The 113,035-nt window shown below is 71.3% G+C and carries 105 protein-coding genes and 1 pseudogene (1 of these 106 cut by a window edge); 56 read left to right on the top strand and 50 right to left on the bottom strand.

The genetic code is table 11. The annotated features are described in order from the left end of the window. Positions 1-308: the 3' end of a hypothetical protein gene (locus ACZ6TB_RS43990; protein ID WP_465566275.1), read on the top strand. 361 nt of this gene lie to the left of the window's left edge; only the last 308 of its 669 coding nucleotides appear in the window; the start codon falls outside the window, past its left edge; the stop codon is at positions 306-308. On the opposite strand, the gene ACZ6TB_RS43985 is transcribed toward ACZ6TB_RS43990, so the two are convergent. The 3 genes from ACZ6TB_RS43985 to ACZ6TB_RS43975 are packed head-to-tail and all read right to left on the bottom strand — an operon-like array spanning position 309 to position 2,949. After that, positions 309-812, bottom strand: a complete 504-nt coding sequence (locus ACZ6TB_RS43985; RefSeq protein ID WP_465566272.1) for a mycothiol transferase — start codon at positions 810-812, stop codon at positions 309-311. A 5-nt stretch (positions 813-817) separates the two neighbouring features. Next, positions 818-1,585 carry a hypothetical protein gene (locus tag ACZ6TB_RS43980; RefSeq protein ID WP_465566270.1) on the bottom strand — a complete coding sequence of 256 codons (768 nt, stop codon included), beginning with the start codon at positions 1,583-1,585 and terminating at the stop codon, positions 818-820. A 14-nt stretch (positions 1,586-1,599) separates the two neighbouring features. After that, positions 1,600-2,949 (bottom strand): MFS transporter, encoded by a 1,350-nt coding sequence (locus tag ACZ6TB_RS43975; protein WP_465566267.1) that lies wholly within the window; start codon positions 2,947-2,949, stop codon positions 1,600-1,602. A gap of 166 nt (positions 2,950-3,115) precedes the next feature. Between ACZ6TB_RS43975 and ACZ6TB_RS43970 the strand changes: the two genes are divergently transcribed. Then, on the top strand, positions 3,116-3,979 hold the full coding sequence (locus ACZ6TB_RS43970) for an RNA polymerase subunit sigma-70 (RefSeq protein WP_465566264.1): 864 nt from the start codon (positions 3,116-3,118) through the stop codon (positions 3,977-3,979). A gap of 9 nt (positions 3,980-3,988) precedes the next feature. Here ACZ6TB_RS43970 and ACZ6TB_RS43965 read toward each other — a convergent pair whose 3' ends face one another. Then, positions 3,989-4,708 carry an SDR family oxidoreductase gene (locus ACZ6TB_RS43965; RefSeq protein WP_465566262.1) on the bottom strand — a complete coding sequence of 240 codons (720 nt, stop codon included), beginning with the start codon at positions 4,706-4,708 and terminating at the stop codon, positions 3,989-3,991. A gap of 60 nt (positions 4,709-4,768) precedes the next feature. On the opposite strand from ACZ6TB_RS43965, the gene ACZ6TB_RS43960 reads away from it, so the two are divergent. Continuing rightward, a complete protein-coding gene (locus tag ACZ6TB_RS43960; RefSeq protein ID WP_465566259.1) occupies positions 4,769-5,338 on the top strand; it encodes a TetR/AcrR family transcriptional regulator in 570 nt (189 codons plus the stop codon). A 160-nt stretch (positions 5,339-5,498) separates the two neighbouring features. Here the strand turns inward: ACZ6TB_RS43960 and ACZ6TB_RS43955 are convergent, their stop codons facing one another. Continuing rightward, positions 5,499-6,416, bottom strand: a complete 918-nt coding sequence (locus ACZ6TB_RS43955; RefSeq protein ID WP_465566256.1) for an LLM class flavin-dependent oxidoreductase — start codon at positions 6,414-6,416, stop codon at positions 5,499-5,501. Positions 6,417-6,878: 462 nt separating this feature from the next. Between ACZ6TB_RS43955 and ACZ6TB_RS43950 the strand changes: the two genes are divergently transcribed. Next, positions 6,879-7,439 (top strand): TetR/AcrR family transcriptional regulator, encoded by a 561-nt coding sequence (locus ACZ6TB_RS43950; protein WP_465566253.1) that lies wholly within the window; start codon positions 6,879-6,881, stop codon positions 7,437-7,439. Here the strand turns inward: ACZ6TB_RS43950 and ACZ6TB_RS43945 are convergent. From ACZ6TB_RS43945 to ACZ6TB_RS43930, 4 genes are read right to left on the bottom strand one after another with little or no spacing between them, the layout of a single operon-like run. Next, complete coding sequence (locus ACZ6TB_RS43945) at positions 7,425-8,762, bottom strand: winged helix DNA-binding domain-containing protein (RefSeq protein ID WP_465566250.1); 1,338 nt, start codon at positions 8,760-8,762, stop codon at positions 7,425-7,427. The two genes, ACZ6TB_RS43950 and ACZ6TB_RS43945, sit on opposite strands and share 15 nt — an antisense overlap. 9 nt (positions 8,763-8,771) lie before the next feature. Then, complete coding sequence (locus ACZ6TB_RS43940) at positions 8,772-10,553, bottom strand: S9 family peptidase (RefSeq protein ID WP_465566248.1); 1,782 nt, start codon at positions 10,551-10,553, stop codon at positions 8,772-8,774. Positions 10,554-10,564: 11 nt separating this feature from the next. Continuing rightward, positions 10,565-12,331: an N-acetylglutaminylglutamine amidotransferase gene (locus ACZ6TB_RS43935; RefSeq protein WP_465566245.1), complete on the bottom strand. Its 1,767-nt coding sequence runs from the start codon at positions 12,329-12,331 to the stop codon at positions 10,565-10,567. Positions 12,332-12,350: 19 nt separating this feature from the next. Further along, positions 12,351-14,930 carry a glutamate--cysteine ligase gene (locus ACZ6TB_RS43930; RefSeq protein WP_465566243.1) on the bottom strand — a complete coding sequence of 860 codons (2,580 nt, stop codon included), beginning with the start codon at positions 14,928-14,930 and terminating at the stop codon, positions 12,351-12,353. 204 nt (positions 14,931-15,134) lie between these two features. Here ACZ6TB_RS43930 and ACZ6TB_RS43925 point away from each other — a divergent pair, with 204 nt between their 5' ends. Then, positions 15,135-16,211 (top strand): NAD-dependent epimerase/dehydratase family protein, encoded by a 1,077-nt coding sequence (locus ACZ6TB_RS43925; protein WP_465566240.1) that lies wholly within the window; start codon positions 15,135-15,137, stop codon positions 16,209-16,211. A 1,320-nt stretch (positions 16,212-17,531) separates the two neighbouring features. On the opposite strand, the gene ACZ6TB_RS43920 is transcribed toward ACZ6TB_RS43925, so the two are convergent. Beyond that, complete coding sequence (locus ACZ6TB_RS43920; protein ID WP_465566237.1) at positions 17,532-18,371, bottom strand: SDR family oxidoreductase; 840 nt, start codon at positions 18,369-18,371, stop codon at positions 17,532-17,534. A 126-nt stretch (positions 18,372-18,497) separates the two neighbouring features. Here ACZ6TB_RS43920 and ACZ6TB_RS43915 point away from each other — a divergent pair, with 126 nt between their 5' ends. Both ACZ6TB_RS43915 and ACZ6TB_RS43910 read left to right on the top strand, forming a co-directional pair. After that, positions 18,498-19,067 carry a DUF4352 domain-containing protein gene (locus ACZ6TB_RS43915; RefSeq protein ID WP_465566234.1) on the top strand — a complete coding sequence of 190 codons (570 nt, stop codon included), beginning with the start codon at positions 18,498-18,500 and terminating at the stop codon, positions 19,065-19,067. A gap of 90 nt (positions 19,068-19,157) precedes the next feature. Then, complete coding sequence (locus tag ACZ6TB_RS43910) at positions 19,158-19,517, top strand: STAS domain-containing protein (protein ID WP_465566231.1); 360 nt, start codon at positions 19,158-19,160, stop codon at positions 19,515-19,517. 1 nt (position 19,518) lies between these two features. On the opposite strand, the gene ACZ6TB_RS43905 is transcribed toward ACZ6TB_RS43910, so the two are convergent. From ACZ6TB_RS43905 to ACZ6TB_RS43880, 6 genes are all read right to left on the bottom strand, one after another. Further along, positions 19,519-21,843, bottom strand: coding sequence for an ATP-binding protein (locus ACZ6TB_RS43905; protein WP_465566228.1), 2,325 nt, complete (start codon positions 21,841-21,843; stop codon positions 19,519-19,521). 101 nt (positions 21,844-21,944) lie between these two features. Continuing rightward, complete coding sequence (locus ACZ6TB_RS43900) at positions 21,945-23,090, bottom strand: amidohydrolase family protein (RefSeq protein WP_465566226.1); 1,146 nt, start codon at positions 23,088-23,090, stop codon at positions 21,945-21,947. Further along, positions 23,087-24,298 carry a kynureninase gene (gene kynU / locus ACZ6TB_RS43895; protein ID WP_465566224.1) on the bottom strand — a complete coding sequence of 404 codons (1,212 nt, stop codon included), beginning with the start codon at positions 24,296-24,298 and terminating at the stop codon, positions 23,087-23,089. Before kynU ends, ACZ6TB_RS43900 begins: the two co-directional genes overlap by 4 nt. Continuing rightward, positions 24,288-25,148 (bottom strand): tryptophan 2,3-dioxygenase, encoded by an 861-nt coding sequence (locus ACZ6TB_RS43890; protein ID WP_465566222.1) that lies wholly within the window; start codon positions 25,146-25,148, stop codon positions 24,288-24,290. Before ACZ6TB_RS43890 ends, kynU begins: the two co-directional genes overlap by 11 nt. A gap of 22 nt (positions 25,149-25,170) precedes the next feature. After that, positions 25,171-25,587 (bottom strand): YchJ family protein, encoded by a 417-nt coding sequence (locus tag ACZ6TB_RS43885; RefSeq protein WP_465566220.1) that lies wholly within the window; start codon positions 25,585-25,587, stop codon positions 25,171-25,173. Between the two features lie 13 nt (positions 25,588-25,600). Further along, positions 25,601-26,050, bottom strand: a complete 450-nt coding sequence (locus tag ACZ6TB_RS43880; protein ID WP_465566218.1) for a methyl-accepting chemotaxis protein — start codon at positions 26,048-26,050, stop codon at positions 25,601-25,603. Between the two features lie 288 nt (positions 26,051-26,338). On the opposite strand from ACZ6TB_RS43880, the gene ACZ6TB_RS43875 reads away from it, so the two are divergent. From ACZ6TB_RS43875 to ACZ6TB_RS43850, 6 genes are all read left to right on the top strand, one after another. Continuing rightward, a complete protein-coding gene (locus tag ACZ6TB_RS43875) occupies positions 26,339-27,364 on the top strand; it encodes a LacI family DNA-binding transcriptional regulator (RefSeq protein WP_465566215.1) in 1,026 nt (341 codons plus the stop codon). A 256-nt stretch (positions 27,365-27,620) separates the two neighbouring features. After that, the gene (locus ACZ6TB_RS43870; protein WP_465566212.1) at positions 27,621-29,000 is read left to right on the top strand and encodes an ABC transporter substrate-binding protein; all 1,380 of its coding nucleotides are present in this window, start codon (positions 27,621-27,623) and stop codon (positions 28,998-29,000) included. Between the two features lie 79 nt (positions 29,001-29,079). After that, positions 29,080-30,033 (top strand): carbohydrate ABC transporter permease, encoded by a 954-nt coding sequence (locus ACZ6TB_RS43865; RefSeq protein ID WP_465566209.1) that lies wholly within the window; start codon positions 29,080-29,082, stop codon positions 30,031-30,033. Between the two features lie 12 nt (positions 30,034-30,045). Further along, positions 30,046-30,933, top strand: coding sequence for a carbohydrate ABC transporter permease (locus tag ACZ6TB_RS43860; RefSeq protein WP_465566206.1), 888 nt, complete (start codon positions 30,046-30,048; stop codon positions 30,931-30,933). Positions 30,934-31,013: 80 nt separating this feature from the next. Next, complete coding sequence (locus tag ACZ6TB_RS43855; protein WP_465566203.1) at positions 31,014-32,600, top strand: glycoside hydrolase family 13 protein; 1,587 nt, start codon at positions 31,014-31,016, stop codon at positions 32,598-32,600. 97 nt (positions 32,601-32,697) lie between these two features. Then, a complete protein-coding gene (locus ACZ6TB_RS43850) occupies positions 32,698-36,252 on the top strand; it encodes a CARDB domain-containing protein (protein WP_465566200.1) in 3,555 nt (1,184 codons plus the stop codon). 51 nt (positions 36,253-36,303) lie between these two features. On the opposite strand, the gene ACZ6TB_RS43845 is transcribed toward ACZ6TB_RS43850, so the two are convergent. Then, complete coding sequence (locus tag ACZ6TB_RS43845) at positions 36,304-37,125, bottom strand: methyltransferase domain-containing protein (protein ID WP_465566197.1); 822 nt, start codon at positions 37,123-37,125, stop codon at positions 36,304-36,306. Between the two features lie 97 nt (positions 37,126-37,222). On the opposite strand from ACZ6TB_RS43845, the gene ACZ6TB_RS43840 reads away from it, so the two are divergent. Together ACZ6TB_RS43840 and ACZ6TB_RS43835 are read left to right on the top strand one after the other, a co-directional pair. Then, positions 37,223-38,704: a diguanylate cyclase domain-containing protein gene (locus tag ACZ6TB_RS43840; protein WP_465566195.1), complete on the top strand. Its 1,482-nt coding sequence runs from the start codon at positions 37,223-37,225 to the stop codon at positions 38,702-38,704. A 93-nt stretch (positions 38,705-38,797) separates the two neighbouring features. Beyond that, complete coding sequence (locus ACZ6TB_RS43835; protein ID WP_465566192.1) at positions 38,798-39,688, top strand: alpha/beta fold hydrolase; 891 nt, start codon at positions 38,798-38,800, stop codon at positions 39,686-39,688. Positions 39,689-39,723: 35 nt separating this feature from the next. On the opposite strand, the gene ACZ6TB_RS43830 is transcribed toward ACZ6TB_RS43835, so the two are convergent. Then, positions 39,724-41,202: an MFS transporter gene (locus ACZ6TB_RS43830; RefSeq protein WP_465566189.1), complete on the bottom strand. Its 1,479-nt coding sequence runs from the start codon at positions 41,200-41,202 to the stop codon at positions 39,724-39,726. Between the two features lie 74 nt (positions 41,203-41,276). Here ACZ6TB_RS43830 and ACZ6TB_RS43825 point away from each other — a divergent pair, with 74 nt between their 5' ends. Then, a complete protein-coding gene (locus ACZ6TB_RS43825) occupies positions 41,277-41,822 on the top strand; it encodes a TetR/AcrR family transcriptional regulator (RefSeq protein ID WP_465566186.1) in 546 nt (181 codons plus the stop codon). Here the strand turns inward: ACZ6TB_RS43825 and ACZ6TB_RS43820 are convergent. Together ACZ6TB_RS43820 and ACZ6TB_RS43815 are read right to left on the bottom strand one after the other, a co-directional pair. Continuing rightward, complete coding sequence (locus tag ACZ6TB_RS43820) at positions 41,819-42,850, bottom strand: Gfo/Idh/MocA family protein (RefSeq protein WP_465566183.1); 1,032 nt, start codon at positions 42,848-42,850, stop codon at positions 41,819-41,821. The two genes, ACZ6TB_RS43825 and ACZ6TB_RS43820, sit on opposite strands and share 4 nt — an antisense overlap. A gap of 575 nt (positions 42,851-43,425) precedes the next feature. Continuing rightward, positions 43,426-44,088 (bottom strand): YqeB family protein, encoded by a 663-nt coding sequence (locus tag ACZ6TB_RS43815; protein WP_465566180.1) that lies wholly within the window; start codon positions 44,086-44,088, stop codon positions 43,426-43,428. Between the two features lie 107 nt (positions 44,089-44,195). Between ACZ6TB_RS43815 and ACZ6TB_RS43810 the strand changes: the two genes are divergently transcribed. Beyond that, a complete protein-coding gene (locus ACZ6TB_RS43810) occupies positions 44,196-45,638 on the top strand; it encodes a sensor histidine kinase (RefSeq protein WP_465566177.1) in 1,443 nt (480 codons plus the stop codon). Further along, complete coding sequence (locus ACZ6TB_RS43805; RefSeq protein ID WP_465566174.1) at positions 45,617-46,333, top strand: response regulator transcription factor; 717 nt, start codon at positions 45,617-45,619, stop codon at positions 46,331-46,333. Before ACZ6TB_RS43810 ends, ACZ6TB_RS43805 begins: the two co-directional genes overlap by 22 nt. 269 nt (positions 46,334-46,602) lie before the next feature. Here ACZ6TB_RS43805 and ACZ6TB_RS43800 read toward each other — a convergent pair whose 3' ends face one another. The 4 genes from ACZ6TB_RS43800 to ACZ6TB_RS43785 all read right to left on the bottom strand — a co-directional run bounded on the left by ACZ6TB_RS43800 (position 46,603) and on the right by ACZ6TB_RS43785 (position 51,804). Further along, the gene (locus ACZ6TB_RS43800) at positions 46,603-48,081 is read right to left on the bottom strand and encodes a glycoside hydrolase family 130 protein (RefSeq protein WP_465566171.1); all 1,479 of its coding nucleotides are present in this window, start codon (positions 48,079-48,081) and stop codon (positions 46,603-46,605) included. Between the two features lie 8 nt (positions 48,082-48,089). Continuing rightward, positions 48,090-49,406, bottom strand: a complete 1,317-nt coding sequence (locus ACZ6TB_RS43795) for a glycosyltransferase (protein ID WP_465566168.1) — start codon at positions 49,404-49,406, stop codon at positions 48,090-48,092. Further along, the gene (locus tag ACZ6TB_RS43790; RefSeq protein ID WP_465566165.1) at positions 49,403-50,560 is read right to left on the bottom strand and encodes a glycosyltransferase; all 1,158 of its coding nucleotides are present in this window, start codon (positions 50,558-50,560) and stop codon (positions 49,403-49,405) included. The genes ACZ6TB_RS43795 and ACZ6TB_RS43790 overlap by 4 nt, the downstream gene beginning before the upstream one ends. A gap of 140 nt (positions 50,561-50,700) precedes the next feature. Then, positions 50,701-51,804, bottom strand: coding sequence for a glycosyltransferase family 4 protein (locus ACZ6TB_RS43785; RefSeq protein WP_465566162.1), 1,104 nt, complete (start codon positions 51,802-51,804; stop codon positions 50,701-50,703). Between the two features lie 82 nt (positions 51,805-51,886). Between ACZ6TB_RS43785 and ACZ6TB_RS43780 the strand changes: the two genes are divergently transcribed. After that, the gene (locus ACZ6TB_RS43780; RefSeq protein ID WP_465566159.1) at positions 51,887-53,581 is read left to right on the top strand and encodes a glycoside hydrolase family 13 protein; all 1,695 of its coding nucleotides are present in this window, start codon (positions 51,887-51,889) and stop codon (positions 53,579-53,581) included. Here ACZ6TB_RS43780 and ACZ6TB_RS43775 read toward each other — a convergent pair. Then, positions 53,563-54,444, bottom strand: coding sequence for a TetR/AcrR family transcriptional regulator C-terminal domain-containing protein (locus tag ACZ6TB_RS43775; RefSeq protein ID WP_465566157.1), 882 nt, complete (start codon positions 54,442-54,444; stop codon positions 53,563-53,565). The two genes, ACZ6TB_RS43780 and ACZ6TB_RS43775, sit on opposite strands and share 19 nt — an antisense overlap. A gap of 129 nt (positions 54,445-54,573) precedes the next feature. Here ACZ6TB_RS43775 and ACZ6TB_RS43770 point away from each other — a divergent pair, with 129 nt between their 5' ends. Beyond that, positions 54,574-55,758: an FAD-dependent monooxygenase gene (locus tag ACZ6TB_RS43770; RefSeq protein WP_465566154.1), complete on the top strand. Its 1,185-nt coding sequence runs from the start codon at positions 54,574-54,576 to the stop codon at positions 55,756-55,758. On the opposite strand, the gene ACZ6TB_RS43765 is transcribed toward ACZ6TB_RS43770, so the two are convergent. After that, a complete protein-coding gene (locus tag ACZ6TB_RS43765; protein WP_465566151.1) occupies positions 55,755-56,117 on the bottom strand; it encodes a VOC family protein in 363 nt (120 codons plus the stop codon). The genes ACZ6TB_RS43770 and ACZ6TB_RS43765 overlap by 4 nt on opposite strands. A gap of 40 nt (positions 56,118-56,157) precedes the next feature. Next, on the bottom strand, positions 56,158-57,999 hold the full coding sequence (locus tag ACZ6TB_RS43760) for an N-acetylmuramoyl-L-alanine amidase (protein ID WP_465566148.1): 1,842 nt from the start codon (positions 57,997-57,999) through the stop codon (positions 56,158-56,160). 295 nt (positions 58,000-58,294) lie between these two features. On the opposite strand from ACZ6TB_RS43760, the gene ACZ6TB_RS43755 reads away from it, so the two are divergent. After that, a complete protein-coding gene (locus tag ACZ6TB_RS43755) occupies positions 58,295-60,586 on the top strand; it encodes a putative bifunctional diguanylate cyclase/phosphodiesterase (protein ID WP_465566145.1) in 2,292 nt (763 codons plus the stop codon). 47 nt (positions 60,587-60,633) lie between these two features. On the opposite strand, the gene ACZ6TB_RS43750 is transcribed toward ACZ6TB_RS43755, so the two are convergent. After that, positions 60,634-61,281, bottom strand: coding sequence for a TetR/AcrR family transcriptional regulator (locus tag ACZ6TB_RS43750; protein WP_465566142.1), 648 nt, complete (start codon positions 61,279-61,281; stop codon positions 60,634-60,636). Positions 61,282-61,332: 51 nt separating this feature from the next. Here ACZ6TB_RS43750 and ACZ6TB_RS43745 point away from each other — a divergent pair, with 51 nt between their 5' ends. Together ACZ6TB_RS43745 and ACZ6TB_RS43740 are read left to right on the top strand one after the other, a co-directional pair. Next, a complete protein-coding gene (locus tag ACZ6TB_RS43745; protein WP_465566139.1) occupies positions 61,333-62,880 on the top strand; it encodes a CocE/NonD family hydrolase in 1,548 nt (515 codons plus the stop codon). Between the two features lie 57 nt (positions 62,881-62,937). Next, positions 62,938-63,084, top strand: a complete 147-nt coding sequence (locus ACZ6TB_RS43740; RefSeq protein ID WP_465566137.1) for a hypothetical protein — start codon at positions 62,938-62,940, stop codon at positions 63,082-63,084. Here ACZ6TB_RS43740 and ACZ6TB_RS43735 read toward each other — a convergent pair. The 3 genes from ACZ6TB_RS43735 to ACZ6TB_RS43725 form a co-directional block, all read right to left on the bottom strand. After that, positions 63,074-63,979 carry an NADP-dependent oxidoreductase gene (locus ACZ6TB_RS43735; protein ID WP_465566134.1) on the bottom strand — a complete coding sequence of 302 codons (906 nt, stop codon included), beginning with the start codon at positions 63,977-63,979 and terminating at the stop codon, positions 63,074-63,076. The genes ACZ6TB_RS43740 and ACZ6TB_RS43735 overlap by 11 nt on opposite strands. Before the next feature lie 47 nt (positions 63,980-64,026). Continuing rightward, entirely contained in the window at positions 64,027-65,394 is a 1,368-nt protein-coding gene (locus tag ACZ6TB_RS43730) for a serine hydrolase domain-containing protein (RefSeq protein WP_465566132.1), read from the bottom strand. Between the two features lie 70 nt (positions 65,395-65,464). Then, positions 65,465-66,094, bottom strand: a complete 630-nt coding sequence (locus ACZ6TB_RS43725) for a hypothetical protein (RefSeq protein ID WP_465566129.1) — start codon at positions 66,092-66,094, stop codon at positions 65,465-65,467. Between the two features lie 141 nt (positions 66,095-66,235). Here ACZ6TB_RS43725 and ACZ6TB_RS43720 point away from each other — a divergent pair, with 141 nt between their 5' ends. The 6 genes from ACZ6TB_RS43720 (at position 66,236) to ACZ6TB_RS43695 (ending at position 70,934) form a co-directional block, all read left to right on the top strand. After that, a complete protein-coding gene (locus tag ACZ6TB_RS43720; protein WP_465566127.1) occupies positions 66,236-66,892 on the top strand; it encodes a GNAT family N-acetyltransferase in 657 nt (218 codons plus the stop codon). A gap of 65 nt (positions 66,893-66,957) precedes the next feature. Then, the gene (locus ACZ6TB_RS43715) at positions 66,958-67,446 is read left to right on the top strand and encodes a hypothetical protein (RefSeq protein WP_465566125.1); all 489 of its coding nucleotides are present in this window, start codon (positions 66,958-66,960) and stop codon (positions 67,444-67,446) included. Positions 67,447-68,111: 665 nt separating this feature from the next. Beyond that, positions 68,112-68,750 (top strand): transcriptional repressor LexA, encoded by a 639-nt coding sequence (lexA, locus tag ACZ6TB_RS43710; RefSeq protein WP_465566122.1) that lies wholly within the window; start codon positions 68,112-68,114, stop codon positions 68,748-68,750. A gap of 31 nt (positions 68,751-68,781) precedes the next feature. Next, positions 68,782-69,369, top strand: a complete 588-nt coding sequence (locus tag ACZ6TB_RS43705) for a hypothetical protein (protein ID WP_465566120.1) — start codon at positions 68,782-68,784, stop codon at positions 69,367-69,369. Continuing rightward, positions 69,359-69,991 carry a bifunctional 4-hydroxy-2-oxoglutarate aldolase/2-dehydro-3-deoxy-phosphogluconate aldolase gene (locus tag ACZ6TB_RS43700; protein ID WP_465566117.1) on the top strand — a complete coding sequence of 211 codons (633 nt, stop codon included), beginning with the start codon at positions 69,359-69,361 and terminating at the stop codon, positions 69,989-69,991. The genes ACZ6TB_RS43705 and ACZ6TB_RS43700 overlap by 11 nt, the downstream gene beginning before the upstream one ends. Before the next feature lie 13 nt (positions 69,992-70,004). Then, complete coding sequence (locus ACZ6TB_RS43695) at positions 70,005-70,934, top strand: sugar kinase (protein ID WP_465566115.1); 930 nt, start codon at positions 70,005-70,007, stop codon at positions 70,932-70,934. Here ACZ6TB_RS43695 and ACZ6TB_RS43690 read toward each other — a convergent pair. Then, positions 70,924-72,267, bottom strand: a complete 1,344-nt coding sequence (locus ACZ6TB_RS43690; RefSeq protein ID WP_465566112.1) for an alpha/beta hydrolase — start codon at positions 72,265-72,267, stop codon at positions 70,924-70,926. The genes ACZ6TB_RS43695 and ACZ6TB_RS43690 overlap by 11 nt on opposite strands. Before the next feature lie 139 nt (positions 72,268-72,406). Here ACZ6TB_RS43690 and ACZ6TB_RS43685 point away from each other — a divergent pair, with 139 nt between their 5' ends. Then, the gene (locus tag ACZ6TB_RS43685) at positions 72,407-72,991 is read left to right on the top strand and encodes an isochorismatase family protein (protein WP_465566109.1); all 585 of its coding nucleotides are present in this window, start codon (positions 72,407-72,409) and stop codon (positions 72,989-72,991) included. 7 nt (positions 72,992-72,998) lie between these two features. Continuing rightward, positions 72,999-73,919, top strand: coding sequence for a GlxA family transcriptional regulator (locus tag ACZ6TB_RS43680; protein ID WP_465566106.1), 921 nt, complete (start codon positions 72,999-73,001; stop codon positions 73,917-73,919). A gap of 63 nt (positions 73,920-73,982) precedes the next feature. Here the strand turns inward: ACZ6TB_RS43680 and ACZ6TB_RS43675 are convergent. Further along, positions 73,983-74,686: pseudogene (locus tag ACZ6TB_RS43675) on the bottom strand (IS30 family transposase); the annotation flags it as partial. An 895-nt stretch (positions 74,687-75,581) separates the two neighbouring features. On the opposite strand from ACZ6TB_RS43675, the gene ACZ6TB_RS43670 reads away from it, so the two are divergent. Beyond that, entirely contained in the window at positions 75,582-75,929 is a 348-nt protein-coding gene (locus tag ACZ6TB_RS43670) for a VOC family protein (protein WP_465566103.1), read from the top strand. Here ACZ6TB_RS43670 and ACZ6TB_RS43665 read toward each other — a convergent pair. Together ACZ6TB_RS43665 and ACZ6TB_RS43660 are read right to left on the bottom strand one after the other, a co-directional pair. Beyond that, positions 75,926-76,504, bottom strand: a complete 579-nt coding sequence (locus tag ACZ6TB_RS43665; protein ID WP_465566101.1) for an O-methyltransferase — start codon at positions 76,502-76,504, stop codon at positions 75,926-75,928. The two genes, ACZ6TB_RS43670 and ACZ6TB_RS43665, sit on opposite strands and share 4 nt — an antisense overlap. A gap of 4 nt (positions 76,505-76,508) precedes the next feature. Next, positions 76,509-77,072, bottom strand: coding sequence for a nucleotidyltransferase family protein (locus ACZ6TB_RS43660; RefSeq protein ID WP_465566099.1), 564 nt, complete (start codon positions 77,070-77,072; stop codon positions 76,509-76,511). A 127-nt stretch (positions 77,073-77,199) separates the two neighbouring features. Here ACZ6TB_RS43660 and ACZ6TB_RS43655 point away from each other — a divergent pair, with 127 nt between their 5' ends. Genes ACZ6TB_RS43655 through ACZ6TB_RS43640 form a run of 4 tightly spaced genes read left to right on the top strand, consistent with a single transcriptional unit; the run spans position 77,200 to position 80,279 of the window. Next, positions 77,200-78,093, top strand: coding sequence for a hypothetical protein (locus ACZ6TB_RS43655; protein ID WP_465566096.1), 894 nt, complete (start codon positions 77,200-77,202; stop codon positions 78,091-78,093). After that, positions 78,090-78,497, top strand: coding sequence for an ABA4-like family protein (locus ACZ6TB_RS43650; protein ID WP_465566093.1), 408 nt, complete (start codon positions 78,090-78,092; stop codon positions 78,495-78,497). The genes ACZ6TB_RS43655 and ACZ6TB_RS43650 overlap by 4 nt, the downstream gene beginning before the upstream one ends. Positions 78,498-78,507: 10 nt before the next feature. Then, positions 78,508-79,653 (top strand): sensor histidine kinase, encoded by a 1,146-nt coding sequence (locus ACZ6TB_RS43645; protein ID WP_465566090.1) that lies wholly within the window; start codon positions 78,508-78,510, stop codon positions 79,651-79,653. After that, entirely contained in the window at positions 79,650-80,279 is a 630-nt protein-coding gene (locus tag ACZ6TB_RS43640) for a response regulator transcription factor (RefSeq protein WP_465566087.1), read from the top strand. Before ACZ6TB_RS43645 ends, ACZ6TB_RS43640 begins: the two co-directional genes overlap by 4 nt. A gap of 104 nt (positions 80,280-80,383) precedes the next feature. On the opposite strand, the gene ACZ6TB_RS43635 is transcribed toward ACZ6TB_RS43640, so the two are convergent. Further along, positions 80,384-80,506 carry a ribosomal protein bL36 gene (locus ACZ6TB_RS43635; RefSeq protein ID WP_203382437.1) on the bottom strand — a complete coding sequence of 41 codons (123 nt, stop codon included), beginning with the start codon at positions 80,504-80,506 and terminating at the stop codon, positions 80,384-80,386. A gap of 86 nt (positions 80,507-80,592) precedes the next feature. On the opposite strand from ACZ6TB_RS43635, the gene ACZ6TB_RS43630 reads away from it, so the two are divergent. Together ACZ6TB_RS43630 and ACZ6TB_RS43625 are read left to right on the top strand one after the other, a co-directional pair. Then, positions 80,593-81,657 (top strand): epoxide hydrolase family protein, encoded by a 1,065-nt coding sequence (locus ACZ6TB_RS43630; protein ID WP_465566083.1) that lies wholly within the window; start codon positions 80,593-80,595, stop codon positions 81,655-81,657. A gap of 27 nt (positions 81,658-81,684) precedes the next feature. Then, positions 81,685-83,319: a S8 family serine peptidase gene (locus ACZ6TB_RS43625; RefSeq protein ID WP_465566081.1), complete on the top strand. Its 1,635-nt coding sequence runs from the start codon at positions 81,685-81,687 to the stop codon at positions 83,317-83,319. A gap of 99 nt (positions 83,320-83,418) precedes the next feature. Here ACZ6TB_RS43625 and ACZ6TB_RS43620 read toward each other — a convergent pair whose 3' ends face one another. From ACZ6TB_RS43620 to ACZ6TB_RS43605, 4 genes are read right to left on the bottom strand one after another with little or no spacing between them, the layout of a single operon-like run. After that, positions 83,419-83,913 (bottom strand): NADPH-dependent FMN reductase, encoded by a 495-nt coding sequence (locus ACZ6TB_RS43620; protein ID WP_465566078.1) that lies wholly within the window; start codon positions 83,911-83,913, stop codon positions 83,419-83,421. Next, on the bottom strand, positions 83,910-84,977 hold the full coding sequence (locus tag ACZ6TB_RS43615) for an LLM class flavin-dependent oxidoreductase (protein WP_465566075.1): 1,068 nt from the start codon (positions 84,975-84,977) through the stop codon (positions 83,910-83,912). Before ACZ6TB_RS43615 ends, ACZ6TB_RS43620 begins: the two co-directional genes overlap by 4 nt. After that, positions 84,978-85,478 carry a flavin reductase family protein gene (locus tag ACZ6TB_RS43610; RefSeq protein WP_465566073.1) on the bottom strand — a complete coding sequence of 167 codons (501 nt, stop codon included), beginning with the start codon at positions 85,476-85,478 and terminating at the stop codon, positions 84,978-84,980. Positions 85,479-85,493: 15 nt separating this feature from the next. After that, positions 85,494-86,576: an LLM class flavin-dependent oxidoreductase gene (locus ACZ6TB_RS43605; RefSeq protein WP_465566071.1), complete on the bottom strand. Its 1,083-nt coding sequence runs from the start codon at positions 86,574-86,576 to the stop codon at positions 85,494-85,496. A 156-nt stretch (positions 86,577-86,732) separates the two neighbouring features. Here ACZ6TB_RS43605 and ACZ6TB_RS43600 point away from each other — a divergent pair, with 156 nt between their 5' ends. The 8 genes from ACZ6TB_RS43600 to ACZ6TB_RS43565 all read left to right on the top strand — a co-directional run bounded on the left by ACZ6TB_RS43600 (position 86,733) and on the right by ACZ6TB_RS43565 (position 93,378). Continuing rightward, entirely contained in the window at positions 86,733-87,569 is an 837-nt protein-coding gene (locus ACZ6TB_RS43600) for an ABC transporter permease subunit (protein WP_465566069.1), read from the top strand. Next, positions 87,566-88,528, top strand: coding sequence for an ABC transporter substrate-binding protein (locus ACZ6TB_RS43595; protein ID WP_465566066.1), 963 nt, complete (start codon positions 87,566-87,568; stop codon positions 88,526-88,528). Before ACZ6TB_RS43600 ends, ACZ6TB_RS43595 begins: the two co-directional genes overlap by 4 nt. Next, positions 88,525-89,214: an ABC transporter ATP-binding protein gene (locus ACZ6TB_RS43590; protein WP_465566063.1), complete on the top strand. Its 690-nt coding sequence runs from the start codon at positions 88,525-88,527 to the stop codon at positions 89,212-89,214. Before ACZ6TB_RS43595 ends, ACZ6TB_RS43590 begins: the two co-directional genes overlap by 4 nt. After that, the gene (locus ACZ6TB_RS43585; RefSeq protein ID WP_465566060.1) at positions 89,211-89,633 is read left to right on the top strand and encodes a cupin domain-containing protein; all 423 of its coding nucleotides are present in this window, start codon (positions 89,211-89,213) and stop codon (positions 89,631-89,633) included. The genes ACZ6TB_RS43590 and ACZ6TB_RS43585 overlap by 4 nt, the downstream gene beginning before the upstream one ends. Positions 89,634-89,677: 44 nt before the next feature. Next, complete coding sequence (locus ACZ6TB_RS43580; protein WP_465566057.1) at positions 89,678-90,172, top strand: winged helix-turn-helix domain-containing protein; 495 nt, start codon at positions 89,678-89,680, stop codon at positions 90,170-90,172. Next, on the top strand, positions 90,173-91,528 hold the full coding sequence (locus ACZ6TB_RS43575; RefSeq protein WP_465566055.1) for an FAD/NAD(P)-binding protein: 1,356 nt from the start codon (positions 90,173-90,175) through the stop codon (positions 91,526-91,528). A gap of 177 nt (positions 91,529-91,705) precedes the next feature. Further along, a complete protein-coding gene (locus ACZ6TB_RS43570; protein WP_465566052.1) occupies positions 91,706-92,737 on the top strand; it encodes a S1 family peptidase in 1,032 nt (343 codons plus the stop codon). 152 nt (positions 92,738-92,889) lie between these two features. Beyond that, complete coding sequence (locus tag ACZ6TB_RS43565; protein ID WP_465566049.1) at positions 92,890-93,378, top strand: DinB family protein; 489 nt, start codon at positions 92,890-92,892, stop codon at positions 93,376-93,378. Here ACZ6TB_RS43565 and ACZ6TB_RS43560 read toward each other — a convergent pair. Next, positions 93,375-94,205: a hypothetical protein gene (locus tag ACZ6TB_RS43560; protein ID WP_465566046.1), complete on the bottom strand. Its 831-nt coding sequence runs from the start codon at positions 94,203-94,205 to the stop codon at positions 93,375-93,377. The genes ACZ6TB_RS43565 and ACZ6TB_RS43560 overlap by 4 nt on opposite strands. 173 nt (positions 94,206-94,378) lie before the next feature. On the opposite strand from ACZ6TB_RS43560, the gene ACZ6TB_RS43555 reads away from it, so the two are divergent. Next, positions 94,379-95,260 carry a serine hydrolase gene (locus tag ACZ6TB_RS43555; RefSeq protein WP_465566044.1) on the top strand — a complete coding sequence of 294 codons (882 nt, stop codon included), beginning with the start codon at positions 94,379-94,381 and terminating at the stop codon, positions 95,258-95,260. A gap of 7 nt (positions 95,261-95,267) precedes the next feature. Here the strand turns inward: ACZ6TB_RS43555 and ACZ6TB_RS43550 are convergent, their stop codons facing one another. After that, positions 95,268-96,215, bottom strand: a complete 948-nt coding sequence (locus ACZ6TB_RS43550) for a helix-turn-helix transcriptional regulator (RefSeq protein ID WP_465566041.1) — start codon at positions 96,213-96,215, stop codon at positions 95,268-95,270. Positions 96,216-96,277: 62 nt separating this feature from the next. Here ACZ6TB_RS43550 and ACZ6TB_RS43545 point away from each other — a divergent pair, with 62 nt between their 5' ends. Both ACZ6TB_RS43545 and ACZ6TB_RS43540 read left to right on the top strand, forming a co-directional pair. Then, positions 96,278-96,739, top strand: a complete 462-nt coding sequence (locus ACZ6TB_RS43545; protein ID WP_465566038.1) for a DinB family protein — start codon at positions 96,278-96,280, stop codon at positions 96,737-96,739. A 63-nt stretch (positions 96,740-96,802) separates the two neighbouring features. Further along, entirely contained in the window at positions 96,803-97,264 is a 462-nt protein-coding gene (locus ACZ6TB_RS43540) for a VOC family protein (protein WP_465566035.1), read from the top strand. Here the strand turns inward: ACZ6TB_RS43540 and ACZ6TB_RS43535 are convergent. From ACZ6TB_RS43535 to ACZ6TB_RS43505, 7 genes are all read right to left on the bottom strand, one after another. Next, positions 97,261-97,758, bottom strand: coding sequence for a GNAT family N-acetyltransferase (locus ACZ6TB_RS43535; protein WP_465566032.1), 498 nt, complete (start codon positions 97,756-97,758; stop codon positions 97,261-97,263). The two genes, ACZ6TB_RS43540 and ACZ6TB_RS43535, sit on opposite strands and share 4 nt — an antisense overlap. A 43-nt stretch (positions 97,759-97,801) precedes the next feature. After that, a complete protein-coding gene (locus ACZ6TB_RS43530) occupies positions 97,802-98,680 on the bottom strand; it encodes a pyridoxal-phosphate dependent enzyme (RefSeq protein ID WP_465566029.1) in 879 nt (292 codons plus the stop codon). A gap of 22 nt (positions 98,681-98,702) precedes the next feature. Beyond that, positions 98,703-99,803, bottom strand: a complete 1,101-nt coding sequence (locus tag ACZ6TB_RS43525) for an aldo/keto reductase (protein ID WP_465566026.1) — start codon at positions 99,801-99,803, stop codon at positions 98,703-98,705. Between the two features lie 95 nt (positions 99,804-99,898). Continuing rightward, positions 99,899-100,858: a glycoside hydrolase family 6 protein gene (locus ACZ6TB_RS43520; RefSeq protein ID WP_465566024.1), complete on the bottom strand. Its 960-nt coding sequence runs from the start codon at positions 100,856-100,858 to the stop codon at positions 99,899-99,901. A gap of 65 nt (positions 100,859-100,923) precedes the next feature. Further along, positions 100,924-101,514 carry a DedA family protein gene (locus tag ACZ6TB_RS43515; RefSeq protein ID WP_465566369.1) on the bottom strand — a complete coding sequence of 197 codons (591 nt, stop codon included), beginning with the start codon at positions 101,512-101,514 and terminating at the stop codon, positions 100,924-100,926. Beyond that, positions 101,514-102,290 (bottom strand): MBL fold metallo-hydrolase, encoded by a 777-nt coding sequence (locus ACZ6TB_RS43510; RefSeq protein ID WP_465566021.1) that lies wholly within the window; start codon positions 102,288-102,290, stop codon positions 101,514-101,516. Before ACZ6TB_RS43510 ends, ACZ6TB_RS43515 begins: the two co-directional genes overlap by 1 nt. Next, complete coding sequence (locus tag ACZ6TB_RS43505; RefSeq protein ID WP_465566019.1) at positions 102,287-102,787, bottom strand: DUF1990 family protein; 501 nt, start codon at positions 102,785-102,787, stop codon at positions 102,287-102,289. The genes ACZ6TB_RS43510 and ACZ6TB_RS43505 overlap by 4 nt, the downstream gene beginning before the upstream one ends. Before the next feature lie 53 nt (positions 102,788-102,840). On the opposite strand from ACZ6TB_RS43505, the gene ACZ6TB_RS43500 reads away from it, so the two are divergent. Genes ACZ6TB_RS43500 through ACZ6TB_RS43480 form a run of 5 tightly spaced genes read left to right on the top strand, consistent with a single transcriptional unit; the run spans position 102,841 to position 107,844 of the window. Further along, positions 102,841-103,779, top strand: a complete 939-nt coding sequence (locus ACZ6TB_RS43500; RefSeq protein ID WP_465566016.1) for a diacylglycerol/lipid kinase family protein — start codon at positions 102,841-102,843, stop codon at positions 103,777-103,779. A gap of 32 nt (positions 103,780-103,811) precedes the next feature. Continuing rightward, complete coding sequence (locus ACZ6TB_RS43495) at positions 103,812-104,786, top strand: YihY/virulence factor BrkB family protein (RefSeq protein ID WP_465566013.1); 975 nt, start codon at positions 103,812-103,814, stop codon at positions 104,784-104,786. Positions 104,787-104,795: 9 nt separating this feature from the next. Then, positions 104,796-106,358: a phosphatase PAP2 family protein gene (locus ACZ6TB_RS43490; RefSeq protein WP_465566010.1), complete on the top strand. Its 1,563-nt coding sequence runs from the start codon at positions 104,796-104,798 to the stop codon at positions 106,356-106,358. Further along, positions 106,267-106,935, top strand: a complete 669-nt coding sequence (locus ACZ6TB_RS43485) for an endonuclease/exonuclease/phosphatase family protein (RefSeq protein WP_465566007.1) — start codon at positions 106,267-106,269, stop codon at positions 106,933-106,935. Before ACZ6TB_RS43490 ends, ACZ6TB_RS43485 begins: the two co-directional genes overlap by 92 nt. Before the next feature lie 9 nt (positions 106,936-106,944). Next, positions 106,945-107,844, top strand: a complete 900-nt coding sequence (locus ACZ6TB_RS43480) for an aminotransferase class IV (protein ID WP_465566004.1) — start codon at positions 106,945-106,947, stop codon at positions 107,842-107,844. Here ACZ6TB_RS43480 and ACZ6TB_RS43475 read toward each other — a convergent pair. After that, the gene (locus ACZ6TB_RS43475; RefSeq protein ID WP_465566001.1) at positions 107,841-110,897 is read right to left on the bottom strand and encodes an NACHT domain-containing protein; all 3,057 of its coding nucleotides are present in this window, start codon (positions 110,895-110,897) and stop codon (positions 107,841-107,843) included. The genes ACZ6TB_RS43480 and ACZ6TB_RS43475 overlap by 4 nt on opposite strands. A gap of 129 nt (positions 110,898-111,026) precedes the next feature. Between ACZ6TB_RS43475 and ACZ6TB_RS43470 the strand changes: the two genes are divergently transcribed. Beyond that, positions 111,027-112,337 carry a hypothetical protein gene (locus ACZ6TB_RS43470; RefSeq protein WP_465565998.1) on the top strand — a complete coding sequence of 437 codons (1,311 nt, stop codon included), beginning with the start codon at positions 111,027-111,029 and terminating at the stop codon, positions 112,335-112,337. Positions 112,338-112,463: 126 nt separating this feature from the next. Further along, positions 112,464-112,886, top strand: coding sequence for a DUF805 domain-containing protein (locus tag ACZ6TB_RS43465; RefSeq protein ID WP_465565995.1), 423 nt, complete (start codon positions 112,464-112,466; stop codon positions 112,884-112,886). Positions 112,887-113,035 lie beyond the last annotated feature (149 nt).

Below are 113,035 nucleotides of genomic sequence, written 5' to 3'. Positions count from 1 at the left end.
GCAGCTGCGAGGCCCGGACCTCGTACTGGCCGTCGACCGTGGAGATCTTCGACGGCGTCTCCGACGCGAACGCCCCGACCCGGCTCGGCACGCTGCTCACCGACGTCGGCCCGGACGACCAGCCATGGGTGGTCGGGCTGCGGGTCGACGGCGGCGCGGTGGTGATCAAGGCCTACGGGGTCGACGCGCACAGCGACAACGCCTGCCCCGACCTGACGTTCACCTACCGCTACCGCCTGGACGGCAAGGCCGCCCACCGCGACCAGCGTCAGGTCGCGAACGCCGGCAAGTGCCTGCCCGTGGGCTGACTACTCGAGCAGCCCGCGGACGTACGCCGCCTGGCCCGCGTGCTGCGCATCGTCGTCGATGACGCTGACCAGCCGCACGCCGAGCGTGACCGGCGGGTCCCAGGCGGTGTCCACCACCCGGTCGAGGTCCGCCTCGGTCAGCCCGGCGATGACCTCGAGCGTGCGGTCGTGGACCGCCCGGTAGTAGTCCACGAGCGCCTGGGCGCTCTCCGGGACGACCCGGGTGACCTGCGTGGACGAATGGCCGTACCCGGTGTCCGACGGGTCGGCCTTGAGCCCGAAGCGGGGCGCCCAGTCCCCGGTGACGTAGATCTGCTCCCCGTCGATCAGGTCGGCCACGTGGTCGTCCTGCACCCGGGTGAGATGCCAGACCAGCCAGCCGATCGAGTTCGCCCCCGGCGCCGGCGACCAGCGCAACTGCTCGGGGGTGAGGTCGTGCACGGCGGTGTGCACGAGGTCGGGAATGCGCCCGAGTCCTTCGGTCAGGATGTCCTTGGCGTCCATGCTGCTTACTCCGTCCCGTCGTCCGGGTTCTGAGTATCCGCGCCCTTCTGCGGCTGAGCGCCGGAACCATCGCCGCTGCCGGCGCCGCCGCCGGTGTTGGCGGCCGGGTCCTGGGTGGGCGCGTCCGTCGTCGGCGCGTCCGTGGCCGGGGCCTCGGTCGTCGCGCCGTCGCTCGGCGCCGGCGCCTCGGTGGTGGACTGCTGCGTCGGCTGGTCGGTGGGTTGGTCGGTCGGCTGGTCGGTCGGCGTCGCGCTGGAGGACGGCGCCGGGGTCGACTTGTCTGACTTGTCAGACTTTCCGCTGCTGTCGCCGAAGATGCTGGAGACCGTCGAGCGATCGCCCTGCCCGCCCCGGGTGGCGTCCGCGATCGACCGGCCCGAGACCAGCTCGGCGGCCGTGAGCGTGCCCATGGCCAGCACGAACAGCGCGCCGGCGACGAGGGCCACCCGCTTCCAGCGGACCTTCTTGGGCGACGCGTCCATGGCCGGCAACGGCATCGTGGCGTCGGCGGCGGCCGCGACCGGCGGGGTGCCCACCGCGGCCGGAGCCGCCGTGAACGTGCCGACCAGCTTCTGGTGGCCGCGCCGGAGCGAGCGCTGGTAGATCTCGGTGCCGACGGAGCCGATCACACTGGCCACGGCGGCGCCGGCGAGCGTTCCCGCGACGCCCATGTACGAGCCGATCACTGCCGCCGAAAGCGCGGCCAGCACACCAGCGATGGTCTTGGGAATGTCGATGCCGGACCAGATCCGGTCCGGTGCGTGCTCAGTCATGTCCTCCTCTGCCCTTACTCCTGTGGCCGTGAGCTATTCGCCTTTACCGCACGGCCGATCGCTAAACCCCGTCGCTCGGCCAGCACCTCGCGCAGCGGGCGCACCACGATGCCCTCGGCCGCCAGGTGCCGCCGGGCCAGCCTGCGGTTACGCAGGATCGCGACGAGCCCGATCGCGAAGATGAGATATTGCACGCTCATCGCGACCTTGAAATCGCCGATGTCGTAGTCGGCGCGGCCGCCGGTGCGGGCGTCCAGGATCAGCCCGATCAGCTCGATGGTCACCAGCGACGCCACGAACCCGCCGACGTTCACCACCCCGGTCGCCGTCCCGAGGCGGCTCGGCGGGTTGAACGTACGCGCATAGTCGAAGCCGATCATCGAGCCCGGACCGCCGAGGCCCAGCGCGACCACGAGCATCACCAGCAGCGGCAGCGGCGCGTGCCCCGGCCAGGCCAGCACCACCGTCCAGGCCGACGCGTTCGCCGCCACGATGCCGAGGACCAGCCACGAGCGGCGCAGCGGGTGCCGCTGCACCAGCACCCCGATCAGCGGGCCGGCCGCCATGCCGACCAGCACGAACAGGGTGAGCAGCGTGCTCGCCGTCTCGCGGTCGAGGCCCTCGCCGGCGATGAGGAACGGGAAGCCCCACATCAGCGCGAAGACCGTGCCGGTGAACTGGGTGGTGAAGTGCGACCACAGCCCGAGCCGGGTGCCCGGGTGCCGCCACGCGCCGGCCAGGTCGGCGCCGAGCCGCCGCACGGTGATCGGCGCGCCGGTGCTGACCTTCCGCTCCGGGGTGTCCCGCAGGGCGGCGGCCGCGGCCAGCACCACGAAGACGCCGGTGCCCGCGGCGCCGAGGAACGCGGTGGTCCAGCCGGGACCGGCGAGCAGGGCGGCCAGCGGTACGGCCGAGAGCACCTGCCCGGCCTGACCGACCAGTCCCGTGAGCTGGGTGACCACCGGGACGCGCCGGGCCGGGAACCACTGCGGCACCAGGCGCAGCACGCTGATGAACGTCATCGCGTCGCCCGCGCCGACCAGGATGCGGGCGAGCACCGCGCCCTCGACGCCGTGCGCCGTGGCCATCAGGCCCTGCCCCGCCGCCATGATCAGGCCACCGGTCACCACCAGGCGCAGCGAGCCGAACCGGTCGAGCAGCAGCCCGACCGGCACCTGGAGGCCGGCGTAGACGAGAAGCTGGAGCACCGCGAACGAGGCCAGCGCGCCCGCGCCGACGTGGAACCGCTCCTGCGCGTCCAGTCCCGCGACCCCGAGCGAGGTGCGATGAAGGACGGCCATGATGTACGCGGCGAGCCCGGCGGCCCATACCGCCCAGGCCCGTCGGCCGGGTCGCAGGGGCATGGCTCGCCTTCCGTTTTGCTTACTTACGCGTGCGGAAGTAAGCCTTCTCCTCGGGCCGTCCCGGGGCAACGAATCGCGTCCCAGACCACACGTGCGCCTGCTCACTAACGCCGGGACCAGCGCGGTAACGTGCGACCGATTCCTTTTCCTCTCCCGGCGGGTCTGCATGACCATGGATGGCACTCTCACCACCGACACCCTGACCGCCGAGTTCGCCCGGGAACGCCGCGGGCTGGTGGCGCACGCCTACCGGATGCTCGGCGCGCGCGACGACGCCGAGGACGTGGTGCAGGAGACCTATCTGCGGGCGCTGCGCGGGTGGTCCGGCTTCGACGGCCGCGCGTCGGTGCGCACCTGGCTCTACCGGATCGCCACCAACGCCTGCCTCACCGCCCTCGACGGCCGCAAGCGCCGGGCGCTGCCCTCGGACGCGGACGGTGACGAGGTCGACTGGATCGGCCCGTTCCCCGCCGACCCGGCCGACTCGGTCACCGCCCGCGAGGGCGTCCGGCTGGCCTTCATCGCCGGCATCCAGCACCTGCCACCCCGCCAGCGCGCCGTCCTGCTGCTGCGCGACGTGCTGGCCTTCTCGGCCGCCGAGACCGGCGAGATCCTGGACCTGTCGGTGCCGGCCGTGAAGAGCGCGCTGCAGCGGGCCCGGGCCCGGATGGACGCGGTGGCCCCGACCCGCGACGACGTGCTCGAGCCGGACGACCCGCGCTCGCGCGACCTGCTCGACCGCTACATGGCCGCCTGGGAGGCGGCCGACCCGGTCGCGTTCCGCGAGATCCTGCGGGCCGACGCCCTGATCGAGCAGGCCGGCTCGCCCGACGTGGCCCGTGGCCGCGACACGTGCCTGGCCTTCGCCGGCCCGTTCATGGGCGCGCCCGGCGATTGGCGGATGACCCCCACGGTCGTCAACGCGCAGCCGGCCGTGCTCGCCACGTGGCACGGGTCGCCGTACGGGCTGGCGGTTTTGACCACCACGCCGAGCGGAATCCTCGCGGTGACCTTGTTTCCCGCTGCTTGACGCGGGCTTTTAACGCAGGGCCGCGACCAGCGCGCCGCCGTCGGCCTCGACCACCGTGCCGGTGAGGTTGGGGTTGGTGGCGGCCAGCGCGACCACCTCGGCCACGTCCTCGGGCGCGGCGATGCGCCTGGTCGGCAGCAGCTCGGCCATCTGCGCGAAGTAGGCCCGGCGATCCTCCTCGGGCAGGCCGTCCCACCAGGGCGTGTCGACCAGGCCGGGGGAGACCCCGTTGACCCGGATCGGCGCGAGCTCGGCCGCCAGTGGCCGGACCATCGCCTCGATCGCGCCGTTGATCGCGGCCAGCCCCGCCGTGCCCGGCATCGCGGCCCGCGCCGAGATCGCCCCGATCAGCGTGATCGAGCCGGTCGGCGCCAGGTGCGGCAGCGCGGCCCGCACGGTGGTCAGATGGGCCCAGAACTTCGCGTCGAACGCCCCGCGCAGCGTCCCCAGGTCGAGCTCGGCCAGCGGTCCCGCGCCCTGGGCGCCGCTGAGCGCGACCACCAGCCAGTCGATCCGCCCGACCTTCTCGACGACGGCGCCGATCTGCTCCGGGTCGCCGCCGTCCGCCCGGTGGGCGATCAGCCCCGCATCGACGGCGCGCTCGCGGCGGCCGACGACGTGGACCGTTGCCCCGCGCTCCCGCAGCAGACGGGCCGTGGCCAGGCGATGCCCGACGTGCCGCCGACCACGAGAGCCGTTGTGTCGCTCATGTCGCTCCTCATTTCTCATTCCTCATTCTTCATTTCGAACCGGACCGTCTCGTTTTGTTTTTACGCTAGCATCGTTCCCGTGACGCAACAACGGGCCGGACGCAAACGCAGCGAGGAGAGCCGGCAGGCGATCCTGACGGCGGCTCTTGAGCTGGTCGGCGAGGTCGGCTACGCGGGCCTCTCGATCGAGGGCATCGCCGCCCGCTCCGGCACCGGCAAGCAGACGATCTACCGCTGGTGGCCGTCGAAGGCCGACGTGCTGCTCGATGCCCTGGCCGTCACGGCCGACCTGCACATCCCGATCCCCGACGAGGGGAGCTACCCGGCCGACCTGCGCGCGTTCCTGACGGCGACGTTCGCGCTGGGCCGCCAGGGCCAGGTCATCGAGGTGCTGCGGGCGCTGATGGCCGAGGCCCAGATCAACCCGGCGTTCGGCGAGCGCTTCCGCGAGGGTTTCCTGCGGCGCCGCCGCGACGCGCTCGCCGTGCTGGTCGAACGGGCCGCGGCCCGCGGTGACCTCCCCGCGACGATCCGGCCGTCGACCGTGGCCGACATCCTGTTCGGCGTGCTGTGGTACCGGATGCTGGCGACCGTCGACCCGGTCGACGAGACGCTGATCGACGAGCTGGTCGGGGTTCTGGGGCGATAGTCGCTCCCGCCGCGGCATCGTGCCGGCGGCGGCATCGTGCCGGCGGCGGCGGCATCGTGCCGGCGGCGGCGGGCGTGCCGGCGGCGGCGGGCGTGCCGGCGGCGTGCCAGCAGCGGCGTGCCGGCGGCGGACCTAGGTGCGGATCGTGCCGGCGGCGGACCTAGGTGTGGATCGTGCCGGCTCGGGTCGAGTTGCGGGATCGTGCCGGCGTCGCCTCCGCCCCGGCCACCGGCCGAATCAGCTCATCCGCCACCCAGCGGGCCGCGCCGGCCGGATAGGGCGGGTTGAGCCCGAGCACGATATGTCCGAAGCCGGCTTCGAGGGCCCGGCTCATCGCCTCGCGGGTGACCGCCGGTTCGTCGTAGGAGACCGGCAGGAACATCGAGCGGGTGATCGCGCCCGGGTCACGCCCGATCTCGGCGCAGTACCGGTCGAGCAGCGCGCTGCGCTCGATGCAGTCGTCGAGGTCGCCGCCCGGAATGTTCCACAGGTCGGCGTGCTCGGCCACCACCCGCAGCAGCTTGGCCGACCGCCCGCCGATCATGACGGGCGGGTGTGGCCGCTGCACCGGCTTGGGGTTCCCGAAGGCGCCCTCCACCTGCACGAACTCCCCGTCGAAGTCGAACGGCTCGTCCGCGGTCCACAGCCTCCGGATGACGGTCAGCCCCTCCGCGAGCGCCGACACCGAATGCCCGAAGTCGTGGTACGGCAGCCCGTGCCCCGCATACTCGCGCCGGGCCAGCGGATGGCTCGGCCGCGACCCCGCCCCGATGCCGAAGTCGAGCCGCCCACTCGAGACGATGTCGACGGTCGTCGCGATCTTGGCAAGCATCGCCGGCGGCCGGAAGCGGTTGCTCGTCACGAGCAGTCCCAGCCGCAGCCGCTCGGTCCGCGCCGCGAGCGCCGACAGCAGCGTCCAGCCCTCCATGATCGGCCCGTCCGGATCCCCGCCGATCGCCATCAGATGGTCGAAGAGCCAGGCGTGCCCGATCTCCGGAACCCCGTCGGCCTCCTCCCAGACCCGCAGAATGTCCCGGTAGCCAACCTGCATGGGCGCCGTCATGATCCCGACCTGCATGAGTGGTCCTCCCGCGTCTAGCATGGCTCGCAAACGGAACCCGGTTCCGCTACCGCAGTAAACGGAACCCGGTTCCGTTTAGACGATACGGAACCCGGTTCCGTTTTGCCAAGCGCCGCCGAACAACGACCGGCCCTCGCGTGGGCAGGGGCCAGACGAACGCAGGTCGGACACGGCCAGGGAGGCCAAGCGGGCAGGCCCGACGCGCCCGCCGAACGACACCGGCCCGGCACCGACGCAGGCGCCGGGCGGCACAGGCCGGCGCCGATGCAGGCGCCGCGAAAGGCAGTCCGGCGCCGACGCGGGTGTCGCGCAAGGCAGTCCGGCGCCGATGCGGGTGCCGGGGGAGGCAGTCCGGCGCCGATGCGGGTGCCGGGAAACGCAGGCCGGCGCCGACGCAGGCGCCGGGCGACATGCAGGCCGGCTCCGACGTGGACGCCGGGGGAACACAAGAGGAGCGGTGTGAACGAGGGGTCGAAGCGGGCCGACGCGCGCCGCAACAAACAGTCACTGCTCGATGCGGCGGCGGCCGAGTTCGTAGCGCATGGCGTGGACGCGCCGGTGCGGGACATCGCAGCGAGGGCCGGCGTCGGAGTCGGCACGATATATCGGCATTTTCCCAACCGCGCCGACCTGATCGTCGCCGTCTACCGGCATCAGGTCGAGTCGACCGCCGAGGCCGGCCCGGCCCTGCTCGCCAAGGGCCCCACACCCCACATCGCGCTGGCCAAGTGGGTTGACCTGTTCGTCGACTTCCTGATCACCAAGCACGGCCTGGCCGAGGCGCTGCAATCCGATGACGCGTCCTTCCAGAGCCTGCACGCCTACTTCCTCGACCGGTTGGTCCCGGTATGCGGCGAACTCCTGGCCGCCGCCGTCGAGGCCCGCGAGATCCGGCCCGGCACGGAGCCCTTCGAGCTGATGTACGCGATCGGCAACCTCTGCATCGGCGCCGACAAGGACCCCCGCTACGACGCGCGCCGCATGGTCGGCCTGCTGGTCGACGGCCTACTCCTGCGCTAGCCGAACCTCGGCGCCGGGCGCGAGAAAGTCGCGCAAGCGGGCGGCTTCCGCCAGGAGCGGATCAAATTCACCGCGCCCGTACGGCATGAGCTCCAACACCCGGCCCGGCTGGGAACCGGCCCCGGTGTTGCGGACCTGCCACGTCCCCCGCCATTCGCCGTCGAGCAGGAACGTTCCAGTCGTGGCGCCCGGGCCCGGGGGCAGTGGGACTCGCCGGCCGGCCGGGTTGAAGCGCGTCCGATCGGCGTGGGCGAGCAGCAGATTGTCGTATTCGGGCAGGAACCGGGGCGGCGCCGGCACGTCCTCGCCCGGGCGCGGCGCATCGGGCAGGTCGTAGACGGTCTGATCGCTCTCGGTCGTGAACGCCATCAGCGGCAGCCGCGCCACCACCTCGGCGAGCCGGGTCAGGCCCGACCACATCTGCAGGTCGGCGACGCTGGCCGGCCCGAACGCCGCCAACCCGCGCAGCACCAGGTCGTCCACGGGCGTCACCCGCAGCGGCTCGCCCAGCCACGTCTCCACCGGCGTCCACGCGGCCGGCCCGGTGCGCCCCCAGACCCCGCGCGGCGGCACCTGGCAGATCGGAACTTCCCGGGCCGCCGCGAACGCCAGCTCGCCGGCGTCGGCCTCGGGCCACCGCGAACGAAGCAGCCGGCCGAGCTCCACGCGGGTGCTCGGCCGCTCGGTCAGCAGCCGCCTCGCCTCCGCGCGCAGCTCGCCGAGATCGACGCCCACGGTCGGTGGATCGGTCCGCGGCCGGGCGCCCTCCGCGGACGACGTCCCCTCCGCACGGGCGGCGCCGGCCTCGGTCCGAGGGTGGGCGCGCTCCGGGAGTGGCGGCCGATCCGCACGGGCGTCGCCGGCCCCGGTCCGCGGCCGGGCGCCCTCCGCGGACGACGTCCCCTCCGCGCGGGCGGCGCCGGCCTCGGTCCGCGGTCGGGCGCTCTCCGCGAGCGGCCGCCCATCCGCACGGCCGGCGCCCGCGTCGACGGCGAGGCCTCGGACGAGCGGGGCGATCGCGGCGGCGTGGCGGGCGCGGAAGTGAGCCTGCCAGTCGAGGCAGTCGCGGGCGCTGACCAGATGGACCGTGGCTCGCATCATGTGGGTGCGGACCACGCGGCGGTCCTCGGTCAGCTTGGACAGCTCCTCCGGGTCGAAGCCGTCGAGGCGGGTCCACAGGCCGACGTAGGGGGCCAGCGGCGCCTGGGACTGCATGCCGCCCAGGCGCTCGATGGCGTCCAGCGCCGGGAGGGCGTGCCGGTCCAGGAGGAGCTGCCGGGCCAGGGTGGCGCGGCCCAAGGCCCTGCGGCTGAGCGTCGTCATGCGGTCAGGCTATGACCCCATGCGGTCAGTTTCCGGCCGCAAATGGGCGGTCAGCCAATCCAGGGTCTCGCGCAGGTACTCGGCCCGCGAGGTGCTGTGCAGCAGCTCGTGACCCTCGTCCGGGAAGAGCAGGTAGCGGTGCGGCACGCCGCGCTCGGCGAGGGCGGCGGCCACCTGGTCGGCCTCGATCACGGGGACGTTCGAGTCGTTCTCGCCGTGGACGATCATCAGGGGCGTTCGGAGCTGGTCGATGTGGGTCAGCGGGGAGAGGTCGCGCAGCAGGTCGGCGTCGGCGACGGGGTCGCCGTACTTCGACACCGCGGCGGCCGCGATCCAGGGCTCTGTGTGTTGATAAAAGGTGAAAAAGTTGGACATGCCGCAGACGTCGACACCGACCGCGAAGAGCGAGGGAAACGACGTCAGCGCGGCCAGCGTCAGATACCCCCCATACGACCGCCCCATACACCCAATAAGCGATTTGTCCGAAATGTGTGAGCCGACCAGATACTCAACGCACGACCGGACGTCCCGAACAGCGGCATACCTCAACGCTCCATTGTCCGCGTTCACGAAGCTCTTCCCGAACCCCGAAGACCCCCGGACATTGGCCGCGAACACCGCGATCCCCAACCGCACGAGCGCCTGAAACAATGGCCCGTGCCCCGGCCGCTCCTGCGCCTCGGGCCCCCCGTGCAGCCAGATCACCGTCGGGTGCGGCCCTTCGCCGGAGGGCCGGAACAACCACCCGCTCAGCTCCAGCCCGTCATCCCCCGGGAACGTCTCCAGCGTCGGCCGCACCGACCCGGCCGCGGCCGGCGCCGCCGACACCGCCCGCAGCTCTTCCCCGGAGTGCACCCACACCCCGTACGGCTGCCCCGGCCCCTCGGCCGCAAAGGCCAGCCCCGACCCGTCGAAGCTCCACCCGAGACCCGACACCACCGTCCCCGGCAGGGGCGAGACCCGCCGCCGAGCGCCCTCCGGCAGATCGACGAGCTCGACCTCGCTCTCGCCCCCGCGCACGTTCCACAGCACCGCCACCGCCGAGCCGTCCGGCACCAGCGCGAACCCCTCGACCTCGGCCCGCGCCGCGGCCGCCACCACCTGCACGCTTCCGTCGGCCGCGACCCGGATCAGGGCCGGGAACTCGCCGGCCTCCGACCGCGCGTAGACCGAGCCGTCCGGCGCGAGGACCGCCTGCTCGCCCAGCGCCACCGGGGTGTCCTCGCCCGACCGCAGGTCGCGCAGCACGATCCGCCGGTCGCCGCGCGGGCCGATCCGCAGCAGCGCGCGATCGCCCGCCACGTCCAGCAGCGAGATCAGCGTGCCCTTCGCCACCACCGAACGCGAGCCGGCCACCGGGTCGATCAGCAGCGCCGTGGTCAGGTTCTCGGTCACCGCCAGCAGCGAGCGGCCCGGCAGCCAGCGCATGTTCTCCGCCGTGTCGGTGCCGAACCCGGCCACGTGGTGCAGCTCGGACCCGTCCGGCCGCACCAGCCAGATCTCGTGCCGGGGCGCGCCGCCCGGCGACAGCTCGCACGCCAGCCAGCCGCCGCCACTGGACCACTGCACCGCCACGACCGGCGCGAGCCCGGTGTCGACCAGGAACGCGAGATCGCTGCCGACCGGCTGCACCCACACCTGCGGGCGCCCGCCACGGTCCGACACGTACGCGCAATGCTTGCCGTCCGGGGAAAGAGCCGGCGACCAGCTGCCACCGGCCTCGGGAGGTAGGGACCTCGTCCAGCTCGCCGGCAATACCGTGACGTCCATCCGGTTGAGCTGACCGGTCATGTGGTCCCCCTTCAGATCCCCTTGTCCTGCAACCACATCTCCAGCAGGGCGAGCTGCCACAGCTGGTTGGCGCCGAGCGTCGTGCGCGGCGTGTTCGGGTCGGCCAGCAGCCGATCGACGTACTCCGGCCGGAACAGGCCGCGGGAAACAGCGGCCGGCGCGTGCAGCGCGTCGCGCACCTTCTCCAGCATCGGTCCCGCCAGGTGCCGGATGCCGGGCACCGGGAAGTAGCCCTTGGTCCGGTCGATCACCTCGTCGGGCACCACCCCGCGGGCGGCGTCCTTGAGCACCCCCTTGCCGCCGTGCGCCAGCTTGAGCCCGGGCGGGCAGGCCGCGGCCAGCTCGACCAGCTCGTGGTCGAGAAACGGTACGCGCGCCTCGAGCCCCCACGCCATCGTCATGTTGTCGACCCGCTTGACCGGATCGTCGACGAGCATCACCTGGGAGTCCAGCCGCAACGCCGCGTCGACGGCGGTCTCGGCGCCGGGCCGTCCGAAGCTCGCGGCCACGAACTCCCGGCTGACGTCGTCGTCGAGCAGCCACTCGGGATTGAGCTGAGCGGCCAGGTCGGCGTGCGGACGATCGAAGAACTCCTGGGCGTACGCGTCGACGGCCGCACCGCGCGGAACGTGGGCGAGCGGCGGATACCAGCTGTACCCGGCCAGGATCTCGTCCGCTCCCTGACCCGATTGTACGACCTTGACCTGCTTCGACACGTCCTCGCTGAGCAGGTTGAACGCGATGCAGTCGTGGCTGACCATCGGCTCGCTCATGGCCGCGACCGTGCGGTCGACGGCGGGCAGGAACCGGTCGCGCCCGATCCGGATCTGGTGGTGCACGGTGTCGAACTGCTTGGCCACCAGGTCGGAGTAGGCGAACTCGTCGCCGCTCTCCCCGCCGGCCGCCTCGAACCCGATGCTGAACGTGGTGAGGCCGCGCTGCCCCTGCTCGGCCAGCAGCGCCACGATGTAGCTGGAGTCGATGCCGCCCGAGAGCAGCACCCCGACCGGCACGTCGGCCACCATCCGGCGCTTGACGGCTTCCGCGAGCTTCTCGTGGATGAGAGCGGGCCAGTCGTCCGCGGCCACGGAACGTGTGAACGAGGCTTCCCAGTAGACCTCATCGGAGAAGGTCCCGTCGGGGCGAATTGTCCGGATCGTGGCGGGCGGGAGCTTACGGACTCCGTTGATGATGGTTCGCGGGGCGGGCACGACCGAGTGGAACGTCATGTAGTGCTGGAGCGCCACCTTGTCGATCGAGGTGTCCACGTCGCCGGCCGCCAGCAGCGCCGGCAGCGTCGAGGCGAACCGCAGCCGGCCCGGCGTCTCGGCGAGGTAGAGCGGCTTGATGCCGAGCCGGTCGCGGGCCAGCATGACCTCGCCCGTCTCGTGCGACAGGATCGCGAACGCGAACATTCCGAGGAAGCGCCGCACGCACGCGGAACCCCATCGGTGGTAGGCCTTGATGATCACCTCGGTGTCCGAGGTGGAGAAGAACCGGTAGCCGTACGCGGAAAGCTCGTCCCGCAGTTGCTGGTAGTTGTAGATGCACCCGTTGAAGACCAGGGTGAGCCCCAGCTCCTCGTCGGTCATCGGCTGCCCACCGGCGTCGGACAGGTCGATGATCTTCAGGCGGCGGTGGCCGAACGCGACCGGGCCGCGGGTGAACAGGCCTTCCCCGTCCGGGCCGCGCGACGCGAGGCGGGGCAGCATCCGCCGTACCCCCTCCTCGTCGGCCGGCCGCGAGTCGAACCGGATCTCACCGGCGATTCCACACATGTCTCTCCTTCGGCGATTCTCAGTGGGACAGCAGCCAGGTGTCCTTCGAGCCACCCCCTCGCGAGGAGTTGACGATCATGCTGCCGGCCGGGGCCACGCGGGTGAGCGCGGCCGGCGCCACCACCGGCTCGGCGCCACTGAAGACGAAGGCGCGCAGGTCGACGTGGCGGGCCGCGAGCTGATGGCCGTCGAAGACCGGGTGCGTGGAGAGCCGGACGACCTCCTGGGCCACCCACCGGTGCGGGGCGGTGACGATCTGGCGGCGTACGGCCGAAAGGTCCTCGGGAGAAGCGTGGGGACCGATCACGATGCGATCGCCGCCGTAGCCGTCCACCGGCTTGCAGACCAGCTCGTCGAGCCGGGCCAGCACCTCCTGCCGCTGCTCGGGGATGCCGCAGAGGTAGGTCGGCACGTCGGCCAGCAACGGTTTCTCGCCGAGGTAGTACTCGATCAGGCGCGGCACGTACGCGTACACCGCCTTGTCGTCGCCGATGCCGTTGCCCAGCGCGTTGGCCAGCGTGATCGTGTCCGCGTGCAGCGCGGCCACCAGGCTCGGGCCCAGCGGCATGCCGTCCGCGCCCGGCGAGTGCACCAGGCTGTCCTCGTCCAGCCGCAGGTAGATCACGTCGACCGGGTAGCGCTTGCCGTTCCGCAGCCGGAAGGCGCGGGTGCCCTCGACGAACAGCTCGGTGCTGCGGATGACCGGCACGCCCATCTCCTCGGCCAGCATCTTGTGCTCGAACCAGGCCGAGTCGTCCGGCCCCTGGCTCAGCACCACGACCGCCGGGTCGTCGCCGGCGGACGGGCGGGCCGAGTCGCGCAGCGCCCGCAGCAGCAGCCGCGGCGTCCCCTCGATCGAGAGCAGCCCTTCCGGCATCGGCAGCTCGGGCAGCACGCTCTCGGTGAGCCGCCGGTTCTGCATGGCGTAGCCGATCCCGGACGGCACCCGCAGGTTGTCCTCGAGCACGCACCAGTTGCCGTCCACGTCCCGCACCAGGTCGACGCCGGCCACCTGGGCGCGGACCCCGTCGTGCCCGACCAGGGCGCCGCTGGGCCGCAGCTCGGGCGAGCCGTCGATCACCCATTCCGGCACCACGCCGTCGCGGACCACCGCCCGCTCGCCGTAGACGTCGCTCACGAACCGGTCGAGCGCCCGTACGCGCTGCACGAGCCCGGCGCCGAGCCGGTCCCAGTCGTCGGCCGGCACGATCCGCGGCACCAGGTCGAACGGGAACAGCCGGGTCGCGGCCTCGCCGGCCACGCTGAAGGTGATGCCCCGGGCGCGCTGCTCGTCGTCGCGCGCGTCCTCGCGGCGGCGCAGGCCGGCCGAGCCGAGGGCGCTCAGGACATTCAGGATTCCCGCGTACGCCGGTGCGACGTCGCCGCCCGGGAACGCCTCATCACCATCCATCCCGTACGGGAAGAGGCCGGCCGGCACCGACTGGCCTTCCGGGCCGATCCCCGTCGCGCCGCCCCGGGTGTCGGCCACCAGCAGGTCGACCACGTCGGAGATCCGGCCGCGCCGGGTCATCGCCCGCCGCTGCCGCGCGGCCGAGCTGCCCCGGCTCAGCGCCCGCACCGACAGGTCGAACACCTGCTCCCAGTCGCCCAGCTCCTCGAGCTGCGGCCGCAGGTCGCCGACCAGCCGCTCGACGGCGGCCGCGGCCGGGACCGGGGCCGGGCTTCTCGGCAGGTCGAGCAGTTCGCCCTCGAGTCCCGAGCGGGCGGCCCGCCACATCGCCGCCCGGTGCAGCGGGGGAGGTGTCTTCTTCGTATTTTGTCCGGACCGGTACTCCTGGCGGGCGCGCAGCACGAGCCCCCGGAACAGGCCCGCGATCAGCACCACCGTGTCCACGTCCGGGCTCGAGTCGGTGACCCGCAGCTCGACCGTGGGCACGTGGGCCGACGGCCGGACGTCGAAATAGACCATCTTGGGGTCGGTGATCGTGCCCGACGCGATCAGGTCGGCGACCAGGGCGTCGTGCTCCTCCGCGCTGCGGAGCTCGCCCGGGTCGCCGGCGGTCGGCCAGCGCATCCAGACCAGCGACCGCACGCTGGCGTAGCCGGAGTCCTCGCCCATCCAGTACGGCGAGCTGGTCGAGAGCGCGAGCAGCACGGGCAGCGCCCCGGTGACACGCTGCGTGACGGCGACGGCCTCGTCCCGGTCGGGCACGCCGACGTGCACCTGGGCGCCGCAGATCAGCTGCTCCCGGGCGAGCAGCTGGTAGTCGTCGAGCATCCGCCGGTACCGGGACGTGGGCGTCACGGGGAGTGACTCGAGGTCGACGAGCGGGACCGTGCCCGCCGCCACCAGGCCGAGCCCGAGCGACTCGGCCACGCCGATCGCTTCGCGCCGCAGGCCGACGATGCCGTCGCGCAGGTCGTCCAGGGTCGCCGCGACCGGGGTGTTGGTCTCGACCACGGAGCGGTGCAGCTCGGCCGAGAAGTGGTCCGGGTCGAGCCGGGCCAGCGCGTCCGGGGCCCGCGGCACCAGCTCACGGGTGACCAGGTCGACGACGTGCAGTTCCTCCTCGACGCCGAGCGTGAGGTCCTGGGCCGCTACCGTCTCGGTGGCCGCGGCCGCGTGCGACTCAGTCATCGAGTCCGCCCCTATCTCCCGGGTGATGGCTGCCCTGCGTCCGGAGCCTCGCCATCGAATGTGCCGAACATGTGACGTGCCCATTTCGCGCACGGACCAAGCATGGCCGGGCTCGACATGACGCCCGGCGGCCCGGCAAGGTGCGCACACCCTGTAACCTCGGGCCGTTCTTTCGCTCCGATGCAGCCTTCGCGGAGGTCTTTGATGAGCAGTGTGGTCGTCGTCACCGGTTCCGCCGGCCTGATCGGCTCCGAGTCGGTCCGGCACTTCGCCGGTCTCGGCATGGACGTCGTCGGTGTCGACAACGACATGCGCGGCTACTTCTTCGGCAAGGACGGCTCCACCAAGTGGAACCTGGACCGGCTGCGGAAGGAAGTGGGCGAGCGCTACACGCACCACGACATCGACATCCGCGACCGTGCGTCGCTGGACAAGCTCTTCGCCTCGCTCGGCAAGAACGTCGGCCTGGTCATCCACTGCGCCGCGCAGCCCTCGCACGACTGGGCCGCCCGCGAGCCGTTCACCGACTTCGACGTCAACGCGGTCGGCACGCTCAACATGCTCGAGGCCGTCCGGCAGCACAGCGCCGAGGCCCCGTTCATCTTCACGTCGACCAACAAGGTCTACGGCGACCTGCCCAACTCGCTCCCGCTGATCGAGCACGAGACGCGCTACGAGCTGCCCACGGACCACAAGTGGTACGCCGGCATCGACGAGACCATGTCGATCGACCAGTGCCTGCATTCCGTCTTCGGCGCCTCGAAGGTCGCGGCCGACGTGATGGTCCAGGAGTACGGCCGCTACTTCTCGATGCCCACCGCCGTCTTCCGCGGCGGCACACTGACCGGCCCCGGCCACTCGGCCGCCGAACTGCACGGCTTCCTGGCGTACGTGATGCGCTGCGTGATGGAACAGCGCCAGTACCACATCTACGGCTACAAGGGTAAGCAGGTCCGCGACGCCATCCACTCGAGCGACCTGGTGTCGGCCTTCGAAGCAGTCCACCGAGCCCCCCGGGTAGCCGAGGTCTACAACATGGGCGGCGGCCGCCACTCGAACTGCTCGGTGATCGAGGCCTTCCAGCTGGCCTCCGAAATCACCGGCCTGGAGGCCAAGACCGACTACGTAGAGGACAACCGAGTAGGCGACCACCAGTGGTGGATCAGCGGCCTGAGCCGTTTCGAGGACCACTACCCCGAGTGGAAGCTCACCTACGACGTGCCCGCCATCCTGCGCGAGATGTACGAGGCCAACCAGGACGTCTGGAAGCCCCAGGCCTGACACCAGCTCCATCCGCCTGCCGCCGGCCGCGTTGCCGGCGGCAGTTTGCTGTGCCGATTTCCCCCGACCCCGCCCTCGCCCCGCCCGGCCCTCGTCCGGCCCCCCGCCCGGCCCTCGTCCGGCCCCCCCCGCCCGGCCCTCGTCCGGCCCTCGCCCGGCCCCCGCCCCCCGCCCTCGCCCGGCCTTCGCCCGGCCCCCGCCCGGCCCTCACTCGCCCGGCCCTCACTCGCCCGGCCCTCACCCGCCCGGCCCTCACCTGCCGACGGCGGCCCGGCTGCCACGCGCGTCCAGAATTGCCAGGAATAGCGGAGGCAAAATTCCACTCGGTGACGTTTCGGCTCACCTGAATATCGCATATTGTTTCTCGCGGCCCTCGCTCCCGCGGGCGCCGGCCATGCCATCGCCGCCATGCGTCTTTCAAATGCGTTCACCCTCTGGCGCCTCATCGATGGGACAATTCGACGCTCTTGTCCGCCGACCTTCTTGAGCCATCGCGGTATGGGACCGGCGGTTTCGGGCCGCTGGAGTTCGGGCCGCTGGAGTTCGGGCCGCTGGGGTTCGGGCCGCTGGGGTCCGCGGTGCTGCTGTTCGCGGTGCTGCTGTTCGCGGTGCTGCAGTTCGCGGTGCTGCAGTTCGGGGTGCTTCGCTTCGGCGCTGGGGGCTTCGGCGCCGTGGGGTTCGGGTGCCTGCGGCTCGGGTTGCACGGGTTCGGGTTGCACGGGCTCCGAGCGGAAGGGCTCCGAGCGCACGGGCTCCGGGCACACGGGTTCGGGTTGCACGGGCTCCGAGCGCACGGGCTCCGGGCCCTTGGGCTGGGGACGCCGGCTTTCGGGGCGCAAGCGTCCAGCATGACGGCGCCTGAGTCCCCACGCGCGATGGCGCTCGTGTGCCCGACGGAACTCGTCACCGCCGGACGAAAATGAACGCGACGCCCTTCGATCACGCATTCCAGCCAATTCGGCCGAAGTGAACAACTGAAGCTGTCGCATAAGCAATTATCCCGCGCCAGGGCATCGCTCGGTCAGTATTCGATCATGCCATTCCGTGCCACATTTATCAGGCATTCTTGGATCAATTGTGGATGGCCGCCGTCCTGTGGACAGCGAACGAAAAATGTCACAGGAGACCCGTAAAGTAGCCCCACCCAGTTAGGGGCGGGGTGCGGTGGACGGGCTGCGGGCGGGGTGCGGTGGACGGGCTGCGGGCGGGCGCGGTGGACGAGCTGCGGGCGGGCGCGGTGGACGAGCTGCGGGCAGCCGCGGTGGACTGCATGCGGGCGGCCGCGGTGGCGCGACCCCCGCGGTGGAGCGGACGTGCCGGTCACCTAGCTCGGTATCCGCGGGACAGCAGGTCTTGCAACGACGTCGCCGGGTGGTCGGTCAACGCCGAGACGTCTGCGGTCACCGCCGCGAGCTCCCCCGCCGCGATCGCGGTGTAAGTGCTTACCCAGGCGTCGACCTGCCAGCCCGGCGCCTCGTAGCGCTGCCTTGACGCGTACGCCTCCTCGATTGTCTCGGGGTGGTAGCGCACCTCCCGGCCACTGGCCGTACCGATGATTGCGGCCGCCTCGGTCAGCGTCAGCGCCGACGGGCCGGTCAAGTCGTATGTCTGGCCCTCGTGACGGGACGGGTCGCGCAGGACCGCTGTCGCCGCGTCCGCGATGTCGTCCTGTGCCACCACCGCGGCTCGGCCGTCCGCCGCCGGGCCTCGGATCACGCCGTCCTCGCCCACCATCATCGGCAGGAAGTCGGCGTAGAGGTTGTCCCGCAGGAACGTGAACTCCAGCCCGCTGGCCCGGATGTACTGCTCGGTGGCCCAATGGTCGCGGGCCAGCGTGAACGTCGCGTCCGGCGCCGCGCCCGCGAACGACGTGTAGACCAGGTGACCTACTCGCTCGGCGACGGCGGCGTCCACGAAGGCCCGATGCTGCGCCACCCGCTGCGGCGTTTCGGCGCCCGACACCATCAGCACGGTCTCGGCGCCGTGCAGCGCGGCGCGCATCGCCGGGCGGTCGGAATACTCGGCCACCGCGATCCCGGCGCCCGGCACCGCGGGGGCCCGCGCCGGGTCGCGGACGAGAAGCCGCAGGTCACCGCCGAGACGACGGGCCACGCGGCCGCCGAGCCGACCGGTTGCGCCGGAGACAACGATCAAACCCATATGTCCTTTGTACGCGAGGTGTCCGACCGCCAGGTGACTTTCGGTGCGCGGATGCCGACTGATCGTCCGACACCATGATCCGGACGGGTGACTGTGCGAGATCAAAGATGGCCGTTGGGTGATGCCATGTCGATCTCGACTCGCTCCCGGTCGAAGTGGCCGATCGTTGCCGTCGTCGCCGCGGTCGTCGGCGTGCTCGGGTTCGCCGGGCTTCTCACCTACCTGCTCGGCGGCGCCGGGACCGTGATGGACGCGTTCGGCGGCGACGCCAAGGCCGAGAACGCGGTCGACGGCAAGGTCGGCCAGACCGCGACCGACGGGCAGCTCAAGTTCACCGTCACCGGCATGGCCTGCGGCACCCGGCAGGTCGGCGCGGGTGATGCCGCCGGCAAGGGCAAGCGGGCGCAGGGCCAGTACTGCCTCGTCGACATCGCGGTGACGAACTCGGGCTCGGCCGCCGAGGCGTTCTCCGACCTCGCCCAGAACGGCTACGACGGCACCGGCGCGGAATACGCCGTCGACTCCACCGCCGGGGCGTACGCCAACAAGGAGTTCGAGGGCTTCCTGCAGCCGATCGATCCGGGCCAGACCGTACGCGGCCGGTTGGTCTTCGATGTTCCCGTCGGCCGCAAGCTGACGTCGGTGGTCCTGCACGAGTCGTTGTTCTCGACCGGGGTGAAAGTTCCACTCAAGTGAAGGCGCCGCCGATATCGGTCATCTGACCGATTCGCTCGGGCCGCTCGTTCGCGACGATTTCCGGGGAACGCGCCGCGAGGGAGGAGTGGGATGGCCGACGAGCAACCCCTGCGGGTGGAGATGACGGCGGCGAGCCCGGCCACGGTACGGTTCGCGGTCGCCGGCGAGCTGGACGCGCTCACCGCCGGCGTCCTGGCCGAGCGGGTCCGCGCGACGCTGCTCGACGAGCGGCCGGCGACGATCCGGCTCGACCTGAAAAGGCTCGACTTCATCGACCTCACCGGCGTCCGCCTGCTGTACGACCTGGTCTTCGACGCGATTGCCGCGGACTGCACGCTGACCGTCAGCCACGCGCCGCAGACGACCCGCCCGATCCTGAACGCGCTCGGCCTCGACGACTTCTTCGCCACCTCGCCGGGCCGCCGCATGCACGCCGAGCCAGGCAGCTGACCTAGGGCTCGCGGCGCTGGGCCGGGACCCACGCGGCGATCTGGGCGCGCGAGGTGTAGTCGAGCTTGGTGAGGATGTGCTCGACGTGGGTGTTGGCGGTGCGCCGGCCGATCACCAGCCGGTCGGCGATCTGCTGGTTGGTCAGGCCCTCGGCGACGAGCACGGCGACCTCGCGCTCGCGCCGGGTCAGGGGCGCCCAGTTGCCGGCCGACGGCGTGCCGGCCGGCCGGTCGAGAGCCGGGGTCGGCCGGTCGAGGGCGTAGTCGATGCCCGCCTCCAGGCCGAGACCGAGGCCGTCGGCGTAGGCGGCGTCGAACCCGGCGTCGCCGGCCTTCGCCCGGGCGAGCTTCTCGACCGCGGTGCGGGCCGCGACGAGGTCGGGCGAGCCCAGCTGGGGAAGGCCGACGGTCGCCCAGATCCGGTGGGCGATGCCGAGCAGCCGGGCGGCCCGCTCCGCCTCGCCGAGCGTGGCGGCGCCGGTGGCCAGCACGTCGACCGCCATCGCGCAGCCGGTGCTGTCGCTCAGTTGCCGCTTGAAGCGCAGCGCGTCCCGGGCGTAGCCGACGGCCGCGCCGGCGTTGCCCCGGCCCATCTCGGCGAGCGCGCGCATGTAGTCGACGTAGGAGCGCATCCAGCGTTCGCCGTACTCGTCGCAGAGTGCCCAGGCCTGCTCGGTGACCGCGATCTCGCGATCGAACTCGCCGGCGAACGCGAGCGCGATGCACTGCGAGGAGAGGGCGACGAGCAGGCCGCTGCCGGCGTCGCCGCCGTCGCGGTGCAGGCGCGCCGACTCCTCCGCGAGCTCCAGCGCGCGTACGGGCTCGCCCTGGAAGACCGCGCCGGCGCTGGCGACGTACGCGATCCAGCCCTGCGCCGCGATGTCGCCCTGCTCCCGCGCATGCGGCCGGCTCTGCGCGAGGCGCTCCTCCGAGGCGGCCATGTCGCCCTGCATCGCGCAGATCCAGCCGCAGACCCAGAGCGCCTTGGTCAGCGCCCGCCCCGGCGCGAGCTTCAGCGCCAGAACCCGCTCGAGGTAGAGCCGGCCCTCGCGCGGATGGCCGCAGGCGACCCAGAAGAACAGCAGCGCCGCGGCCAGCTCGAGGCCGGCCGCCCACTCGGCCGGGTCGGCGAGGCTGAAGTCGAGCGCCGCCCACAGGTTGGACTGCTCCCGGCTGAGGCGCTGGTACCAGGTGATCTGGTCGCCGCCGCACCACCGCGCGTCGAAGCGCTCGGCCAGCCGCCGGTAGTAGTCGCGGTGGCGGCGTCGCAGCCGTTGCTCGTCGCCGGTGTCGCGCAGCAGTTCCAGGCCGAACTCGCGGATCGTGTCCAGCAGCCGGTAGCGGCCGCCCTCGGACAGCAGGATCGACTTGTCGACCAGGCCGGCCACCAGCGGCAGGACGTCGGCGGCGGCGAGCCGGTCGCCGGCGCAGACCTCCTGGGCGGCGGCGAGGTCGAAGTCGCCGGCGAATACCGAAACCCGCGCCCAGAGCAGGCTTTCGGAGGGCGTGCACAGCCCGTGACTCCAGTCGATCGCGGTGCGCAGCGACTCGTGCCGCCCGGTGATCACGCCGCCGGACAGCAGCGCGAACCGGTCGGCGAGCCGACCTTCAAGAAGATCGGCGATTTGCCGTACGGGTAAAGCCCGCGTCCGGACGGCGGCCAGCTCGATCGCCAGCGGGATGCCGTCCAGTCCCCGGCAGAGGCGGGCCACCGCGTCCTGGTTGTCGTCGGTCAGCGCGAAGGCGGGCGAGGCGGCCCGGGCCCGCTCGGCGAACAGCACCACGGCGGCGTCGCGATCCCGGTCGCTCGACGCGCCGTGGTCGCCGGCCGCCGGGACCGGCAGCGGCAGCAGCGGGAAGACGTGCTCGCCCTCGACCGCGAGCGGCTGCCGGCTGGTGGCCAGCACCTGGAGACCGGCCGACGACCGCAGCAGCGAGCCGGCCAGCTGCGCGCACGACTCGGCCAGGTGCTCGCAGTTGTCCAGCACCAGCAGCAGGCGGCGGGACTCCAGGTATTCGGCGAGGATCTCGGCCATCGGCCGGGTGGACTGGTCGTGCAGCCCGATCGCCTGCGCGACGGCCTCGGCCACCAGGTCGGCCTGGGTCAGCGACGACAGGTCGGCGAACCACGCCCCGTCCGGGAACGCCCGCTGCACCTCGGCCGCGACCCGCAGCACCGTACGCGTCTTGCCGACTCCGCCGACCCCGGTGACCGTGACCAGCCGGGAGGCGGTCAGCATGCGTTTGAGCGCGGCGCGCTCGCCGGCCCGGCCCACGAAGCTCGACAGCTCCGCCGGGAGATTGCCCTGTCGTGCCGCGCCCGCCACATCAACCTCATTCGATGGCTTCCCCCGCCCGATCTCCGGAGCATATGCCCGGACGACCGCGCCGATCGGCCACGTAAGCCCGACGGGGTACGCCGATTGAGCTACCGCGGGCGGACCGAGTCGTCCAGCACGCGGGCGGTGGCCAGCACGTCGGCGAAGCGGGCCGGGTCGAGGTCGAGCCCGCCCGGTATCCAGGTGACGTCGTCGCCGGTCATCGCCGCGAGGATGTCGGCGGGGGTGAGGCCGGCCGACTGGAGGGCGCGGATCTCCCGCGGGTTCACGCCGGGGATCAGCGGGCCGTTGCCGAGGTCGGTGCCGTAGCGCACGCCGCCGCCGTACTCGAGGAACCGCCGCAGGTTGCCGACGGCGGTCTCCTGCTCGGGGGTGGGCGTGCCCCAGCCGTGGATGTCGAGCGTGCTGATCCAGCGCATCCGCTCGGCGCAGGCGCGCACCAGGCCGCGGTCGAGCGGCTCGGTCCACGGGGTGTGGGCGAGCAGGTCGGCGCCGGCCTCGTAGGCCATCGCGACCGTGCCCGGGCCCTCGGCGTGCACGACGACGTCGAGGCCGAGATCGTGGGCGGCGTCGGCGACGGCGGTCATCGTGAACAGCCGCGGCAGCGGACCGCCCGCGTGCGCGGTCATTTTGATCAGGGTGGCGCCGCCGGCGTGCGCCTCGTGGACGGCCTCGGTGGCCTGGTCGGCCGAGTCGATCTCGCGCCAGCTGCCGGGCGCGGCCCAGGCGCGGTCACTCGGATAGCCGCCGGGCGCGGTCAGAAACGGTCCCGCGTACCGGACCCTGGGGACAGGGCGCGAAAACTGTCGTACCCGGGCCGTACTTTCACCCCCACCCAGTAACGGGGTGGGGTGGAGTAGGGCGCGGGACAACGGGGCAGGGTCGAGCTGGGCGCGGGTGGGGTCGAGCTGGGCGCGGGTGGGGTCGAGCTGGGCGCGGGTGGGGTCGAGCTGGGCGCGGGACGCGAGCTCGGCGACGGTGGCCGGGACGCTGCCCAGATCCCAGACGCCCGCGATTCCGCCCGCTCGGACCGTGGCCAGGTCGACCAGTCCGGAATGGACATGCGCATCGACCAAGCCGGGCAAGAGGGTTCCCGGGAGCGTCCTGCTGGGCGACAAATCAGAAATGTCGGTGAGGGGAACCAGCGCGGCGCCGGTGGGGGAGAGGCGCAGGGCCATGCCGGGGCGGAAGCGGCCGTCCCACCAGAGTGACGCGGCCGCGACGTACGAGGTCACTTCTCGAGCAACGAGCGCAACACCGACAGCCCGCGGTGCACCTCAGCGAAGCTGGTGCTCAGCGGCGCCGGCCCGATGCGCAGGCCGTCCGGCCGCCGGTAGTCGGGGATCACGCCGGCCTCCCACAGGGGCTCGAGCAGCTTCTCGAAGCCGGCCCGCTTGAGGGTGATGTGCCCGCCGCGCCGTGCCGGGTCGCGCGGGCTGACCACCTCGACGTCGTGCGCCGCCAACCACGCGTCGGCGAGGTCCAGCGCGTACCCGGTGAGCAGCAGCGACTTCTCGCGCACCGCGCCGATCCCGGCCGCCTCGAGCATGTCGAGGTTGGCGTGCAGCGGCACCATCGCGAGGATCGCCGGCGTCCCGCTCAGCAGCGCCCGGCTCCCGGCCGCCGGCTCGTACCCCGGTCCCATCTCGAACGACGCCCGATGCCCCATCCAGCCCCAGATCGGCTGCCGCACCGACCCGAGCAACCGCGAGCTCAGGTAGGCGAACGCCGGCGCGCCCGGGCCGCCGTTGAGGTACTTGTACGTGCACCCGACGGCGAGGTCCACGCCCCATTCATCCAGATCTATCGGCACGGATCCCACCGAGTGGCACAGGTCCCACATGGCCAGGGCGCCGGCGTCGTGTGCGATCCGGGTGATGGAGGAAACGTCGGCAAGCCATCCCGATCGATAGGCGACGTGACTGAACAGCACCAACGCGGTCCGCTCGTCCACGACGTCAGCCACCTGTGCCGGATGGATCCCGGCGAGTGGGTCGGTATCGATCCACACCAACTCGATCCCGCGCTCGGCGGCGATGCCCTCCAGCACGTACCGGTCGGTGGGGAAGTTGTCGGTGTCGAGGACCACCCGGTTGCGCCCCGGCCGCGCGTCGACGGCGGCCCGGGCCAGCTTGTAGATCAGCACCGTGGTCGAGTCGCCGATCACCGTCTGCCCGGCGGCCGCGCCCAGGGCCACCCGGCCGAGCCGGTCGCCGAGCGTGATCGGCCACTCCATCCACTCGTCCGTCCAGCCCCGGATGAGCCGCCCGCCCCACCGCTCGCGGACGAAGTCGGAAAGCAGCGCGGCGGTCGCCTTGAGCGGCCGGCCCAGCGAGTTCCCGTCGAGGTACGAGATCACGTCGAAGTCGTCCGGCGCGAGGAACTCGTCGCGGAATCTCGAAAGGGGGTCCGAAGCGTCGAGCGGGGCGGGATCAAGATTCACGGGGCGCTCCGATCTCGGTCCGGACGGCGTACAGCTCGGGGAAGAAGGTCAGGTCGAGGGCGGCCTTGAGGAAGCCCACGCCGCTGGACCCGCCGGTGCCCCGCTTGAAGCCGATGGTCCGCTCCACGGTCTTCATGTGCCGGAACCGCCAGAGCTGGAAGTTCTCCTCCAGGTCGACGAGCTCCTCGCAGGTCTCGTAGGCGGCCCAGTGCTTCTCCGGGTCGGAGTAGATCCCGACGAACACCGGCACGAGATCTTCGTGGAACTGCCAGGGCAGCGTCACATCACGCTGCAGCAACTCGACGGGTACGTCGTAACCGTGGCGCCCGAGGTAGCGCAGGAACTCGTCGTAGACGCTCGGCTTCTCCAGCGCCTCGGTCAGCATGGCCAGCGCCGACGGGTCGTCGTTGAAGATCGACAGCATCCGCCGGTCCTTGTTGCCGAGCGTGAACTCGACGGCCCGGTACTGGTACGACTGGAAGCCCGAGGACGTGCCCAGGAACGAGCGGAACTCCGAGTACTCGCTCGGGGTCAGCGTGGCCAGCACCGACCACTGTTCGGTGAGCGTGCGCTGGATGTGCTTGACCCGGGCCAGGCCCTTCAGCGCCGGGCGCAGCTCATCGGCCGCGATCTTCCGCTGCACCGCCCGCAGCTCGTGCAGCACCAGCTTGAGCCAGAGCTCGGAGGTCTGGTGCTGGAGGATGAACAGCAGCTCGTCGTGGTGCTCGGGCGTGCTGACCGGGTGCTGGGCGTTGAGGATCTCGTCCAGGTGCAGGTAGCGCCCGTACGAGAGATTGACCTTGAAGTCGCGGACGATGCCGTCCTCGAGCGGTCGACTGTTGCTCTCCACCCTTGAAGCAGATCACACCTGGTCAGATGTTGGCGAGTGAGCCGTTGGTAAGGATCGGCCCCCAGTACACCCACTGACCGTCGTGGCGCACGAAGCGGCTGCGCTCGACCATGTCGCCGGGCTTGCCGTGATCGCGGTAGTGGGCCCGGAACTCGACCTGGCCCTCGGCGTCGAACATGCCGCCGCCGCTGGTGGCGAGGATGTCGAGGCCGGTCCAGCGCAGGTGCGGGTCGGGCTCGATCGCGGCCGGCCGGGTGTCCGGGTGCCAGGAGCTGAGCACGTACGCGTCGTCGTCGAGCGCGAATGCCGAGTAGCGCGACCGCATGAGGGCCTCGGCGGTGGCCGGCGGGTGTCCGCGATGGGCCGGCGCGCAGCATTCGTCGTAGCCGAGACCGCGCCCGCACGGGCAGTCGGTGACCGTCTTCGTTCGTCGAGCCATGCGTCCGATTCTGTCAGCCGGCCTGCTGCTCGGCGACGATCCCGCTGATCACTTGCTGACAGCGGTCCAGCTCCTCGATCAGCGACTGCATCTCCTCGATCGCCTCGACCGCGTTCTGCGTGTCCGAGCGGATGCCGCCGACCTGGGTGCCGATCTGGTTGGTGGCGGTCGCGGTCTCGTTGGCCAGGTCCTTGACCTCGCTGGCCACGACCGCGAAGCCGCGGCCCGACTCGCCGGCCCGGGCCGCCTCGATGGTCGCGTTGAGGGCGAGCAGGTTGGTCTGCTTGGCGATGGTGGCGATCAGCTGCACCACGTTGCCGATCTCGGTGCCGCTGGTCTCGAGCCGCTGGATCACCGCGACCGCGGTCTGGGCCGCGCGCACGGCCGAGCGGGTCGCCGTGGCCATGTCGCTGCTGACGCTGGCCAGCCGATGGACCGAGTCCCGCTGATCCCATTCGGTCATGACGCCCACCCCTTCGGTGCTCGTCACCACCATCGCACCATCGCGTCCCAGCCGCGCCCGGTTTCGGGTGCCGTTATGTAACCGAGGTGTAAGTCGATGATGGTCGCGGAGCGCGACGACTTAATCGCTTCACCGCAGGAAGCCGCCTCGGCGAGTGGCTACCGCCCGCAACATTCCGGAAACTCCGGGATCGCGGCGGTGACGGCATCTGCAAGCACAACCGGAGCCTCCCGACGACGCTGCAAGTCCAAGTTCAGTTCTTGCGCGAATCTGGCGTACGATTCCGCCGTGACCAAACGTCTGGCCGAGGTGGCCAAGAAGGCGGGCGTGAGCGAGGCGACGGTCAGCCGGGTGCTCAACGGACGCAGTGGCGTCTCCGAGGCCACCCGCGCGTCGGTGCTCACCGCGCTCGATGTCCTGGGGTACGAGCGACCCACCAAGCTGCGCGGCGAGCGCGGCCGGCTGGTCGGCCTCGTGCTCCCCGAGCTGCAGAACCCCATCTTCCCGGCGCTGGCCGAGGTGGTGACCGCCTCGCTCGCGCAGCGCGGCTTCACCCCGCTGCTGGCGGCCCGCACGATCGGCGGCGTGCCCGAGCGCGACTACATCGAGATGCTGCTCGACCACCAGGTGTCGGGCGTGGTCTTCGCCGGTGGGTCGTACGCGCTGGCCGACGCCGAGCACAGCCATTACCGGGCGCTGACCGACCGCCGGATGCCGGTCGTCATGGTCAACGCGGGCGTCGAGGACCTGGGCTTCCCGCACATCAGCACCGACGACGCGGTCGCGGTCGAGCAGGCGTACGGGCATCTCAAGTCCCTCGGCCACCGCCGGATCGGCATGGTGATGGGCCCGGAGGACCACATGCCGTCCCGCCGCAAGCTGGCCGGGCTCGAGAAGATCGCGGGGGACGACTGGTTCGTCGAGCGCACCAACTTCTCGATGGAGAGCGCGCGGCTGGCCGCGGCCCGGCTGATCGAGCGTGGCGTGACCGGCATGATCTGCGCGTCCGACGTTCTCGCGCTCGGCTCGATCCGGGCCGCCCGCCGCCTCGGCCTCGACGTGCCGCGCGATGTCTCGGTGGTCGGCTTCGACGACTCGGCGCTGATGACCTGCACCGATCCGCCGCTGACCACCGTGCGCCAGCCGATCGAGATGATGGGCCAGGCCGCGGTCGACCTGCTGGTCAACCAGATCGAGGGCAGCGGCGTCGCCCCCGACGAGCTGTTGTTCGAGCCGGAGCTGGTGGTGCGCGGCTCGACCGCGCCGGCGCCGAAGGCGCCGGAATCCGGCCGTCCGTCGGACCAGGCTCGGTAGCAGCACAGCGCCGCGGGGCTGACCAGGTAATTCTCCTAAACGAAGGGCGGGCCATCGGCCCGCCCTTCGTCGTCCCCGAGTTTTTAAGACAGCGTCGCGTTTTTTCTTCTTGCAGTCGGCTTCTTGCGGGGAACCGTTTGACTTTGTATCGTCACCTCCACGAAACATGGCGACGAGACCCAGGTCACAGGGGCTCGCGCGGTGACCTCGCAGACCAGTGAAGTTCCTCAATATTCGTTCCCGAAGGGATGGACAGATGTCCGTACCGCAGTACCGGAGGGTCGCGGCCATCGCCCTCGCGGCCGGCTTGGGTTTCAGCATCGCGGCGTGTTCCACGAAGAGCAGTGACGACTCGAAGGACGCCGGCGGCAAGACGGTCATCACCGTCGACTGCCAGCCGGACGGCTCCCAGAAGGATCTGCTCGCGAACTGGAACGCGGACGTCGCGGAGTTCGAGAAGCAGAACCCCACCATCACGATCAAGAGCGTCAGCGTCGGCGCGCAGTGCGACAACCCGCCGGACTTCACGTCCCGCCTCACCGGCGGCACGATGAGCGACGTCTTCTACGGGTACATGACCGACCTCCAGCAGGTGCTGGACTCGGGCCAGGCGATGGACATCACGTCGTACATCAACAAGGACACCATCCCCACCTGGGACAGCGTCGACCCGGCGCTCAAGGGTGTCTTCACCGACTCGGGCAAGATCTACGCCATCCCGACGAAGAACTACTCGATGGGCTTGCTCTACAGCAAGTCGCTCTTCCAGAAGGCCGGCCTCGACGTCAGCAACCCGCCGAAGACCTGGGCCGACGTTCGCACCGCAGCCAAGAAGATCTCGGCGCTCGGTGGCGGCATCGCCGGCTACTCGGACTACAGCGCGGGCAACACCGGCGGCTGGCACTTCACCGCCGAGCTGTACTCGCAGGGCGGCGGCATGCTGACCGCGGACAACAAGAAGGCCGACTTCAACAACGCCATGGGCAAGCAGGTCCTGCAGAACCTCAAGGACATGCGCTACACCGACAACAGCATGGGCAGCCGTCAGCTGCTCGGGTGGCCCGACCTGCTGACCAACGCCGGCGCCGGCAAGGTCGGCATGTTCATCGGCGCCCCGGACGCCACCACCGCGATCGTCACCAAGTTCTCCGGCAAGTACGAGGACTGGGCGATGGCCCCGATGCCGGGCCAGGACGGCGCCGCCAAGGGCACGCTGGGCGGCGGCGAGGGCTACTTCTTCAAGAAGGGCCTCTCCGACGACCAGGTCAAGGCCGGTCTGAAGTGGATCGCGTACGAGAAGCTGACCCCGGGCAAGGGCCAGTTCGACTACGCCCGGGCCAAGCCGCAGAACCAGCCCGTCGGCCTGCCCCAGCCGCTGCTGTTCACCAACGGCAGCGACGCGCAGAAGCAGGAGCTCGACCAGCGCAAGGCGAACCAGAACCTGCCGACCGAGAACTTCGCGCTCTTCGAGGCGACCCCGGTTCCGATCAAGGGTGAGCCGACCCAGGCGCAGGCGATCTACGCGGTGCTCGACGGTGCGATGTCCGCGGTGCTGACCGACCCCAACGCCGACATCGACGGCCTGCTGAAGACCGCCGACACCAAGGTCAACCAGCTCCTGGCCTCGGGTAGCTGACCGGACGGATGCGGGGGCCGGCATCGGCCCCCGCATCCGCCGCGGCAAACCTGGCCACCGACTTTCGCAGGAGTTTCCCTTGGCGATCACCACCGTCCCGGACGCAGCCAGGCAGCGGGGCCGCTCGGTATCGGTGCCGGCCCGGCGCGGCCGGACGAGCCGCGGCCGCAAGCTTCGGGACAACCTCACCGGTTACGCGTTCCTGATCGGGGCGATCTTCTGCTTCGCCCTGTTCTCCTGGTACCCCATGATCCGTGGCGTCGTGATGAGCTTCCAGCACACGAAGCGCGGTGTGACCACGTGGGTGGGCTGGGACAACTACGTCCGCATCGTGCACGACCCGAGTTTCTGGACCGCGTGGAAGAACACCTTCTACTTCACGGTCCTCGCGCTCATCCTCGGCTACGCGATCCCGTTCTTCGTGGCGATCCTGCTCAACGAGCTGCGGCACGCCAAGGGGTACCTGCGGATCCTGGTCTACCTGCCGGTCATGCTGCCGCCGGCCTCGGCGCTCTTCCTCTTCAAGTACTACGCGTACGACCCCAGCGACGCGGGCCTGTTCAACGCGATCCTCAAGTTCCTCCACCTGCCGACCTCGGAGTGGCTGCAGTCGCCGACCATGACGGTCCCGGCCATGGTGATCGCGTCGACCTGGATGAACATGGGCAGCGCCGTGCTGATCTACCTGGCGTCGTTGCAGAACATCCCGGGCGAGCTGTACGAGGCGGCCGAGCTCGACGGCGCCGGAATCTGGCGGCGGATCTGGAACGTCACGATCCCGCAGACCCGGCTGATCCTGGCGCTGCTGGCGATGCTGCAGATCGTCGCCACCATGCAGCTGTTCATCGAACCCCTGATCCTCGCCAACGGCGCGGGCGCCCAGGACTCGGCGACGTCGGTCGCCTACCTCATCTACCAGCACGGCTTCTTCCAGGCCGACCTGAACGGTGCCGCGGCCCTCGGCGTGATCATGCTGCTGGTCCTCGCGGCGTTCTCCGCCGTGTACGTGCGGCTGACCACCAAGCAGGACTAGGACGGACGACCCATGGCACAGGACTCCGGCACCCGGACCCTCATCTCGCAGGCTCAGCTTCGGCGCGGGCGGGGCAAGTTCCTCTACTGGACGCTGCTTCTCATCGTCGTCGCCGGCTTCACCCTGGTCTTCATCGGGCCGCTGTACTGGATGGTCACCGGCGCGCTCAAGTCGGGCCAGGAGATCGCGCAGACGCCGCCCACGCTGTTCCCGAAGCACCCCGAGACGCAGAACTACGTCGACGCGTGGAACAACCTGAACCTCGGCAAGCTGATGTTCAACACGTTCTACTACGCGGCCGGCGCGGTCGTCTTCCAGCTGGTCTTCGACACGGCCGCGGCCTACGCGCTGTCGAAGCTGCGTCCGGCGTTCGGCAACGTGGTGCTCGGCCTGATGCTGGCGACGCTCATGATCCCGGCGATGGTGCTGATCGTCCCGCAGTACGTGACCGCGATCAGCCTGCCGTTCGTGCACTGGAGCCTGATCGACTCGCCGTGGGCGATCTGGCTGCCGCTGGTCGCCAACGCGTTCAACATCTTCCTGTTGAAGCGGTTCTTCGACTCGATCCCGGAGGACCTGATCGCGGCGGCCATGGTCGACGGCGCGTCCCCGCTGCGTACGTTGTGGTCGATCATCCTGCCGATGTCGCGCCCGATCCTCGGCGTCGTCGCGATCTTCTCGGTCACGGCGGTCTGGAAGGACTTCCTCTGGCCGAACCTGGTCATGCCGTCGGCCGACACCCGCACGCTCAGCGTCGGCATCTACAACTTCTCCGGTGGCACGCCGATGAACGTCGTGATCGCCGCCTCGGTCATCGCCGCGGTCCCGACCGTGATCATCTTCCTGCTGTTCCAGCGGAACATCATGTCCGGCCTGACCACCGGTAGCCTCAAGGGCTAATAGCCCTTTTTACCGAATTATTCGCAAAAATCCGGGTCCGGTACGCCGGGCCCAGCTCCTCATGCAGAAAGCAGGTGCTCGTGTCCACAACAGACAGTGGTCCGTGGTGGCGTGGCGCGGTTATCTACCAGGTGTACCCGCGAAGTTTCGCCGACTCGGACGGCGACGGCATCGGGGACATCGACGGCATCCGCTCGCACCTGGCACACCTGCGCGACCTCGGCATCGACGCGATCTGGATGAGCCCCTGGTACCCGTCGCCGATGGCCGACGCCGGCTACGACGTCGCCGACTTCCGGGACATCGACCCGGTCTTCGGCACGCTGGCCGGGGCCGAGGCGCTGATCGAGGAGGCGCACGCGGTCGGCATCCGGATGATCGTCGACATCGTGCCGAACCACATCTCCAGCGAGCACCCGTGGTTCAAGGCGGCTCTGGCGTCGCCCACCGCGAAGGAGCGCGACTACTTCTGGTTCCGCCCCGGGCGTGGCGAGAACGGCGACGAGATGCCGACGGACTGGCGAGGGGAGTTCGGCGGCACGACCTGGACCCGTACGCCCGATGGCATGTGGTACTTGCATTTGTTCACGCCCGAGCAGCCGGACCTCAACTGGGACCACCCGGACGTGCGGGCCGAGTTCGAGAGCATCCTGCGGTTCTGGTTCGACCGGGGCGTCGACGGCATCCGCATCGACTCCGCCGCACTGCTCTTCAAGGACACGACCTTTCCGGAGGTACGCGAGGGGCAGCCCCACCCCTTCCACGATCTCGACGAGGTGCACGACGTCTACCGGGCCTGGCGGCGCGTCTCCGACTCGTACGGCGGAGATCGCGCCTTGATCGGCGAGGTCTGGATGCCGGAGGTCGAGCGGTTCGCGAACTACCTGCGCCCGGACGAGCTGCACGCGGCGTTCAACTTCGACTTCCTCGGCTGCGCCTGGGATCCCACGCTGATGCGGCAGTGCGTCGACCGGACGCTGGACGCGCACGCGGCCGTCGGCGCCCCGGCCACCTGGGTGCTGTCCAACCACGACGTCACCCGGCACGTCACCCGTTACGGCCGCGAGGACACCACGTTCAGCTTCGAGAACAACCTCGACGGCGTCCCGGTCGACCTCGAGCTCGGCACCCGGCGCGCCCGGGCCGCCGCCCTGCTGTCTCTCTCGCTGCCCGGCGCCACCTACATCTACCAGGGCGACGAGCTCGGGCTCTGGGAGAACGAGAACATCCCGCCGTCGTCCTTCCAGGACCCGATGTGGGCGCGGCGCGGGCACAGCCGCGACGGCTGCCGGGTGCCGCTGCCGTGGAGCGGCGACGAGCCGCCGTTCGGCTTCAGCACCGCTCAGCCCTGGCTGCCCCAGCCAGCAGAGTGGAAGGGCCTCACGGTCGAGGCCCAGACCGGCGATCCGGCCTCGATGCTCGAGCTCTACCGCGACGCGATCCGCCTGCGCCGCGCCGAGCCCGGTCTCCATCTGTCGTCGTTCGCCTGGCTCGACGTACATCCGCAAGTGCTTGCTTTCTGTCGCGGCGCGAAGTTCGCCTGCGTCGTCAACATGTCCGGCGCCCCGATCGACCTGCCGGACCACGAGACCTCCCTGCTCGCCAGTGGCCCGCTCGACGGTGACCGCCTCCCCCCGGACACCGCCGTCTGGCTGCGCTTGAGTTGATCCTTTTGGGGGCGCGGGATCCGCCGCCGGCGCCCCTCAGAGCAGGAGGAAGCACATCCCCGGGGGCTTTTCACCCGAGAAAGGCACCGCTCCCGCCATGTCTCGAATCAGAAAACGCCTGCTCGCGGCCGCCGCGGCCGTGGGCGTCGTGACCGCACTCATCTCCGCACCCACCGTCGCGTCGGCGGCCGGCCCGAACCTGGCCGCCGGCAAGACCTTCAGCGCCAGCAGCTTCGCCGACGTCTACGGCGCCGGCAACGCCGGCGACGGCAACGCCAACACCTACTGGGAAAGCCAGAACAACGCGTTCCCGCAGTGGCTCCAGGTCGACCTCGGCTCGGCCGTCGCGGTCAACCAGCTCGTGCTCAAGCTTCCCCCGGCGACCGCATGGGCCACCCGCACCGAGACGCTGTCGGTCACCGGCAGCTCGGACGGCTCGTCGTTCAGCTCGCTGAAGGCGTCGGCCGGCTACACCTTCAACCCGTCCTCGGGCAACACGGTCACCGTCGACCTCACGACGGCGACCGCCCGCTTCGTCCGGCTGAACTTCACCGGCAACACCGGCTGGCCCGCCGGGCAGCTGTCGGAGCTCGAGGTCTACGGCCCGGTCACCGGCGACACCCAGGCGCCCAGCGCGCCCGGCAACCTCGCCTACACCCAGCCGGCGAGCGGGCAGATCAAGCTCACCTGGTCGGCGTCGACCGACAACGTGGGCGTCACCGGCTACGACGTGTACGCCAACAACGTGCTGCGCACCAGCGTGGGCGCGGGCGTGCTGACCTACACCGACAGCCAGCCCGACTCGGCGACCGTCTCCTACTACGTCAAGGCCAGGGACGCGGCCGGCAACGTGTCGGCGGCCGGCAACACCGTCACCCGCACCGGCACCGGCGGCACCGGCACCAACCTGGCGCTGAACAAGCCGATCGAGGCGTCGTCGACGGTCTTCACCTTCGTGGCCACCAACGCCAACGACAACAACACCGCCACCTACTGGGAGGGAAGCGCGTACCCGGCCACGCTCACGGTCAAGCTGGGCGCCAACGCGTCGCTCCAGCAGGTCGTGGTCAAGCTGAACCCGGACAGCAGCTGGGGCACCCGGCAGCAGACGTTCTCGGTCCTCGGCCGGGAGCAGAGCTCGTCGACCTTCGCCACGCTGGTCGGGTCGGCCACGTACACCTTCAACCCGGCCTCGGGCAACACCGTGACCATCCCGGTGAGCGGAACCGCTGCGGACCTCCGACTCTCCTTCACCGCGAACACGGGCGCGCCCAGCGGCCAGGTGGCCGAGCTTCAGGTGATCGGCGTCGCGGCGCCGAACCCGGACCTCTCGATCACCGCGATGTCGTCCTCGCCGGCCGCGCCGGTCGAGACCGACGCGGTGACCCTGTCGGCCACGGTGCGCAACGGCGGGACGGCGGCTTCGGGCGCCACCAACGTCAACTTCTACCTGGGTACGACCAAGGTCGGCACCGCTTCGGTGGGCGCGCTGGCCGCAGGGGCTTCGACGACCGTGTCCGCCAACATCGGGGCTCGGGACGCGGGCACCTACGCTGTTTCGTCCAAGGTCGACGAGGCGAACACGGTTGTCGAGACGAACGAAGCCAACAATTCGTACAATTCGCCCTCGTCGCTGACCGTCACGCCGGTTTCCAGCTCCGACCTCGTGGCTTCGGTCGTCTCCTGGTCGCCCGGCAACCCGTCGGCGGGTAACACGGTCTCGTTCTCGGTCACCATCAAGAACCAGGGTTCCGCGGCCTCGGCGTCCGGTGCTCACGGGGTTACTTTGAGCATTTTGTCCGGGTCGACCGTGATCAAGACGCTGACCGGCTCGTACAGCGGTGTCTTGGCCGCGGGCGCGTCGTCGCCGGCGCTCTCCCTCGGGACCTGGACGGCCGTAAATGGGAAATATACGGTTCGGACGGTTGTCGCGGTCGACGCCAACGAATTGTCGGTCAAGCAGGCCAACAACACGTCGGACAAGCCGTTCTTCGTCGGTCGTGGGGCCAACATGCCCTACGACATGTACGAGGCCGAGGACGGCGCTCTCGGCGGCGGCGCGGCGATCGTCGGCCCCAACCGCACCGTCGGCGACCTGGCCGGCGAGGCGTCCGGGCGCAAGGCCGTGACGCTCAACCAGACCGGGGCGTACGTCCAGTGGACCACCCGGGCGGCGACCAACACTCTGGTGGCGCGCTTCTCCATCCCGGACGGCACGACCAGCTCGATCAACGTGTACGTCAACGGGTCGCTCAACAAGACCCTGCCGCTCACGTCCAAGTACGCCTGGCTGTACGGCAACGAGACGGCGCCGCAGAACTCGGGCTCCGACCCGCGCCACATCTACGACGAGGCGAACATCCTGCTGACCGGGTCGTTCCCGGCCGGAACCACCCTGCGCCTGCAAAAGGACGGCTCCAATTCCGGAAATATCGCCATCGACTTCATCAACCTCGAGCAGGTAACTGCTTCGGGTAATCCGGACGCCTCCAAGTACGTGGTGCCGACCGGCTTCGACCAGCAGTCGGTGCAGAACGCGCTGGACACGGCCCGGCAGGACACCACCAAGCTCGGCGTCTACCTGCCGGCCGGTGACTACCAGGTCTCCAGCAAGCTCCAGGTGTACGGCCGGCCGATCGTCGTCACCGGCGCCGGTCCCTGGTACACGCGCTTCTTCACGCCATCCACCCAGACCGAGACCGACGCCGGCTTCCGGGCCGACAACGGAGCGAACGGCTCGACGTTCAAGAACTTCGCGTTCTTCGGCAACTACACGACCCGTATCGACGGCCCCGGCAAGGTCTTCGACTTCGCGAACGTCTCCGGCATCACGATCGACAACATCTGGGCCGAGCACGTGGTCTGCCTGTACTGGGGCGCGAACACCGACAACATGGTGATCAAGAACTCGCGCATCCGGGACACCTTCGCCGACGGCATCAACATGACCAACGGCAGCACCGGCAACCTCGTCGACAACAACGAGGCCCGGGCGACCGGCGACGACAGCTTCGCGCTGTTCTCGGCGATCGACGCCGGCGGCTCCGACGAGATCAACAACACCTACTCGAACCTCACGTCGATCCTGACGTGGCGGGCGGCGGGCGTCGCGGTCTACGGCGGGTACGCCAACACCTTCAAGAACATCTACATCGCGGACACCCTGGTCTACTCGGGCATCACGATCAGCTCGCTGGACTTCGGCTATCCGATGAACGGCTTCGGCGCCTCGCCGCCGACCGTGTTCGACAACATCTCGATCGTCCGGGCCGGTGGCCACTTCTGGGGCCAGCAGACCTTCCCGGCGATCTGGGTGTTCAGCGCGTCGAAGGTCTTCCAGGGCATCCGGGTCAGCAACGTCGACATCGTCGATCCGACCTACTCCGGAATCATGTTCCAGACCAACTACGTGGGCGGCCAGCCGCAGAACCCGATCAAGGACACCACGTTCACCAACATCACCATCAGTGGGGCGCAGAAGAGCGGCGACGCCTTCGACGCCAAGTCCGGCTTCGGCCTCTGGGCCAACCCGCTGCCCGAGTCCGGTCAGGGCCCGGCGGTGGGGTCGGTGACCTTCACCAACCTGCAGTTCAGCAACAACTACCGGGACATCGAGAACCAGACCTCCACGTTCACGATCGTCCGTAACTAGCCCGCTCCCGAGGTAAGAAGGGGGGCCCGCGGTCGTCCACGCGGGCCCCTTTTACCTGGTCCCGGTCACCACCCAGATCGTCAGGATGGCGAGGAAGTCGCCGCGGGCGCCGGCCTCGTCGACATGCGAGAACCATTTGTCCCGTACGCCCGGGGGCGTCATCCATGCTTTTTCCGGAATCAGCGGGTTGACCATCGGCAGCACCACCGCGGCCGACGACGGCGTGTCGAAGACGCAGGTCACCGGGGTGGCCGTCACGTTGGTGAGGCCGGCCGCGAGCAGGCGGCGGCGCAGCGTGCGGCCCATGTCGAGCTGCTGCGGCGTGAGCCGGCCGTGCATGTGGGCCACCACCGACTCGCCCAGCCGGGTGGGCACGCCGTCGAACGCGAGCGACTCCCAGTCGGTGTCGATCAGGCAGATCCGCCCGCCGGTCCGGGTCACCCGGATCAGCTCCGCGATCGCGACGTCCGCGTCGTCGACGTGCTGGAGCACCCGCTCGCACCAGACGCCGTCGACGCTGTCCGCGGGCAGATCCATCGCCGAGACGTCGCCGGTCATGTACCGCACGTTGCTGCCGTCGTGCCGCCGGACGGCGGCGGCGATGGTCGCGGCCGAGTAGTCCAGCGCGATCACCTCGCCGTCCGGGCCGACCTCGGCGGCGAGCCGCCGGGCCACGTCACCCGCACCGGAGCCCGCGTCCAGCAGCCGGTCCCCGGGCTCGGGACGCAGCGCCGTCATGGCGGTGCGGCGCACGCGCTTGATCTCCGGATGCCGGCCCATGGCCTCGAGCGCGGCCAGCAGCATGGCGGTCATCTCGCTGGGCTGGCTGTCGAGGTCGGAGAAGGGCGTGCGTTCCATCTGCGCGGGCTTCATGCGGCAAATGTTGACTCACCAGCCTCCCTTTTCACCGGTGGTGGTCACTCATCCGACAGGCTCTCAGGTCCCGCTTCGCGCTACCGAAGATGCCTCAGTGTGGAAATGGCGCGCGCTCCTGACGGACGGCAGCCTGAACCGGACCCGGTTCGTGGCCGCCGGCATCGGTGGTCTCGCCCTGCTCAGCGAGCTCGGGCAGATCGGCAACGCGCTGCGGTCGCCGGAGTTCAACCGGCTCGCCGCGGCGTGCATCGTCGCGCTCTTCGTGGTGCTGACCGTCACCGTCGTGCGCGGCCGGTCGACCTGGTGGAGCGTCATCCCGATCCCGGCGCTGGTCGTCGTCGGCGGCGCCGGCCTCTACGACCCGGTCGCGACGACGGCACTGGCGCTGGCCTCCACGATCGTCCTGTCGCTCTACGGCTCGAGCCGGCTCTGGACGGCCCGGCTGCTCGGCGCGCTGGTCTCGATCCCCGCCGCGGTCGCCATCTCGCCGATGTCCGGCGACCGCGTGATGACCTGGAACTCGCCGACCGTGATGGGCGTCCTGCCCCAGGTCCTGCTGATGGCCGTGCTGACCCGCGGCATCTACCTCGCCACCCTTCGCCAGGAACGCGCCGCCGCCCGGGAGGCGCTGCTGGCCCGGGCCGGGCTCGCGATGCTCGGCGTCACCGACCCCGGCCAGATCCGCGCCGTCGGCCGCCGGACGGCCGAGGAACTGGCCGCGCTGTCGCCCGGCGTGACGATGCTGGCCCTGCGCCGCCGGCCCGGGGGCGTCCTGCACGTCTCCACGGCCGCCGGCGCGCCCGACGGCGTGCGCGACCGGGAGCTGAGCATCGACGTCATCGCCGATCCGGACCTCCTGGCCGAGGCGCTGCCCGACTTCCGGGCCTGGCACCTCGACTCGCTCGGCGCCGACCCGGCCACCGCCGACGTCTTCATCGCCGTGGGCGGCCGGCGCCGGATCCCGGCCGACGTGCTCGACGCGTTCCGCAACCTGTCGCACCAGGTGGTGCTGGCCGAGAAGGGTTGCCACGCGCACGCCGAGCTCGAGCACCGCGCCCACCACGACCACCTGACCCAGCTGCCGACCCGGGCCAAGTTCCACCACGCATTGGCCGAGGCGATCGCGGACGGCGGCGCGGTCGCCGTGCTCAACGTCGACCTCGACGACTTCAAGCAGGTCAACGACGGCTTCGGGCACGCCGCCGGCGACGAGCTGCTGGTGCAGGTGGCGGCCCGGCTGACCGCGGTGGCCGCCGGGCGCGGCATGGCCGCCCGCTTCGGCGGCGACGAGTTCGCCGTGCTGCTCACCGATCTCGCCGGCCCGGACGAGGCGGGGCGGGTCGCGGAGCTGCTCTGCGCGACCCTCGCCGCGCCGGTCGTGCTGGCCGCGGCCACGGTCAACGTCGGCGCCAGCATCGGCGTCGCGGTGGCCGAACCCGGCGTGTCCGTCACCGAGCTGACGCGTCGCGCCGACATCGCCATGTACTCGGCCAAAGCGGCCGGCAAGAACCGGATCGAGATCTTCGCACCCGGCCGCCCCGCGGCCGCCCTCGCCGCCGGAGCCGCTCCCGCGTAGGTTCTGCGGCCGCCCTCGCCGCCGGAGCCGCTCCCGCGTAGGTTCTGCGGCCGCCCTCGCCGCCGGAGCCGCTCCCGCGTAGGTTGCTGGGTCATGGAGTTGCTGACACTGCCGGACGGTCGCACGCTGGAGTACCTGGTCGACGGGCCCGCCGGGGCCGTGCCGCTGGTGCTGCACCACGGAACCCCCTCGGGGACGGTCCTCTACGGCCCGATCGTGGAGGCCGCCGCATCGGAAGGCTTCCGGGTCGTGCAGGCCAGCCGGCCCGGTTACGGCGCCTCCACCCCGCACCCGGGCCGGACCGTGGCCTCGGTCGCCGGTGACACCGCGGCCCTGCTCGACGCGATCGGGGCCACCTCGTTCGTGACCGTCGGGTGGTCGGGCGGCGGCCCGCACGCCCTGGCCTGTGCGGCGCTGCTGCCCGGGCGGTGTGTTGCCGCCGCGACCATCGCGGGCGTGGCGCCGTACGACGCCGAGGGGCTCGACTGGATGGACGGCATGGGCGCGGAGAACGTCGAGGAGTTCTCGGCGGCCGTCGCGGGCCGGCACGAGCTCGACAAGTTCCTGACCGAGGCGGCGAAGCCACTGGGCGACGTGCGCGCCGCCGACATGATCGCGGCCTTCGGCGACCTGATCTCCGAGGTGGACAAGAAGGCCCTCGTCGGTGGTTTCGCCGACTATCTGGCGGAATCGTTCCGGGCGGCCATCTCGCACGGGATCGCCGGCTGGCGGGAGGACGACCTCGCGTTCGCGGCGGACTGGGGGTTCCCGCTCGCCGGCATCACCGTGCCGCTGGCCTTGTGGCAGGGCGACCAGGATCGGATGGTGCCGTTCGCGCACGGGCGGTGGCTGGCCGCGCATCTGCCGTCGCCCGAGGTGCACCTGGTGCCGGGCGAGGGCCACCTGTCGCTGATGGACAACTTCGGGACGATCGTGGCGGCATTGCGGGGGCACGTCGACGCCGCCACCGGCGCGGCCTCTTAGCCGCGCCGGTCGTCTTTGGTCGCGCCGCTGGGGGATCAGACCTCGACGGGGGACAGCTCGGGCAGCACCTCGGGGCTCGGGGCTGCGGCCTTCTCGGCCTTGGCCTCGGCCTCGGGCTCGGTCTTGGCCTTGGCCTTGGCCTTGGCCGACGGCACCAGCAGGGCGACCCCGATCGCGGCCACCGCCACCACCGCGAGGATGAGGAACGACTCGGTGTAACCCGACTCGGCGGGCAGGCCCTGTACGCCGGGGTGGCTGGTGATCACCGAGCTGACGATCGCGGTGCCGATGCTGGCGCCGATCGTGCGGATGTTGGTGTTCATGCCCGAGGCGGCGCCGGTCTGGTGCATCGGGACGCTCTGGACGATCAGGCTGATCATCGAGGAGTAGACCAGGCCCAGGCCGATGCCGAAGACGCCGCCGGCCAGCGCGACCATCGGGCGCGTGCCGTGGGCGGTGGCCAGCGAGAAGCAGGCGGCCGCCGCCAGCCCGGAGCCGAGCACCAGCTGGATCTTGCTGCTCACCCAGCGGGTCAGCGGGCCGCTGATCGAGCCGAACAGCGCCATCGTGACCATCATCGGCAGCATGAGCAGGCCGGCCTGCGTGACGCTCGCGCCGAAGCCGTAGCCGGAGGCCGCCGGCACCTGCATGAGCTGCGGCAGGAACGCGAACACCCCGAACATCGAGGCGCCGAACAGCAGGGCCACCACGTTCGTCGTCCAGACCGCGGGCAGGCGCATCATCCGCATGTCGATCAGCGGGTTGGCCGAGCGGACCTCGGAGACGATCCAGGCGACCAGAAGACCAACGGCGAGAACGAGCAGTCCGACCGTACGGAATGAGCCCCAGCCCCAGGTGGTGGCCTTGCTCAGTGGCAGGAGCAGCGCGACCAGCCAGCCGGAGAGCAGCACGGCGGCGAACCAGTTGACCTTGCCGGGGCTGCGGTGCGGTGACTGCGGGATCACGAACCAGGCGCCGACGCCGACGACCGTCACGACGATCATCGGGATCCAGAACAGCCAGCGCCAGTCGAGGGCGCCGACGATCGGGCCGGCCAGGACGATGCCGAGGCCGCTGCCGGAGGCGATGACCGCCGCCATCACGCCGACCGCGGAGGTGACCCGGTGCGGCGGGAACTCGTCGCGGATGATCCCGAAGGCGACCGGGAAGATCGCGCCGCCGAGACCCTGCAGGACGCGGGCCACGATGAGGATGCCGATGGTCGGGGCGATCGCGGCGACCAGGCAGCCGACGGCGATCGACCCGAGGGCGACCAGCAGCGCGCGGTCCTTGCCGATCATGTCGGCGATCCGGCCCATGAGCGGGGTGGCCACCGACGCGGCGAGCAGCCAGGCGGTGAGCACCCAGGTGACCGTGCCGGTGTCGGTGTGCAGGTCCTGCTGGATGGTCGGAAGAACCGGCGTCACCAGCGACTGCATCAGCGCGAACGCGGCAGCGGCGGCCGCGAGCACGGCAAAGGTCACTCGCGGCGATGTCTGATAAAGTCGAGGCATGCCTCCACCTTAGTGGAGGGGTGCCTCCGGATTGCAAGCGAATAGCAACCGGCATGATGTGAGGAGGGTCTCCGATGGCCGAAGTGCGCCGGCCGCAGCGGGCCGACGCGGCGCGGAACTTCGACGCGCTGATCGCGGCGGCCCGGGACGCGTTCGCCGAGAACGGGACGGATGCCTCGCTCGAGGACATCGCCCGGCGGGCGGGCGTGGGCATCGGCACCCTCTACCGCAACTTCCCGGCCCGGCAGGACCTCTTCGAGGCGGTCTACGTCGAGGAGATCAACAAGCTGAGCGAGGTGGCCGAGGCGGTGGCGTCGCTGCCCCCGTGGGAGGCGCTCACCGCCTGGCTACGGCAGTTCGTGGAGTACGCGGCGACCAAGCGCGCCATCATCGAGGCCCTGAACCGGGAGTCGCCGATGTTCGCGGCCTGCCGCAAGTCGATGTACGCGGCCGGCGAGCCGCTGCTGGCCCGCGCGCAGGAGGCCGGCGAGGTGCGTCCCGACGCCACCTTCGACGACGTCATCCGCCTGGTCTCGGGCCTGACGTCGGCGGCCTTCGTCGACGCCGCCCAGCGCGATCGCGTGCTCGGCCTCGCGCTGGACGGCTTGCGGGTCTTTTAGAGCCGGACCGCGTTTCCCGTACGAGCGGACTCGCGCGCCGCGTCGAGGACGGCCATGTTGCGAAGGACGTCGGCCGGGTCCACCGGCAGCGGCCCCTCGCCCCGCACCGCCCGGGCGAACGCCGGGTAATAGGTGTCCCACCGCCCGCGCTCGGTCGGCACCGGGGCGCTGGTCGACCCGTGGTAGAGCCGCCCCCAGCCGTGCTCGGGCTCGACGCCCCACCGCTCGCCCAGCCCCGACGGCGACTTGCCCGCCTTGAGCAGCGCCTCCTGGTGGTCGATCCCGTCGATGCCGCTGACGATGTAGCTGCCGGTCGTGCCCGTGATCCGGAAACGCGGCCCCGGCGCGGCCTGCCGCCAGCTGCCCCACAGGTGCGACTCGACCCCGCTCACGTGATGGATGGCGACGAAGAAGTCGTCGTCGAGCTCGCCGCTGCCGCGAAGCTCGGCGTAAACCCGCCCCGCCGGCCCGTGCAGCAGGTGCGCCTGGTCAACCAGATGCGACCCGAAGTCGAGCAGCGTGCCCCCACCGGCCGCGGGCGGCTTGCGATCCGGCGCCCACCGCTCGAACCGGGACTCGAACCGCCGGACGTTGCCGAGCCGCCCTTCGCCGATGAGCTTGCGGACGGTCAGCAGATCGGAGTCCCAGCGCCGATTCTGATAGACGCTGAGCAGCACGCCGGCCTCCGCCGCCGCGTCGACAACTTCGTGAGCGGCGGCCGCATCGAGCGTGAACGGCTTGTCCACAACCACGGCCAGCCCAAGCGCGATAGCTTCCTTGGCAACCTCGGCGTGCGTAGCGGCCGGCGTCGAGATCGACACCGCCTCGGCCCCCGCCGCCTTGAGCGCCGCAAGGTCATCAAAGGCAGTCAGCGCGGGACGCTTGGCAGCAAGCTCAGCCCGGCGCTCAACTGACCTGGTCACGACACCGAGAAACTCGACGTTCCCAGCCGAGGCGAGAAGCGGTGCGTGGAAGATGCGTCCACCGGTGCCGTAGCCAACGAGCCCGAACTTAACCGCGTCACTCATTCCGAAGAGCCTGCCACAACCAGGCCCGCTTCGCCGATCAAGGGTGCACCAAGCCGCCCACCCTCCGCCGCACCGCCCACCAGCCCACCAACACACGCCCACCCCCGCGCCGCGACCCCCGCGCACGACGAGCCACGCGCGCCGCGAGCCCTCCACGACGAGCCCACGCGCGCTATGGGCCCCGCGCGTCTCGCCCGCCTGCGCTCCGGCGCGCCCGCGTGCTTTGGCCTGCCCGCGTGCTTTGGCCTGCCCGCGTGCTTTGGCTTGCCCGCGTGCTTTGGCTTGCCCGCGTGCTTTGGCTTGCCCGCGTGCTTTGGCTTGCCCGCGTGCTTTGGCTTGCCTGCGCGCTTTGGCTTGCCCGCGTGCTTTGGCTTGCCTGCGCGCTTTGGCTTGCCTGCGTGCTTTGGCTTGCCTGCGCGCTCTGGCTTGCCCGCGTGCCTTGGCTTGCCCGCGTGCCTTGACCTGCTCGCGCTTCGGCTCGCTCGCGCTTCGGTCCGTCCGCGTTTCGGCTTGCCCGCGCGCATTTCGCCTCGCCCGAGCTTCGGCTCCTTCTTGCCCGGGCGGCGGGCGTGCGGCTAGCCATCGGCGCGGCGCCAATGCTGTCGCTTGCGGTCGTCGCGGATGACGTAGCCGAGCCGCGCCAGCTCGTCCCGCAGGTCGCGCTGGTCGTTCTCGTCGCCGGCGTCGATGGCCTTCTGTCTGGCCTTGAGCAAGGCGTGCGCGGTGGCCGGGAGCTCGGGAAGATCGGGCACCCAGCGGCGGTAGGACGCCAGGTAGGGATCCTGATCCGCCCAGGCGATGCCGTTCCCGGTGAAGGCGGGCCGCAGCCGCTTGGCCGACAGGTGGCTGGGCTCGCGCGCCAGCTCCCGGCCGGTGCGGCCCAGCAGGATCAATCGGTCGCGGTCGGGAAAGGCCACCGCGACGTCGGAACGCGGCACCGAGACGGTCGAGCCGGGGCGGGTCAGCACCACTTCGGTGCGGGTGATGCGTACGGTCAATGATTCTCGATCGGCCAGACCGGCCAGCACGAGGCCCAGGAACCCACCTAGCGCGGCCGCGCTGATCGCCGCGACCATGCCGGGCAGCTCGCGGATCAGGCCGAGCGGGCCGGGCAATGGCAGCCACCAGGCCACGCGGACGGCCAGGAAGAGCAGTGCGGCGCCGGCCAGCGGAAGGCCGAGCCACGCCAGCATCCTGGCCCACCACGGGGTCGGTACGGTCGTCGTCTGTTCGAGCACGCGTCGAGTTTTCGCCTTGGTCGGGCCTGCCCGATACCGACTCAAGGCGATTTCCCATAGACCAAAGTCGACTGCCGACCAAGGCCGCCCGCCGGTAGCTTCGAGGCATGAATCGGCGAACGGCACCGACGTGGCTGCTGGAGGGCTCCCTCGCAGTCGCTGCTCTGCTGCTCGGGCTCTTCTTCACGTCGCAGTCGGTGTCGGAGGGCGATGGCGCGCCGATCCCGGTCGAGGCCGTCGCGGGCCTCATCTCCGTCATCGGCCTCCTTCTGTTCCGCCGCACCCGTCCGGTCACGCTCACGCTCGCGCTGATCCCGCTCGGCATCACGCTCGGGATGCCGATGGGTGTGCTGCCGTTCGCGTTGTTCTCGGTCGCCCTGCACCGTCCGGCCCGGGTCACGATCGCGGTCGCCGCCGCGCATGCCGGCGCCGTCTGTGTCTTCTATGGCCTGGCGCTCGGGCTGACCCGCACCTACTACGAGACCGTCGCCTTCATGGTTCTTCTGCACGTCAGCCTAGTCGCGGTGGCCATGCTGATCCGTGCGCACCGGCTTCTGGTCGCCTCCTGGGCCGATCGCGCGCGCCAGGCCGAGGAGGGCCAGCGGCTCCGCATCGAGCAGGCGCGGCTGGCCGAGCGGGAAAAGATCGCCCGCGAGATGCACGACGTGCTCGCCCACCGGGTGTCTCTGCTGGCCCTGCACGCGGGCGCCCTCGAGGTGCGGCGCGACGCGTCGGCCGACGAGCGGCAGGCGGCCGGGGTGATCCGGCAGTGCGCGCACGACGCGCTCGAAGACCTCCGGATGTTGCTCGGCATGTTGCGCGGACCGGCGGACGACCGGCCCCAGCCGACGCTGCACGACGTGCCGGCCCTGGTCGCACAGTCCCGCTCGGCCGGCGCCGACGTCGTCTTCACGCTTCACGACGATCGACCGGGGCGATCCGGCTCGGGGGCCGTCGGCGTGGAGCTTGGGGACGCCCTGCAGCTTAGGAACCACGTCGAGCTTGTGGATGACCTGGAGCTTGGGGGCGGCCGGGAGGTCGGGGGCGGCCGTGACTCTGGGGACGAACGGGAGCTTGGGGATGGCCGAGACTTTGGGGGCGGCCGGGAGCTTGGGGGCGGCCGGGAGCTTGTTGCCGACGATGCGTTCTTCGATGAGGCGGAGCTGGACGACGAGGACTACGGCGACGAGGACTACGGCGACGAGGACTACGGCGACGAGGTGCCTGACCAGATCGGGCGGCACGCCTACCGAATCATCCAGGAGGCGCTGACCAATGCGCTCAAGCACGCGCCGGGTTCGGCGGTGCGGGTGAAGGTCGACATTCGGTGGCTGCGGGGGCTCGATGTGCGGGTCGACAACGACCTGGTCTGGAACCGGCCGGATTTCGTCTTCAGCTCCCGCCGGGTGCACGCCGAGGCGATTCCCGGCGCCGGCGCGGGGCTGGCCGGGTTGCGGGAGCGGGTTCAGCTGGTGGGCGGGCAGCTGGAGCATGGGCCGACGGCGTCGGGGGAGTTCGCTCTGCGAGCGTGGCTGCCGTGGAACACCTGACGTCGGCGGGGACCGTGGGCGGGAGCGCGGCGGCGGTGGATGGTGCGCGGCCGGTGCGGGTGCTGATTGTTGACGACGACGCGCTCGTGCGGCAGGGGCTGACGATGTTGCTGGGGGCGTTCGACGAGATCGAGGTGGTCGGGGCGATCTCGGACGGCACCGAGGTGGCGGCGGCGGTCAACAAGGTCAGGCCCCAGGTCGTGTTGATGGACATCCGGATGCCGGGCAAGGACGGGCTCACGGCTACGGCGGAGTTGCGGGGCCGGCCGGATCCGCCCGAGGTGATCGTGCTGACCACGTTCGACACCGATGACCATGTGCAGCGGGCCATGCGGGCGGGGGCGAGCGGCTTTCTGCTGAAGCATGAGCCGCCGGCCGACATCGCCCGGGCGGTGTGCCGGGCGGCGGCGGGGGAGCCGATCTTCACGCCGTCGGTGCTGCGGCAGGTGATGGGGCTGGCGGGGGCGACCGACGAGAATCCGCGGCGTGATCGGGCTCGGCGGCAGCTGGCTCGGCTCAGTCCCAGCGAGCGGGATGTGGCGCAGCTGCTCGCGGACGGGCGGACCAACCAGCAGATCGGCGCCGAGCTGATGATGAGCACGGCGACGGTGAAGGCCTACATGACGCGCATCTTCACGAAGCTCGCGTTGAGCAATCGGGTGCAGGTGGCGGTCCTGGTGCTCGACTCGCGCTGAGCGGTGGGAGAGGCGCGCGAAGGCCCGCCACCGGGAAATCGGCGGCGGGCCTCGCAGGGTCGGGCGCGATCGGGCCCGGCTGGGCGGTCGGCCGCGCTGGGCGGTCGGCCGCGCTGGGCTGGGCGGTCGGCCGGGCTGGGCGGTTGGCTGGGCTGGGGCGGTGGGCCGGGCTGGCGGTTGGCCGAGCTGGGCGGTTGGCCGAGCTGGGCGGTTGGCCGAGCTGGGCGGTCGGCCAGGCCGGGCGGTCGGCCGAGCCGGGCTGGGCGGGGCTAGAAGCCGGTCGGGACCATTCGGCTCAGGAGCTGGTCCAGGTCGATGCTGGCGAAACCCACCCGCACGTCGCTCGCGCCGTAGGGGAGCCACAGGCGGCCGTCGTGGACTATGCCTCCGCAGGAGTAGAGGACGTTCGGGACGTAACCCTCGCGTTCCACGTCGTCGGGGAACAGGAGACCGTCCGGCAGGTCGGCTATTACCCGCTCGGGGTTTTCCAAGTCCAGGAGCATGGCGCCCAGGGCGTAGCGGCGCATCGGGCCCACGCCGTGGGTCAGGACCAGCCAGCCGGCCTCCGTTTCTACGGGGGCGCCGCAGTTGCCTACCTGGATCAGGTCCCAGCCTCGGTGGGGGACCAGCAACGGCACGGCGTGCTGCCAGCGGTGCTGGTCGTCGCGGACGCTCAGGCCCAGGGTCTCGCCGTCGGAGCGGCATAGGGCCAGCTTGCGGCCGCCGACGTAGCGCGGGAACAGGGCCATTCCCTTGTTCCGGGCGGCGGGGCCGTGCAGCTGGGTCACCTCGAAGTGCCGCAGGTCGCGGGTGAAGATGACCCGGCCGGAAATGTGGCGGCCGTCGTAGGCCGTGTACGTCGCCTGGTAGGCGAGCCGGCCGTCGGGGTCCAGCACCTGCACGAAGCGCGCGTCCTCCATGCCGTTGCTCTCGGCTCGCGTCGCCGGCCACATGACCCGTTGGTGCAGGGGGGACGCGCACGGGAACGCGACCGCGTAGTCCTCGCTCACGATGTGGCGGATGCGGTCCAGAGTCTCCTGCGTCGTCGGCCGGGCCTGCAACTCGGCCGGCACGTGACCGATGACGTCCTCGAACTCCTCATCGTTGTAGCGCTCGGGCAGGGCCGACACCACGTACGCCGAAGCCTCGTTGTCGATCTCCGCGTCGATGAGCGCCGCGGAGAGCTGGAAGCGCATGTGCATGGCGCCTACGCGCTGGCCGATCATGAGGGGGCCGCCGCGCTCGTCGAGGCGAATCTGCTCGCCGGGGCCGAGGATCGCCGAGCAGAAGCCGATCGACGAGATGTGGCCCTCGCCGATCTGGCGCATGCTCATCGCCACCCGCAGCTCGCCCGCCTCGAGGCCGGACTGGTCGGGGTGCGGCACCATCGACGGGTTGCAGAGCGCGGCGGCCTCGACCGAGAACTCGTGGCTGAAGTACGCGCCGATCAACGTGCGGGCCGTCGGGGAGAGCTCAATTTCCGGTGGTACGCGGTGCTGCACCAGCTCGTAGTGATGCTGGAACACCGACAACAGGTCGTGATGCCGCCCGGCGAACCGATTCAGCACGTCGTCGAGCAGCCGGCTGGTCTCCGCCTCGTCGAGCTGCAGGATGCGCTCGATGAGGCTGGACGCCCGGTTCTGCACCAGTTGGGCGTCCTCGCCGGGCACGAACAGTTTGATCACCACGCGCCGGTCGTCCGGCTCCATGACGATGTCGTGACGGGTGAGGAAGGTCTTGGAATTCATGGTTGCGGTCACGCTAGGCCGCCTGACGGTCGGGTCGCGCGAGAGGCCGCCAGCGTGCGGGCGTGCTGCAGCGTGGAGACCAGCGCGAGAGTGGATTCGGCACCTTGGTTCACATTAGGACCATCTGCCGTTAATCCGTCATAACATCCGCCGGTTAGGTGGTCATACATCACGGTTTGCGAGTCGTTGTCGCCCAGAAACCAGGCGATCGCCATGAAAAGGGGTGAATCCCAGCGGTCGTCGCCGGTGATCGAGGCGGCGGTCGCGCAGGCGTCGGCCACCGCGGCGGCCTCGATCGGCTGCTGATCAAAACGATCACGCACGAGCGAGAGAGCACCCGGCGCCGAAACAGAGACGAGCGGCGAAGGCCGGCTGGGCGGCGAGGACCGGGTGGGCGGCGAAGGCCGGCTGGGCGGCGAGGACCGGGTGGGCGGCGAGGGCCGGCTGGGCGGCGAGGACCGGGTGGGCGGCGAGGACCGGGTGGGCGGCGAGAAAGCGACCGGCGCCGAAAGAGACGCGGGCGCCGGGAAGGAGGGGAGCGGGGCGACCGGCGAGAGCTGCCCCGGCCGCAGACCCCCGACCGGAATCGTCGACAAATGGCCGTCGTTCTCCTGGACCCGGCAGAGCCAGGCGAGCATCCGCAGACCGGCCAGCAGACGAGGCTCATCCCCGAGCAGGTCGCCGGCCGCGATCACCACCTCGGCCATGGTCGGGTTGGCGTAGGTGAGCACCGGCTCCGGCCAGACCCACGCCGGGTCGGGGCCGGGCAGGCCGACCGACTCGGCGGCGTCTCGCAGCAGGGACGCGGCGTCGGGGCAATGGGGGTCGGCCCGCAACACCTCGGCGGCGCCCAGGCCCGCGTACGCCATCGCTCGCGGCCATGGAGAGCGCTGGCGCGTCCCCAAGCGGAAGGCCAATCGCGCCTCGCGCCGGATCCAGGGCACGGTGGAGCGCGCCGCGGCCGTACCCAGCCCCCAGAGCGCGCGTCCCCACCAGTCGCCGAGACCCGGCTCGTCGGTCCAGCGCCGGTCGAAGCTCATCCGGTTGCGGAAGGCGCCGTCCGGAGCCTGCGCGTGGGTGAGGAACGCGAGGTAGCGCTCGGCCAGCCCGACCACCTGCGGCCCCGGGCGCGGTTCCCGGCAGGCGACCATCAGCCCGCGCGCGACGTCGTCGACGCAGTAACCGTGCTCGCGCCGGGCGATCGCGTTGCGGGAGTGCTCGAGCAGCCCGGTGTCGTCGGACATCCGCGCGAGGTGGCTGAACGAAGGTGGTGGGGCGTCGGAGAGCTGGATCGGGGGCGGCACAAGCCGCAGACCAACACTCATGCCGGTACGGCGGAAGCAGTGACGGGGGCCGGAGCGGGCGCGGCCAGGAGACGTCCGGCCAGGGCCTGGTACCGGGCCGCGACGGCCGGCCACCGCAGGGTCGGTCCGCCCGCTATCCCGGCCAGCCGGCCGGCCAGATCGGGCTCGTCGATCAGGTGCCGGATCGCCGCCGCCATCGCCTCCGGGTCCTGGTGCGGCACGAGCAGCCCGGGACCGTCGGCCAGCAGCTCGACCGCGTGCGGGAACTCGGTCGCCACCACCGGCACGCCGGCGCCCACGGCCTCGATCAGCACGCCGGACGTGACCTGCTCGGTCGAGTCGTACGGCAGCACCACCACGTCGGCCGAGCGGATCAGCCGGAACAGCTCGGCCTGGTCCAGGTACTCGTCCCGCCAGGACACGGCCTCGGTCACCCCGAGCGACCCGGCGAGGGCTTTCAAGCTGTTCCGGTACGCGTCCCCGAACTGCTCGAGCACCTTGGGATGCGTGCGTCCGGCCACGGTGTAGACCGGCGCCGGGGACGAGTCGCGCACCAGGGCCAGGGCCCGCAGCGCCCACTCGATGCCCTTGCCCGGCCCGAGCAGGCCCCAGGTCAGCAGGTGCGGCGTGTCGTGGTCCTCGCGGGGCGCGGTGTCGTGGCTGCCGGCGCCGTGCGGGATGACCGAGATCTTGCGGGAGTCGACGTCGTACCCGGCGATCAGCCGGCGGCGGGCCGTGTCGGTCATCGTGACCAGGGCGTCGGCGGTCGCGGCGATTCGCTCGAGCACCTGTCGCTGCAAGGAATCGGGGCTGCTGAGCACGGTGTGCAGCACGACGATCGACGGCACCTTGAGGGCGCGCAGCAGCGGCAGCACCTCGGCGCCGGCGTCGCCCGGGTAGATGCCGTACTCGTGCTGGATGATCGCCACGTCGAACCGGTTGAGCGCGTTGGCCGCCGCCGTCCAGCCGCCCGGATTGTCGGTGTGCCAGGTGTGCACGACCCGCGGTGCGGCCCGGTCGAGGTCGATGCCGCCGCTCACGTTGTCGCTGGCGAGCAGCCGGACGACCCCGGCGCCGCCCCCGGCATTCAGCTGGGTGGCGAGTGCGGCATTGAACGTGGCCAAACCGCATTGGGTTGGCGGGTACGTGCTCAGAAAACCGTACGTGGCGGGCATGACAGGGCCTTTCTCTTCACGCGGCTGCCTCCCCGCAGCACGGTTCATCGCGCGCGGGAGAGGCAGTTCCAGCCGCGCGCAAGCGTCATTGCGACGCTTCGGGAAATTGCCCCGATTAACGTGCAATTCACATTGCGACGTTAACAAGAAACGCCTATTGACCTGACGATTTTGCGGTAAATCGCCAGGTAGTCGTCGACCATGCGGTCGGCCGAGAAGCGTTGGCGCGCACGGGCCGCGCAGCCGAGCCGGTCGATCGACTCGATCTCCGCCACCGCGGCCACGGCCTCGTCGACATCGGCGACCAGGCGTCCGGTCACCCCCTCGTCGACGACCTCGGGCATCGAGCCTTTCCGGTACGCGATGACGGGCGTCCCGCAGGCCATCGACTCGACCACGGAAAGGCCGAACGGCTCGGCGAACCGGATCGGGTGCAGCAGCGCCGCGCACGATCCGAGAATGCGCCCGCGATCGGCCGGCCCGACCGACCCGAGGTAGACGACCCGGTCGCCGTCGATGTGTGGCTCGACCCGGGATGCGAAGAACGAATGGTCCTGCACGATTCCGCAGAGGAGAAGCCGTCGCCCGGCCCGGCGGGCGATCTCGATGGCGAGGTCGGTCCCCTTGTCCGGATGGATGCGGCCAAAGCACAATAAATCGGGCAACGGGGAGGGCGGGGGGGAAGGCAAGGGGGAGGGCAAGGGGGAGGGCGGGGGCGCAGGAGAGAGGGAGGAGAGCGAGAGGGGCGTGGCCACCCCGGACACCGGTAGTAGTGACAGGTCGATCCCGTGGTGGACGGTCCCGACGTAGGAGAGTGCGGGCGACCGGTCGCTGTCGGAGATGGAGACGAACCGGGACGTGGAGCGTTCGTAGGCCGGGAGGATGGCCGGCCCGGAAAAGCCGTGGATCGTGGTCAGCATCGGCGCCGCGCAGAGGGTCGAGAACGCCAGCGGCAACCAGTCCAGATGGTTGTGGACCAGGTCGAACTCGCCGGACCGGGACAAGGCGTGCGCCACGTGCAGGGCCTCCCAGACGCGGCCGTCCAGTTCCGGGCTCTCCTCGTAACCGGCCGGCGCGACCCCGTCCAGCGCCGCCTTCGTGATCGAGTCGAGCGTGGCGAAGAGCGTCACGTCGATGCCTCGCGCGCTCAGGCCCTCGGCCAGCAGGCTGGTGATCGTCTCCCACGGGCCGTAATGCAGCGGCGGCGTGCGCCAGGCGATCGGGCCCAGCAGTGCTACCCGCATGACAAAGGCCTGAAATCGGTAGTTAACACCCGTTTAGTATGCCCAGGCATTGTCGTCGGAGAGAACGTGTTAGAGAAGACGCATGACGGATCTCTGGTGGAAAAGCGCGGTCGTGTACCAGATCTACCCCCGCAGCTTCGCCGACGCCGACGGGGACGGCATGGGTGACCTGCGCGGGATCATCGACCATCTGGACCACCTGGCCGAGCTCGGCGTCGACGTGCTCTGGCTTTCGCCGATCTACAGGTCGCCGCAGGACGACAACGGTTACGACATCAGCGACTACCAGGACATCGACCCGCTCTTCGGCGACCTCGAGACCTTCGACAAGCTGCTCGCGGGCGTCCACGCGCGAGGCATGAAGCTGATCATGGACCTGGTCGTGAACCACAGCTCCGACGAGCACCCGTGGTTCGCCGAGAGCCGGTCGAGCCGCGACAACCCCAAGCGGGACTGGTACTGGTGGCGGCCGGCGCGGGACGGGATGGAGCCGGGCACGCCCGGGGCCGAGCCGACCAACTGGGGCTCGGCGTTCGGCGGGCCGGCCTGGGCCTACGACGAGAAGACCGGCGAGTACTACCTGCACCTGTTCTCGCCCAAGCAGCCCGACCTCAACTGGGAGAACCCCGAGGTCCGCGAGGCCGTCTACGCGATGATGCGGTGGTGGCTCGACCGGGGCGTGGACGGCTTCCGGATGGACGTCATCAACATGATCTCGAAGGACACGGCGCTGCCGGACGGCCGGGTCACCGCCGGCGCCGCCTATGGGGACGGCTCCGCCGCGTACATCAATGGGCCGCGCAACCATGAGTTCCTGCGCGAGATGAACGACAAGGTCTTCGCGGGACGCGAAGGCATGCTGACGGTGGGCGAGATGCCGGGCGTCACCGTCGACGAGGCGATCAAGTTCACCGCCCAGGACCGGCACGAGGTCGACATGGTCTTCCAGTTCGACCACGTCTGGGCCGACCGCGGCGGCGACCCGTGGAAGCTGATCCCGCTCCAGCTCACCGTGCTGAAGGGGATCTTCGGCCGGTGGCAGGCCGGCCTGGCCGAGGTGGGCTGGAACAGCCTCTACTGGAACAACCACGACCAGCCACGGGTGGTCTCCCGCTACGGCGACGACTCGCCCGGGCACCGGGTGGCGGCGGCCAAGATGCTCGGCACGGTCCTGCACCTGCACCGTGGCACGCCCTACGTCTACCAGGGCGAGGAGCTGGGCATGACCAACTTCCCGTTCCGCACGATCGCCGACTTCCGCGACATCGAGGCGCTCGGCCAGTTCCACCAGGCGGTCGAGCTGGAGAAGAAGAGCCCCGAGGACGTGCTGACCGTGCTGCGGGCCCGGGGGCGGGACAACGCGCGGACGCCGATGCAGTGGGACGACTCGGTCAACGCCGGCTTCAGCGCGGGCACGCCGTGGCTCGCGGTCAACCCGAACTACCCGGAGATCAACGCGGCGGCCGAGCGGGCAAATCCCGACTCGGTCTTCCACCACTACCGCAAGCTGATCCAGCTGCGGCACGACGAGCCGGCGGTGGTGGACGGCGATTTCACCATGCTGCTGCCGGCCGACGAGCGGCTGTACGCGTTCACGCGCCGCCTGGGAAACACCGAGCTGCTGGTCATCGGCAACTTCTCCGGCGATACCGTACGCGCCGAGCTCGACGACGCCATCGCGTGGGAGGACGCGGAACTGGTCCTCACCAACGTGGCCGAACCGCAGGGCCTGACCATGGCGCCGTGGCAGGCGGTCGTCTACCGCCGCACGACGTAGGGAACCAGCCCGTCGAGCAGGCGGGCCAGGCCGAACTCGAAGAGCTGGTCGAGGTCGAAGTCGAACTCCTCCCTGGTCAGCTCCTGGATGTGCGGCACCTGGCCGGCCCGCATCTCGGCCGCGAACGACACGGTCTGCGCCTCGATCCACTGGTCGTTGGTCAGTCCCGTGTCCCGGACCGCCTCGGCCTCCGGCTCCAGCCCGCTGGCCACCCCGCGGACGAACGTGAACAGCGTGATCTGCACGTACATCCGCTCCTGCAGGCTGAGCCCGGTGCCGTCGAAGGCGGCCAGCACCCAGTCGGTCAGCCGGATCGCGTTCGGCGCGAACTGCGGCCGGGTGATCGAGAGCGCCGGCCCGAGCCACGGGTGCCGCTGGAACCCGGCCCATTCCAGCCGGGCGACCAGGTCGAGCGCGGCCCGCCAGCCGCCGCGCGGGTGCCGGTCCGGGAGCGGCAGCTCGCCGAGGGCCGCGTCGATCATCGCGAGGGTCAGCTCCTCGCGGCTCGGCACGTGCCGGTAGAGCGCCATCGTCGAGACCCCGAGCCGGCCCGCGATGCGCCGCATCGACAGCTCGGCGAACCCCTCCTGGTCGGCGATCTCGGTGGCCGTGGTCACGATGCGCGCCAGGGTGAGCTCGTGGTCGCGCCGCGGCGCGGGGCCGGCCACCACCGTGCCGACGCCCGCGCGGCTGATCGTCAGACCCTCCTCGCGCAGCGCCGCGTGGGCCCGGGTGGCGGTGGCGATCGCGACGCCCCAGTCCTTGGTGAGCTGGCGGGCCGACGGCACGCGGTCGCCCGGCCGCAGCTCGCCGGCCTCGATGCGCCCCCGCACGTCGTCGACGATCCGCTGATACGGATGCACTAGTACACCTCCCGGCTGCCGCGACCACCGTACTAGTGCAGTTTGCTCCGGGCAATAAGGGCTCTTACGCTGCGACTAGTACGCACGTACATCGTACGCAGATTCGATTCAAAGGCGGAGGAGCGGGGAATGCGTGTTCTGATCTCCGGCGGGGGCATCGCCGGTCCGGCCCTGGCGTTCTGGCTGCACCGGGCCGGCGCCGACGTCACGATCGTCGAGCGGGCCGCGGCGCCGCGCCCGGGCGGGCACGCGGTGGACATCCGCGGCGCCGCGCGCATTGTGGTCGAGCGGATGGGCCTGCGCGAGGCGATCCGGGAGCGGCAGGTGGACGAGCGCGGCTTCGCCCTGGTCGACGCCCGCGGCCGGAAGATGGCCACGATGCCGGCCGACCTGTTCGGCGGGGAGGGGATCGTCGCCGAGATCGAGATCGCCCGGGGTGATCTCGCCGGGATCCTGCACGACGCGACCGCCCGCGACGTCGACTGGCGGTTCGGCGATCACGTGACCGAGCTGTCCGGCGCGGGGGACGTCACCTTCGCCAGTGGGCGCCGGGAGCGCTTCGACGTGGTGGCCGGCGCCGACGGGGTCCGGTCCGGAGTGCGGAAGCTGGCGTTCGGCCCGCACGAGCAGTTCGTGCGCCCGCTCGGCGGCCGGACGTCCTACTTCTCCGTGCCCGATCCCGGGGACCTCGACCGGTGGTTCGAGATGTTCAACGCGCCGGGTGGCCGGGTCGCCGGCATCCGGCCCGAGCGCGGCGGGACCGCCAAGGCGAGCCTGAGCTTCCGCACCACCGAGCCGTTCCGCCGGATGGAGAAGAGCCGGCAGATCGCCCTTCTGGCGGAACGCTTCCGGGGCGTCGGCTGGCGGGTGCCGGCGCTTCTCCAGGCGATGGGGGACGCCGACGACTTCTACTTCGACGAGATCAGCCAGGTCCACGTGGAGACGTGGTCCCGGGGGCGGGTCGTGCTGCTCGGCGACGCCGGCTACTGCGGCTCCCCGCTGGCCGGCCTCGGCAGCAGCATGAGCCTGGTCGGCGCCTACGTGCTGGCCGGCGAGCTGGCCGCCGCGAACACCCCGGAAGAGGCGTTCGCGGCGTACCAGCGGCAGATGGCGGCCTACGTCGCCGACGGGACGCAGTTGCCGCCGGGCGGCATGGGCGGCTTCGCGCCGAACGGCCGCCTGATGATCCGCATGCGGGCGACCTCGATGCGCATGATGGGTCGCCGGCCGATGCGGGCCATGCTCGAGAAGCAGCTCGCGAAGGCCGACGCCATCACGCTCGCGGACTATGCGCTGGTCCAGGAAAAGATCTAGCGCAGGCAGATGTCGAACGGGTGCCCGGCCGGGTCGAGCAGCACCCGCCACCGATCCGGGGTGGGCTGCTCGGCCGGCTTGGTGGCGCCCAGCGCGAGCGCCTGCTCCTCGGCCTTGTCCAGGTCGTCGACGTAGAGGTCGAGGTGGTAGCGCTTCGGGGACTTCTCGTCGGGCCAGCCGGGACCCGAGTAGCCGGGCACCCGGCCGAAGCCGAGGCTCGTCGTCCCGTCACCGATCATGGCGTAGTCGCCCTCGCTGTGCAGCACCTCCCAGCCCAGCACCTGGGAGTAGAAGGTGGCCAGCGCACCCGGGTCCGCGGCGTCGAGGTTGATCATTGCGAGAGTCGCGATTCCAGTCATGCGCCTCATCCTGGCCGGAAAGGCTGACACCTTCTGTCAGTCACTTGAGAAAGACGAGCCCGTCCAGGACGACGCCCGGGCGTTCCACGCTCACCCGAACCGTATGTGTCCCGGCCGAGGACCAGTAGTGCGTCCAGACCGCCTGGCGGTAGCGGGTCTGGGGGGCGCGCAGATCGAGCGTGCCCTGGTCCTCGCCGTCCACCCCGATCCGGATCCGTCCCGAGCCGGCCGCCCGGCTCACCGCGAGCGCGGCCGAGCGCCCGGTGAAGGTCCAGGTCGCGGTGGATCCGGCGGCGGTGCTGCCGAGCGCGACGCCGCCGAGATAGCCGGGGTTGCTCAGGGCGTGCCAGATCCCGGTGCGGCGGGCGGCGGCTTCCGACACCACGAGGGGTGTACGCGTGACCGACGCGCCGGCCGCGTTGCCGGCCCGGTCGGTGGCCCGCAGCCCGAAGGTCGTGGGCACGGCCGGCTTGATCGTGCCGGTCCGGCTGCGTGCGGCGATGCCCAGGTCGACCGACGTCGGCCGGAGCAGACGGACCGCCGAGAGCCCGTTCACGTCGGTGGCCCGCCAGCCGAGCCGGATCGGCACCGAGCCGTTCAGCGAGCCGACCCGCAGGGCGACGTCCGGCCCGTAGGCGAAGACCGGCGCGGTCGCGTCCGCCACCACCCGGACCGCGGACGTGGCCGCCCGGCCGGAGAGGTGCACGGCCCGGACCGCGACGGTGTGGCCGCCGGGGGCGAGGCGCAGCGCGGTCGTGCGGTGCGAGCCGGGCGCGGCGATCGCCAGCTTCCCGTCGACCCAGATCTCGAACCGGGCGATCAGCGCGCTCGGCGTCGACACGTTCCAGAGCGGGCGGATCAGGCCGCGGGTGTAGAGCAGCGGGCCGAGCTTGACCGCGCCCGGCATGCGCAGGAGCCGCAGCCCGATCGGCGGCGCGCCGGCGATCGCCCGGATCTGCGGGAGCTGACGGTAGAGCGAGTCGCCGGGGCAGTCGGTGCGGCCGGCGTCCCGGTGGCCGGAGATCCGGTAGAGCGTGACCCGCTGCCCGAGCGGATAGCGGTTGCTACCGCCCGAGACGTAGGCGACCTTGCCGTTCGGCGGGTTGCCGGCGGCGCCGAGCTTGTAGGCGGCCACGGTGGCGATCGCGGTGCGCACGGCGGGGGAGACCCCGATCGAGTCGTACGTGCCGATCACCGCGACCGCGCTGGCATCGGTGTTGAAGCCGAGGGTGTGCGCGCCGAGCACGTTGCGGCCGACCCCGCCGCCGCGCCCCTCGAAGATCGTGCCGCACTTGTCGACCAGGAAGTTGTAGCCGATGTCGTCCCAGCCCTTGGTGCGCACCTGGTAGGCCTGGATGCCGCGGACGATGGCGGCCGAGTCGCGGCAGGAGTAGCCGTTGCCGGTCGCCGTGTGGTGCACGAAGAAGAGCTGGACCGGGCCGGTGTAGGAGGGCGCGGCCCGGACGATCGCCTCGTTGGCGCCCCAGCCGGCCCGGGTGACCATGCGGGGGACCGGGCGGGCCGGCATCGGCGCCGCGGTCCGAGCCGGGGCCGACTCGATGCGCGCGGACGGCCGCTCGGCGTCCGGGTTGATCAGGTCGACGCGCAGGCCCGCGGGCAAGACCCGGCGGCCGCCGATGATCCGGGCCTCGACGCCGTCGGACGGCCCCACCCAGAGCGGGTCGGTCGAGCCACGCAGGTCGCCGGCCGCCGTGCCGTCCGCCTCGAGCGATCGCCAGGCGGTCCAGTGGCGGGTACGGCGGTCGCGGGTGCGGACCTGAATCGTCCCGCCGATCCGCGCTTCCGGATCGGTCCAGGTGATTCCCAGCAATCCGAACGGTTTCGTCCTTTTCGCGACGATCGGGAAGGCCAGTGTCTGCATTTCCGGATTCGCGGCGGCTTTCGCGGGCGCCGGATAGGCGGCAATAAAGATCATGGCGAGAAGCGCGGCGAGGCGCTTCGTCCGATTCCGGCGCACGTATTCCCCCGTGGTACTGGTTGATCGGCCATGTGCCAGGTTGCCGTCTTCCTCGCCGGGCGTCCCGCAAATTACGGACTATGTCTTGTTATTTGGTCTCAAAAAATCGGGCAAAAGGCCCAAGCAATTAATTTCGGGTACGGTCTGGACCGGCACCGCGGTTCGATAAAGAATGCATGCGCACCGCCGATGGAAGGACGTGACCAGAGTCGACGCCACCGCCACGCGCCGCGCCCCTTTACGGGCGTATGCCGCCTGGCTGCACGTCGTCGGCGGCCTCGCCATGGTCGCGCTTTTCTACTTCGGCCCCGAGTCGCTGCAGACCCCGATCACCGCGGTGGTGCTGATCGTGGGCATGACGGCGATCCACGTCGGGCCCCGGCTCAATCTGGCCCCGGCCGACCGGACCCCGTGGCGCCTGCTGCTGGTCGCCGGCTACCTCTACATCGTGGCGGTCCTGATCCGGGCCGCCGTGCCCGAGACACTCGCGACCCCGCCCCGGCCCATCGCGCTCGTGCCCGATCTGATCACCGTCCCGGCGTACCTCTGCATGGGTTATGCCTTTGCCGTGATGCTGCGCCGGCGCCGCGCCGGCGACGACGACCCCGCCCGGGTCGACGCCGTGCTGATGGGCCTCGCGTTCGCGTTCCTGACCTGGACCTTCGTGATCGCGCCGTCGATCGCCGACAAGCACCTGTCGGTGGTGCAGCTGATCGACGCGCTGTTCCCGATCATCGACGTGGTCCTGGTGACCCTGGTCGCCCAGCTGCTCTTCGCCGGCGGCGTGCGCGCGGTCGCGCTCTGGCTGATGATCGTCGCGGCCGCCGCCATGTTCGCCGCCGACCTGCTGTTCAGCCTGCGCGACACCGAGATCCTGCACATCGACCAGCTGCCGATCAACGCGCTGTTCCTGGTCATGTTCGTGCTCATCCCGGCCGCCGCCTGGCACCCGTCGATCCGCTCGCTGGTCGAGCCGCAGCAGATCGCGATCCGCGACATGAGCCCGGTGCGGATGGCCGTGATCGGCCTCGTGGTCGTGGTGCCGACGATCGTGACGTCGCTGATGCCGCTCGGCCCGATGGGCAACGACCTGATCCGCGCCTCGCTCTGCGCCCTGATCGTGCTCAGCGTGCTGGCCCGGGTCGTGCGCTCGAACAACTCCCGGGCCCGGGCCGAGCGGGCCACCCGCCGGCGGGCCACCCACGACGGGCTCACCGACCTGCCCAACCGCGAGCTGCTGTCGGAGACGGTGGCGCGCTGGGCCGGCCGCGCCGCCGACGAGCACCTCGAGATCAGCCTGCTCTTCATCGACCTCGACCGGTTCAAGATGATCAACGACCACTGGGGTCACCAGGTCGGCGACGAGCTGCTCTGCGCGGTCGCGTCCCGGCTCAGCGAGCAGGTGCGGGCCGAGGACGTGGTGGCCCGGATCGGCGGCGACGAGTTCGTGATCGCCCTGGCCAGCCCCTCGCACCTGCGCCTGGCCGAGTCGCTGGCCGACCGGCTGCTGGCCGAGTTCGCCCGCCCGTTCGCGCTCTCGGTCGGCGAGGTGGTCATCTCGGCCTCGATCGGCGTGGCCAAGTCGACCGGCGGCGCGCACGCGCTCGAGCTGATCCGCGACGCCGACACCGCCATGTACAAGGCCAAGGGCTCGGGCCGCAACGCGTACGCCCTGTTCGACAACTCGCTGCGGGAGCAGGTGCGCGACCGGGTCAAGCTCGAGCAGTCGCTGCGCGGCGCGTTGGAACGCGGCGAGCTCGCCGTGCACTTCCAGCCGATCGTCGACCTGGCCGGCGAGGACCTGGACGGCTTCGAGGCGCTCATGCGCTGGAACTCGCCCGAGCTCGGCTTCGTCTCGCCGATGGAGTTCATCCCGATCGCCGAGGAGACCGGCATGATCGAGGAGATGGGCGCCTGGCTGCTGCGCGAGTCGGCCCGCCAGCTGCTCGAGTGGACCGACATCCGCGGTCCCGGGGCGCGCCCGCTGCACGTCTCGGTCAACGTCGCGGTCCGGCAGCTGCGCGACGGCACGCTCGTGAGGATCGTCGACGACGTCCTGCGCGAGACCGGCCTGCCGCCGCAGGCGCTGTGGCTGGAGATCACCGAGTCGGGCGTGATGGCCGACGTCGACGCGGCGCTGCTCACCCTCAACGCGCTGCATGCGCTGGGCGTCACCCTCTGCATCGACGATTTCGGTACGGGCTACTCGTCGCTCTCCTACCTGCACCGGCTCCCGGTCGGCATCGTCAAGATCGACCGCTCGTTCATCGACGACTGCGGCCGGGCCGGCACCAACGAGCCGATCGTCCGCGCGGTGCTGGCCATGACCCACGCGATGGGTCACCGCGTCGTGGCCGAGGGCGTGGAGACCGAGGTCCAGCGGGACTGGCTGCGCGAGCAGGGCTGCGACCTGGTGCAGGGCTGGTTCTACGGCAAGGCCGACCGGCCGGCGAACCTCACGCACTGGATCGAGCGTACGGTCAGCGCCTGAGAGCGGACCCCCAGCTCTGCTTACCTCGGCGCCCGGCCCGGCTCTGCTTACCTCGGCGCGCCCCCGTGGTGAATGGCCTGCTCGACAAGGCCGATGATCGTCCAGGCGGCGATGCGCTCGAACGACTGCTCGCGCGCCGGCCCGCCCTCCGCCAGCGCCGCCGCCAGGTGCGGGAAGTCGCCGCTCGCGATCGCCCCGGTGATCAGCGCGACCTGCTCGGCGGCCGGCGTCGCGTTCGCCTGCTCACCCATCACGTAGGCCGCGACGAAGCCCGTGATCAGCGCGATCACCTCCATCTTGGTCGGGCCGTCCAGACCCGTCGGCGCCAGCGCGGCCAGCCCCTCCTCGAGGTAGGCGAGCATGTGCGTGCCGGTCAGCCGGCGGTTCGGCAGCGCGGCCGGCAGCCATGGGTGGGCCAGCATCAGCTCCCGCTGCGCGCCCGCGAGCGCCGGCAGGTCCACCCGCCAGTCGCCGGTCGGCGGCACCCGCCGGGTCGTCGCGCCGACCCGGTCGACCATCAGGTCCAGCAGGCGGTCCCGGGTGTCGACGTAGGTGTAGAGCGACATCGCGCCGGCCCCGATCTCGGTGGCGATCCGGCGCATCGTGACGGCCGTCAGCCCCTCGGCGTCGGCGACCCGGATCGCCGCCTCCACGACCTGGTCACGGGTGTGCTGCGGCGGTCGTCCGCGAGCCATCGATACCTCCTGCTACTATTTTCAGTACGCCGTACGATAAAGGAGCCTGACATGCAGCGACTCCCTCTTCTTCCCCGGATGTTGCGGCGGCGGGCCCGCAAGGGACCGTCCGCACGGTACGACGTGCGCTGGGAGCCGGCCGTGCCGGTGCCCGCCGCCGACGGCAGCCCGCTGCTCACCGACCACTACGCCCCGGTCACCGGCGACCCGTGCCCGACCGTCCTGATCCGGGCGCCCTACATCCGCGCCGGCTTCCCGTTCAACTACCTCTACGGCGTCCTCGTCGCCGAGCAGGGCTTCCACGTGCTGCTGCAGAACTGCCGGGGCACCGGCGGCTCGGGCGGCGAGTTCCACGTCTGGCGCAACGAGCCGGCCGATGGGCAGGCCGCGGTCGCCTGGCTGCGCGACCAGCCGTGGTTCACCGGCGAGCTTTACACCATGGGTGGGAGCTACATGGCGTACGCGCAATGGGCCCTGGGAATCGATCCGCCGCCGGAGTGGCGGGGAGCGATCATGCAGATCGGCTTCTCCGACCCGCGCGACTTCTTCTGGCCGGGCGGCGCGTTCGGGCTCGAGCGCTCGCTGGTCGGCGGCATCGCGCTGTTCGGGCAGGCGCTGAAGGCGCGCGACTACGCCTGGGCGATGGCCCGCATGCAGCGCACCTGGAAGAAGGCGGTCGGGCGGGTCCCGCTCCTCGACGCCTATCCGGCGATCTTCGGGGGTCGCCGGCCGGCGTTCGAGGAGTTCGTGGCGCACCCCGAGGAGTCGTTCTGGGCCGACGGCGACCTCATGCCGGTCGCCGACAAGCTCGCCGTGCCGGTCAGCCTCTGCACCGGCTGGTGGGACCTCGCGCCGCATCAGGTGATCGAGCAGTACGACCGGTTGCGCGCGGCCGGGCACGACCCCGACCTGCTGATCGGGCCGTGGACGCACACGTCGTCGCTCGACCGGGGCTGGGACGAGGTGTTCGGCCAGGCCCTGCGGCACCTGCGGGGCGAGGCGCCGGCCGACCGGGTGCGGGTGTTCGTCGGGGGCGCCGAGGAGTGGCGCGACCTGCCGTCGTGGCCGCCGCCCGGGCGGGAGGAGCGCTGGTCCTTCGCCGACGCGGAACGCAGCTTCCGGTACGACCCGGCCGACCCGACGCCGTCGATCGGGGGAGCGCTGCAGTCCCGGACGCAGGGCCGGCACGACAACGCGGAGCTCGAGGCCCGGGCCGACGTGCTGATCTTCACCGGCGAGCCGCTTGAGGAGGCGGTCGAGGTGATGGGCGCGGTGCGGGCCGAATTCGACGCGTCGACCACGGCGGCGAGCGGTGACCTGTTCGCCCGCCTCTGCGACGTCGACCCGACCGGCAAGTCGGTCAACGTCTGCGACGGGCTGACGCGGTTCGCGGTTTCCGGCCGCGTCGTGGTCTCCCTCGGCCCGGCGGGACACCGGTTCCGGCCCGGCCACCGCATCCGGCTGCTGGTCGCGGGCGGGGCGCACCCGCGCTACCTGCGCAACTACGGCACCGGCGAGCCGCCGGGGCCGGCCACCCGGATGGTCCCGACCGAGACCACGATCCGGCCCACGTCGGCGCTGGTGCTGCCGGTGGTTTAGCGGTCCTCGCCGGTGGGGTAAGCGGGTCGCCGCATCCCCACCGATCGAGGAGTGACTATGCCCATTCAGGGTGTCCTTTACGTGATCGCCATCATCCTGCTCGCCCTCGCGGCGCTGCCCATCCCGGCCCGCGGCATCAGCCTCGCGCTGCTGGGCGCCGCGTTCGCGCTGGCGGCCTACTCGTGGGACACGATCACGAGCTGATGATCAGGACGACCTTCCCGCGGCCGTGGCGTGACTCCACGGCCGCGTGGGCGGCGGCGACGTCGGTGAACGGATAGGCGCGGACCGGCATCGTGACCGTGCCCCGGGCGGCCAGGCCGGCCACCCGGGCGAGCCGTTCGGGGCTGCGGCCGGCCCGCACCACCCGGGCGCCGTGCTCGGCCGCGGCCTTGTCGTCGACGATGGTGCCGACCCGGTCGGGCGCGATGCCGAGCGACACCGACTGGGCGATCGCGTCGCCGCCCGCCGCGTCGAGCGCCACCGTCGGGGCGAGGCCGAGGGCGCGGATCTGCGAGACCAGGGCCGGCCCGTACGCGACCGGCACCGCGCCGAGCCGCCGCAGGTAGTCGTGGTTCGCCGGGCTCGCCGTGCCGATCACGGTGGCGCCCTCGTCGCGGGCCAGCTGGACGGCGACCGTCCCGACGCTTCCGGCCGCCGCGTGCACCAGCAGCACGTCGTCACCGCTCACGCCGAGCTCGAGCAGGGCCCCGCTCGCGGTCTGCGAGGCCGCGACGAGCGCGGCGGCGGTGGGCATGTCCAGGCGATCCGGCTTCCGGACCACCGTCTCGGCCGGTACGACGACCAGTTCCGCGTACCCGTTCATCATCGTGGATCCCAGGACCGCGTCGCCCACCGCGAGTCCCGCGACGCCCGCGCCGACGCCGTCGATCACCCCGGCGTACTCCTGGCCGATCTGCTGCGGGAAGTCGACCTTCGCCCAGGGCATCCGGCCCTGCCGGACGGCGACGTCGAACGGCTGCACCCCGGCGGCCCGGACCCGGACGCGCACCTCGCCCGGCCCCGGCTCGGGATCGGGCAGGTCGGTCAGGTGGAGGACGTCCGGCGGTCCGAACCGGTCGAAGACGGCTGCTCTCATGGCCGCACTCTTGTCATGGCCGCACTCTTGTCATTGCCGCACTCTTGTCATTGCCGCACTCTGCAAGTTGAAGTCAGGTTCAGGTCAAGAGATCCGCCGCGCGGCCCGGCCCTCGTGCAGGTATTTTCCGCCGTCGACGAAGGTGATCGTCCGATATGCCCCGTCGAGCGGCTCGGCGGTGACGAACGTGTCGCCGTCCAGCGGCACGCACCGCATGGTCGTGGGCGGGTCACCGGCGATCTCGAGGACACCTGCGGAGTCATGGTCACGTCGAGCCCGGCTTCGGCGACCGCCACGTCGAAGCGGTACAGGGGAAACTCGTAGCGACCGGCGAACCGCTCCGGGCCCGGGTCCGCCGTCCCGCCCGGCGGGGCCGGTCGCGGCGGCACGGTGACGCCGGCCGCGTCCTCGACGATGTGGTCGAGCAGGGTGTCGAAGAGGGCGTCGGGCATGCCGCCGTTCGCCGACATCGCGACGACCAGGTCGTGCCCGGGCAGCACCCGGAACACGGTGCTCTGCCCGATCGTCCCGCCGTCGTGGCCGAAGACCGGGGTGCCGTTCCAGTCGAACAGGCTCATCCCGAGCCCGTACCGGTCGGCCGATCGTCCCGGCACGCCGGGGATCGCCGACTCCGCCGTGGTCATCGCGGTCACCGCGCCGGCCGAGATCAGCCCGTCGCCGCCGGCCAGGAACATCCGCCCGAACCGCACCAGCTCGCGCGGGGCGGCGCAGGGGGTGGCTCCGGCCGGGCCGAGCGAGCGGGGCAGCTGCCATTCCCGGAAGACCTCGCCGCCGCGCTTGTGACCGGCCGACGCCCGGAAGAGGATCGCCTCCTCGGCGCGCAGGGCCATGTGGGTCACGCCGAGCGGGTCGATCAGCCGCTCCCGCAGCACCGATTCCCAGATGCCACCGCGCAGGCGGGCGACGAGCGCGCCCGCGACCACGAAACCCGAGTTGCTGTACGAGTAGAGCGCCCCGACCGGGTGCACCTGGCCGGCCGCCTTCGGCAGATAGGCGAGGTAGCGGTCGATCGCCTCGTCGCCGCGGCCGGTGTCCTCGAACAGGTCGCCGTCGAAGCCGGCCGTGTGGGTCAGCAGGTGCCGGACCGTGACGGTCTCGGTGGCCTCCTGGTCGGCGACCGCGAACTCGGGGAGGTAGCGGCGGACCGGCTCGTCCAGGTCGACCCGGCCCTCGTCGACCAGCTGCATCACCAGCGCGGTCGTCCAGACCTTGGTGACCGAGCCGATCTGGAAGAGGCTGTCGGGCGTCGCGCGTACGCCGGTGTCGTTGTTGAGCACGCCGGCGGCCGCTTCGATCAGCCGGCCGTCGTGGCCGATCGCGACCGCCGCGCCCGGAACGTCGTACGCGCTGATCGCTTCTTGAAGTAGTTCCTGGAGCTCGCTCCCCGTGGTCATGGAAGCCACTCTATGTTTCCGGCCGGTGATGGCGGCGCCGCTTCCGGCGCCGCCGTCACCGTCGCGTTTCTCAGGAACCGATCGTGCAGAGGTTGTCGATCTCCTGGCCGTCCTTGGTCATCTTGTCCACGATGCCGGGCGGGACGTCGCCGGTCTTGACCGCGTTGGCCATCTGCGCGTAGTCGTCGGCCACGGCGTTGAGCGCGTTGCGGACGTCGTCGTGCTTGGCCTTGGCCGCGGCCGCCTTGAGGTCGTTCGCGGTCTTGGTCAGCGACGCCTCGTCGACGTTGCTGCCGCTCGCGATGATCGCGGCCTTGCCCGAGACGCAGCCCGGGTCGGCGACAGTCGAGCTCGAGATGGCGACGATCACGGCGGTCCAGATGCCCATGATGACCAGCGAGATGATCACACCGGCGATCGCGAGGCCGCGGCCCTTGGCCTTGCCGGCGCCGGTCTTGAAGATCGCGATCAGGCTCAGGATGAAGCCGAGTGGCGCGATGAAGAACGCCAGGATGAAGCCGGCGATCGCGAGGCCGCTGCGGCCCTGCTGCGGAGGTGGCGGCGCCTGGAAGTTCGGCGGGTAGCCCGGCTGCTGGCCGGGCTGGCCCTGCTGGGTCGGGAACTGCTGCTGATTCGGGTACTGCGGCTGGCCCGGCTGCGACGGGTACTGCTGCTGCTCGGGCGGCGGCGGGTACGACACGGTCGAGGTCCTATCAGGAAAGGTTCAGGTTCAGAGGTCCGCGACAGTAGTCGGTGCAGGCCAGGGGTGCTGTCCTGTATCTCAATCGTTATTCCGCCTGGTCGTCGTCAAGCCGACAGACGCGAGTGATCTACTTTCCCGGTGACCGACCTGCGCGATGTCGTCGTTCGGTGGCAGCGCGGCTGGGGCGCGTCCCGGGGCCTGCCCGCCGCCGTTCCCGTCCCCGGCGGGCTTCGCGTGCTCACACAGCAGCTCGGACGCGATGTTGAATACTTCGCCCTCGATCTGTCCGCTCTCCCCGGGCTGGCCGAGCTGGTGCTCGGCGAAACCGCAACCACCTGGCTGACAGTGCCGACCCCGTCACCCTCGGCGGCGGCCGAGGTACTGACAGATTCCGGGCTCGTTTTGCTCAAACGCGCGGAACGGCTGATGGCGGTCGATCTGCGTGAACAGCCGCAGAGTGCGCTCGCCGGACCGTACCGCTTGGAGACCCACGTATCCGGCCAGGTCGTCACCGCCGCGGTCTTTTCTTCCTCGGTCGAGGCCGCACACGGGACCATGGGCTTGAGCGGCTCGGATGCCGTCGCCGACCGCATCCTCACCCACCCCGATCATCGCCGGCGCGGCCTGGGCGGCGTGGTGATGAGCGCCCTCGCCTCGGCCGCGCTCGCATCGGGCGCCCGGCACGGCCTCTTGATCGCGAGCGAGGCGGGCCAGCGCCTTTACGCCGCGCTCGGCTGGCACCCGGTCGCCGACGTCCTGATCGCGGCCGCCCCCGGGACCGAATATCCGTCCTGACGCCTGGTAGCCCGCGCCGGCCGATGTCGTATCCTTCGCCAGCCGATCAAGGACGGGGAGGAACCATGTCGTACGAGCAGCCCGGTTACCAGCCACCACCGGCGGGCGGCGCCATCGCGCTCACCTTGAAATACCACCCGCTGGCCTTCCTGCTCGCCCTGTTCAAGCCGCAGACCGAGATCAACGGCCACGTGGTGGCGAACGCCTGGGGCCGTCAGGTGATCCCGGTGCCCGCCGGCCAGTACATGCTGCACGTGCACATCCCGTACTTCCTGCCGCCCCGGATGGGCCCCGCCGACCTGCCGGTGAACGTGTACCCGGGCCAGACGCTGGAGCTCGAATACCGAGCCCCGATGGCAATCTGGTTCAAGGGCGCCCTGGGCACCCCGCCACAGAAGTGGCCGGGCGCGGTCTTCCAGATCATCTTGCTGGCCGTGGTGGGCGTCATCATCCTGTGCATCTGCGGGGGCGCGCTGGTGAGCATCCTGAGCAGCGGCGACAGCAGTAGTTCGATGTCGGTTTTGCAGGGGGTTGCTGGGCATTTGCGCAGGTAGCCGGGGTTGATCGGCTGGGTGTGATCGCTTGCGGGGTGGGCCGGGGCCTGATGGTGGGGGTCGGCCCATTTTGCGCGTTTTGGGGTTCGGGTTGGTTGCCGATGCTGTGCCTTACGCGCATGACGGGATCCAATGAGGTGCGCGCTGCCCTGGGCTCGTTGCCGTTCCGGCCGGCCCGAGTCGAACGTCGACCGGCCAAGCTCACCCCGCGCGACCGGCCTCAAGCTCACCCCGCGCGACCGGCCCCAAGCTCACCCCGCGCGACCGGCCCAGGCCGCGCCCGTGCGGCCAGTCGGCTCGTATTGCTCGGCTTCGGCTCGCTCGGCTCGGCGCGCTCAGCCCGGCTCGCGGGGGTCGGCTCCTCGGCTCGGCGCGCTCAGCCCGGCTCGCGGGGGTCGGCTCCTCGGCTCGGCGCGCTCAGCCCAGCTCACCGGGATCGGCTCGCGTGGCTCGGCCCGGCTCGGCCCGGCTCGCGAAGCTCACCCGCACAGCAGGCCCAAGCTCAGTCCCCTCGATCCAGGCCCGTCTGGTCCCCACCCGATAACTGGGTGGGGCCGAATTTAGCGGCGAGCTACGACAAAAATCAGGGCCAATCCACAAGGCGACAGCCCACCCCAGCGGTGTGGCTCCGAACACCCGCGACCCCGATCTGGCAGGATCTTGGGGTGCTGGAGGAACTTGACACGTCCGTGCTCGGTGAGCGCCAACGGCAGATCCTGGGCGTCATTCAGAAGTGGGCGCTGCGGTACGGCTACTCGCCGTCCACCCGGGAGATTGCCGACTCGCTGGGGGCCGTCTCGGCCTCGACCGTCGGGCGGCATCTGCGCGTGCTCGAGGAGCATGGGTATCTGCGCCGCGGGCGGGCCGCCACCCGGCCCGTGGACGTGCGCCTGTTTCTGCAACCCGCCGAGAGCCCGCGTCCCGAAAGCGTGACCACCACCGTGCGAGTGCTCGGGGACATCGCGGCCGGGACGCCGATTCTCGCCGAGCAGAACTCGGACGAAGTGCTGGCCCTTCCCCTGGACCTGGTCGGGCGCGGTCAGCTGTTCGGGCTGCGGGTGCGGGGGGACTCGATGATCGACGCCGCCATCTGTGACGGGGACATCGTGGTGGTCAAGCAGCAGGCGGAGGCGTTCAACGGGGACATCGTGGCCGCGATGATCGACGACGAGGCGACCGTCAAGGTGTACCGGCGGCGGGCGGGGCACGTAGTGCTGGAACCGCGCAACCCGGCGTACGAGAACATCGACGGAGACCGCGCCGTCGTGCTCGGGAAAGTTGTGTCGGTGCTCCGCCGGACATGACCCCCGGGCGCGACCTCGCTACGGTTAGCGCGTGTCTCAGATCCCGTGGTGGGGCCTTCCCCTCACCGCTCTCCTGTTCGCGCTGCTCGGCGCCGCCGCGGCGGTGCTCGTCACGGCCCGTGACGAGCTCGTGCGTAGCCGTCGCAAGCGCACCAAACGGTGGTACGAGGAGCGCAGGGACGCGTACGTCGGCCTGCTCTCCGTTTTTGAACGTGATACCTACCGCCTCCGCGCCGCCTACGACGCGGGGGAGAAGCCGGCTTCGGCGCTCGCTTATGTCGACGAGGTCGGGCCGGCGCTGATGCAAGTGCGGCTGCTCGCGTCCGGTCCCGTGCGCAGCGCCGCTCTCGCCGTACACGTGCTGCTCCAGAAGTTGCACGGCGAGATGAACCCCGCCGGGGTGCCGGGCGTGCAACCGCAGATCCATTTCCGCGAGCTGCTCACCCAGGTGCCGCTCGTGATGCAGCAGTTCGAGGCGGCCGTACGGGATGAATTGGGCATTGATACCCAGGCACCCGCCAAGCCGCACCTGCTCAACGGCCGCGCCCGGTCCTTTCTGCGCAAACCGCCCCTGGATGATCTTGCCGATATCGGGCAGGATCTAAGTCGTGACCGATGACGATGTAACTGACGCAGTCATCCGCAGCGGGATCGTGGCGATCCTTCGCGCGCCGACCGCAGACAGCTTTGCCGCCGTCTCCGACGTTCTGATCGGCGCCGGGATCACCGCGCTCGAGGTCACGTTGACCTCGCGGGGCGCCCTCGACGCGCTCGCCGGTCTGCGCCGCCAGCTGCCGTCCACGGTGGCGGTCGGCGCCGGCACCGTGCTCACCGCCGACGACGCGAAGGCCGCGGTCGACGCCGGCGCCGCCTTCCTCGTCTCACCCGTGCTCGACGTGTCGCTGGTGGCGAGCTCGTCGGTGCCGTTCTACCCCGGCACGTCCAGCCCGACCGAGATGTACGAGGCGTACAAAGCGGGCGCGCCCCTGGTCAAGCTGTTCCCGGCGGCCGGGCTCGGCCCGCGCTTCCTGCGCGATGTGCGCGGCCCGCTCCCGCAGATCAAGGTGATGCCGACCGGCGGCATCAAGATCGAAGACATCGCGGACTGGCTGCTCGCCGGGGCCAAGGCGGTCGGCGTGGGCAGCCCGCTGGTCGGCGACGCCACCCAGGGCGGCAGCATGAAGGCGCTCGCGGCGCGCGCCCGGCACGCGGTCAGCGCGGTAGCGTTCGCCCGATCATGAGCGGAGGCCGGTCATGAGCGGCGGGCTTTTTACCTTCGGCGAGACGATGGGGCTGGTCGCGGCCGACGGCATCGGCCCCCTCGCGTACGCCCGCAGCTTCTCGTTCGGGATAGGCGGCGCGGAAAGCAACGTCGCGATCGGCGTGGCCCGCCTCGGCGGGAAATCCACCTGGCTCGGCCGCGTCGGCCCGGACGCGACCGGCGAGCTGATCGGCCGCCGCCTCACCGACGCCGGCGTGCGCGCCCTCACCATCCCCGACGACATGTTCACCGGCCTGATGGTGCGTTATAAGCGGTCCGGCGAGTTCATGCACGTCGACTACCACCGCGCCGGCAGCGCCGGCTCCCGGCTCACCCCGCACGACGTCCCCGGCGCCGAGCTGCGCGAGGCCGGCATCGTGCACGTCACCGGCATCACCCCGGCGCTGAGCGAGACCTGCCGGGCCGCCGTCTTCCAGTCGGTCGAGACCGCGCTGGCGGCGGGCGTGCCGGTGTCGGTCGACGTGAACTACCGCAGCAAGCTGTGGTCGAGCTACGACGCGGCGCCGGTGCTGCGCGACCTGGTCTCGATGGCCGACATCGTCTTCGCCGGCCCCGAGGAGGCCGCGCTGTTCGTCGACGGCGACGACGTGCTGGGCGGACTGGCCAAGCTCGGGCCGACCGAGGTGATCGTGAAGGACGGCGGCCGCGGCTGCGTCGCGCAGATCAACGGGGTACGCCACGAGGTCCCCGCGCTGCCGGTGACGGTGATCGACCCGGTCGGCGCGGGGGACGCGTTCGTGGCCGGCTACCTCGCCGACCGGCTGGCCGGCGCCCCGGCCGATCAGTGCCTCCGCACGGCGATCGCGGCGGGCGCGTTCGCGGTCACCGTCCCGGGCGACTGCGAGGGCCTGCCCGACCGGGCCGAGCTGGCGGCACTGACCGGCGGCGACATCAGGCGATAGGGCAGGTGGCGCCCCGCGCCGGCACCTTCAGCGCGACGAGGTAATCGTCGGCGGTCTTTTTCATGCAATCACTCAGCGTGTACGACCCATGGCCGGCGCCCTCGTACGTGACCAGCACCCCGTGCCGACCCAGCTGTCGCTCGACCGCTTTCGCCCAGTTCAGTCCCGTGGCCGCGTCGTGCTTCGCGTTGAGCAGCAGGATCGGTGTCTTGGTGTGGACGCTGAGCACGTGCTGCGGGTTCGCCGGGTGTGGCCAGCCCAGGCACAGGGTGAGCGCGAAGATCTGCGGCGGGTAGCCGGTTGTTGGCGCGATTCTTGCTGTCTTGTCGAGCAATGCCCGATATTCCGGGTAATTCCGGACTGGAAGCGCCCAATCCCCGCAGAATGCCGGGATCACCACGCCGAGGTCGGTGACGTGTAGAGCCGGACCGCCGGCGTCCACAGCGGAAAGATAATCGGCCAGTACGGCGTAATCGGCGTCCTTGAGCCGCTTCAGGCTCACCGCGAGCAGGTCGAACCGGTTGTGCGTGCCGATCAGCCGGTGCCAGACCGGGCGCGCGCCGCCACGCTGGTTGAGGCTGCACGCCGTTCCGGCGCCGTCGCACCAGTCGGCGAAATCGTCGAACGCGTCCTCGAACGCGGCCGCCTGGCTGGTCAGGAACGCGCCCGTGGTCGGCACGCTGTGGTCGTCGACGCTCTCCAGCACCATGGCCCGCACCCGGCCCGGGTAGCGCTCGGCGTACTGCTCGCCGAGCAGCGTGCCGTACGAGCTGCCGTGGAAGCTGATCTGCCGCTCGCCGAGCGCGGCCCGCAGCGCGTCCACGTCGCGGACGTTGCTGAGCATGTCGGCGTGGTCCCACACCGGGCCGGTCGCGGCGCGGCAGCCTTTCCAGAGCTTTCGGTTGTACGCCAGGGTCGCGTCGAAGTCGGCCTGGCTCGTCAGCACCGGGGCGGGCTTCTCGCCGGCGTCGGGACATGTCACCGCGTGGCTGCCGTTCGAACCGCGCGGGTCGAAGCCGACGATGTCGAAGCGGCTCAGGATCGTGTCGCTGAACCGGCCGTAGTCGTTGACGACCCGGTTGACGCCCGGATCCCACGGGCCGCCCGGTCCCCACACCAGCGTGCCGATCTTGTGGGCCTGATCGGTGGCGAGGCGCCGGCCGACGGACAGGTCGATGGTGCCGCGGCCGGGGTGATCCCAGTCGATCGGCACCGTGAGGGTGGCGCATTGGGCGTCCCGGTCGTCGCCGCAGGTGTGCCAGCCGAGCGCGCCCCCCGCGGGCGCGGGGACCGGCAGCGCGGCGGCCAGCAGGACGCTGAGGAAGGAATTCATGGGTTCGATCCTGGTCGATCACCGGTGGGCGGTTAATCCGGAATGACCCCGAGGGCTTTTCCCGTACGTGACCAGATCGTTCCGCCCACGGTCCCGATGGTGTCTTTCTCGCCGCCCGGCCGCGGCGTTGAATCGAGTCATGACAAACGCGCTGATCGTGATCGACGTGCAGGAATCGTTCCGGGTGCGGCCGCTCTGGGAGACGCTGAACAATCCATCGCTCATCGCCAATGTCACGCGCCTCGTCGAGGCGGCCCGACAGAACGGCGAAACGGTGGTCTGGGTGGTGCATTCCGAGCCGGGAAGCGGCGGCGAGTTCGATCCGGCCAACGGGCACGTACGGGTGGTGGGCGAGCTCGAGCCGGCCAAGGACGAGCCGTTCGTGGCCAAGACCTCGCACAACGCCTTCACGACGACCAACCTGGGCCAGGTGCTGACGACCGCCGGGGTGACGTCGGTGACGGTGTGCGGGCTGCGCACCGAGCAGTGCGTCGAGACGACCGCACGGGTGGCCTCGGATTTCGGGTACGACGTCACGTTCGTCACCGACGCGACCGGCACCTTCCCGATCCCGCACTGGGACGCCCCCGCCGACCAGACGGTCGCCGAGCTTCTCGCCGACCCCCGAACGCTTTCCGCGGCCGACGTCGTGGCCCGCACGGAGTACGCTCTGGCCGGCCGTTTCGCCGCGGTCCGCAACACGGACGACTACCTGGAGGCGTGACCGGATCGTGAGCCGCGTGGTGTTCGTGCTGACGCCGCAGGTGCACCTGCTCGACCTGGCCGGCCCCGCGCAGGTGTTCACCACGGCCGAGGGGTACGAGGTCAGCTACGTCGCCGAGGCGTCACCGGTGCCCACCTGGCAGGGCGTCTCCCTGAACGCGTCGCGGGACTGGCCCGCCCTGTCCCGCGACGACCTCGTCCTGATCCCCGGCTGGCACGACGGTTACGGCGCCTTTCACGCGAGCACGCTGCGCCGGATCGCCGCCCATCACGAGGCCGGCGGCATGGTGGCGAGCGTCTGCGCGGGAGCCGACGCCCTGGGCCGGGCCGGCCTGCTCGACGGCCGCCGCTGCACCACCCATCACGACCTGCAGGACCGCCTGGCCCTCGACTATCCGCTGGCCACCGTGGTGCGCGACGTCCTCTACGTCAGCGACGACCGCGTGGTCACGTCGGCCGGCATCGCCAGCGGCATCGACCTGGCCCTGCACCTGGTAGCGCTGCGCCAGGGCCCGGCGGTCGCCGCCCGAGTGGCCCGCGAGATGGTCGTCTACGGCCGCCGCAACGGCGACGAGCCCCAGGACAGCGCGATGCTCCGGCACCGAGCCCACCTGTCCGACGTGGTCCACCGAGTGCAGGACCGCATCGACGCCGCGTTCGCCTCACCGCTGCCGCTGGCGTCCCTGGCCGCCGACGCCGGGGTGAGCGAGCGCACCCTGACGAGGCTGTTCACGACCGCCGCGGGCCGCACCCCGCTGCGCTACCAGCAGGTGTTGCGAGTAGAACGAGCCGAGTACTTGATCGCCCACGGCGCCACGGTAGAGGGCGCGGCCCACGCGGTGGGCTTCGCCGACGCCCGCATGCTGCGCCGCTTACGTGCGCGTCCCTTCGCCGTGCCGGTTGTGGACAGCCCACAGAATTTGTCGTAGGCGGCTCGTAAAGTCACCCCACCCCGTTTTGGCGGATTCTGGGGGTCGTCGCGACATGGCTGGTCAGCTGGCTTGTGCGAGGAGGGTGGTGAAGTGTTCGGCGGGGGTGTCCCCGTTGAGTGTCCGGGGTCGGCCGTTGAGTTGCGCAGCGACGGCGTCCAGGTGGTCGTGGTCGTGCGCGGTCAGGTCGGTGGATTTCGGGAAGTGTTTGTTGGAGCCGCGTTTCCATGGGCTGTGTGGGTCGCAGAAGTAGACGGTCATGTCGGTGGCTAGGGTGAATTGGTGGTGCCGGTGCATTTCGCTGCCCTGGTCCCAGGTCGGTGACCGGCGCAACTGCTGCGGCAGCCCGCCGATGGTGTCGATCAGGGCGTCTCGGACCAGCTCCGGGCTGCGCCCGGCCGGTAAGTGGACGAGCAGGACATGACGGGTGTGCCGTTCGACCAGCGTCCCGATCGCCGGCCGGTTGTCCTTGCCGATGATCAGATCGCCCTCCCAATGCCCCGGCACTGCCCGGTCGTCGACCTCGGCGGCTCGTTCACTCATCAGCACCATCGGCGTGGCCATCCGCGGGCTGCGCTGCTGCGCTCCCCGGGCGGGGGGCGGCGTATCGCCCGGCCGGTGCGCAGCGCGGCCGCGATCTCGCGGCGCAGTTCGCCGCGGCCCTGGACGTAGAGGGCTTGGTAGATGGTTTCGGGTGTCACGGAAGGCTCCGGCCGGTCGGGATGCTCGCGGCGTACGCGTGCCAGGATCTGTTCCGGAATCCATCGCCCCCGGACCGCGCGCCGGGCGGTGGTGGTGATCGGGTTCGGGCCGTGCCGCCACCGTTTACCGGTCCGCGGGTTGATCCCGACTACCTAGGCCGCCTGCGAACAGTTCGTCCCCTGCTCCACCAGGGCAAGGTAAGCCGCCCGTTCCCGCAGCAACGGCCGACCACGCTGCGGGAGCGAACGGTCCCGGACCTCAAAACCCCATCATCAACACCCGTCGATCGAGTGTTGCAACGACCCATGGAATCCGAGGACTGGGGTGGGGGTGGCGTGGGGCGGCGGGGTGACGACGCCCGCAGCCGGCAACGCCGCGGCCCGCGGCGCTGCGTCGCGGCGCCACGCCCATCCGAATGCCGTGCGGCCTGGGGTGTGGACAGCCGGCGAAAACTGTCATAACTCGCCGCTACGTTTCCCCCACCCAGTGACGGGGGTGGGGTGGGGATAGGCCGAGCTGAGTCGGATGGCGCCGGGTGCGACGCGTGGCCGGTCGGGCGGACATCGCGTGCCGGTTGTGGACAGACCGCAGGTTTTGTCGTAGGTCGCCGCTACGTTTCCCCCACCCAGTGACCGGGTGGGGTGGAGATGGGCCGAGCTGGGCGGGATGGCGTCGGGTGCAAAGCGTGGCCGGCCGGGCGGACATCGCGGGCGGCGGGTGACGGGCGGCGAGGCAGGCGGTCGGCGCCTGGCGGCGCGGGCGTGTGGCGCGGGACAAGCGGCGCGGGGCGGCGCGAGGCGGGCGGCGCGAGGCGGGCGGCGCGAGGCAGGCGGCGCGAGGCAGGCGGCGCGAGGCAGGCGGGTGGCGGAGCGGGTGGCGCGAGGCGGGCGGCGAGGCAGGCGGGCGGCGCGAGGCAGGCGACGCACAGCGGCCACCCTCCAACCGACATATGGTGCGGTGATGTGGACACTCGGGTGTGACGCCGCCGATCCACGCGCGCTGGCCTCCTTCTGGGCCCTTGCGCTTGGTTACGTCGATGAGCCTGGCTATGACGAACCCGACGGGGCCTCGATCGTCGACCCCTCGGGGAGCGGGCCGGCCATTGGGTTCCTGCGGGTTCCGGAGGTCAAGACGACCAAGAATCGGATGCACATCGACATTCGGGTGGGTGGCGAAGCGGCGGTGCGGGCCAAGGTGGCCGAGCTCGTCGACAAGGGGGCGACGGTGGTGCGGGAGCATCGGTACGACGGGCAGTTCGGGCACATGCTGATGCTCGATCCGGAAGGAAACGAGTTCTGCGTGGTCTAGGCCCGGGCCAGCACGGCGACGAACAAGCCCTTGCCCACGGCGATGGTCGAACCGGTGAAATGCGGGTCGGCGGCCAGCAGCGTCAGGAACGGGGCCACCTCGTCGGGGTGGGACAGGACATTGTCGATCGCCAGGACGCCGCCGCGGCGTAGGACTCGGCGGACGTCGGGCCACCACGCCGGGTACTCCGTCCGTTCGGAGTCCAGGAACAGCAGGTCGACGCTGGCGGAAGCGCGGGCGGCCAGGAAAGCGCCGCCGTCGGCGGTTTCGAAGGCCACGTGGTCGGCCAGGGCGGCGCGGGACACGTTCGCGACGGCGGCCGGGACGGCGGCGATGTCGACGGTGGTCACCGAGCCGCCCACCGCGCGGGCCGCGTCGGCCAGCCAGATCGTGGAGTAGCCGTTCGACGTGCCGATCTCGACGATGTCGCGGCAGTTGCCGATCCGCAGGACGAGCGTGAGCAGCTCGGCGGCGTCGGGCGAGAGGTTGCGGCGCCGGGATCGGCGATCAACCTGGGCCGCGTCGAAGGCCTTGCCCTCGGCGTACAGGTGGTCGAGCAGCGAGCGCAGGTTCACGTGATCACCCTCCCGAGATGGGCACGTCCAGGTCCAGGTCGTCGGCCACGTCGCCGACCGGCACGACGGTCACCAGCGAGGCGTGCGCGCGCAGGTAGTCGCGGGCGCCCTTGTCGCCGGTCGCGGCGGCGATCACGCCGGGCCAGTGGGCACGGCCGAGCAGCACCGGATGGCCACGCCGGGTGCCGTAGCCGCCCATCACCAGGGCGTCGGGGGCGGCCAGGGCGGTCACTCTGCGTACGGCGGTTGCGGTCACGCCGGGCATGTCCACGAGCAGGACCACCGCGGCGTCGACGTCGTCGTCCAGGGCCGTCAGGCCGACCCGCAGCGACGATCCGAGCCCGCTCTCCCAGTCCGGGTTGATCACCGTCCGCGGCAGGCCGGCGGCGGCGTCGAGCACCTCCGGCGCCCGCGCGCCGAGAACCACCAGGCTGGGTGCGACACCGGCGTCCCGCAACACTGCGGCCGCGCGTTCCACCAGCAGCTTTCCCCCGTACGCGACCAGGGCCTTGGGCATTCCGTACCGGCGCCCGCCACCGGCCGCCAGCACGACACCGGCGGTCTCCATCTGCGGAGGCTATCGCGCCCGTAGGGGGCCGGTCTCCTACCAAGGGAGGAGGCGGGCTCGGACCACCGGCCGGAGGTGCGGACCGTGGGCGGACGAAATGACGGCTCTCGATGCCGAGGCTGCTGGTATGACAACCGCCACGAGCAGCACAGTAAGACGCCAACGGCCCCTGATCGTCCTCACCGCCGGGATGGCCCTGTTCGCGTTGGTCACCGCCGTGGGCATCTTCGCCGATCACCGGGTGATCACGGGCGCGCCGGCCTGGCTCAAGCCCTTCAAGTTCTCGATCTCGTTCGCCGTCTATGGCCTTACCCTCGCCTGGATGCTGTCGATCCTGCCGCGCCGCAGCCGGGTCGGTGAGTGGGCGGCGGTCGCGATCGTCGGCGTCGCCTTCGTGGAGGTGGGGATCATCATCCTGCAGGCGGCCCGGGGCACGACCAGCCACTACAACGAGACCTCGCCGTTCAACGCGGCCCTCTGGCAGGCCATGGGCCAGGCCATCCTGGTGCTGTTCGTGGCCCACGCGGTGATCGCGATCGTGGCGATGCGCCAGAAGATCAAGGACCGGGCCAACGCGTACGGGATCCGCCTGGGCCTCGGTCTGTCGCTTCTCGGCATGCTCGCCGCCGTGCCGATGGTGCTGCCGGGGCAGGCGCCGGCCGGCGTCGACGACATCACCGGCGCGCACAGTGTCGGCGTGCCGGACGGTGGGCCGGGCATGCCGCTGACCGGCTGGAGCACCACGGGCGGCGACCTGCGGATCGGGCACTTCGTCGGGCTGCACGCGCTGCAGGCCCTGCCGCTGCTGGCCTTCCTGCTCGGCCGCACGTCGCTGGACGCCACGCGGAGGGCGCGGCTGATCCTGGTCGCGGGTGGTGCTTACGGCGTACTCACGCTGCTTCTGACCGGGCAGGCGCTGCGCGGGCAACCGCTGCTCGAACCGGACGCCCTCACCGTGGGTGCGTGGGCGGCGCTCGTCGCCGCGACCGCGACCGCCGTCGCGCTGGTGCTCAAGAAGTGACCGGCACGCTGTTCGGCCTCACGTTCCTGGTGGCCGCGCCGTTCTGGGCCCTGATGATCCTGCTCCCCGGGTGGCGCCTCACCGAGCGGATCATCAGGAGCCCGCTGATCGTCGTCCCGGTGCTGCTCATCTACGCGATCCTGGTGATCCCGTCGCTCCCCGACCTGCTCCCGGTCGTGCTCGGCCCGTCCCTCGACGGGGTGCGCGAGCTGCTCGGCTCCGCGAACGGCGCGGCGGCGGCCTGGGCGCACATGATCGCCTTCGACCTGTTCGCCGGGCGCTGGATCTGGCTCGACGGCCGGGACCGCAAGATCCGTCACCTCGTGCTGGCCCCGATCCTGGTGCTGACGATCCTGTTCGGTCCGCTCGGTCTGGGGGTCTACCTGGCCGTACGCGGGCGTTAGGGTGACCGGCATGGGGTGGGTGGGGCGGCTCTTCGACCGGCGGGACACGTGGGTCCGGATGGTGCTGCTCGACCTGAGCGGCCTCAGCTACCTGGTCTTCGGCAGCGACGACGGCCGCCACACGACCACCGCCCAGTGGGTCATCGCGGTCGCCGCGTTCGTGGCCATCGTCGCGTTCTGCCGCTGGCCGGTGGTCAACCTGATGATCCAGCTGGCGCTGCTCGCGGTCGCGCTGTGCGTGCTCGACGACCCGACGATCAACCAGGTCGGGTCGAGCTGGGCGCTGGCCGAGGTCGGGCTGTGGGCGGCGGCCACCCGCACGATCTGGCTCTGCACGGCCGCGACGTTCGCGGTCTACCTGGTGTTCGACGTCATCGGCGCGCCCGGCGGGATGCGCGGCGAGCTGTTCGGCGTGCTGGTCCTGCCGATCGGCCTGCCGCTGCTGCTCGGGCTGGTCATCCGCACCACCCGGGAGCTGGGCCGGCAGGCCGAGCTGCGGGCGCAGTCGGAGAGCCGGGCGGCCCGGGCCGACGAGCGCGGCGCGATCGCCCGCGAGCTGCACGACGTGGTGGCCCACCACGTGGCGTCGATGGTGCTGCGGGTCGGCGTGGCCCGGCACGTGGTGCCCGACCTCGACCCGCGACTCGCCGCCGTCCTCGACGACGTGCACGCCACCGGCACCACCGCGCTGACCGATCTGCGCAAGCTGGTCGAGGTGCTGCGCGACCCGGCCGGGGTGAGCGGCGATGCGGCGATCACGGCGATCGAGCCTGGCTCGCTGCCGGCGGCGCTCGGCGCGGCCGTCGACACGGCCCGGCGCACCGGGCTGACCGTGGAGGCCGACATCGACGAGGCGGTGGGCGAGCTCGACGCGGTACGCGGCCTGGCCGTGCTCCGCCTGACCCAGGAGGCGCTGACCAACGTGGCCAAGCACGCCGGACCGACCGCTCGCGCGCGCCTCTCGGTGACCGTCTCCGATGGGGCCGTGAGCTGGGAGGTGGCGGACGACGGAGGCGACGCGCCGCCCGCACCCAAGGGTGGCCATGGCCTGATCGGCATGCGCGAGCGGGTCGAGGTGCTGGGCGGGCGGTTGAGCGCCGGCCCGTCCGGAAGCGGCTGGCGGGTCCGGACGATCCTTCCCCGGGCGATCGCGTGATCCGGGTCCTGCTCGTCGACGACCAGCAGCTGATCCGGGCCGGGCTGCGGATGCTGTGCGACGCCGAGCCCGATCTCGAGGTGGTCGGCGAGGCCGGCAACGGCCGGGAGGCGATCGCCATGGCCGAGCGCCTCACGCCGGACGTGGTGGTGATGGACCTGCGGATGCCCGGCGTCGACGGGATCAGCGCGACCAGCCGCATCCTGTCGTCACGGCCGGCGACCCGGGTGCTGGTGCTGACCACGTTCGGCGACGACGACCATCTTTACCCCGCGTTGACGGCGGGGGCGTGCGGGTTCCTGCTCAAGGACGCGCCCCCGGCCGAGCTGCTGGACGGCATCCGGCGGGCGGCGGCGGGGGACAGCCCGTTCAGCCCGGACGTGCTGCGGCGGCTGGTCGACCGGGCGGTGGCGAGCCGGGGCGAGCCGGCCCGGCCGGTGACGGGGCTCACCGGGCGCGAGCGGGCGGTGCTCGGCCTGGTCGGGGAGGGACTGTCCAATGCCGAGATCGCCGAGCGGCTGCACATCGGCGTGACCACGGTGAAGACGCACATCACGGCGCTGATGACGAAGACCGACTGCCCTAATCGCGTACGCCTGGCGTTGCTCGCCAATCAGCGCGGGTAGACAGAGAAAGGCCGGAGATCCGTGGCGGCGGGTCTCCGGCCTTTGCTGCTATTAAAGGCTATCGCGTCATCCCGGTTTTCACCGGTGATCTCCGCGGCGTGGCGTCAGCCCTGTCGGCCGTTCCAGCGCGGGTTCTTCCGGTTGATGACGACCTGACGCCCGCGACGGCGGGTGACGACGGAACCGGGCTTGCTCTTCAGCGACCTGAGCGAGTTACGAACCTTCATGGTGAACCTCCTGTGCCTTCGAGAACGCCGGACCACCTTCCGTTATTTCACGGTCCGATTCGGCGCCGGCCGTTCGTCATGGAGGCATGGATACCTTCCGCATCGACATTCCGCAGCGCGACCTCGACGACCTGCACGACCGTCTGGACCGGGTCCGGTGGCCCGCCGAGATCCCCGGCGCGGGCTGGGACTACGGCGTTCCGGGCGAGTACGTCCGGCGGCTCGCCGAGCGCTGGCGGCGCGGCTACGACTGGCGCCGCACCGAGGCCAGGCTCAACGCGTACCCCCAGTTCCGCACCGTGATCGACGGCCAGCCGGTGCACTTCCTGCACGCCCGGTCGGAAAGCCCGGACGCGCTGCCGCTGATCCTCACGCACGGCTGGCCGGGGACGGTCGCCGAGTTCCTCGACGTGATCGAGCCGCTGTCCCGCCACTTCCATCTGGTCGTGCCCTCGCTGCCGGGCTTCGGCTTCTCCGGGCCGACCACCGAGCGGGGCTGGAACGTCGACCGGATCGCCCGGGCCTGGGTGGAGCTGATGGGGCGGCTCGGCTACGAGCGGTTCGGGGCGGCCGGCAACGACTGGGGCTCGACGATCTCGCCCGCGGTCGGCCGGGTCGCGCCCGAGCGGGTGGTCGGCGTGCACGTCACGCAGCTCTGGACCGACCACGACGGGTCGATCGAGAACCCGACCGCGGAGGAGCAGAGCGCCCTCGACGACCTGGCCTGGGTCGAGGCGAACATGAGCGCCTATCAGCTCCTCCAGGAGCAGCAACCCCAGACGCTCGCGTACGCCTTGAGCGACTCCCCGGTCGGTCTGCTGGGCTGGCACGGCCAGATCTACCGGGACGGCGTGGACGACGACTACGTGCTGGACAACGTCTCGATCCACTGGCTCACCGGAACGGCCGGGTCATCGATGCGGCTGTACCGGGAGTTCGCCCTGATGGACAAACCGGGCACGCCGACCACCGTGCCGCTGGGCGCGGCTCAGTTCCGGGACGATTACAAGCCGGTTCGCCGCCTGGTCCCGGGGCTGCACGCCAACGTCGTGTCCTGGAACAAATACGAGACATCCGGGCACTTCGCGGCGACCCAGTCGCCCGACCTGCTGGTCGCCGACATGATCGAGTTCTACGGGAAGCTCAAGTAGGCACCCCGCGGGCCGATCGATGCGGCCATGCGAATGCGAGTCTTCGGCACCCTGCTCACCGCCGCGGCGATCGCCGCCGCCGGCACGGCCGTCCCCGCTCAGGCCGCCACGGCGGAGGGCACCATCATCGGCGCCGGCGTCCCGGGCGCCATCCCGGGCCGGTACATCGTCACGATGAAGGCCCCCCGCGGCGGGATGTCGGCGCAGGAGGTCGGCTCGACGTCGTACAGCGCGACGATGACCGCCGAGCAGGCCCGCAAGCTCGCCGCCGACCCGGACGTCCGGTTCGTCGAGCAGGACCGGATCCTGCACATCGAGTCGACCCAGAAGAACCCGGACTGGGGACTCGACCGCATCGACCAGCGGCCGGTCAAGGCGTCGAGGACGTACACCCCGATGGACGACGGCAGCGCCGTCCACGCGTACGTCATCGACACCGGCATCCGGATCACGCACAGCGAGTTCGCCGGCCGGGCCACCTACGGCTACGACTTCGTCGACGGCGACGCGGTCGCGGCCGACTGCAACGGGCACGGCACCCACGTGGCCGGCACCATCGGCGGCACCCACTACGGCGTGGCCAAGAAGGTGCGGATGGTCGCCGTCCGGGTGCTGGACTGCGAGGGCGAGGGCACGCTCTCCGGCGTGATCGACGGCGTCAACTGGGTCACCGCGCACGCCGTGAAGCCGGCCGTCGCCAACATGAGCCTCGGCGGCTCGTACAGCGCGTCGCTCGAGGCCGCCGTGCAGAAGTCGATCAACTCGGGCGTCACCTACGTGGTGGCGGCCGGCAACGAGAACACCAACGCCAGCAACGAGAGCCCGGCCGGTCTGCCCGCCGCGATCACCGTGGGCGCGACCGACATCAAGGACCGTCGCGCGCCGTTCTCGAACTACGGCAGCGTGCTCGACCTGTTCGCGCCCGGCGTCAACATCCGTTCCTCGGTGGCGAACAGCGACACCGCGACGGCCAGCTACAGCGGCACGTCGATGGCGTCCCCGCACGTCGCGGGCGCGGCCGCGCTCGTGCTCGACGCCGCCCCCGGCTACACCCCGGCCCAGGTGCGCAACTACCTGGTCGCGCAGGCCACCACCGGCAAGGTGACCGACCCCAAGGGCTCGCCGAACAAGCTGCTGTTCGTCCCGGCGCCGGCCAAGGCCCCGGCGATCAAGACCTCGGCCATCACGGTGACGGCCGGGACGGCGTACAAGGGCACGATGGCGCTCTCGACGAGCCGCCGCGGCACCTGGAGCGTGATCGCCGGCGCCCTGCCGCGCGGCCTCAAGCTCGCCGCGAACGGCGTCATCTCCGGCACCCCGGTCGCGCCGGGATCGGCCGCCGTCAAGGTCCGGTTCGTCGACTACGTGCCGAACACCGTGACCAAGGTCGTCACCATCACGGTCCGCAAGACCGCCCCGGTGATCACGACGACGTCGCTGGCCGCGGCCACGGCGGGCGCCGACTACTCGGCACAGCTCGCGGCCGACCGGCTCGGCGCCTGGGCGCTGACCGGGGGCGCGCTGCCGGCCGGGCTGACGCTGGCGGCGACCGGCGCGATCACCGGCGTGCCGGCCGCGGCCGGCACGGCGACCTTCACGGTCACCTTCACCGACAAGTGGGGCATGAAGAAGGCGGCGACGCTCGCGCTGACGGTGGAGTAAGGAAACGGACGGCCCCGCTTCGACGACCCGGGGGCACGGGAATCGTCGGAGCGGGGCCGAGTTGTCTTCACGATAGGCCCGCAGGGTGTCAATCGGCTGTCATCGTCCTGTGTGACCGCTGTGTTCGTTCTCGGCGTACTGCTCGGCGATCGCCTTCGTCTCCGGCAGGTCGGCCTCGACCACCGGCAGGCCGGGCGCGACATCGGCGCCGAGCTCGATGAGCAGCTGCCGCAGCAGGGTTACGGCCGCCTCCGCCTGCGGCGCCACCCCGGCGGTCACCACCGGAACCGCCCGCTTGCCGGCCAGGGCCTGCGCCGGGAGCTGGTCGAGCAGCACCTTGAGCACGCCGGTGTAGCTGCCCTTGTACGTGGGGGTGGCCACCACCAGGAGCTCGGCCTCGCGCAGCAGCGTCACCGCGGCGGCCGTCGCCTCGTCGCCGGGGGTGAGCAGGCCCGCACCCAGCTCGCCGGCCTCGATCACGGTCGGCGGAAACCCGCCGGTGCGGGCCGCGAGGGCCTCGCCGACGGCGATGGCCAGGGTGGACGTGCGCGACCCCGGGCGCGGGTTGCCGGACACGACGACGATGCGGCTCATGACTCTCCCGAGTTGACTAGTGGCAGGACGTTCTCCCCGACGTTCAGCGCCTCTTCGAGGTGCGGCTGGCCGGAGAGGATGAAGTGGTCGATGCCGAGCGCCTGATACTCGGCGATGCGCGCCGCGACCTCGGCGTGGCTGCCGACCAGGGCGGTGCCGGCGCCGGGGCGGACGACGCCGAAGCCGGCCCACAGGTTGGGCGACACCTCGAGGGAGTCGCCGGTGGTGAGCGCGGCCATCCGCCGCTGCCCCTCGGACTCGGTGCGGGCGAACTGCTGCCGGGCGCGCCCGATCTCGGCCGGCGGCACCCGCTCGAGCAGGCCGCGGGCCACCCGCCAGGCCTCGTCGGCGGTGTCCCGCGCGATCACGTGCAGGCGGATGCCGTACGTGAGATGGCGGCCGGCGTCCTTCGCGAGGGTGCGCACGGCATCCAGTTTGGCCGCCACCGCCGCCGGCGGCTCGCCCCAGGTGAGATAGGTGTCGGCGTGGCGCGCCGCGACCGGCAGGGCGGCCGCCGACGAGCCGCCGAAGAAGACCGGTGGCGCCGGGTCGGGGACGGCCCGGACGGTGGCGTCTTCCACGTCGTAGAACTCGCCGCGGTACGTGAACGGCGTACCGGACCAGGCCCCGCGCACCACCTCCAGGAACTCGGCCGTGCGCGCGTACCTCCGGTCGTGCGAGAGATGGTCGCCGAAGCGCTTCTGCTCGGTCGCCTCGCCGCCGGTGACCACGTTGAGCGCCAGCCGGCCGCCGGAGATCCGCTGGTAGGTGGCGGCCATCTGGGCGGCGAGCGTGGGGGAGATCAGGCCCGGCCGGAAGGCGACCAGGAACCGCAGCCGGGTCGTCTCGCCGAGCAGCGCGGCGGTGGTGAGCCAGGCGTCCTCGCAGAAGGTGCCGGTCGGGGTGAGCACCGCCGCGAAGCCGGCCCGTTCGGCGGCCCGCGCCACCAGCGCGAGGTAGCCGAGGTCGGGCGGCCGCGACGTGTCGGCGGTGAGCCGGGCCTGCCCGCCGCCGACGATGTCGCGGCTGTCGCCGGCGGTGGGCAGGAACCAGTGGAACGGCATCTAGGCGGCCCTTCGCAGGTGGGCGTAGTGCCCGTCGTGGTAGACCAGCGGCGCGGCGCTCAGGTCCTCGTGGTGCACGCCCTCCTCGGGCGAGGCCAGCACGATCGTGTGGTCGCCGGCCTCGACCCGGCGCTCGATCCGGCAGACGATCCGGGCGAGCACGCCGTCCAGCAGCGGCACCCCGCCCGGGCCCGGCCGCCAGGCGCCGTGCGCGGCGAACCGGTCGATGCCGCGGGTGGCGAACGTGCGGGCGACGTGTTCCTGCTCCTGGGTGAGCACGTGCACGGCGACCAGGTCGGCGCCGGACACGGCGGGCCACGCCGAGGCGGTCTTGGCCAGGCAGAACGAGACGAGCGGCGGGTCGAGCGAGACCGAGGTGAACGAGGTGGCGGTGAAGCCCGCCGGCGGCTCGCCGGGCGCGGTGATCACCACGACGGCGGCGGCGTGGCGGCGCAGCAGCGCCCGGAAGAGATCGGCGTCCACGATCGAGGTCACGGTCACGGTTCCTCCTGACGACTAGCGAGAGGCGCCGGCGAGCGCGCGGTGACGCAGCTCCTGCCGGACGAGCGGGATCAGGTGCCGGCCGTAGTCGACGGCGTCGTCGACCGGGTCGTAGCCGCGGATGAGGATCGTGCTGACGCCGAGGTCGACGTAGTCGAGCAGGGCCTGGGCCACGGTCTCGGGCGAACCCACCAGCGCGGTCGAGTTGCCCTGGGCGCCGCTGGCCGCCGCCGTCGCCGTCCACAGTGCGCGATCGTGGCGCTCCGAACGAGCGGCGGCGGCCAGCAGCCGCTGCGAGCCGACGTTTTCGGGGTTGCGCCCGCCGAGCACACCCGCGAACGGGCCGTTCGACTTGATCTTGGCGAGAATCCCCGCCGCGCGCTCCCAGGCGAGCTCGTCGGTGGCGGCCAGGATCGGGCGGAACGAGACGCTGATGCCGAGCGGCCCGCGCCCGGCCGCGGCCGCCGCCCGCTGCACCGAGGCGATCTGCTCGGCGGTCTCGGCCAGCGGCTCGCCCCAGAGCGCGAAGGTGTCGGCCCGGGCGCCGCCGACCCGGTAGGCCGCCGCCGACGACCCGCCGAAGTAGAGCGGAATGCGGTGGGCCGGCTGCACGCCGGCCGAGAAGTCCTCGAACTTGTAGAAGCGGCCCTCGTGCGAGAACGCTTCGGGCGACGACCAGGCCCGGCGCAGGATGCCGAGGTACTCGTCGGTGCGCGCGTACCGGTCGTCCTTGGCCAGGTAGTCGCCGTCGCGGCGCTGCTCGGTGTCGGAGCCGCCGGTGATCGTGTGCACCGCGACCCGCCCGCCCGAGAACTGGTCGAGGGTGGCGAAGGTGCGCGCGGCCAGGGTCGGGAAGACGAATCCGGGCCGGTGCGCGATCAGCAGGCCGATCCGCTCGGTGTTCGCGGCCGCGTAGGCGGCCACCTGGGTGGCGTCCGGCGTCGACGACCCGTACGCGATGAGGATGCGGTCGAAGCCGCCGTCCTCGTGCGCCCGGGCGAAGCGCCGCACGTAGGCGGGGTCGACCTGCGGGCCGGTCGCGGGCCGCGTCTCGGAGACGTCGCGGGTGCCGATCATGCCGACGAACTCGACAGTCATGCCTGGATCCTTTCCGCTGTCCACTTATTGGGAAAGTGGGCAACCGTGAATCACGATCCGTCGTGAAACCGGGCTGAGTCAATGGCCGTCCCATATCCTAGTAATCCTAGAGAGTATGGTTGACATGGCGGACTTGAGGCAGTCAGAGTTGCGGCCATGTCCACTACCGCGATCGCCGGCCCCTCCGTCGCCGACCAGACCGGTGCGACGCCGCGCACAAGGCGTTCCCTGCCCTACCGGACGATCTCCTGGGTCGTGCCGATCCTGCTGCTGCTCGTCTGGGAGCTGGCCTGCCGGGCGGGCCTGATCGCGTCCAACGTGCTACCCGCGCCGAGCTCGGTCGGCACCACCGCCTGGCATCTGACCGAGACCGGCGAGCTGCCGCGGCACCTGTGGGAAAGCCTCAAGCGCGCGGCGATCGGCCTGGTCATCGGCGGCACCGTCGGCCTCGTGCTGGGCGTGCTGACCGGCTTCTCCCGGCTGGCCGAGTCGCTGATCGACCGCAACATCCAGATCATCCGCGCGATCCCGTTCCTGGCGATCCTGCCGCTGGTCATGGTCTGGTTCGGGGTCGGCGAGAGCGGCCGCTACTTCCTGGTCGCGCTGGGCACGAGCTTCCCGATCTACCTGAACACCGTGCTCGGCATCCGGCAGGTCGACCCGAAGCTGCTGGAGATGGGCCGCGTCGTCGGCCTGGGCCGGCTCGAGCTGGTGCGGGCCGCGATCCTGCCCGGCGCGCTGCCGTCGATCCTGCTCGGCGTGCGCCTGGCGCTGACCAACGCCTGGCTCGCGCTGGTGATCGCCGAGACCGTGGGCGCGCCGGCCGGCATCGGCTTCATGGCCACCAACGCCCGCGAGTTCCTGCAGACCGACGTGATCGTGCTGGTCATCGTGCTCTACGCGCTCATCGGTCTCACCACCGACCTCATCGCACGCGGCCTGGAGCGTCGGCTCCTGGCCTGGCACCCCAATTATCGAGGAGACACAAAGTGAGTCTGTCCCGTCGCAAGCTGCTCGGCGCCTCTCTCGCCCTGCCCTTCCTTGCGGCCTGCGGCAACGACGCCGCCGCGAGCGCGAGTGGCCGCAAGAAGGTCCGTCTCACCTACGGCGCGATCTCCGTTCCCAAGACCCGGGGCGTCTTCGAGCAGACCCTCAAGAGCCAGGGCATCGACGTCGAGTGGGTGGGCCCGTTCCCGAACCACGCGCCGACCCTGCAGGCCGTGGCCACCAACACCGCCGACTTCAGCTTCGGCGGCAGCTCGACCCCGGCCGACCAGGCGCTGCTCTCCGGCAACAAGCTGGTCTACGTCGCGTGGGCCTCGTCCAAGCCGCGGACCAGCTCGATCATCGTGCGGCCGGAGAGCGGCATCACCTCGGTGAAGGACCTGGCCGGCAAGAACGTGGCCGTCAACAAGGCCGGCCTCGGCGAGTTCCTGCTGGTGGCGGCCCTGGAGAAGTACGGGGTGCCGCGCGACTCGGTCACCTTCACCTACCTGAACCCGCCGGACGCGGCGCCCGCGTTCGGCAGCGGCAAGGTCGACGCGTGGTCGATCTGGTCCGGCCCGCTCGAGCTGGCCGAGGTGCAGTACAACGCCAAGCGGATCTTCACCGACGGCGACGAGCTGGACAAGCAGATCGACTTCTCCACCTATCTCGTACGCGAGGACTACGCCAAGAAGGAGGCCGACACCATCCGCAAGGTGATCGCCGCCTACAGGGCCGAGCAGGACTGGTCCAACGCGAACCCGGCCGAGGCCCAGAAGATCGGCAACGCCGTCTCGAAGTACCCGCAGGCCGTCGTGGACAAGCTGGTCAAGGCGAACGTCCAGGTCACCTGGAGCCTGATCAACGACGACGGCATCGCGCAGCTGCAGGCCGGCGCCGACTGGCTCACCGACCACAAGGTCCTCAGCGGAAAGATCAACATCGCCGACCACGCGGTGAAGCTGTGAGCACGGTCCTGCTTGAGAAGATCACGCGACGGTACGGCGAACGCACCGTCCTGGACGGGCTGGATCTCGCGATCGAGCGCGGCGAGTTCGTGGCCCTGCTCGGCAAGAGCGGCTGCGGCAAGACGACGCTGCTGCGGGCGCTGGCCGGCCTCGACCCGGTCGACGGCGGCCGGCTCACGGTCCCCGCCGGCCGGACGGTCGTCTTCCAGGAGCACCGCCTGCTGCCCTGGTGGCGGGTCTGGCGCAACGTAGCGATCGGGCTGCCGCGCGCGACGGCCCGGGCCAAGGCGCAGTCGGCGCTGGAGGAGGTGGGTCTCGCCGACCACGCGGACGCCTGGCCGGTCACCCTGTCCGGCGGCGAGGCCCAGCGGGTCGCGCTGGCCCGGGCGCTCGTGCGGGAGCCGGAGCTGCTCCTGCTCGACGAGCCGTTCGCGGCGCTCGACGCGCTGACCCGGATCCGCATGCACAAGCTCGTCCGCGACCTCACCGCCCGGCACCGGCCGGCCGTGCTCCTGGTCACCCACGACGTCGACGAGGCCATCCTGCTCGCCGATCGCGTGCTTACGATGCGGGACGGCCGGATCGCGGCCGTGCACGAGGTGCCGCCGGGCGCCCGTGACCGCGGCTCGGCGTCCTTCGCCACGTTGCGCGGGACCCTGCTGGGCGAGTTGGGAGTCACCGAATGAGCTTTCATCCGAAACTGCACCACGTCGTGCCGACCGGGCTCTCCGGCGACACGGCCCAGACCACGGGCATGACCCGGGTCGAGGCGATCAGCGGCAAGACCGTCGGCAGCGAGGCCCTCTGGATGGGGGAGACCCACGTGTCGGCCTCGACGGCCTCCGCGAACCATCACCACGGCGAATCGGAGACGGCGATCTACGTCGTACGGGGAAATCCGGTCTTCGTGTTTCATGACCAGGAGTCGGACACCGAGAAGCGGCTCGAGACCAAGCCCGGCGACTACATCTTCGTGCCGCCGTGGGTGCCGCACCGCGAGGAGAACCCGGACCCGGAGAACGAGGCCGTGGTCGTGATCGCACGGACCACGCAGGAGGCCATCGTGGTGAACCTGCCGTCTCTGCGTGTCGATAATCCCATCTAACAGATGGGAGATGTATTGTTCGGCCCATCCCAGGAGGAGGAGCCATGTCCGCATTAGCCGTCGCTCACCCGCGACGCGTGCACCTGCGACCCGTACCGGACCTGCCGGCGGAACCCCCGGTGACCGTGACCATCAGCGTCTCCGGGGGCGCGGCGCCCGGCCGCGACCGGGTCCTGGCCGCCCTGCGTGACCTGGTCGACGCGGCCGGTGCCACCGTCGCGGTCGACGTCTCGCCGGTCGGGGACGGGATCCGGCTCGACCCGCGGGCCCGCACCGCGCTGCGCGACGGGGAGCGGCTCGACCTGAGCCGGCTGGAGTACGACCTGCTGCTGTTCCTGGCGCGTCACCCGCGGCAGGTCTTCACCCGCAGTCAGCTGCTCGCCCAGGTGTGGGGGCACACGCACACCACCAACCGGACGGTCGACGTGCACGTGAGCCGGCTGCGCACGAAGCTCGACGACCCCGACGTGGTGACCACGGTGTACGGACTCGGGTACCGGCTGGCCGACGAGGCGGCCGTGACGGTGACGGAGGGCTGAATGGCACGGCGGACGGTCGCGGTGGTGGGCGGTGGCTGCGCCGGGGTGCTGGCCACCCGGGAGCTGCTGCGATGTAGCGACGATCGGGTCATCCTGATCGAGCCGGGGGAGCCGGGGGGAGGGCTGGCCTACGGGTCGGCCCGCCCCTGGCACCTGCTGAACTCGAGGGCCGGGGCGATGAGCGCCGATGCCTCCGATCCCGGGCATTACGCCCGTTGGGCGAAATGTCGCCCGGAGGAGTTCCGGCCGCGCGCCGAGTACGGGGAGTACCTGCGGTCGGTCTTCGCGGCCGCGGCGGCAGAGCACGGGGATCGGCTCGAGGTCGTGCGGGATCGGGCGACGCGTCTCGCGCCCGGCGCCGCCGCTCGCGCTGGTGCCGCTCGCGCTGGGGGCGCGGCTCATGCCGGGAGCGCGAACCTCGCTGGCCGGATTTATACCGAAAAATCGGGCGAGATCCCGGTTGATGAGGTCATTGTCGCCACGGGGAATCCCGCCTCCGCCCAACCGGCGGCCCGGCCCGATCACCCCGACTACATCGCCGATCCGTGGCGGCCGGGCGTGCTCGACGCGATCCCGTCCGATGTGCCGGTTCTGCTGGTCGGGGCGGGGCTCACCGCCGTCGACGTGGTGCTGACGCTGACCGCCGACGGCAACCGCGACGCGCCCATCACCGCGGTGAGCCGCCGCGGCCAGCTCCCGCTCACCCACGCCGCCGAGGCCCGGCCGCCCGCCACGCTCGACCTCGACAACCCGCACACGAACCCGCACACCCTGCGCGACCTGGTTCGGCAGGTGCGGGCCGAGGCGGCCCGGGCCGGGGACTGGCGCACGGTCGTGGACGGGCTGCGCCCGAGCATGGACCTCTTGTGGGGAAATTTGACGGCAACGGAGCAGGAGGCGTTTCTTCGTCATCTGGCCCGGCCCTGGGAATGCCACCGGCACCGGATGGCGCCCCCGGTCGGCGCGCGCATCGACACCCTGCGGGAAGAGGGCCGCTTCGAGGTCCGCTCCGGCGGCATCCGCTCGATGGTCGCGCCGCCGGCCGGTGGGCTGCTCGTCGAGCTCGAGGCCGGCGTGCAGTGGTTCGGCGCCGTGGTCAACTGCGCCGGTCCCGGCCGCCTCCCGGCCGCCGCCGGCTCGTTCGCGCGCAGCCTGCTCGACGACGGTCACGCCCGGGTCGGCCCGCACGGGCTGGGGCTGGACATCGACGCCCGCGGCCGGCTGGTGGGCGCCGGCGGCCGGGTGCGCGACGACCTCTGGTTGATCGGGCCGCTGCGCCGCGGCGCCCGCTGGGAGACCACCGCCGTACCGGAAATCCGCTCTCAGGCCCTTGCATTGATCGACAGGCGTAAATAATTCATCCCGGTTCGGTCATAATCCGGACGGTATGACGTGGGTGTTTCCGCTGGTCAGGACTGCTTTGATGGTCATCGTCGAAACAATCGCCCGGGTTGTGTGCATATTGAGAACTCTCGATACTGCGGGGGCACGGTACGCCACCGGCGTACCCCCCACCCCCCTGGGAGGAACCAAGTGCTCACTCGGAAGCTGCGCCGACCGATCGTCGGCCTCGCCGCGTGCATCCTCGTCGGCTCCGCGTTCGTCGCGTCACCCGCGTCGGCCGCCCCGTCCGGCGACGCCTCGTTCGCACCCTCCGCCCTCGCCTCGAAGATCGACTCGCAGCTCGGCTCGCAGACGGCCGGCTCGTACGTCGACGGCGCGGGCAAGGTGGTCGTCAACGTCACCGATGCCGCGACCGCCAGGTCGGTCACGGCGGCCGGGGCCACTGCCCGGTTCGTGGCGCACACCGGCACCGAGCTGGCCGCCGTGGACAGCAGCCTCAAGTCCGCCCTGAAGACGCCGGGCACCGCGTTCGGCGTCGACCCGGTGTCCAACCAGATGGTCGTCTCCTACGACACCACCGTCACCGGCGCCAAGCTCGCCGCCGTCCAGGCGATCGTCGCCAAGTTCGGCGACAAGGCCCGCCTCGAGGCCGCCCCCGGCACGCTGAGCACCACGATCTCCGGCGGCGACGCCATCTACGTCAGCGGCGCGCGCTGCTCGCTCGGCTTCAACGTGCGCAGTGGTTCCACCTACTACTTCCTGACCGCCGGCCACTGCACCAACATCGGCTCGACCTGGACCAACGGCTCGACCACGCTCGGCACCCGGGCCGGCACGAGCTTCCCGGGCAACGACTACGGCATCGTCCGCTACACCAACACGACGATCACCAAGTCGGGCGCCGTGGGCTCGCAGGACATCACGTCGGCCGGCACCCCCGCCGTCGGCTCCACGGTCTACCGCCGCGGCTCCACCACCGGCACCCACTCCGGCCGGGTCACCGCCCTCAACAGCACGGTGAACTACTCCGAGGGCTCGGTCTCCGGCCTGATCCGCACCACCGTCTGCGCCGAGCCCGGCGACTCGGGCGGCAGCCTCTACTCCGGCACGACGGCCCTGGGCCTGACCTCCGGTGGCAGCGGCAACTGCTCCAGCGGCGGCGTCACGTACTTCCAGCCGGTCGTCGAGCCGCTGAGCGTCTACGGCGTCTCGGTGTACTGATCCCCACCGGCTACCGAAGGCGGCCTCGCTCCGGCGGGGCCGCCTTTCCGCACCTGATCGAGGAAGGCCTGCGCGGCGTTCCCGTCCATCCGCGGGAATGGGCGGCCGAGCTGAGCGGGATTGGTGAACCGGCCCTGGAACGATAAGCGACCATGAGCGACTTCTACCCGAGCCTGAGCAGCGACGAGCGGACCACGCTCACCGAGTTCCTGGAGCAGCATCGGTACGGCATCCGCGTCGCGCTCGAGGGGCTGGCCGATGAGGACGCTGCTGCCCGGCTGCTGCCGCGCACCGAGATGACCATCGGCGGGATCGTGAAGCACCTCGCGCACATGGAGGATCTCTGGTTCACGCACAAGTTCGCCGGGCGGGACTTTCCGGCGCCGTGGCCGGGCAAGGACGAGGGGTACGCGTGGCGGACGGCCGGCGACGACACGGTGGCCGAGCTCGGGGCGCTCTACGCGGCGGCATGTGAGCGCAGCCGGCAGGTGGCCGCCGGGCATGGGAGCCTCGACGATCTGGCGGCGAAGATCTCGTTCGGCAAGGGACCGGTCAACCTGCGCTGGGCGTATGTGCACGTGATCCGGGAGACCGCCCAGCACCGCGGGCACATCGACCTGATGCTGGACACGCTGCGTTAGCGGCCGTTGGCCTCCTTCTCCTCGCCACGGCGGCGGAGGATGCGCAGGCCGGGGATGCCGGAGATGGCCAGGTGCAGGTCTTCGGTCACCTCGAGCAGCTTGTGGATGTCGGGGCCGACCTGGTCGAGCTTGCCGAGCAGCGGCATCACGTCGTTGACCAGGTGGTCGCGCAGCTGGGGCAGCTGGTCGACGAGGCGGATCGCGGCCGTGACCTCGTCGGGGGACAGCTCGTCGACGAACCGGGCGGCCAGCGGCGCACCCTTGCGCAGCGTCTCCGCGTACCGCTGCAGAAGATCGGTCGCGTCGGCCGCCGCCGCCTCCGCCTGCCGGACCACGGCGGTCGCGTCGTCGCTGATGTGCGTCGCCTTGGCGATCACCCGGTCGGCCGAGCCGGTGAGCGACGACGCCTGGGCGATCACCCCGCTCGCCGTGTCGGTCAGCGCCGACGCCTGGGTGACCACCCCGGCCGCCGCGTCGGTGATGCCGCTCGCCTCGCCGACGATGGCCGACGCCGCGTGCGTGATGCCGCCGGCCTGGCCGACGACCGCCGAGGCCGCGTCGGTGATGCCGCTCGCCGCCCGGGTGATCGCCCGGGCGTCGGCGGCCGTCTTCTCGGCGTCGTCGACGACGGCGTTGACCCGGCGGATCAGGGCCTCGGCCTCGTCCGCCAGCACGGTGATCCGGCTGACCAGCAGCTCGGTCTGGCCGAGCAGGCCGAGCACCCGGACCGGCAGGGTGGCCGCGGCCGCCGCCGTCTCCACGATCTGCCCGATCGTGGCGCGGGTGAGGTCGGCGAGCGCGGCGGGGGACACCAACGGGAAGCGCATGCCTTCATCATGCGCCCGGACGTCACCCCGGGCGACGGTCACGCGCGGTGATCCGCCCGGTTCCGTAGGTCGAAAGTCTCTGTCAACTTCATATGCGCCGGGCGCGAAAGCGCGCATCATTTGCCCCGGGACGGCAGTATGGCCGAGTGCGTACTCGAACTTGGATCTTGGCGGTGGCGGCTGTGGGGATCCTCGGTGGTGCCGGTCTGGTCGGCGCGGGCATGACCCACGGCGACAGCGCGAGCGGCAGCGTGTTCACCGGGGCGTTCAAGGACGCCCCGAAGGCATCGCCGACGCCGACCGGCCCGAGCCCGGAGGAGCTGGCCGCCCAGGAGCGGGCCGAACGTGCCACGGCGCTGGACGCGGCGCTGAAGAAGTACGCGGCCACGGTGCCCGAGTTCTCGGTGGCGGTGCTCGACAAGAAGACCGGGCAGAAGTACGCGTTCCGCGGCTCCGAGAAGTACGAGACGGCGAGCGTGGTCAAGGTGCAGGTGCTGGCCTGCCTGCTGCTCACCGCCCAGGACAAGGGCCGCGACCTGACCTCGACCGAGCTGGCCCTGGCCAAGCGCATGATCCGGCTCAGCGACAACGACGCGACCACGTCGCTGTTCTCGAAGCTCGGCAAGGCGCCCGCCATCACCAGCTGCAACAAACGACTCGGCCTGACCCAGACCACCGTGAACAGCGCCTGGGGCCTGACCAGGACGACCGTCAACGATCAGGTCAAGCTGCTCGCCGAGCTCGTCGACGCCAAGGGCCCGCTCGACGAGGACTCGCGCGATCTGGCGTACACGCTGATGAACTCGGTCGACGAGGCCCAGGACTGGGGAGTTCCGGCGGCGGCCCGCACCGGCGAGAAGTTCACGGTGAAGAACGGGTGGCTGCCGCGCTCGACCGAGAGCAATCGCTGGATCATCAACTCCGTGGGCCGCATCACGAGCGGCGACACGGACGTCTCGATCGCGGTGCTGTCGCACGGGCACGCGTCGATGCCGGACGGCATCGCGGTGGTGCAGAAGGCCGCGAAGCTGACCCGCCAGTACCTGAAGTACTGATCGGCGGTCAGCCGGCGGCGTGGCGCAGGCGGTCGGCCAGGACCCGGCAGCGGTCGCGCAGCTCGGGCGGGTCCAGCGCCTCGAAGTCGTGGCCGAGCAGGGCCATGTGCATGAGGACGAAGTCGAGGCTGCCCGCGCCGCTGAGGACCTCGCAGCTCTCGGCGTCCCGCTCGCGTACGACCGCCGCCGACGCGGGCATCTGGGCGCGGACCGTCTCGGCCGGGGCGGCCACCAGGAAGCGCGCCTGATGCCGATAGACCCGGCTGGCCACGCTCTCCTGCACGTAGGTGGCGGCGTCGGGGGCCTCGCGGGGGCGGAAGCGCGCGGCGCGCGCGGCGACGTCGGACATGCGGTCGACGCGGAACGTGCGCCAGTCGGTGCGATCCAGGTCGTACGCCAGCAGGTACCACCGCCGGTCCGACGCCACCAGCCGGTAGGGCTCCACCCGCCGCCGGCCGGTCGCCCCGGCCGAGGGGTAGCCGAAACCGGCCTCGACCTCGTCCCGGCAGGCCCGGGCCAAGGTCATCAGCACCCCGGGATCGACGAGCGTGCGGCCGCCGTCGAACGACTCCACCGCGCCGGAGAGCGCCCGCACCTCGTGCCGCAGCCGGGTCGGCAGCACCCGGTCGAGCTTGGCCAGCGCCCGCAGCGCCGCGTCCCCGGCGCCGGCCACCGCGCCGCCCGCACCCGCCAGCAGGGCGACCGCGGTGGCGATCGCCTCCTCGTCGTCGAGCACCAGCGGCGGCAGGTCCTGGCCGGCGCCGAGCTGATAGCCGCCGCCGACGCCCTGGCTCGCGTGCACCGGATAGCCCAGCGCCCGCAGCCGGTCGACGTCGCGGCGGACCGTGCGCGCGGTGACGCCGAGGCGCTCGGCCAGCTCCGGACCGGTCCAGTGGCGGCGCTGGAGCAGGCCGAGCAGGGCCAGCACCCGCTCGGTCGTGCCCCGGTCCTCCATGATTTCCACTCTGCCAGAGATAGCGGACCGATCCTGTCCGCTATTCGTGCCAGGGTAGGGGCATGAACCTCAACGAGACGCTGCGCGAGCAGTGGGAGTGGCACTGGGACAACCAGGTGCGCGCCCGCCTCGACGGCCTCACCGACGACGAGTACCTCTGGTCGCCGGTGCCGGACGCCTGGAGCGTGCGGCCGCTCGCCGACGGGAAGCTCATGGTCGACTTCGCGTTCCCGCAGCCGGTGCCGCCGCCGTTCACCACGATCGCCTGGCGGCTCGCGCACGTGATCGTCGGCTGTCTCGCGCTGCGGAATGCCGCGCACTTCGGGGCGGCTCCCACCTCGTACGACCGATGGCCCTATGCCGCAAGCGCCGCCGAGGCGAGGGCGCAGCTGGAGGAGCAACTCGGCACCTGGCTCGCGGGGGGTGAAGAGCCTCGGCGAGGAGGGCCTGACCGTGCCGGTGGGCGACAAGGAGCCCTATCCGGAGCTGCCGATGGCCGCGCTCGTGCTGCACATCCACCGTGAGCTGATCCACCATCTGTCCGAGGTCTGCCTGCTGCGCGACCTATACCTGAGAGAGGGAAACCGATGAGCCGCGAAATCCAGGTCACGTTCGACACCCACGACCCCGCCGCGATCTCGCTCTTCTGGCGCGACGTCCTCGGCTACGTCCATCCCGGGCCGCCCGGGGTCGAGCTCGCCCCCGGCGCCGACCCGCTCGCCGCCTGGGACGAGTTCCTCGACCGCATGAACGTCCCGGCCGACGCCCGCAACAACCAGTCGGCCGTGCAGGATCCCGACGGCAAGGGACCGCGCCTGTTCTTCCAGCGCGTCCCCGAGGACAAGGTCGTCAAGAACCGGCTGCACCTCGACGTGCGCGCCGCGCCCGGCCTGGCCGGCGACGAGCGGATGGCCGCGCTGGAGGCCGAGTGCGACCGCCTGGTCGGGCTGGGCGCGAAACGTCTCTCCCGCAGCGAGCCGGCGCCGCCGCTGAGCCTCGGCTTCATCGTGATGGCCGACCCCGAGGGAAACGAGTTCTGCCTGGACTAACCGGCGTGGGGAAACTCGTGGTACATCACGTGCAGCCCGACGCGGCCCTCGGTGGGGTGCTCGAAGGCCCGCGGGATGGTCCCCACGATCCGGAAGCCGTGCCGCCGGTAGAGATCGACCGCCGTCAGGTTGGTCTCCACCACGGCGTTGAACTGCATGCCGGCATAGCCGCGGCGGCGCGCCCAGCCGACCGCGTACCGGCAGAGGATCGTGCCCACCCCGCCCCCGCGCGCCCCGGGGGCGACCATGAAGCTCGCCGTCGACACGTGCGAGCCCGGCCCCGGCCGGTTGGGCCCCATCTTCGCGGTGCCGAGCACCCGCCGGCCGTCGACCGCCACCACGGTCAGCCCCGGCGGTTGCTCGACCCACGTCGCGTAGGCCTGCTCCTCGGTCATCGCGGGGTCGTAGACGAAGGTCTCCGACGCCCGGACGACATCGCGGATGATCACCCAGACCTGAGGCCAGTCATCCGAGTCAAGCTCCCGAACCTCCATCCGCGGACGATATAGCGGTCACGCGGCGTACGCTGCCCGCCACCTAGGCGAATGCGAACAGACCGGGCAGTCCGCCGCTGTGCAGGAAGACCACGCGGCCGCCGGGCTTGATAGCGGCCATCGCCCGTCCGGTATAGATCGGGTCGAGGAACAGCCCCTCGGTGCGTGCCGCCAGCCGGAGCGCCGCCCGCACCGGCTCGGTCACGGTGGCGTACCCCGCGCCGATCTGCCCGCGATCGATCATCAGCGGGCCGGTCCCGTCCGGAAGCAGCGCCCGCACGACCGCCTCGCCGTCCGGGGTGGCGCCGGTGTCGACCCCGAGGACACGTTCCGGTCCCAGCTCGCTGACCAGGCCGGCCATCGTTCCGCCCGAGCCGACCGCGACCACGACGCGGTCGAAATCCTCCTGCTGGGCGATCAACTCGCGGCCGCATTCGGCATAGGCGGCCATGGACGTACGGGATGAGCCCCCGAACGGAACCAGGAACGAGCCCGCCCGTTTCGCCGCCTCGGCCGACGCCACCGCGCCGAGGTCCCGCTTCCCGGCCCAGACGATCTCGGCGCCGGCCAGCCGATCGAGCAGCAGGTTGCCGTTCGACGAGGCCGGCTCCTCGCCGGCCAGCACCAGCACGCAGGCCAGGCCCAGCCGGGCCGCCACCGCCGCCGTCGCCCGGGCGTGGTTCGACTGCGCGGCGCCGGTCGTGACCAGCGTCGTCGCGCCCGCGGCCAGCGCCTCCGCGCCCGTGAACCGCAGCTTGCGGGCCTTGTTGCCGCCCCCGCCGAGCCCGATCAGGTCGTCCCGCTTGATCCACAGCCGGTCGAGGCCGAGCTCCGCGGCGAGGCGCGGCGCCTCCTCGAGCGGCGTCGGGAACGTGCCCAGCGGCAGCGGCGCGACCATCAGTTCTCGGTCCGGCGATGACATGGATAGACGGTCGCAACGACGGTCATGGTTGGTCAACACTGCCGTTGAAGACCGGCGGGGCGTAGGAGGCGGGCTTGTCGCCGATGCCGAGGCCGGGGCTGACGATCCAGGACTGGTACTCGGGCGTGAACATCGAGTAGGGCGCGACCGCCTCGAGCGCGCCGGCCTCGTCGAGCACCCGGCGGGCGTCGGCCGGGATGTCGAAGTCGAGGGCGGCCAGGTTGCTGTCGAGCTGCTCGGTGCTGCTCGCGCCGATCACCACCGACGAGACGGCCGGCCGGGTGACGACCCAGTTGATCGCCACCTGGGCCATCGGGCGGCCGAGGTCGGCGGCCACGCTCTCGAGGGCCTCGATGACCCGCCAGTCCCGATCCCGGATCGGCGCGCCGGCGGCGTCCGGGTTGGTGAGCCGGCCCTCGCCGGTGATGCCGTCGGCGCCGCGCCGGTACTTGCCGGAGAGCAGGCCGCCGCCGATCGGGCTCCATGCGGTCAAGCCCAGGCCCAGGGTCTGCGCCATCGGCACGAACTCCGCCTCGATGACCCGGTTGACCAGCGAGTACGGCAGCTGGACCGTCACCATCGGGCTCAGGCCGTGCGCCTCGGCGTAGCTCTGGGCGCGGGCCGCGTACCAGGCCGGGACGTCGGAGAGCCCGGCATACCGGATCTTGCCGGCCCGCACGAGGTCGTCCATGGTCCGCACGACCTCCTCGGCCGGGGTGATCCGGTCCCAGGTGTGCAGCAGGTAGAGGTCGAGGTAGTCGGTGCCGAGCCGGCGCAGCGACTCCTCGACGGCCCGGACGATGTGCTTGCGCCCGTTGCCGCTCGCGTTCGGGTCGGTGGGGTCGATCGAGTTGGTGAACTTGCTGGTCAGCACCAGCCGCTCGCGGTTGCCGGCGACGGCGATCAGGCGGCCGAGGATGCGCTCGCTCTCGCCCGCGGTGTAGAAGTCGGCGGTGTCGATCAGGTTGCCGCCGGACTCGACGTACCTCCGGAAGATCGGCTCGGCCTCCTTCTCGGTCTTCCCGTACGCCGCATGCCAGCCGTCGACCCCGAAGTTCATCGTGCCGAGGGCCAGCCGGCTGACCCGCAACCCCGAGCGGCCGAGCAGGTAGTAGTGGTTCATGACCCCTCCATCGTTTTCGGACTTCTCGGTCCAGAGTTTGGGTCGCAAATTCTGAACCGGCAAGTCCAAACGCGGTGAGGAGAGGGGGATCACGCTCATCGGCCGGCGATCAGGCGCTGGGCGAGCGCCGGGTCGAAGACGCCGGCCCCGACCGTGGGCGCGACGCCGCAGGTGCCGTCGGACGTGCCCGGGTTCTTGATCCAGAGCTGGAGGGCGGCCGGGTCGGCGGTCGAGATCTTGCCCAGCTTGCGGGCGCCGGGGTTGCACCACTGGCCGTTCCCGCCGTTCCCGTTGCGGCTGGTGTCGATGACGTACCCGGCGGACAGGTGCAGGGCGGCCTTGACCCGTTCCGCGTACCGCCGGGACTCGGCCGTGCCGAGGTAGTTGGAGACGTTCACGGCGAAGCCGCGCACCCGGGCCACGCCGGCCGCGAGGAGCCGCTCGGCCATCGTCGCGGGATCGGTCCACCCGGCGTGACCGGCGTCGACGTACGTCCAGGTGTTCGGCGCCTTCTCGGCCAGCAGCCGGGTGGCGCCGGCGAGCAGCCCGAGCCTGATCTTGATCTGCGCCGCGCTCATGCAGCCGAAGTCGCCGAGCGCGTCCGGCTCGAGGACGACGATCGCGGCCCGGTCCCCGATCGCGGCCACGAAGTCGGAGATCCACTTCTGGTAGGCGGCGGGACCGGCGGCCCCGCCCGCCGACTCCGCGCCGCAGGCGTCGCGACCCGGCAGGTTGTAGGCGACCAGGACCGGCAGCCGGCCGGCGGCCCCGGCCGACCGGGTGTAGTTCGCGACCGCGAGGCCCACGTCGGCGTCGCTGTCGCCGGTGAACCAGTGGGCCATGGGCCGACCGCTGATCGCGGTGCGGATCGCGGCCGCCCGCGCGTCGGTGGGATGCGCGGCGACCCAGCGGGCGGCCGGCAGCTGCGGGTCGGTGAAGAGCCCGTGGGTGCGGCTCAGTGGGGTACCGCCCGGCGGCGCGGGGGCGGCCGGCGTCGAGTCGGCGGCGGCGGTCGGCACGACGGCGAGGGTGACCAGCACGGCGGCGATCGACATCAGGGTCGTGGTAAGTCGCCTCACACCGGTAAGGCGTCGGCCGGCCGGCGGCGTACCTGAGGGAATCAGGCCTCGGACGGGGAGCCCTGGGCCGCGGCCCGGGCCTCGCGGCGCTTGGTGATCCAGGAGATCGTCTGGTTGACGACGAGGATGAGGATCACGGCCGCCACCACGCCCTCCCACGGGCGGGCGAAGATCGAGCCGCCGGCCACGCCGATGGCGGCGTAGACGCTCGACCACAGCAGGCAGGCGGGCAGGTTGGCGACCACGAACGTGCGCCAGGAGATTCCGACGAACGCGGCCGCGAGCAGCACCGGCACCCGGCCGCCGGGGATCAGGCGGGAGACCAGCAGCACCGGGACCTGCGACTTCTCCAGGCGGTGCTTCACCGAGGCCAGGTGCTCCTCGTCGCGCAGCCAGCGCAGGCGGCGGGCCAGCTGCTCGCCGCCGAGCCGGCACATGCCGTACATGACCAGGTCGCCGACGTAGGCGCCGGCCGCCCCGAACGCGATCACCAGGACGATCGTGAGCGGGTGGTGCTCGTGGAAGGCGAGCGTGGCCGCGCCGCTGACCGCCGCGCCGGTGGGCACGATCGGGATGATGGCGCCGAACGCGACCACGGCGAACAGCCAGGCCATGGCGCCCAGGTAGGCCATCACCGGCCGGGCTCCACGGTCAGCGACTCGCCCTGGGCCAGCACCCGCACCCGGGTGTCGGGGGCCGCGTGGGCGGCCAGCTCGGCGAAGCGGGGGCCGGGCTCGCGGAACATGTGCGACCGGAACCGGCCCATGCCCACCGGCCAGAGCGAGCCGTAGTGCACCGGGACCGCCCAGGCCGCCTTGGCCCGGCGCACCGCCTCGGCCGCCGCCGCGGCGTCGAGGTGGTGGTGCGAGCCGAGCGTCGGGCCCCAGCCGCCGACCGGGATCAGCGCGAGGTCGAGCGGGCCGATCTCGGTCATCTCGTCGAACAGGCCGGTGTCGCCGGCGAACCAGGTGCGCGCGGCGCCCTCGACGACGTAGCCGATGGCCAGCGCGCGCTCCCGCGACCAGGGGCCGCGCCCGCCCTCGTGGGCGGCGGGGACGGCCCGCACCCGGACCGCGCCGATCGCCGTGTCCTCGCCGGGGGCGAGCTCGACGCAGCGTGCCGCGTAGGCCGGGCCGAGCGTCTTGGCGACGAAGGCGGCGGCGCCGCGGGGGACGACCAGGGTCGGGGCGCCGGCGATGAGCCGGAGCGACGCCAGGTGGAAGTGGTCGGCGTGCAGGTGAGACAGGAGCACCGCGTCGGGCGGGCCGGGCAGCACCGGGGTGGGGCCGGCGATCCGCCGCAGGTGCGCGACGCGGTCGGTGAGCACGGGGTCGGTCAGCAGCGTGGCGCCCGAGTCGGCGAGCCACACGGTGCTGTGCCCCCACCAGGTGACGGTCGTCGTGCTCACGCGTTCACGGTACAGAGGCGTTTCAGCGCCCGGCCCAGCAGACGCGCGTACGCCCGCTGCACCAGTACGGCGGCCGGTCCGGCGAGCTTCATCGGCAGACGGGCCGGGCGGCTGTACGCGGTGACCGTGAACCAGACGCTGTCGTCGGCCTTGTGCTCGACGACGAAGGCCTCCTCGCCCGACGCCTGGTGGCCGGGCAATGTCCCGTACCCCCAACCGGTCTTCTTCTCGTTCCGGAGAGACCAGACCACCTCGCACGGCACCGTGAGCGGGCCGGCGCCGACGCGGAGGCGCACGCCGGGCGACGCCTCGGACGCCGTGGTGGAGACCCGGGCCCCCATCGCGCGGTGCATCCGGAAGGTCAGCACCGCCTCCCCGGCCCGCCGATACAGGTCCGCGCCGGAGCCGAGCGGCATGCGGAACAACAGATGCCGGAATCCGGGCGGCCGCAGGCCGGTCTCGGTGCCACCGACGGGCGTGTATGTCAAGTCACTCACCCGTTCATGATTCCCGAGTCGCCACCTTCCCACTCCTCCGGCACACTGACGGCGTGACTGGTCCCCGCAGCGCGGTCGTGGTCAATCCCGCCAAAGCCCCCGATGAACTGCGCGCCGACGTTGAGCGGGCGCTGTCCGAGGCCGGCTGGCCGCGGCCCAAGTGGTACGAGACGACGCCCGAGGACCCCGGCCGGGGCCAGGCGCGGCAGGCGATGAAGGACGGCGCCGAGCTGATCTTCGCGTGCGGCGGCGACGGCACCGTGATGGCCGTGGTGACCGCCCTGGCCGGCACCGACGTGGCGATGGCCGTGCTGCCGGCCGGCACCGGCAACCTGCTGGCGGCCAACCTCGGCCTGGCCGGCGAGCCGGCGACCGGCGTGCAGGTGGCGATCGAGGGCGGCCGCCGCCGGATCGACGTGGGCGTGGTCGGCGACCGCTGCTTCGCGGTGATGGCCGGCATGGGCTTCGACGCCCAGATGCTGGCCGGCACCTCGGAGAAGGCCAAGAAGCGGCTCGGCTGGATCGCGTACGTCGGCGGGGCCCTCAAGCACCTGCGGGACCGGCCGATGCGAGCCCGGATCGAGCTCGACGGCGGCGCCCCGATGCCGCGCCGCCCGCGCACGGTGATCGTCGGCAACGTCGGCCGCCTCCAGGGCGGGGTGCGGCTGCTCAGCAAGGCCGACCCGGCCGACGGCCAGCTCGACGTGGCCATCCTCAGCCCCAACAACCTCGGTCACTGGGCGAGCCTGGCGTGGGCGGTGGTCCGGCGCCGCGAGCGGGTGCCGCTGATGGAGACGTACACGGCCTCGCGGGTGGAGATCTACGCGCGCAGCAGCCAGCCGCGGCAGCTCGACGGCGATCTCATCGAGCCCGGCCGCGCCCTGAAGATCTCGATCAAACCCCGGGCGCTCCTGCTCTGCGTGCCGGTTCCGGACAGCGACCCCGATCTGGCGTACGACGCGAAGGCCGCGGCCGACCGCGCCAAGTCGTGAGCTCGACCGAGCCCGTCCCCGAGACGCGGGACATGAGCGGGGACGAGCTCTCCGCCGACGACGCCCTGCTGGCCCTGCGCCGCTACGGCCGCTGGCCGCTGGTGCGCGACGCGTTCGTCCGGTTCCGCTACGGCGACGGGTTCAGCCACGCCCGGGCGTTCGCCTTCCAGCTCTGCCTCGCCGTCGTCCCGTTCATGATCGCGTTCGCCGGGCTGGCCGCCGACCTCGGTGCGGAGGCGCCGGGCCAGGTGGTGGCGGACACGATCGGCGCCGTCACCCCCGGCGCCAGCGAGCCGCTCGTCCACGACCTGCTCGCCGACACCCATCGCAGCCGCAACGCCGGCGAGCTCGCCCTGACCCTCGGTCTGATCACCGGGCTGGTGGCGCTCACCACCGCGATGGCCCAGATCGAGCGCGGCGCCAACCGCATCTACGGCGTCGAGCGGGACCGTCCGGCGCTGGCGAAATACGTCCGGGCCGCGATCCTCGCGCTGGTGGCCGGGCTGCCCGCGCTCTTCGGCTTCCTGCTGCTGGTCGCCGGCCACCCGTTCAGCGAGTCGGCCGAGAAGCACTGGCAGTGGGCCCGGCACCTGGAGACCCTCTGGGACGTGGTGCGCTGGCCGGTGAGCCTCGGCCTCATCGTGGTCGCGGTGGGACTGCTCTTCCGGTACGCGCCCCGCCGCCACCAGCCGGCGCTGTCCTGGCTGATGTTCGGGGCGGTGGTGTCGACCGTGCTGTGGTGGGGGGCGAGTCTGCTCCTGGCCGGGTACGTGAAGGTCAGTGGCGGGTTCGGCGCCACCTACGGCCCGTTGACCGCGATCATCGCGTTGCTGCTGTGGGCCAACCTGACCGGCATCGCGATCTTTCTGGGCATCGCCTTCGCCGCCCAGCTGGAGGCGCGGCGGGCGGGCGCTCGCCGTCCGGCCAAGCAGGACTCCTGGAAACCGGGCGCCACCGATGTGCCGAAGCCGCGCCGGCGCGGTGTACGCGCTTTTCCGCCTGGGTAACGAAATAGCGTGACGGATAACCGAGTGGTGGAACGAGCTGGTTGGTCGCCCCTGCGGCACTTCGCCGAGCGCAGCGTGCTGGGCCTGGCCGCGGTGGTGGCGGCCGGCCTCGCGTTCGGGACGCTGCTGCTGCTCGTGCGCTACCACTGGACGCCGCTGCAGCACCTCGACCAGTCGATCGCGAACGGGCTCAACGGCCTGGTCGCGCCCCACCCGCCGGCGGTCGCCGTGCTCAAGGGCATCTCGACGGCCGGCGGGCGGAGTTTCCTGCTGCCGCTCGTGGTGATCGTGGTGATCCTACTGCTGATCCGGCGGCGGCCGCGGCTCGCGATCTACCTGTCGGTGACCGGGATCGGCGCGTTGCTGCTCGACCCGTCGCTCAAGACGCTGGTCGGCCGGGTGCGGCCGGTGGTGGCCGACCCGGTCGCGGTCGGCGGCGGGAACAGCTTCCCGAGCGGGCACACGCTGGGTTCCACGATCGTGTACGGGGCTCTCACCCTGGTCTTCCTGTCGCTGGCGCGCGGCAAATGGCGCTGGTGGCTGGTCGGCGCGGCGGGGCTGCTGGTCTTCGCGATCGGGCTGAGCCGCATCGGGCTCGGCGTGCACTTCCTCTCCGACGTCCTCGCCGGGTGGGCCCTCGGGCTCGCGTGGATCAGCGTCACCGCGTACGCCTTCCGGGTCTGGCGCCGCGAGGCCGGTCATGCCACCCCGCCGCTCGCCGAGGGTCTCGAACCCGAGGCCGCCCCCGACCTCGCCCCCGCCCCCGGCGAGGGGCCGCTCCTGCCGCACCCGTGGGCCAAGGGCGCCGAGATCCTGGTCGGCTGGACGCTCACCTTCGGCCTGCTCTACCTGCTCGGCTACACGGTGACCCGCTGGTCGCCGCACTTCGACGACGCGGTGCCGCGGTGGCTGCAGACCTTCCGCACCCCGGCGCTGGACCACCTCAGCTGGTACTGGAGCAAGGCCGGCGACACGCACGCGATCCTCGCCGTCTCGCTGGTCTTCTGCCCGCTCGCGCTCGCGCTCTGGCGGCAGTGGCGCCCGGTGCTGTTCCTGGTGCTCGCCATGTTCGGCGAGCTCACGCTGTTCCTGGTCACCGCCGCCGCGACCGGGCGGCCGCGACCGGCCGCCGAGCACCTGGACGGGCAGCTGCCGACGTCCTCGTTCCCGTCCGGGCACATCGCCGCCACCATGTGCCTGTGGACGGCGATCGCGCTGATCGTGACCGCCCGCACCCGGGCCTGGTGGCGCTGGATCTTCGTGGCGCTGGCCGTGATCATGCCGATCGGGGTGGCCGTGTCCCGGATGTACCGCGGCATGCACCACCCGACCGACGTGCTCGGCGCGTTGCTGCTCATGGTCTGCTGGCTCTCCGTGCTGTGGTTCACGGTGCGCCCGAACGAGGGGGCCTACCTGCATGCGAATCTTGACGTGGAACATCCTGAACGGCGGCCAGGACCGGCTGGACGCGATCGTTACGGTGCTCCGGCGCGAACGGCCCGACCTGCTCGCGCTCCAGGAGCTGCGCGGGTGGGACCGCCGGCACAGCGGGCGAATGCGGACGGTCGCTGACGCCACCGGGATGGTGCCGCACCTGGCCCGGTCGGTTTTCGGCCAGCCGGTGGCCGTGCTGGTCCGGCCGCCGCTGCGGATCGTCAAGCGCCGCTCGATCTCCTGGCGCATGCATCACGCCGCGGCTGCCGTGCGCCTCTCCGACGGCCTGACGTTCGTGAGCACCCACCTCAACCCGTGGTCGGGGGAGCGCCGGCGGCGGGAGGCGGTCTTCCTGGCCGCCCGTTTCCGCGGCGACGTGATCATCGCGGGGGACCTGAACTCGCTCGACCCGCACACCGACCACACCGCGTCGCTCGCCGGGATCGACGCCCGCCGCCACCTGCTGCCGTCCGGCGACGTGGACACGCGGGCGATCGCGGCGTTCGAGGCGGCCGGCCTCCAGGACTTATGGCGAAATCTCGGGTCAAATGATGGCCATAGCGTGCCGACCGCGGTCGGCGGGGCCGAGTTCGGATCGATGCGGCTGGACTATGTGCTCGCTCACCCGTCCTTTCGCTCTGGCGACGTGCGCGTGCTGCGCGACGAGGTGACCGCCCACGCATCGGATCATTTTCCGCTGCGGGCCGACCTATGATCGACGGCGATGCTGCAGACGTATGACGAGCGCAACGCCGGCCTCCGCTACTGGGTGAACGGCGAGCTGCTGCACCGCGACCAGCCCGGCCTGTCCCCGTTCGACTCGGTGGTGCAGGGCGGCGACGCGGTCTGGGAGGGCCTGCGCCTCTACCGGGGCGCGATCTTCGGCCTGCGCGAGCACCTGGCGCGGCTGCGCCGCTCGGCGACGGCGCTGAACTTCGCCCACATCCCCACCGACGACGAGATCATCGCGGCGGTGACGGCGACGCTGCGGGCCAACGACATGCGGGACGGCGTGCACGTACGGCTGACGCTGACCCGGGGGGTCAAGGTGACCAGCGGCATGGACCCGCGGCTCAACCGCTCGGGCCCGACGCTGATCGTGCTGGCCGAGCACAAGCCGCCCGTCTACGACACGAGCGGCCTGCGCCTGGCGACCGCGAGCGTGCGCCGCCCCGGCCCCGACGTGCTCGACCCGAAGATCCACCACGCGAACCTGCTGAACTCGATCCTCGCCAAGATCGAGGCCACCGCCGCCGGCGCCGACGACGCCCTGATGCTCGACCAGCGCGGCTTCGTCGCCGAGACCAACGCGACCCACCTGTTCGCCGTGGTCGCCGGCGGCCTGCTGACGCCGACCACCGCGTCCTGCCCCGAGGGCATCACCCGCGAGACGGTCCTGATGCTGGCGGCCGCGGAGGGCATCGAAACCAGCGTCCGCGACGTCTCCCTGACCGAGATGTACAACGCCGACGAGGTCTTCTGCACCGGCACGATGGGCGAGATAGCCGGCGTGACCGTCATCGACGGCCGCCCGATCGGCGCGGGCGAGGTCGGCCCGGTGACGACCCGCCTGGCGCGCACCTATCAGCGGCACGCGGCGGACAACGGCGTACGCGTGCTTTAGGCGTCGTCGAACAGCGGCGGAAACTCGGCGGTGCGGATCACGCGGCCCCGGAAGGCCGAGCCACCCTGGGTGGCGACCCGGTCCGGGACGTACACGTGCAGGTCGTTGGTCTTGTCCCCGAGGGAGCTGAGCTTGACGAACCGCGCCGCCGGCTGGGCCAGCTGCAACGTCCGCAGCTTCTTGAGGCGGCCGGCGAAGGCCAGGTTGACCACCATGTCGCCGGTGTAGCGGATGCGCAGCGCGATCAGGTTCTCGAGGGCGGCCAGCGGGGACGGATCCAGCCACGACCGCCCGACGTTGATGTCGAGGTGCGTGATCCGGTCCCACTTGGTCACCTCGGTCAGCGTGGCCCGGACGCACGCCTCGATGGTCAGGCTGCGCAGCGCGGGCGGGGCGGCGGCGTTCGCGTCGAAGTCGTTGACCTGGAGGTGCTCGAGCCAGTCCACCAGGTGTACGTGGCGCAGCAGCACCGGGTCGGGCAGGTGCAGCCGCCGGGCGGCCGACGAGGTCAGTCGCCCGCCGTGCCGGGACATCACCTCGGTGGCGAACGGGACGGCCTCCAGGTTGCCCCAGGCCCGCACCAGCTCGTCGGCGAGGCCGTCGAACTGGCCGGCGATGTCGGCGATGATCGGGATCGCGTCGGGACCGCCGACCGTCGCGGCGATGCGCACCGAGATGGCGGCCTGCTCGGGCGTCTGCGGCGGCCGCTGCGCGAGCAGGTCCAGCACCATCTCGCCGACCGCGGCCAGCGCCGGCACGTCCTCCATGGACCGCGGCGGGAACAGGTCGGCGGCCATGCCCTCGATCTCGGTCCGCTGCTCCGGATTGAGCTGCGGCGCCGCCTGCAGGCAGGCCAGCAGCAGCAGCTTCAGCCGGTGCGGCCGGGTCGATCCGGCCACCTGCTTGATCATCTGGGCGAGCAGCTCGGTGCGCTGGCGTGGCTGGGCGTGTGCCGACGCCATCACGATGACCTCGCGGAACTGGTCGTCCTCGGCATGCTCGGCGAGGTAGCCGATGTCGTCGGCGTCCACCGCGGCCTTGCCGGCCAGATATTCCTGGAAGGTGCGGTGGATGAAGTCGACGCGGTCGACCACCGGCCGGCGTAGCAGCCCGCTGCGCTCGATCAGGTCGGCCAGCACGGCGGGCGCCTCGTGCGGCAGCGCCGGCAGCACCTTCATCGACCGCCTGACCTGCTCGACCGCCCGATCCACGGTGGTGTCCGACCAGCCGTTGCGGACCAGGAACAGGGCCAGGTCCTGGAGAACGACGACCCTTTGCTCGTACGTCATCCCGATCGTGCCCTGGACGTCGCGGGCTCGGTCGCGCAGATCCAGCAGCATCTCCAGCGCGGCCTGGTAGACGCCCATCCGGTTACGGGGGAGCGCCCCGCTGCGGTCCCGGTTCAGCGCGCAGAGCAACGCGCACAGCAGCGGGTTGATGCAGAGCGCTCGCAGGAACCGGTCGGTCTCGATCAGGCCGATCAGCGCGATGCGCTCGCCGTCGATGCGCTCCCGTTCGTCCTTGTCGCGGACCATCTGGCGTACCGCGTCGTGCCACCGGTCGATGAACGCCCGGATCTCCCGGACCTTCATCGGCTCCAGCTGCGCGGGCTGGAAGCCGGCGAGCGTCCACCCGTCGTCGAGCGCGGCCGGCCGCGAGGTGACGACGAACCGGCACGACGGGAACTCGCCGACCAGGTCCTCGAGCCACTGGCGCGCCTGCGCGCGGCGTCCCTCGGGCAGCTCGTCCACGCCGTCGATCAGGATGAGGCCCTGGCCGGCGTGCAAGATGTTGTGCACCCAGCCCTTCGGCATCTCGTCGAGGAGGTTGCGGGCCGCCTCGGCGGGGAAGGCCTCGGGTGCGGGCAGGGTGTCGTGCGCGTACCGCCGAAGCGGGATGACGAACGGAATCGACCCGTTCCATCCGCCGATGGGTCCCTCGAAGTCCTGCCGGGCGGCGCGGACCGCGAGCCAGTGCAGCAGGGTGGTCTTCCCGGAGCCGGCCTCCCCGATGAGCAGATGGCGATCGCCGCGGGCGAGCAGATCCTCGACCCGCGCGTCGGTCAACGGCTCGTCGGCCGCTTCGCCGACGGCCGGCGATTGACCGACGGATTCGAGCAGCCGCGAGTGCAGGCCCTCCAGGATCTCGGGATAGCCATCCCGCGAGAGGTTCAGTCCGGTCAGGACGCCGCCCACATGATCATGTCGGCGGCCCGACCATCTCCCTCGTGCCGGCCAGAGCGCGAGTAGAGTGCCGAGCGGGCTCGGCACGGGCTCGGCGAGAAGGAGCTTCCCGACGGCCGCCTCCCGTTGCCTCATCGCGAACGTGGACTCGGCGCGATGCCGCCGGTCGTCCAGCGCCGCGAGGCTCACGTAGGCCACCGACAGCGGGTACTGCCGCGACGACTGCTCGGACAGGGCCGCCCCGAGGATCTCGAGGCGGTCGAACTTGCGGGCGACGGCCCGCAGATACCGCCCCGTGAACTCGTCGGCCCCGGTCGCCGAGGGCAGGCGTTCCAGCAGGTCCCGAAGCTGCTCGGTGATCGAGGCCGACCGCTCCAGCAGGGCCGTGAAGACGTTCTTCTCGAACTTCGGCAGCGCGGACACCGTCTCCACGACGTACGCGCAGGTCTCCCCGAGCAACCGCCGGTAGAAAGCCTCGGCCTCCTCGTCCAGTGCCGCCGCGTCGAGCGTCCGGGTCGCGACGTCGGCGAGGCTCCGCTCCAGCTCCCGGGCGTCGAGGTTGGCCCGCACGACGAGGTCGGCGCTGATCGCCGCCCGCTCCAGGGTGTCGGTCACCGCGTCGACCGCCGCCCGGCGCTCGTGGTCGGACAGTTCCCGCTCGCCCTGGAGAAACGCCTCCATCCGCACCGCGACGGTGTCCGAGCACTCGTCGAAGAACCGCCGCACCCGGTTGCGTTCCACCCGGTCGTGAATGCGGCCCGCGATGACGCTGGTGAGCCCGTCGGCGGCCCCGGCGACGGGCCCGGCCCACAGCCGCAACACCGTCCGCACCACCGCTTCACCGATCTTGATGGCTGCGTCGCTCGTCATGCAGCGGCCCCTTCGCCACGATGCGGCACCGGAGCACCGATGATCCCACGCCTCGTGTTTGACGGCCGTGAGGCCGTCGGGTCACCCTGGGCGGGGACCGTGGGAAGCACGTAGCGGAAGGCAACGCCCGTGGTACACATCATCGCGCTCCAGCCGAGCCCGCTGCTCGATCCGCTGCCCGAATCGACATCGGACGGCCGTACGTCCGTGGCCGTCAGCCTCGACCACTACACGGGCTGGGATGATCTGTTCACCCGGCAGCCCGCCGCCGACGACTACCTGCTGGCGAGTGGCGACTACCGGGACTGGGGCAAATGCCGGATCGACCGGGCGAATACGGCCGATCAACGGCGCGTGATCCGGTACGCCGATGCGCAGCGCAAACCCTGGGATCACGACGCCGGCGAAGCGATCGTCACGGGCTTCGAGTTTCTGAACGGCGCCGCCCATTGGGTGGTTCAGGGTCTCACCCTGCGCGGGCGCGACTCGACCGCCTGCTACGTCCGCCCCGGGGCGGAGCACATCGTGTTCGACTCGATGCTGGTCGAGGATTTCGGCGCGTACGGGTTCCGGCTGCTCGGCAACTACTCGACCGTCCAGAACAGTGTCATCCGCGGGATGGCGCCGGGGGTGGACGGCTGCGCGGTCGAGATCAGGGTGCTGGACGCGCCCAACGTCGGAAACCGCGTGCTGGACAACGAGATCTACGACTGCAACGACGGCGTCGGCGTCATCTGGAACTCCCGAAAGGACGCCGACCACTACGTCGAATGCCGTGACGTGGTCGTCGAGGGCAATGATCTGTATCTGACCGCCGACCGCCACGTCATCCTTCCCGCCGGCTGTTACGCCGCGGCCGAGAACGCGGTCGACATCAAGGCCGGACCCCGCAGCGTGCCGGAGCCGATGAGGTTCGCCGGCAACCGGATGTGGGGATTCCGCCGCACGGTGCCCGGCGACGACGGGCCGGCCTCGGACGGCGCGGCGGTCACGATCCACCGCGGGGCCCAGCGCATTCTCTTCGAACGCAACGTCATCTTCGATTGTCCCATCGCGTTCCACGAAGTCGTCCGGGATCGGGAGGACCCGAACCAGGGAGACCGCGAGGTCGTCCTCCGCGCCAACATCATCTCCTTGATGTGCCCGCACAACGACGAGGACCCGGGCGCGGTGCTGCGGACCCGCACGTCCTTCCGGCTCGAGGACAACGTGCTGTCCCACAGCCACACGCTGTCCACACTGGCGAAGGTCGGTGGTGGCGACGTGTTCGACGGCAACGTGCTGCACGACACCCCGCTCGGGCAGGCCGGCGATGACTGGACGGCCGGCACGAACCGCATCGCCGGCGACGGCGAGATGCGTGACGTGCTGGTCGCGTGCCGGCGGTGGACACACCCCGCACTGATCAACCTGCACGGCGCGGTTCCCAGCGATTCCTGATCCGTTTCAGAGCGGCATCAACGCCGTTTCAGCGCCCTCCGGCATGGTCGGAGGGTCTACCGGTCCGCCTCCACTCGCCCTACGATCGACCGCAATCGAACCCTCGACCTTCTCGCGAGGTGCCTCATGTCGTTCCAAGACGCCGTCAGGACTTGCCTTCAGCGAAAGTACGCGGACTTCCACGGCCGCGCTCGCCGTTCGGAGTACTGGTTCTTCTTCCTGTTCACCGCGATAGTCGGCATCGTCGGTGGCATTCTCGACACGATCCTCGGTTTCCGGGGAGCGCCGTACAACACCACGGGCCCGATCCAGGGCATCCTTCAGCTGGCCCTGCTCCTTCCGGGTCTGGCCGTGGGCGCGAGGCGGCTGCACGACACCGGCCGGTCCGGCTGGTGGCTGCTCATCGGCCTCATCCCGATCGTCGGCTGGATCATTCTCCTGGTGTTCTTCCTGCAGGACAGCCACCCGGCGAACCAGCACGGTCCTAACCCGAAGGCCCCCGTCGGAGGCCCGGGCTACAGCCCCGCGCCGCCGCCACAGCAGTACTGAGCCCGGACGGGGCCGCCGCCGTGACGGCGGCCCCGGGGGGGGGGGGGGGGGGGGGGGGGGTTTTCTTTCCGGTGCCCTCCCGCAGCATTCCCACTCCGCGAAGCCGCCGGGGGGGGTCATCACCAAGGAGAGAGGGCGGGTGGGGTGCG

This window comes from Actinoplanes sp. NPDC051537, from assembly GCF_055586105.1.
This window is presented reverse-complemented; position numbering and strand designations above follow the sequence as displayed.

Coding starts and splice junctions, on each gene's coding strand:
- ACZ6TB_RS43985 (WP_465566272.1), bottom strand. CDS start 812: ATGGACGCCAAGGACATCCTGACCGAAGGACTCGGGCGCATTCCCGAC.
- ACZ6TB_RS43980 (WP_465566270.1), bottom strand. CDS start 1,585: ATGACTGAGCACGCACCGGACCGGATCTGGTCCGGCATCGACATTCCC.
- ACZ6TB_RS43975 (WP_465566267.1), bottom strand. CDS start 2,949: ATGCCCCTGCGACCCGGCCGACGGGCCTGGGCGGTATGGGCCGCCGGG.
- ACZ6TB_RS43970 (WP_465566264.1), top strand. CDS start 3,116: ATGACCATGGATGGCACTCTCACCACCGACACCCTGACCGCCGAGTTC.
- ACZ6TB_RS43965 (WP_465566262.1), bottom strand. CDS start 4,708: ATGAGAAATGAGGAGCGACATGAGCGACACAACGGCTCTCGTGGTCGG.
- ACZ6TB_RS43955 (WP_465566256.1), bottom strand. CDS start 6,416: ATGCAGGTCGGGATCATGACGGCGCCCATGCAGGTTGGCTACCGGGAC.
- ACZ6TB_RS43945 (WP_465566250.1), bottom strand. CDS start 8,762: ATGACGACGCTCAGCCGCAGGGCCTTGGGCCGCGCCACCCTGGCCCGG.
- ACZ6TB_RS43940 (WP_465566248.1), bottom strand. CDS start 10,553: ATGACCGGTCAGCTCAACCGGATGGACGTCACGGTATTGCCGGCGAGC.
- ACZ6TB_RS43935 (WP_465566245.1), bottom strand. CDS start 12,331: ATGTGTGGAATCGCCGGTGAGATCCGGTTCGACTCGCGGCCGGCCGAC.
- ACZ6TB_RS43930 (WP_465566243.1), bottom strand. CDS start 14,930: ATGACTGAGTCGCACGCGGCCGCGGCCACCGAGACGGTAGCGGCCCAG.
- ACZ6TB_RS43925 (WP_465566240.1), top strand. CDS start 15,135: ATGAGCAGTGTGGTCGTCGTCACCGGTTCCGCCGGCCTGATCGGCTCC.
- ACZ6TB_RS43920 (WP_465566237.1), bottom strand. CDS start 18,371: ATGGGTTTGATCGTTGTCTCCGGCGCAACCGGTCGGCTCGGCGGCCGC.
- ACZ6TB_RS43915 (WP_465566234.1), top strand. CDS start 18,498: ATGTCGATCTCGACTCGCTCCCGGTCGAAGTGGCCGATCGTTGCCGTC.
- ACZ6TB_RS43910 (WP_465566231.1), top strand. CDS start 19,158: ATGGCCGACGAGCAACCCCTGCGGGTGGAGATGACGGCGGCGAGCCCG.
- ACZ6TB_RS43885 (WP_465566220.1), bottom strand. CDS start 25,587: ATGGCTCGACGAACGAAGACGGTCACCGACTGCCCGTGCGGGCGCGGT.
- ACZ6TB_RS43880 (WP_465566218.1), bottom strand. CDS start 26,050: ATGACCGAATGGGATCAGCGGGACTCGGTCCATCGGCTGGCCAGCGTC.
- ACZ6TB_RS43870 (WP_465566212.1), top strand. CDS start 27,621: ATGTCCGTACCGCAGTACCGGAGGGTCGCGGCCATCGCCCTCGCGGCC.
- ACZ6TB_RS43860 (WP_465566206.1), top strand. CDS start 30,046: ATGGCACAGGACTCCGGCACCCGGACCCTCATCTCGCAGGCTCAGCTT.
- ACZ6TB_RS43850 (WP_465566200.1), top strand. CDS start 32,698: ATGTCTCGAATCAGAAAACGCCTGCTCGCGGCCGCCGCGGCCGTGGGC.
- ACZ6TB_RS43845 (WP_465566197.1), bottom strand. CDS start 37,125: ATGAAGCCCGCGCAGATGGAACGCACGCCCTTCTCCGACCTCGACAGC.
- ACZ6TB_RS43835 (WP_465566192.1), top strand. CDS start 38,798: ATGGAGTTGCTGACACTGCCGGACGGTCGCACGCTGGAGTACCTGGTC.
- ACZ6TB_RS43830 (WP_465566189.1), bottom strand. CDS start 41,202: ATGCCTCGACTTTATCAGACATCGCCGCGAGTGACCTTTGCCGTGCTC.
- ACZ6TB_RS43825 (WP_465566186.1), top strand. CDS start 41,277: ATGGCCGAAGTGCGCCGGCCGCAGCGGGCCGACGCGGCGCGGAACTTC.
- ACZ6TB_RS43820 (WP_465566183.1), bottom strand. CDS start 42,850: ATGAGTGACGCGGTTAAGTTCGGGCTCGTTGGCTACGGCACCGGTGGA.
- ACZ6TB_RS43810 (WP_465566177.1), top strand. CDS start 44,196: ATGAATCGGCGAACGGCACCGACGTGGCTGCTGGAGGGCTCCCTCGCA.
- ACZ6TB_RS43800 (WP_465566171.1), bottom strand. CDS start 48,081: ATGAATTCCAAGACCTTCCTCACCCGTCACGACATCGTCATGGAGCCG.
- ACZ6TB_RS43795 (WP_465566168.1), bottom strand. CDS start 49,406: ATGAGTGTTGGTCTGCGGCTTGTGCCGCCCCCGATCCAGCTCTCCGAC.
- ACZ6TB_RS43790 (WP_465566165.1), bottom strand. CDS start 50,560: ATGCCCGCCACGTACGGTTTTCTGAGCACGTACCCGCCAACCCAATGC.
- ACZ6TB_RS43785 (WP_465566162.1), bottom strand. CDS start 51,804: ATGCGGGTAGCACTGCTGGGCCCGATCGCCTGGCGCACGCCGCCGCTG.
- ACZ6TB_RS43780 (WP_465566159.1), top strand. CDS start 51,887: ATGACGGATCTCTGGTGGAAAAGCGCGGTCGTGTACCAGATCTACCCC.
- ACZ6TB_RS43770 (WP_465566154.1), top strand. CDS start 54,574: ATGCGTGTTCTGATCTCCGGCGGGGGCATCGCCGGTCCGGCCCTGGCG.
- ACZ6TB_RS43765 (WP_465566151.1), bottom strand. CDS start 56,117: ATGACTGGAATCGCGACTCTCGCAATGATCAACCTCGACGCCGCGGAC.
- ACZ6TB_RS43760 (WP_465566148.1), bottom strand. CDS start 57,999: ATGCAGACACTGGCCTTCCCGATCGTCGCGAAAAGGACGAAACCGTTC.
- ACZ6TB_RS43750 (WP_465566142.1), bottom strand. CDS start 61,281: ATGGCTCGCGGACGACCGCCGCAGCACACCCGTGACCAGGTCGTGGAG.
- ACZ6TB_RS43745 (WP_465566139.1), top strand. CDS start 61,333: ATGCAGCGACTCCCTCTTCTTCCCCGGATGTTGCGGCGGCGGGCCCGC.
- ACZ6TB_RS43740 (WP_465566137.1), top strand. CDS start 62,938: ATGCCCATTCAGGGTGTCCTTTACGTGATCGCCATCATCCTGCTCGCC.
- ACZ6TB_RS43735 (WP_465566134.1), bottom strand. CDS start 63,979: ATGAGAGCAGCCGTCTTCGACCGGTTCGGACCGCCGGACGTCCTCCAC.
- ACZ6TB_RS43730 (WP_465566132.1), bottom strand. CDS start 65,394: ATGACCACGGGGAGCGAGCTCCAGGAACTACTTCAAGAAGCGATCAGC.
- ACZ6TB_RS43715 (WP_465566125.1), top strand. CDS start 66,958: ATGTCGTACGAGCAGCCCGGTTACCAGCCACCACCGGCGGGCGGCGCC.
- ACZ6TB_RS43695 (WP_465566115.1), top strand. CDS start 70,005: ATGAGCGGCGGGCTTTTTACCTTCGGCGAGACGATGGGGCTGGTCGCG.
- ACZ6TB_RS43690 (WP_465566112.1), bottom strand. CDS start 72,267: ATGAATTCCTTCCTCAGCGTCCTGCTGGCCGCCGCGCTGCCGGTCCCC.
- ACZ6TB_RS43685 (WP_465566109.1), top strand. CDS start 72,407: ATGACAAACGCGCTGATCGTGATCGACGTGCAGGAATCGTTCCGGGTG.
- ACZ6TB_RS43670 (WP_465566103.1), top strand. CDS start 75,582: ATGTGGACACTCGGGTGTGACGCCGCCGATCCACGCGCGCTGGCCTCC.
- ACZ6TB_RS43660 (WP_465566099.1), bottom strand. CDS start 77,072: ATGGAGACCGCCGGTGTCGTGCTGGCGGCCGGTGGCGGGCGCCGGTAC.
- ACZ6TB_RS43655 (WP_465566096.1), top strand. CDS start 77,200: ATGACAACCGCCACGAGCAGCACAGTAAGACGCCAACGGCCCCTGATC.
- ACZ6TB_RS43645 (WP_465566090.1), top strand. CDS start 78,508: ATGGGGTGGGTGGGGCGGCTCTTCGACCGGCGGGACACGTGGGTCCGG.
- ACZ6TB_RS43635 (WP_203382437.1), bottom strand. CDS start 80,506: ATGAAGGTTCGTAACTCGCTCAGGTCGCTGAAGAGCAAGCCCGGTTCC.
- ACZ6TB_RS43630 (WP_465566083.1), top strand. CDS start 80,593: ATGGATACCTTCCGCATCGACATTCCGCAGCGCGACCTCGACGACCTG.
- ACZ6TB_RS43625 (WP_465566081.1), top strand. CDS start 81,685: ATGCGAATGCGAGTCTTCGGCACCCTGCTCACCGCCGCGGCGATCGCC.
- ACZ6TB_RS43620 (WP_465566078.1), bottom strand. CDS start 83,913: ATGAGCCGCATCGTCGTCGTGTCCGGCAACCCGCGCCCGGGGTCGCGC.
- ACZ6TB_RS43615 (WP_465566075.1), bottom strand. CDS start 84,977: ATGCCGTTCCACTGGTTCCTGCCCACCGCCGGCGACAGCCGCGACATC.
- ACZ6TB_RS43605 (WP_465566071.1), bottom strand. CDS start 86,576: ATGACTGTCGAGTTCGTCGGCATGATCGGCACCCGCGACGTCTCCGAG.
- ACZ6TB_RS43600 (WP_465566069.1), top strand. CDS start 86,733: ATGTCCACTACCGCGATCGCCGGCCCCTCCGTCGCCGACCAGACCGGT.
- ACZ6TB_RS43585 (WP_465566060.1), top strand. CDS start 89,211: ATGAGCTTTCATCCGAAACTGCACCACGTCGTGCCGACCGGGCTCTCC.
- ACZ6TB_RS43580 (WP_465566057.1), top strand. CDS start 89,678: ATGTCCGCATTAGCCGTCGCTCACCCGCGACGCGTGCACCTGCGACCC.
- ACZ6TB_RS43575 (WP_465566055.1), top strand. CDS start 90,173: ATGGCACGGCGGACGGTCGCGGTGGTGGGCGGTGGCTGCGCCGGGGTG.
- ACZ6TB_RS43565 (WP_465566049.1), top strand. CDS start 92,890: ATGAGCGACTTCTACCCGAGCCTGAGCAGCGACGAGCGGACCACGCTC.
- ACZ6TB_RS43560 (WP_465566046.1), bottom strand. CDS start 94,205: ATGCGCTTCCCGTTGGTGTCCCCCGCCGCGCTCGCCGACCTCACCCGC.
- ACZ6TB_RS43550 (WP_465566041.1), bottom strand. CDS start 96,215: ATGGAGGACCGGGGCACGACCGAGCGGGTGCTGGCCCTGCTCGGCCTG.
- ACZ6TB_RS43545 (WP_465566038.1), top strand. CDS start 96,278: ATGAACCTCAACGAGACGCTGCGCGAGCAGTGGGAGTGGCACTGGGAC.
- ACZ6TB_RS43540 (WP_465566035.1), top strand. CDS start 96,803: ATGAGCCGCGAAATCCAGGTCACGTTCGACACCCACGACCCCGCCGCG.
- ACZ6TB_RS43535 (WP_465566032.1), bottom strand. CDS start 97,758: ATGGAGGTTCGGGAGCTTGACTCGGATGACTGGCCTCAGGTCTGGGTG.
- ACZ6TB_RS43530 (WP_465566029.1), bottom strand. CDS start 98,680: ATGTCATCGCCGGACCGAGAACTGATGGTCGCGCCGCTGCCGCTGGGC.
- ACZ6TB_RS43525 (WP_465566026.1), bottom strand. CDS start 99,803: ATGAACCACTACTACCTGCTCGGCCGCTCGGGGTTGCGGGTCAGCCGG.
- ACZ6TB_RS43520 (WP_465566024.1), bottom strand. CDS start 100,858: ATGTCGATCGCCGCCGTGCTGGTCACCCTCGCCGTCGTGCCGACCGCC.
- ACZ6TB_RS43515 (WP_465566369.1), bottom strand. CDS start 101,514: ATGGCCTACCTGGGCGCCATGGCCTGGCTGTTCGCCGTGGTCGCGTTC.
- ACZ6TB_RS43495 (WP_465566013.1), top strand. CDS start 103,812: ATGAGCGGGGACGAGCTCTCCGCCGACGACGCCCTGCTGGCCCTGCGC.
- ACZ6TB_RS43480 (WP_465566004.1), top strand. CDS start 106,945: ATGCTGCAGACGTATGACGAGCGCAACGCCGGCCTCCGCTACTGGGTG.
- ACZ6TB_RS43475 (WP_465566001.1), bottom strand. CDS start 110,897: ATGACGAGCGACGCAGCCATCAAGATCGGTGAAGCGGTGGTGCGGACG.
- ACZ6TB_RS43465 (WP_465565995.1), top strand. CDS start 112,464: ATGTCGTTCCAAGACGCCGTCAGGACTTGCCTTCAGCGAAAGTACGCG.